We start from the raw sequence: 113,200 nt of genomic DNA on the forward strand, positions 1-113,200 counted from the left end.
CTTGCTCTCCTTGCAAAGGGCCGAAAGTGTAACCCATCTATCCGGAATGAACTGTCACCCATCTCTCGGGAAGGGCACAAAGCGCTAGTAAGTCAGACAGCAGCCTGAAACAGCAGGGGATCTAAGTTAGGTTGGCCTGTCCGACTTATGTATGCGCCGAACCGCTGAGTTAGGTTGATGAGAAAAGTGGGAGCGATTGATAACAATCTCTCAGCCAACCGACCATTGATCTCTTGCATCGACATAGCTTTGAGTGATCCAAAATCCACCAGCAATGGGATATCACTGCGCGGCAAAGGAGGCAGAAAATGCCTGCTCGCAGGCAAGTTTTGGTTTATGTACCCAAGCAAAAAGTGATTCGACTTTAGTTTCTGTATATCAGGCGAATTCCCATGTATAGTGGAAATATTTTCCGCCCAATTGTCGATACCTTTTTCGCATTTAGCCAATATGACAGTATTTACTTTTTGAGTGGACATATCACATTGAGGCGTCAGGACAACCCAATGCTCATCCTCAATATGGAATATATCTCCTGTATGAGCTCTGCCCTCATAAAAGGAAGGTGATATGTAGGTCTCGTACGGATGCCATGCAACAGCATCTGGGGTATCCAAGCCCAAATATTCCGCAAGATGGGAAGCATACTGGCGAGAGATGATGGCGGTAATGGTGGCGAAATCTGCACCCGCGGACAAATCACTCCACTGCGGCCAAAGCCGCTTGGTAAATACTTCTGCGGCGGATTGTTCCATCGTTCGTCTCGCGCTGCGGACTACTTCCATCATCCTCCATTGCTCTCCGAGCCACCCAACCGCGCCAGCATAAACGCCTACGTCGCCTTTGTTAAACTGCCTAATGTGTGGCCTGAGGGCAATCGTTTGGTCCAACTCCTCCAAATTGGAACTGATGATAGCAAGCGGCATCGCTCGCTCTTCCAGGATAAAGTTAGTAATTGAATTCCCGCCGTCCGCATTCACTTGGCCGGGGCCGTTGCGTGGAATGCGTAGATCGACCATCGCGCCGTCAAAGCGATAGGTCCCAAGATGTTGCTTCGCGCTCTCCACACTCGCCGCATGGTACATTTGGAACAGTTGCTCGGTATGCTGTTCGTTCCATAAATCGAGCGCTTCTTGGAATCGCTCAACCGCGAGGGCATCGTCTTCAACGAGCAGAACCAGCATAGTCATTATCGGTAAGTTCCGTTGGATAGAGAATTTCGAACTTAGCACCTTGCTTAAAGTCGGGATGATATGACAGTACAGCACCGGACCTAGCAAGAGCCTCGCGCGCAATATTGAGCCCCAAACCAGTACCTTCTGGCTTGAGAGAAAACCCTACGTCAAAAATTGATGGAACAAATTCGTCGGGAATCCCAGGCCCATTGTCTTCTACAAACAGGCGAATTCCGTCCTCGCTGCGACGTAATTTGATCAGGATTGTTGCGGCGCTGACATCGTGCTCCTCAAGCCAGAAGATAGAATTTCCGACCAGGTTGAGAAGAGCTGCTGACAGGTCCTGTCGATAGCCCAGCACGGAATGAATTTTGTCCGGATTTTCCACCTTGAATTCGACACCATGGTGTGAGCGGAACAAATCAATCGTTGCCTCAATTATAGGAAAAGGATTGAAATGTTCTGGGTGCTTCCTTTTACCTCCGGCAAGCGGTCTTAGGTTGCGGAACAGAGCAACAAGTTGATTGCCCGTTTTTTCCATTTTCTGAGTTCTGGAGGCCCAGCCTTGCTTTAATTCTTCAGAATACTTCGCAACCTGGAGGCGGGCAATTGCACTATGCAGGGCACCTGCCGCCTCTGTCATGTATGCCGCCAAGGGCGATCCTTCATGCAAAACCTCCCCAACGATAGCGCCGAGCGAAGAGCCAGCCTCTAAGACTCTCTGGCGATCCTCCAACTGATCGATTTGCTGGGCGAGTTGGGCAGCTTCATCCGCAAGTATCAGCTCTGCCGCAGCGCGTTCCTTTTCTGCTAAAAGTGGGATGATCTCCTTTCGAATCCTTTTGAGTTCGGCTTGCTTTCTGGCCTCAGTGAATGACCCGGTCCGTTTGCGTGAGAGGCCAGTTTGCTCGCGAAATTGCTGCCGGCGTGGTTCGGCGACTTCCGTAAGCAAACGGATGAGCAAATCCTGAAGTCGGCGAAAAGCAGTATTTTCCTCGAAACCCTCACGGCTGCTGCGCTCGATCAAAGCCAGATTTTCGTGATCTGATAGCGTGACATAGCCCGCGACTTGGTTGTGCCCGATATGTCGTGAAGGGTCTTGTACACGCCTGCGGTCGAGAAGGAGCCAGTCACTTTCTCGGTCACCGTAGGGGCGAACCCGGAAACCATTTCGGTAGATCGCCACACCGGCTATCTCGTCCAGAATGTGTCGAGCCTCTCGGGCGGAAAGCTCTCCCAATCCCGAGCGACGCATGTTGCTTTTGATGGCCTCCGCCTCGCGATCAAAAAGATACAGGCGAACATCGAAGGGACCTGGTGCGCCGCCTTCCTGATCTGGAATTGGGTCGAGTATGATTGCCTGGGGGGCTAAACCTGCCCGCTTGTTTGTGAAAAAACCATCGAACCCGCCATCAAGATTGAAGTGGCCGCTTAGCTCGTAGTCGGAAACGGTGAGTAGCGGGTATGGGCGAACCCTGAAAGCCTCCTTTCCTTTATAGCTCTTGCCATCGGATTCCCCGAAGGCAGTCTCCATGAGACTCTTACCATCGAACTCCGCCGTTGCCAGCGTACACTCCGAAAGGTCCAAGTAGATTTTGAAGGACTCTTGTTCGTTCGGAGATAGCGGCGAGACCAGGCGGCGAAGTTCCAGCAAAAGTCGGGTTGTTGAAGCCTCACTCCATGCTTCTGTAAATTCTCTAATCTCAATTACCGTGCCTGTTGGCCGCGGAGTTTCCTGCGAAAGATAGTCAATTTCAACTTCTGACAGGTACCGATCGCCGCTGAATTCATCCCAGTCGATTTCGGGGATCAACACCTCTCGGTTTTTTGTCTCTGCTCGGACAGTGCTCAAGAGCGACATTTTCCGCCCTAGTTTCGCCGCTGCAAACCTCCCGATGCCCTTGGAGCCCATCATTATCCTGCCCTTGGGGGATCGCCGCTGCGAAAGCTTTGATGACGTTGCAGGTTCCATCCAGCGCTCAGAGATCACTTCGAGCGCCATTCCATGTCCATCGTCAGATACAATAATGCGGCCACCGCCCGACTTTAGGGGGGGGACAAATTTGACCTCAACCATTGATGCGTCAGCGTCATACGAATTCTTGACCAGTTCAATAACGGCCGCTTCGGGGCCGCTTATTAGTTGGTCGCCGATGGTCCGAATGATCCGTGCACGTGGTCGGAAGGAAAGTTTTGTCTGCGCAGCCATCTTTTCAAAATCTTCGAGTTGCTTCAACGGGACGCCAAAGCGATTAATAGAATCTTGGAAGGCCAATATCTATCGCCCTCACCGTTTACGATACGCTTGATGGCGCGGTAGAAAAAGGGTCTCGATCAAACACTTACATTGCCACCTCCGACGGCTGCCCCTTTGCCGCAGTGCTTAGGATTGTCGGTCGCGGATTAGTGCGATAAATGCGGAGAGGTCGATCAGCCATGCCTGTTGTGCGGGCCTATAAGTTTGATGCAACTTTCTTGGTACAACAAGCTGCAGCAGCTTAGCGTGCATTTCATCCGTTTGGTTCTCGGAGACACCTGGCTCCAAGGTGAGAAGGTGTTTCTGCTCGATCCGAACAGCTTCCGAAAGAACCTGTCGCCAGCGATCCTTCACAGTGGACTTGGAGCCTAGCATAGTCAGGCGTGCAGCCGGGAAGGTAGGCTCCCGATACTCAGCTTGCCCGGGAAACAGGAAATCTGGTCTGTTTCTGTTCTCGGTCTCGACCCCGTGAGCGAATCTTAGCTTGTTCGCCTCAAGCACAGCGGCGATGTGGTTTTCCAGCGCGGCTCCGGCACGGGATTTCCTGCGGTTCTGAACGCTCAGCGAGAATGCGATGAAACCATCCACATCGGCACCGTCGTCCAAGGAGAAGCCCTGCGCGATGCGCTCGGCAACGATCCGCCTCTCAAGTCGGCGGAAAAGCTGCTCCTCGCGCTCCATCCACAAAAGCAGCGCGTCGTCCGGATCATCCGCCGCGTTGACCCCCGGAAGCGACGAACGTGCCAGACCGGAAAGAACGCTGGTGGTTGGAAATTTTTGTCCAAACTTCTCAATAAGACCGTCCAGCTTGTCGGCCTCTTTCTCTTCGAGTTCAATGCCAATCTCATCAAGAATGTACCGGGCCGCGAAATCCAGCTCGGCATCTTTGCCATCGCCAATTTCCTGCGACTCAAACGTCATGCTTATCTGCTCGCCCAAGCCGAAGAGCCAAAGCAGCTGATTCCTAATGGTGCTTCCGTCCGGTGTGACGATGAAGAGGATATGGCCGTCCGCCTTCCGCGCAAGAAACAGGACATCGCCCGGTTTCATCAGTTCCGTAACGGCATTGCTCTGGTAGTAGAGTCGCCATTCAGCACTTCGCTTCGGCTGGTTCCTGCGGGAGTCGTACCAGGAAAGAAAGCCTTCCTCCGACAAGGCTTCCTGCTCTCCGCCAAGCCAGATGTAGGTGGCGGAGAAGCGGTCATCGGTCTCACCCTTGGGAAACTTGCGATCCTCGCTGCCGAGGATTCTGAGAAGTGGCTCTGACCCTGTTACTTCATGCTGGTTGGACGACTCCGGATTGGCATCGACGGCAGCGAGTCGCTTGACGGCCACACCCTCGAAATGCTCGGAAAGCAGCCCCCGACTTATGGTCATTCAAATGCCTCGTATTTCAAGTCGCGGGTCGCTTCCACGCAACCAGTTAGCGCAAAAGCTTGTCACCTCGGCGATGTCCCTGCGTGTACGACCCTTGAGGCTGCATTCCCATACGATGCCAACCCGCCAGCCGGCCGTGCTTAAGTCATTATTTGCCCTTTGGTCGACCTCCCGGTTCCGCGCGATTTTCTCAGACCAAAACTCTGGCCGGGTAGATGGCATGCGAAACAGGTGGCAGTCATGCCCATGCCAGAAGCAACCATGCGCAAACAGGACTGCGTGATAGCGGGGTAGAACGATATCCGGCTTTCCAGGCAGTGAGCGGTCATGTAGCCTGAATCGGAACCCGGCAGCGTGGAGCGCACGACGCAAGGTCAATTCCGGCTTTGTATTTGCGCCGCGGATGCCCGCCATCATACGGCTGCGAACATCGGGTGACACTATGTCGGGCATCAAGCCGCCACCGCACCGCGATCTGGGCGAGTGATAGTTGGCACGATATGCGGCTGGCGCGCAGCTTGCTCGGTCCGCCCGATTGCGTTGCGGATATGCGGTTCGATGGCCTTCGCTATAAACTCAACGACCGGAACCACAACCGCGTTGCCGAACTGGCGATAAGCCTGCGTGTCAGAAACCTCGATCCGCCAATGGCGGTCGTCTCTTTCGAACCCCATAAGTCGAGCACATTCCAGAGGAGTGAGGCGGCGCGGCCTTTTTCCAGGCTGCTCGATCAGGACCTCCGAGCCATCCTTGTAGTATCTGGCTGACAATGTGCGTGCGACATCGTTTGGGCCGAACAGGCTGTAACCAAACCCGTTACCCTTTGCCTGATGTTTCGCTCTGTAGTCCTGAAGGTACTGCCAAAGACGTGGCGTGAGAGTATATTTCGGGTCAACCTCCTCGTGAGGCTGAAGAATGTCATTTAGCTTAGGTCCCATCTTCGCATTTGGAACTTCAAGGGCATCGAAATCGAACTCCGACTGCTCCCGGAAGCCTACAATGAATATGCGTTCGCGTTTTTGAGGAACCCACGGTTCCGAACTGATCACGCGATGCTGGACTTGATAGCCAAGTTCGTTTCTGAGGACATTGACGATTGTCCGGAACGTCGTCCCGCCATCATGGCTCTCAAGATTCTTAACGTTTTCTAGAACAAATGCCTTGGGTCTGTGGTGTGCAATGATCTGGGCGGCGTCAAAAAACAATGTTCCCTGAGTGTCACAAAGAAACCCGTGCGGTCTATTTAGGGAATTTTTCTTTGAAACACCAGCGATGCTGAAGGGCTGGCAGGGAAAACCCGCAAGAAGCACATCATGATCCGGTATTTTACCCGGTTCTTTTGAGTACTCCCGAATGTCTCCGCCCAGCTCGTGATTGTCCCGGAAATTCAGTGAATAGGTCGTGCGCGCACCTTGATCCCATTCTGATGTGAAAACGCATCTGCCGCCGATGCTTTCGAAACCGATTCGCAATCCACCAATGCCTGCAAACAGATCAATGAAGCGGAACGGTACAGCCATCGGTTTGGTGAGCGGTCTGGCGCCTGCCGCGATAAGGCCTTTTAGCACTCTCAGATCGCGAGGTCTCGCCTGCGTCTCTCCCGACTCGTATCGTCTGATAGTACGCGCCGAAACTCCTAGTTCTTCCGCAGCTTCGTCTCTTGTCAGTCCACTCTGACGGAGCAGATCATTAAATTCGGACATAAAGGAACCTCGAATCATCTCGCTGGGAAGGATTGAGACATAATGTCATGATCTTTCCCAGATGCAATCCTTTGTTCTGTGTATGTTCTCAATTCACTGCTTCGCCGGGGTTGAAAATCTGTCGAACCAGATGGAGGGTTCTCCGCCTCGGACGGCCGCCTCTCAGCGTAGAGGTCATCTTTGCCGTGACATCGCGGGCGCCGGAGGCCCGCTTGCGCCGGAAGCAGACGCCTACGTACCAACGACGCCTATGCACTCGCAGTCAGAGTAGAAATCTGGTCGGTGTCGTAGCGGTTCCGCAGTTCGGCGAGCGCCTTCGGATCCGGGGAGCCCTTTGCGGCGAGCCTGGCAAGCTCTTCGAAATAGTGCTCATGCCCGGGCGGCGAGACGGTCATCAGCACGCGGGCCGGTCTTTCGCCGACATTGGTGATGTTGTGCTGCACGCCAGGCGGAATGAACAGGAAGGTGCCAGGCGTCGCCCGGATCACCTTTCCGCCCACGTACCAGACACATTCGCCGTCAAGCACATAGAAGGTCTCTTCCTGCACGCGATGGACATGCAGGCCGGTGGCGAAGCCGGCCGGTATGGTCCAGTCGAACATGCTCGTGTGTCTGGTATCCCCACCGGTGACGAGAAACACCATCGGCTGGCCACGCAGCATGACCCCCTTGTTCTCGTCGGGCATCCGGATAACAGGCGCGGCGCTCATTTGATCCTCCATCGGTTCGCTGCTTTTCCCGCAGCCACCGGCACAGGATGCCTCGATCGAGCCGGCCAGTCGTGAAGCCGTTGCGAAATCATTGCGAAAAGATTGCAAACGGTATCTCCTTCGGGAATGGCAACGAGCCTCGCCTTTGGCCCCTTTCGCATCGACGGCGAAGCCGGGATCCTGTTCCACGGCGACCAGCCGACGCCGCTCGGCCAACGGGCCGTCGCGCTGCTGGCGCTGCTCGTCGAACGCACGGGCAAGCCGGTTCCCAAGCAGGCGCTGATCGACGCCGCATGGCCGGGCCAAGCGATCGAGGACAGCAATCTGACGGTGCAGATCGCGGCGGCCAGGCGCATGCTGGAGAGCACGGCCGGCGGCGGAAGCTGGATCGAGACGCTGCCGCGGCACGGCTATCGCTATGTCGGGCCCGAGGTCGCGATCGGTGGCCTGGGCCCCGAGGCGGCAACGCTGACATGGCCCGGAAAGCCTTCGATCGCGGTTCTGCCGTTCTCGAACCTCAGCGGTGATCCCGAACAGGATTATTTCGCCGACGGCATCGTCGACGACATCATCACCGGCCTGGCGCGCATCAACTGGCTGTTCGTCATCGCGCGCAACTCCTCCTTCACCTATAAGGGCGCGCGGTGGACGTGAAGCAGGTCGGCCGCGAGCTCGGCGTCCACTATGTGCTCGAAGGCAGCGTGCGCAGGGCCGGCGGCAGCGTGCGCGTCACCGGCCAGATGATCGACACCTCGACCGGCGCCCACATATGGGCCGAGCGCTTCGACCGCGCCTCCGCCGATATTTTCGCGCTCCAGGATGAGATCGCGCTGGCGGCCGTCGGCGCGATCGCGCCCAGCCTGCGGCGTGTCGAAATCGAGAGGGTGAGGCGCAAGCGCCCCAACAGTCTCGATGCCTACGACCTCGTGCTGCGCGCCCAGCCGGACGTGGATTCCGGCATGCCCGAGCGGGTGGCGCAGGCGCTCGTGCTGCTCGAACGCGCCATCGAACTCGAGCCGACCTATGCGCTTGCCCATGGCAACGCCGCCATGTGCCACCATTGCCTGTTCCTTCGCGCCGGCCTGCAGGAAGCCGATCGCGAGGCTTCGGTACGCCACGCCCGCCTGGCCATCCTGCACGGGCAGGACGACGCCTCGGCGCTTACCCTTGCGGGGTTTTCGATCGGCATGGATGGACATGACCGCAAGGCTGCCTTCACCGCCCTGGAAGCCGCGCTCGCCGTCAGCCCGTCATCCGCCCTGACCTACATTCTGGGCAGCGTCATTCTCGGCTGGAGCGGCGAAGCGGAGCAGGCCATCGCGTGGAGCGAGCGCGGGATGCGGCTGAGCCCCTTCGATCCCTGGGCTTTCGCCGCCTTCGACGCGCAGGCGATGAGCCATCTGCTGCGCGGCCGCTATGACGAGGCCTGCCGCGCCGCATACAGGTCCGTTCAGGCCAATCCCGCCCACAGCATCACCTATGTGCAACTGGCCGCCGCCCTGGCCAAGCTCGGCCGGCTGGAAGAGGCGACGGCGGCGGCGGCGCGGGTGCGTGAGCTGCACCCGACGTTTCGCTACGGCCGGCAGTTCGCCGCCGTGCACTGCGCCCCGGCGCTGGCGCAATGCCTCGGCGAGGCGCTGCAGGCCGCCGGTCTGCCGCAATAGTGCCGGTGCGTCTTCATGGAGACCGGCCTGGGCGGAAGATGGCGGATGGGCGGTTCTTCGGCGCCCCCTACCGCACCACGCCCCTGCAGGCCCAGGCAACATTCGCGAACGACCGCGGCCCATCCGGCCGGCCGGCCTCGTAGGCATCGCGGACGGCGGCCTCGCTGCGCGTCCGCTCGGCTGGATCGAGCGTCATCATGTATTTGCCGAGCGGACCTTCGCCGGCCGCTATCGGCGCCCAATAGTCGTCGAAGTCCCGGTAGTCCATGCGGATCATCAGCTCGGTTTCGGTCACATCGGCCAGGTCCTGCTCGACAAAAGTCCGCTTCATTTCGCCCGGCTGCATCATCGGCTGGAAGCAATAGCGGCTGCGCATCTGGCGTCCGCCGTCGCTGAGCGCGGCCACCGTGTCGATCATCATGCGCATGCCGGGCATGCCGCCGAGATGGTCCCACACGACGGCCGCCACCACGCCGCCCGGCCGCACCACGCGGCGCATCTCGCCCACCGCCTTGCCTGCCTCCGGCACGAAGTGGAGCACGAGCAGCGCCAGCGCGCGGTCGAAACCATCGTCGGCGAACGGCAAGGCGGTGGCGTCGGCTTGCTGGATTTCGATGCGCGGGTCGGTGTTGCGCCGCTTCGCCGCCTCGACGAAGACGGGCGAAAAGTCGATTGCCGCGATCGCCGCGAGGTCGGCGGATTTGGCCAGCTCGAATGTCAGGCTGCCGGTGCCGCAGCCGACGTCGAGGATCTTTTCGCCACCGGCAAGCCCGGCGAAGTCGATGAATTTGGGCGCGAGCTTGCGGCTCCAGCGGCCCATGAGCTGCTCATATCCGCTGGCGTCATGAACGGTGAAACTTGAGGTCATCTCGCTCTCCCTGCGCTGAAGAGGCGAGGCTAGGGCAATTCCGGGAAAAGCGTGAGGCGGTTTTCCGTCCGCGATCGCGCAACCTGCCTTCGACGAATGGCTAGTGCATGGGCGTGGGCTCCGCGCGGTTTAGCCCTCACTGGCGGGTCAACATCGCCCAGCTCCGCCTTTCGGGGGGTGCCTGGTCCCCGGCCCGCGCCTCCATCAGCCCTCCATTCCACTGGATCAGCGTTACAGAGCAGTCGAAGAAATCAGTCCGGCGCGGTCCGATGAGCGCCATTCAGGAGCCTTCAGGGCCGCACGGCGGTCACTTCGATTTCGACCAGGAAGCCGGGACCGGCGAGGCCCGCGACCTGCACCACCGAACGCGTCGGCAGGTTCGGCTGGTCCTTGGTGCCGAAAAACTTCGTGTATCCTTTCATGAAGCCGGCAAAATCCATCTTGCCGCCCTTGGCGGGATCGCCGACCAGGAAGACCTGCATCTTGAAGACGTCGCCCATCTTCAGGCCGAGATCGGCCAGCGTCTTGTCGATCGACTTCAGCACCGAGCCGGTCTGGGCCTCGGTGTCGCCATAGGCGGCGACCGTCGCCTTGTCGGCCTTCTCGTCGATGACCGACGGCACGGCGCCGCTGAGATAGACCGTGGTCTTGCCGGCCGGCACCTCGACGGCGCGCAGGATCGGAAAATCCGAATTCGGAATCTTGTGGCGAACGACGTCGTCGGCCAAGGCCGCGCCGGCCGCCAGCATTCCCGCCGCCAGCACGGCGGCCCCAATCCATGATTTCCCGATCGATGGTTTCATGACCCGTTTCCTTCCATTCGAGAGGGCGGCGAGCGCCGGAATGCCCGCCGCCGTTTGCGTTGCCGCATGAGCGGGCGACATCCGTCAATCAGCGGACATCCTTCACGTCCTGCGCCGTCACGGCATCCTTGTAGTCGTTGCCGAAATGCGTCCTGACATAGTTGACCACGGCAGCGACCTGGTCGTCGCTCATCATCTGCCCCACCGGCGGCATGCCGTTTTGCCCGTGCAGGACGAGGCTTACGGGATAGCCGCCGGTCTCCAGGTTCTTGTTCTTGGCCAGCGCCGGATAGTGGCCGGCGCCGACCGCGCCTTGCCCCTTGTCCAGGTGGCAGGCGGCGCAGACATTGGCATAGAGCGCCGCGCCGTCCTTTTCGGTGAAAGTATCGCCCTGGCTGAACGTGACGCCGGCCGAATCGGCGAACGCGCCGGGAGCCGTGAACGCCATGGCGGCGGCCATGGCGGCGATGAGACCGCAGGGTCTTTTGAAGGAGCTGCTCATGATGGGATGCCTCGCGGGATATGGGGTGAACGAAGGGATCGGCATGGCCTCATCCCTGCATGACGCGCTGGTGCAGGCGGGTGATGGCGTTGAGCGAGGACAGGATCGCGCCCTCCTGCCAGGCGGGAATGTAGGAGGCATGCTCGCCGGCCAGCACGATGCGGCCGTCGATCTGGCACAGATTGTCGTAGTGCTCCTTGCGCGCCTCCTCGGTCCAGTCGCCCGCGCAGCCAAGCGTGAAGGGCGAGCGGTGCCATGCCCAGGAAACGCCGGTCTCGAACTCCTGTTTGTATTGCGGGTGAAGCTGCGCGCCGTATTCCACCGCCTTCTGCACGCGCTCCTGCGGGGTCATGGCGGTGAATTCGTAGGAGTTCGGTCCGTTCCATGTGTAGCAGCCGAGCAGCACGCCCTTGCCGCCGGCGTTGAAGCCGGTGCTGGGGTAGGAGATCTGCGAAATGGGCAAGTTGGTGTAGCTGACGCCGCCGAAGATCGATTCGTCCTCCTCCCAGAAACGGCGCTTCATCTGCAGGCCGACCTTGACCGAGGACGCATAGGGCACCGCCCCGATCGCCGCCTGCATGGCGCCGCCGACCTGGATTTCGATCTGGCTAAGGATGGTGAGCGGAATGGTGCACACGCACCAGTCGGCGCTGGCTTCCTGGGCGGTTCCGGGGTTTTTCGCGTCCTCATAGGTCACCGTCACGCCCTTGTCGTTCTGGGCGATCTTGGTGACCTTGGCATTGTAGGTGATGAGGTCGCCGACCTGCTTGGCGAAGGCTTCGCCGATCCTGCCCATGCCGCCGACCGGCTGGAACATGGTGGTCTGGAATTCGTAGAGCGAGAAGTTGGCGAGGCTGCCCCACAGGCGCGAATTCAATACGTCGGACGCGCCGATGATCTGACCCGCCACCGGCTCGGCGCCGATGCCGCCGCCCGGCTCCTTCTCGTAGCCGCGGAACTCGGCGGTCGCGAGGCTGGATTTGTAGCTGTAGTCCTTGTCCAGCGCCCCCCAGGACTGCAGCGCCTCGAGCAGCACCTCCTGGTCCTCCTTGGAGACGAGCCCTTCCAGCTGGCCCTTCTTGGCCACCTTGGCCAGCAGCTCCGACGTGTGGCCCTTGAAGTCGGTCTCGATCTCGCGCACGCGCTTGGGCTTGCCGCCGAAGGCCTCGGTCGAGTGCAGCAGGGCGTTGTGATTGGTCTGCTGGAACGGCTCCAGCGTCACCCCGAGCCTCCGGCAGTAGGCCAACAGCCCGTTGTGATGGTAAGGGATGCGCCAGGGGCCGGGATTGAGGTAGAGCCCCTCGTCGAACTCGCATTTCTGCGTGTAGCCGCCAAGTTCGGTAACGGTGTCGCCGCCGCGTATCGTCCAGTTGCGGCCGCCGGCGCGGGCATTGTATTCGAGGATCTTCACCTTGTAGCCGGCCTGGCGCAGTTCCAGGGCCGCCAGCATGCCGGCCAGGCCGGCGCCCAGGACGAGCACCGAAGCGCCCTTCGGGTCGCCTTCGAGCTTGATCGGTCCCTTGTAATCGGACTCTGCCGCCAGCCCCATGCTGGTCATGGCCTGGTACATTGCGGCGCTGCCCGCCGTGATGCCGATCATTTTGAGAAGGTCGCGCCGGCGCATGCCGGCAAGGGATTGTTCGAGCTGCATGTTAGTCTCCTCGATCAGCGGCACGCCGCGATCCGCCGCCTGTTGCCCCCGCAAGCTCGAGGCGAGCCCCGGTGGACGACCCAAGGCTATGCCTGCAACCCAGTCTGTTCAACCAACACGCCGCGCTTGGAACAAATGTCCTCGAACATTGGCGCAATAGGGCTCTCGCGGCGTCGCTGGCCGGCATTTTTCAGGCCTTCGCGGCCTCGGGGCCGGCGGCCAGACCACTTGCTGTGCCAATTGAAAGGGCACGCCTGGCTGGCCCGACAGCGGAAAAGTCCGACGGGAAAGTCCGTGGCCGGCCGGCGCTCGCGGCGCCGGCTTTCATCACTCAAAATGCTTGCCTTGTCCGCCGGTCGGTCAGCCTGCCACGGCCCGCACGCTCTCCCTCTCCACCAGCGGACATTCCAGCTTGGTGATGGGATAGCGCCCCCGTCTCACCGTCGCTGGCGCCTCGAGCTGTTCGATCGCCCATTGGCCCATCGCCATATGCGGCAGGATCGAGGTGGTCAGCGGCGGGAACAGATGCCTGGCGATTTCCTCGTCGTCGTAGCCGACCACGGAGATGTCCTGCGGGATGTGCAGGCCGGCTTCCTTCAGCGCTTCGTAGCAGCCGATCGCGGTGCGGTCGTTCTGGCAGAAGATGGCGGTCGGGCGGTCCTTCAGCGCCAGGAGCTTGACGGTCGCGGCATAGCCAGCACTTGCCGACCAGTCGCCCTCGACCACCAGTTCGGGATCGAAAGGGATGTCGGCGGTGGCAAGCGCGCGGCGGTAGCCTTTCAGGCGGTCCTGCGCCGCCTGCATCCAGGGCTCGCCGGTGATGGTGGCGATGCGGCGGTGGCCATGGCTGATCAGGTGCCGGGTGGAGTTCTGGCCGCCGGCGATCTCGGAGGGCACCACGGCGGGGAAGGCGTAATCCGACGTGTAGCAGTTGAGCAGGATCACCGGGATGTCAAGGCTGTAGAGGAAATCGGGCGCCGTGATCTCGCGGGTGAAGATGGTCATGTAGATCAGCGCCGAAATGCCCCGCCTGGTCAGCGCCTCTATGGCGCGCGGCTCCATCACGGCGTCGCCCATGGTCTGCGCCACCAGAAGCACGTTGCCGGCGTTCCACGAGGCCTGGCGCGCGCCCTCGATGGCGACGACGGCTTCCGGGCTGGTGGCGAGCTGGTCGACGGCGAAGCCGATCACTCCGTCCAGCCCGTCGAAGGCGGCGGCCGGCGCCTTCAGCGCCGAAAAGGCCGGCGCACTATAGCCCAGCGCCCGCGCCGCCTCGATCACCCGCTCGCGCGTCTGTCGCGACAGTTTTATGCCAGGCGAATTGTTGAGCACGAAGGAAACAGTCGCCTGCGAGCAGCCGGCGGCGCGCGCAATGTCGGTCATGGTGACCCGGCCCTTGGGCTTCACCGGCGCCTTGCGGCGCCTTGCCGTCGGGATATCGGTGGTCTCGCTCATGCTGTTCGTGTTCCCCGGCCTGTCCGGCCTGCCCGGCGACCATCAAGGCCGCGCCGGTTTATAGAAATATCGGCCGACTTATATCTATTAGCGGGCGACCGGTCTACTGGCTAAGGGGCTCGGGCAGCTTAAAATCACAGCATATGAGCCGATTATCCCTTTTGCGCCAAGCCCTTGCGTTCTCGGCAAAGCCAACGGCGTCACCGCCGGCGCGGTCGCCATCGAACGCAACTAATACCGTTTACTAATACGAAAATGCGCTGTAACGTCGGTCCGTCGCGTCCGTTTTCCCTGGGGCGCGGTGCATGCGAATGGCCCGATGGCAAGCGGATAGTACCCCGCGAAGCCTTGTCGCGGACATGTGATATGTCAGACAAATCGGACTATTTACGAACGGGGGATGAGTCTCTAAAGTCCGTCGCCGTGGCTGGAACGACGCCATCTTCAGTGCCGGGAACCCTTGAGGAGGAGGGCGTCCAAGCCGCGAACGGCAAATCAGACAAGTGCAGGATCGGCCGGTCCGACGACCGGCCAAAACGGGAGGTTGAACATGAAATCCTTGATACGCAATGCATCCGTGGCCACCGCGGCGCTGCTGCTTGGCCTGACGGCGAGCACGATCGCGCGCGCCGACGACAAGCCGACGCTGGCCTTCGTCGTCAACGGCGCTTCCGACTTCTGGAAGGCGGCCGAAGCCGGCGTCAAGAAGGCGCAGGGCGAACTGCCCGACTACAATCTCGAGCTGAAATATCCCGAGCAGTCCTCGGTCGCCATCCAGCAGCGGCTGATGGACGATCTGGTCACCGCCGGCGTCAAGGGCATCATGGTTTCGGCCGTCGATCCCAAGACCTCTACCGACGGGCTGAACAAGATCGCCTCGGAAACGGCGCTGTTCACCACCGACAGCGACGCTCCGCAGACCAAGCGCGTCGCCTATATCGGCTCGTCCAATGTCGATGCCGGCAAGCAGGCGGCCGAAATCGCCAAGAAGGCGATGCCGGATGGCGGCAAGTGCCTCGGCTTCGTCGGCCTGCTCGGCGCCGACAATGCCAAGGAGCGCATCCAGGGCATGAAGGATGGCCTGGCCGGCACCAAGATCGAGCTCGTCGACGTGCGCGGCGACGACATCGACCAGGCCCGCGCCAAGAAGAACGTCGAGGACGCGCTTGTCGCCAGCCCCGACGTCACCTGCATGGTCGGCTTCTACTCCTACAACACGCCGCGCATCTATGAAGCGCTGCGCGATGCCGGCAAGCTCGGCTCGATCACCGTCGTCGGCTTCGATGACGATCCGATCACCCTGGGCGGCGTCAAGGAAGGCACCATTGCCGCCACCGTCGTGCAGCAGCCCTTCGAGTGGGCCTATCAGGGCATGAAGCTGATGGCATTTTATCTCAAGGGCGACAAGTCGGGCATCCCGGCCGACGGCCTCATCATCATCCCGACCAAGATCATCGGCAAGGATGACGTCGACGCCTACGCCGCCAATCTGAAGGCGATGGCTGGAAACTAAGACCGAAGGCAGTTCAGCCGGCTCAACGTCGCTTGAGCCGGCTGCTCTCGCATTGACGAACCCTTCGAGGCCAGTCAGTCTGCCAAGAGGTCGGCCCGCCAACGCTGTCAGGCATGATGAATTATTCCGACACATCCATCGCCGCGACCACCGCGTTCCTCAGCCTCGAGAACGTGCGCAAGACCTATCCGGGCGTCGTAGCGCTCGATGGCTTCTCGATGGAGGTCAGGCCGGGCGAGGTCATCGGTCTCGTCGGCGAGAACGGCGCCGGCAAATCCACCTTGATGAAGATCCTCGGCGGCGTGACGCGGCCGGACAGCGGCACCGTCACCGTCGACGGCACCGCCCATGACGGCCTGAGCGTCGAGGGCAGCCTTGGCTCCGGCATCGCCTTCGTCCACCAGGAACTCAACCTGTTCGAGAATCTCGACGTCGCTGCCAACATCTTCTTCGGCCGCGAACCGCTGCGCGCCGGGCCGCTCAGGCTCGTCGATCGCGCCAGGCTGCGCGCCATGGTGGCGCCGCTCCTGAAGCGCGTCGGCGCCAATTTCTCCGCCGACACGCCCGTCGCCGAACTGTCGCTCGCTCAGCAACAGATGGTCGAGATCGCCAAGGCGCTGTCGATCAAGGCAAGGCTGGTCATCCTCGACGAACCGACGTCGAGCCTGCCGATCGCCGAGACCGACAAATTGCTCGACGTCATCAGGGCGCTGAAGGCGGACGGCATCAGCGTCATCTTCATTTCGCATCGCCTGCACGAGGTCGAGCGCGTCGCCGACCGCGTCATCGTGCTGCGCGACGGCATGCTGGCCGGCACCTTGCCCAAGCGCGACATCAACCACGACCAGATGGTCAAGCTGATGATCGGCCGCATGCTGAAGGAGCGCGAGAAGGCTTCCGAGGCGGCCCGCGCCCCCGGCGCCGTCGCCCTGTCGGCCAAGGCCATCCGCACCCCGACCTATCCCGGCCGCCCGGTAGATCTCGACGTCAGGCGCGGTGAAATCCTCGGCCTTGCCGGCCTTGTCGGTTCCGGCCGCACCGAGCTGGCGCGGGTGTTCTTCGGCATCGAAAGCAGCCTTGGCGGCACGCTCGAGCTCGCCGGCAAGCCGCTCGCCCTGGGCTCGGCGGCCGATGCCGTCGCGCACGGCATCTTCCTAGTGCCGGAGGACCGCAAGCTGACCGGCATCCTGCTCGACCTTTCGATCGCCCAGAACATTTCGCTGCCCAACCTGCCGGCGCATGCCAAGCGCTCCTTGGTGTCGACCAGCGCCGAAACGGCAACCGCCGAGAAGCAGAAAAAAGATCTCGGCATCAAGGCGCCCTCGGTGCAGACGCGCACCGGCACGCTGTCGGGCGGCAACCAGCAGAAGGTCGTGCTGGCCAAATGGCTGGCGATGAACCCCAAGGTGATGATCCTCGATGAGCCGACGCGCGGCATCGACATCGGCGCCAAGGCGGAGATCTACGGGCTGATGCGTGCGCTGGCCGACGCCGGCGTCGCCGTGCTGATGATCTCCAGCGACATGGAGGAGGTGATCGGCGTGTCCGACCGCATCGCCGTCATGCATGAGGGCCAGATCTCGGGCATTCTGGACAAGGACCAGTTCAGCCAGGAAAACGTGCTGCTGCTGGCGGTAGGCAAGCAGCCGAAATAATTCTGCCGCCGCGCCGCGGAAGCGCTCGGGCCGGCATTGGGGAGAAGATGATGAGCAAGAAAGATCTCGGCCTGCTGATCCTGATCCTGGTGGTCGGCGCCATCGTCGCCATCATCAATCCGCGCTTCCTGCTGCCTATCAATCTCGCCAACACCTCGAACCTGATCGGACTGTTCGGCATCCTGTCGATCGGCCAGGCCTTCGTCATCATCACCGGCGGCATCGAATTGTCGGTCGGCTCGCTGGTGGCGCTGCTGGGAACGCTGTTCATCGACTTCATCGCCGTGCGCGGCATGGAATGGCCGCTGGCCTTCGTACTCATCCTGGTGCTCGGTGCCATCATCGGCCTGGCGCATGGCTGGCTGATCACGCGGCTCAAATTGCAGCCCTTCGTGGTGACCTTGTGCGGCCTTTTGATCTATCGCGGCGTCGCCCGCTTCTACACCGCCGACGGCACCGCCGGCTTCGCCTTCGGCCAGAATTTCCCGGAGCTCGAATTCTTGACCGCCGGCCGCTCCTGGGGCGTGCCGAACTCCTTCTTCGCGCTGATGGTCATCGCCATCGTCATGTGGGTGGTGCTGCACCGCTCGGTGTTCGGCCGCTATCTCTACGCCATCGGCAAGAACGAGGAAGCGGCGAAATATTCCGGCATCCGCACCGGGCGTGTCGTCATGGCCGCCTACGTCATCTGCGGGGTACTGACGGCGCTGTCGGCGATCTATTTCGCCATGTACACGCGATCCATCTCGCCGGCCAGCCACGGCCAGTTCTACGAGCTTTACGCCATTGCCGCGGCCGTGCTCGGCGGCTTCTCGCTGCGCGGCGGCGAGGGCTCGCTGATCGGCGTCATCCTCGGCACCGTGCTGCTGCAGGAGCTGCAGAACCTCGTCAATCTGCTCGGCATCCCGTCCTCGCTCAACTTCGCGGTGATGGGCGGCGTCATCCTCATCGGCGTGCTGATCGACCAGCAGTGGGGCGTGTTCCGCGCGCGGCGGCGCATGGTCGACGCCAGCCGCAAGAGCATCGCCGGGGCAGCGGCGGAATAGTCAGGGGCAAAAAGCCGCCGTCCGCCGTGGCCGTCGAAAGATAACGCCGCTCTATCTCGCCCGCCCCGCAATTCCGCTCGATCTGTTGTCGGCCGTATCTGTGCGGCCCCAAGTGACTTGAGTGCAAAAGGGGGGCGGCATCGCGAAAACGGTCTTGCGAGCTTCCATCCGGATTGGAACGAAACCCCTATCTGGGCGTTGTTCAAAGCTTTTCTATTCGGAGGCATTGTCATGGCCGCGAATCCGCTAAGCACCGCCAAGGTGGGAGGTCATCCCATCCATCCGATGCTCATTCCCTTTCCTGTCGCGTTCCTTGTCGGCGCGTTTCTCACCGATTTGATGTTCTGGGGGACTGCCGACGCCTTTTGGGCACGCGCGTCGATGTGGCTGATTGGAGCAGCCATCGTCATGGCTCTCCTGGCGGCGATTGCCGGCTTTATCGATTTCCTGAGCGAGCCGCGCATCCGCGCCCTGACGGACGCCTGGTACCACATGGTCGGCAATTTGACCGCCGTCGTTCTGGCGCTGATCAATTTCTATCTTCGCTACAGCCAAGGCGCCGAAGCGGCAGTTCGCCCATGGGGAGTGCTGCTTTCATTGATCGTTGTCTGCATCCTGCTGTTTACCGGCTGGAAAGGCTGGGAAATGGTGTACCGCCATCACGTCGCGGTTCTGGACGCGCCGACACAACCTTCGGCAACGCCGTTGGCCGGCACGCGTCGTGCCGATCACGACCGGCACGCGGCATAAAACGAAGGCGCATTCGATATTCAGGTCAGGCGGGCGCCACCTGACCATCGACACCTTTAGTCGATCCGCCCCGACATGTCGGAGAATGCCATCGTCTTGCGCAGCACCTCGGCAAAGCGCTCGCCTGCCGCTTCGCGCGAACCGCTATTGTCGATCGAGGTGACGCCGGGTCCGGAGAGCGTCATAGGGGCGCTTCGCGCCAGGCGTGCCAGAACCTCCCCGCGCGACTCGCGGCCACGCATCGCCAGCCGCCCGGCCAGCACATCGGGCGAAGCGGTGATCTCGACGACGGCCAGGTTGGCATAGCGCTTTCGCAAGGCAGGGATGATCGCACGCGATACGTTGGCGACAGCGACATGGCCGTTGGCCACTGCCCAATCGACCTCGGCCGGCAGGCCGTAGCGCAGGCCGTGCGCTTCCCAGGAAACGGCGAAGGCGCCGTCGGCTTCGGCCTCGATGAAGGCGGCATCGGCCAGCGTGTCGTGATCCTCGCTTGCCGTGTCGCTCGGTCTGGTGATGACGCGGCGCACGAACTCCAGCCGCGGCTCGTCGGCGAAAAGCGCCTTGGCATGGCCGATGATCGTATCCTTGCCGGCGCCGCTCGGGCCCACCACGGCAACGAAGACGCCGTCGCGTATCGGAAACGCCTCGGCCGACAGTTCACGCTCGATCAATGCCGAAGCCATCACGCGACCCGCCGCCCCTGCCGCCAGACCGTGCGCACCACTGGAACGTGGTCGTCGAGGCGCACGCGCACCAGGTCGGCCCGGCGGCCCTCTTCGATGACGCCGCGATCGGAAAGACCGACGGCCTCGGCCGGGTTCTTGGACACCATTGCCACCGCCTGCGGCAGGGAAATGCTATCGACGACGTCGCCGAGAAAGAAGGCGGACTGGATCAGGCTGAAGGGGATGTAGTCGGACGACAATATGTCGAGCAGGCCGTCGCTGGCCAGCGTGCGCGCCGAGACGTTGCCCGAATGCGAGGCGCCCCGCATGACATTGGGCGCGCCCATCAGCACGCCGAGCCCTGCATCCTTCGAAGCCCTGGCGGCTTCCTCGGTGGTTGGGAATTCGGCAACGCGCACGCCTTGCTCGATGGCTTCGTCGACATGGCCCGTCGTCGCATCGTCATGGCTCGCAAGCACGATGCCGCGCTCGTGGCAGGCGGCGGCGATGAAGACGCGGTTCGCCCCCGAATTCCGGGCCGATTCGCCCATCCGCTTCTCACAGAATTTCTGGAAATCGCGATCGGTCAGCTTCAGCTTGCGTTGATAGTAGTAGGCATAGGTTTCGAGGTTGACGAACTGGCGCTGGCCTGGCGCATGGTCCATCAGCGAGGCGAGCTTCACCCGTTCGTCCGTCTCGAAATTGGCGAAGGCCCTGAGGCAATCCGGCGCCGAGACCTCGCAGCGTAGATGGATGAAATGGTCGGCCCGCAATCGATCCATCCGCCGGCTGTCCTCGATCGCATCGGCGAGCTTGCGGATGTCGGCGGCGTTGAGATCGGCATCCTCGTCCATGCCGACACGCAAGGCATCGAGCACGGTGGTAATGCCGGCGGTCGCCACTTGCGCGTCATGGGCGAGCACGGCGGCGATCGGGTTCCACCGCACCTTCGGCCGCGGCGCATAGTGGCCTTCCAGGTGATCGGTGTGCAGCTCGACCAGTCCCGGAATGATGAAGTCGCCAGCCATGTCCTCGCCGGCTCGCACGGCGCCGGCGGATATGTCGGCGATCAGACCGTCACGCATCACGAGCGAACCGTCGATGATCTCGTCGGCAAGAACGATGCGGGCGTTGCTCAGAATGGTGTCGGCGGTCATTTCAGGCAGTCCTTGGTTTTTTCTCGCCTTTACGGCTTGTTGCTTCAGGCGGTTTTTCTGGCCGGACGGCGCCCGAGCGCGTGCTGGGAAAGCACCATGAACGGGGCGCCGGGTTCGGGCTCGATGAACAACGTCAGCGCGTCCACCGGAACCGGCTGGCGCAGCACCTCGGCGAACAGGCCCTCGATTGCCAGGCGAAGACGAGGGCTTTCCTGTGGCCCGGCCCTGCCGGACAGCGTCATGTGAAAGCGGAAGCTCTCGAAGACGTAAGGATAGCCCCATTGGCAGAGATTGCGGAATTCGCCCGGCTTCAGCGAGTCCGGGCTGCGCCGCTCGATCTCGGCCTCCGTCAACGGCGCGCGAAAGCGGTCGAAATCGCGCACCACATCATCGGCGAAGCGATTGAGCGGAGGCAATGGCGCCTCCGGCACCAGTGCGAAGAAACCGTCGATCTGGCTGACGACGAGACGCGGGATCATCACAACGGGCGTCGCCTCGGCAAAGGCGTCGAGCGCTGCGCGCAACGAGGCTTCGGTTTCGTTGGCCGCTAACCGGAAAGGGGCTTTCAGCGTTGCGTGAAAACCATAGCGCCGTGCCGATGCGGTGTGGAAGGCGACTTCCGCCGCCGACAAATCGCCCACCGCCTCCACCGGTCGCGTCGCGGCGCCGAACGGGTCACGGCCCAGCCAGTTGGCGGCGATCCGCGCCAATTTTTCGTCCTGTTGGGGGGTGAAGTAGATGGCGTAGCGCATCGAAAATCCTCGTCAGCCCGTTGCCATAGGTGATTTCCATGACGGATTGACGAAGCTTTGAAGGGTTTTCGAAGGCAAATCGCCCCCGCCGGTCCTTAGCCGACGATTTTTCTGATCTGGACCAACAGGTTCAGCCGTGAACGCGCAACGGTCAGGCCTTCATCAGCCATTCGTGCTCGGGCGCATTGTGGAATTTCCACGTCCGCTTCGGGCCGGCCATGACGTTGAGATAGTAGAGGTCGTAGCCATGGCAAGCCGCGCAGGGGTGATAGCCCTTGGGCACCAGCACGACGTCGCCGTCCTCGATCGCCATCGCCTCGTCCAGCTCGCGGGAGCCGTCCTTGTCGGCGTCGGTATAGACCCGCTGGAAAGCAAAGCCCTGCGGCGGGTTGAGGCGGTGATAATAGGTTTCCTCGAGATAGGATTCGTCGGGCAGATTGTCCTGGTCGTGCTTGTGCGGCGGGTAGCTCGACGTATGGCCGCCGGGCGTGATGACCTCGACCACCAGCAGCGAATCGGCCGGCTTGCCCTCGGGCAGGATGTTGGTGACGTAGCGCGTATTGGTGCCCTTGCCGCGCACCTCCTGGCCGAGGTCGTCAGGCCCGATGACGCGAACCGGCAGGCCGCCGTTCAATCCCGGCGCCGAGCAGACCGCCAGTTCCAGTCCGCTATCAGCCGTCACCGACCACACCGATCCCTGCGGCACATAGACAGACCATGGTTTGCCTTCAAAGGGCGACATGCGCTGGCCGAGCAGGCCGAGATCCTTGCCGCCGGCCGTGACCGTGCCCTTGCCGGTGACGAACACCAGGCAGACTTCGCGATCGTCCGTTGTTCCCGAAGCCGTTTCGCCCGGTTTCAGCCGATGCAGGTCGAACCCGACATAGGTCCAGCCGGCGCTTTGCGGCGTGACGTGCGCGACACGGCCATGGCCCTTGTCGGCTTTGACCAGCAGCTTCGACATCCGGTTACTCCTTCGGTTCGACTTCGGCGGGCGCCTTGTTCTCGTCGGCCGGCTTGTAGAGATAAAAAAACTGCCAGACGCCATAGCCGGCGAAGCCCAGCGCGATCACGCCCCAGAACGGCGTGCCGCTCGCGAATTCGATGATCGACCAGATGACGCACACCGCGACGACGGCGACACGCCGCCACAATGGCCGGAAGAAGGGGTGCTCGGAATCTTTCATCGCGGCAACCTACAGCAAGCCCGGCCTGGCGAGAACCCGATCAGACATCGGGGAAGCCCTGCGTCTCGACCGTATAGCCGGCCGCCGTCATCACCCGCATCAACTCCTTGTGGCCCACCTGCGCCATCTTGAGCGGCGGGTTCTTCTTCGGGTCCTGTTCGGCCTCGACCACGAACCAGCCTTCATAGCCGTGGTCGGCGAAACGCTGCACGATGGCGCCGAAATCCAGCGAGCCGTCGCCCGGCACGGTGAAGGCGCCAAGCGCCACCGCGTCGAGGAAGGACTGCTTCGTGCGGTCGAGCTTCTCGATCACGCCCATGCGCACATCCTTCACATGCACATGGCTGATGCGCTTGTGGTGATTGTCGATGGCGCGCAGCACATCGCCGCCGGCAAAGGCCAGATGGCCCGCATCGAGCAGCAGCGGAATGCCCGCTCCGGAATGGCGCATGAAGGCGTCGAGCTCCGGCTCGGTCTCGACCACCGCCGCCATGTGATGATGATAGGAAAGCGGCATGCCTTGCTCGGCGCACCATTCGCCGAATTCGGTCAGGCGCCTGGCATAGGCCTTCATCTCGTCGCTCGAGAGTTTCGGCTTGGTGGCGAGCGGCTTCGAGCGGTCGCCCTGGATCGAACGGCCAACCTCGCCATAGACGATGCAAGGCGCGTTGACCGCCTTGAACAGGTCGATCATCGGCTGGATGCGATCCTTGTTCTTGCTCATCTCCTCGTCGACCAGCGTGCCCGAGAACCAGCCGCCGCACAGTGTGACGTCAGCCGCCTTCAGGATCGGCAGCATCACCTTGGGGTCCTTGGGAAAGCGCCGTCCCATCTCCATGCCGGTGAAGCCGGCCGAACGCGACTGGCGTAGGCACTCCTCCAACGACACGTCGTCGCTGAGTTCCGCAAGATCGTCGTTCCACCACGCGATGGGGGACATGCCCAGTTTGGCTTTCAAGTCGTCACTCCGGTTCTTGTTCACCCTCCCCCTTGTGGGGAGGGTCGCTGCGAAGCAGCGGGGTGGGGGTGCGGCGCCAGACCCCACCCGGACCTTCGGTCCGACCTCCCCACAAGGAGAGGTAGGGGGTGGGCAGCGCCGAAATCAATCGCCGACGCTCTGCATCCGCCGCTTCTCGTCATAGACCTTGCGCGCCGCGTTCACTTGGCTGCGCTCGGAGACTTCCGGCACCGCCACGTCCCACCAGTGGCCGCCGGCATCGGTGGAGACCAGCGGATCGGTGTCGATGACCAGTACCGTGGTGCGGTCGTTGCCTTTCGCCTGAGCCAGCGCCGTCTCCAGCCCTGCGATCGACGAAACCTTCTCGGCGATCGCCCCCATGCTCGCGGCGTGCGCGGCAAAGTTGACGTCGGGCAGCACCTCGTGGCGCGCATCCTTCAGGAGATTGTTGAAGTTGGCGCCGCCGGTCGCCATCTGCAGCCGGTTGATGCAGCCAAAACCCCTGTTGTCGAGCAGCACGATGGTCAGCTTCAGGCCGAGCATCACCGAGGTGGCGATCTCGGAATTGAGCATCAGATAAGAGCCGTCGCCGATCATGACGACGACCTCTTCTTCAGGCTTGGCCATCTTGGTGCCGAGCCCGCCCGCAATCTCATAGCCCATGGTCGAGAAGCCGTATTCTGCGTGGTAGGAGCCGGGCGCGCCGGCCTGCCAAAGCTTGTGCAATTCGCCCGGCAGCCCGCCGGCGGCGTTGAGCAGCGTCACGCCGGAGCCCATGGCGCGCTGCACGGCGCCGATCACCTGCGCGTCGGAAGGGTAGGCGGCATTGGTCGACGCCGTCACCTTGGCGGCTTCGGCCTGCCATTCCTTCTTGCCGGCTGCCGCATTGTCGGTCCAGGCGGATGGCGCCTTCCAACCCTTCAGCGCGGCACCGAGTTCGGCCAAGCCTTCGGCCGCGTCGGCGACCAGCGGCGATGCCCGATGCTTGCCGGCATCGAAAGGCTGCACATTCAAGCCGATGATGGTCTTGCCCGAATTCTTGAACAGCGCCCAGGAGCCGGTGGTGAAATCCTGCAGGCGCGTGCCGATGGCGAGCACGACATCGGCCTCTTCCGCCAGCCGGTTGGCGGCCGGCGTGCCGGTGACGCCGACCGCCGCCATGTTGAGCGGATGATCGTCCGGCAGCGAGGATTTGCCGCCCTGCGTTTCGCAGACCGGAATGCCGGCGCCTTCAACGAATTTCGCCAGTTCGTCCGAGGCCCGAGAATAGAGCACGCCGCCGCCGGCGATCACCAGCGGCTTGCTTGCGCTCTTCAGCGCTGCAACCGCAGCCGCCAATTCAGCCCGATCCGGGCGCGGCCGGCGCTGGCGCCAGACCCGTTCGGCAAAGAAGCTCTCGGGATAGTCATAGGCCTCGGCCTGCACGTCCTGGCAGAGCGACAAGGTCACCGGCCCGCATTCGGCCGGGTCGGTCAGCACGGCCATGGCGCGGTTGAGCGCAGGGATGATCTGCTCCGGCCGCGTGATGCGGTCGAAATAGCGCGACACCGGACGAAAACAGTCATTGACCGTCGCCGTGCCGTCGGAAAAATCCTCGGCCTGCTGAAGCACCGGATCGGGAACGCGGTTGGCGAAGACGTCACCCGGCAGAAACAGGATAGGCAACCTGTTTACATGCGCAAGTGCCGCCGCCGTCACCATGTTGAGCGCGCCGGGTCCGATCGAGGAGGTGGCGGCCATGAAGCGGCGACGGAAATTGGCCTTGCCATAGGCAATCGCCGCATGCGCCATCGCCTGTTCATTGTGGGCGCGGAAAGTCGGCAGTTCGTCGCGCACCTGGTAGAGCGCCTCGCCGATGCCGGCAACATTGCCGTGGCCGAAGATGGCCCAGACGCCGCCGAAGATCGGTACCTTTGCGCCGTCGATCTCGGTCTTCTGTTTGCTCAGGAAACGGGTCAGCGCCTGCGCCATCGTCAGGCGGATTGTCTTGCTCATTGGTTTCCTCCGCAGTCCCTGTGCCCGTGCCTTCTTATGCTGCTTTACGGCCGCGCGCGGCAAGCCATGCCTCGGTCAGTTGCTCGAAGCGCGATGCCATATCGGCAATCGCTTCGTCGTCCGACATCCTGCCGGAAAGCCATTGTTCGGCGGCATTGATGAAGATGGTGCGGCCGACCGCGAAACCCTTGACGATAGGCGCCTTGGCCGTCGCTGCGAAGGCGGCCTCCAACTCGTCCTGCGGGGCTTCCAGGCCGAGCAGCACGACGCCGCGGCACCAGGGGTCGTTCTTCAGGATCACGGCCTCGATCTTCGTCCACGCGCCTGCGGATGCCTGCGGTTCGAGCTTCCACCAATCCGGCTTGATGCCGAGCGCATAGAGTTCCTCAAGCGCACGCGGGATGGTCGTGTCGTCGAGCTTGCCGTGCTTGCCGGCGATGATCTCGATGAGAAGCTCCCTGCCCACTTTCCGCGCGGCCTCGAACAGTGCGCGCAATTTCTGCTGCTGTTCCTCCTTCAAGCCCGGCGGATCGTCGGGATGATAGAAGCAAAGGCATTTGATGCAGTGGTCGACCGGCCATTCGGTGAGCTGGGAGCCGATGTCCTGCGAGAATTCGAAGCGCAGCGGCCGCGAGCCCGGCAGCTCCACCGGCCGCCCGAGCCAGGCAAAGGAATGCCTGGCGAATTCGAACATCGCCTCGCGGCCATGCCTCTCGTCGAGCAACATGCCGTATCCGTCGCGCCCGGCGGCGACCTTGGCCGCCGCTTTCACCGTCAGCACCTTGAAATCCTCGATGCGCGACGCGTCAGCGCCAGTCTTGGCCGCCACGTCCTCGAGCTGCACCCGGTGGTCGCAGGCGAATGCCATCAGCGAGGGAATGTCGTGCCGGCGCGTCGTTGCCCAATGGATGTGGTTGATCGCCTCGTCCTTGCGCAACGCCAGATGCCTGCTGCCGAGTTTGAGGAAGAACTGCAATTCCTCGAAGGTCGGATATTCCGGCGCACACAACAGCCGCGACACGGCGAAGGCGCCGCAGGCATTGGCCCAGGTCGCCGCCGTGGCAAGGCTTTCGCCGCCGAGCCAGCCGCGCAGGAAGCCCGACATGAAGGCATCGCCGGCGCCAAGCACGTTGTAGATCTCGATCGGAAAACCCTTGCCGACCACGCCGTCCTCGAGATCGTCGCTGATCGGCCCGTCATAGACGATGCAGCCCATGGCGCCGCGCTTCAAGACGATGGTGGCCGAGGACAGCGAACGGATCGTCTTTAGCGCGCTCAGGCAGTCGTCCGCGCCCGAGGCGATCATGATCTCTTCCTCGGTACCCACGACGAGGTCGCAATCGGGCAGCACCGTCTTCAACTGCGCCGAGACGCGGTCGGACTTGACGTAGCGCTCAAAACCCTCGGCGTGGCCGCCCAGGCCCCAGAGGTTCGGCCGGTAGTCGATGTCGAACACGACCTTGCCGCCCTTGGCCTTCATGATGCGGATCGCCTTGCGCTGGGCGGCATCGCTGTTGGGCCGGGAAAAATGTGTGCCGGTGACGACGACCGCGCGAGCCGAGGAAATAAACGCCTCGTCGATGTCCTCCTCGGCCAGCGCCATGTCGGCGCAGTCGGAGCGGTAGAAGATCATCGGCGAAACGCCTTCGCTCTCGACCGAAAGCAGCACCAGCGCGGTCAATCGCTCCTTGTCGGTCTTCAGCCCGTCGGTGTTGACGCCTTCGCGCTTCAATTGTTCACGGATGAAGCGGCCCATCTGCTCGTCGCCGACCCGCGTCAGCAGCGCCGAACGCAGGCCGAGCCGCGCCGTGCCGACCGAGATATTGGCGGGGCAGCCGCCGACCGACTTGGCGAAGGAGGTGATGTCCTCCAGCCGCGAGCCGATCTGCTGGCCATAGAGGTCGACGGAAGCCCGGCCGATGGTGATGACGTCGAGCGCAGCGTATTTCGCGTCCACGGCTTCGCTCATTGGAACCTCCCGTCGGGCCTGTTATGTTGGGGTACACGCGCGAGCGGCAGCGTGGCGCCGAAAAATATGAAATAATAATTCCAATCCATAGTCAATATGGAATGAGCATTCCCCGATCTAAAATCGCCTTTTGCCTTCCCCTCAGGCCTTGCGCCCCTTGCCGGGGTTGCGCCGCTTCTCGCCGACGCCAACGGTCAGCGCCATGGCCAGCGCCATCGTCGCCGATAGCGAGCGGAAGCCGGCAAAATCCGCCTCGGCAACCTCGAACCAGACGCTGGCGAACTGAGCAAGCGGTGAAAACGAGCTGTCGGTGATGGCAATGATCGGCACGCCCTGTTCGGAAATCGTGCGCGCCTCCTCGATCGTGGCCGGCGCATAGGGCGAGAAGGAAATGGCGACGACGGCATCCGCGGGCGTCGCAAAGCTGACCATCTCGGCGTTGAGGCCGGCGGCTGATTCGATCAGCTGGTTGCGGATCTTCAGCTTGCCAAGCGCATAGGCGATGTAGGACGCCACCGGATAGGAGCGCCGCTTGGCCAGCACATAGATGGTCTGTGCCTTGGCCAGCAGGGAAATCGCTTCTTCCAGATGCGCGTCGTCCAGCGTGCGCGAAATGTCGTTGAGCGAGGTGCTGGCGGCGGCGACGAAGCCGTCGAAGATCGCCCGGTGGCCGGCGCCGCCCTCGGCCTTGGCGCGCAGCGCCTGCAGCCGTTCGTCATAGGAGGAGTTGCGCTCGCGCAGCCGTTCGCGAAACACCTGCTGCAGGCTGGTGAAGCCGTCAAAGCCGAGCTGCTGGGCAAAGCGGATCAGCGTCGAGGGCTGCACGCCGGCCGAGGCGGCAATGCTGGCGGCGGTGCCGAAGGCGATATCGTCGGGATTGTCGAGCGCATAAGCGGCGATCTGGGCGATGCGCTTGGGCAGGCTTTCGCGTCGATCGAGGATCGTGGCGCGCAGCGTCTCGAAGTCGCGAGGTACCCGTTCGTCCATCGTCGGCCCGTCCAAGCTCATCGGTGAAGCGTCCTCTCTGCCCCATCATAGCGAGGCTGCGCAAGAACACCATAAAAAATGAGGCAGACATTCCATTCCGAACAAAAATGGACTAATTCATCCACGTAGCATCTATGACGGTGGAGGAACGGAAAATGGTCGGCGTCGGTCTTATCGGCACGGGATTTATGGGCAAGTGCCACGCCATCGCGTGGAGTGCCGTCGGCGCCGTCTTTCCCGACATAACCAAACCGCGGCTTGTCCATCTCGGCGAGGTCAATGAGGATCTCGCCAGGCGCAAGGCCGGCGAGTTCGGTTTCGCCAGGGCGTCCGGCGACTGGCGCGCCGTCGTCAACGACCCCGAAGTGGACGTCGTCTCGCTCACCACGCCCAACCAGTTCCATCCGGAAATGGCGATCGCCATCCTCGAGGCCGGCAAGCATTTGTGGTGCGAAAAGCCGATGGCGCCGAGCTTCGCCGAAGCCGAGGCAATGGCGGCCGCGGCAAAGAAATCCGGCAAAGTCGCGGCGCTCGGTTACAATTACATCCAGAGCCCGGCCATCCGCCATATCGGCGCGCTGCTCGACGAAAACATCATCGGCGAGGTCAACCATCTGCGCATCGAGATGGACGAGGATTTCATGGCCGATCCCGAGGCGCTGTTCTTCTGGAAGCACGAGGCATCTTCCGGCTATGGCGCGCTTGATGATTTCGCCGTGCATCCGCTGTCGCTGGTGTCGACCCTGTTCGGCCGCGTCGCCAGCGTCATCTGCGACATGGCCAAGCCCTATGCCGACCGCAAGCTGGCCGCCGGCGGCCGCCGCGCGGTCGAGACCTACGACATTGCCTCCGTGCTGATGCATCTGGAGAACGGCATCGCCGGCACGCTTCTGGTCAACCGTTCGGCCTGGGGCCGCAAGGGCCGCATCGCCGTCCAGATCTTCGGCTCCAAGGGCTCGATCCTGTTCGACCAGGAGCGGATGAATGAGTTCCAGCTCTACCTCACATCGGATCGCCCGACCGAACAGGGCTATCGCACCATCCTCGTGTCGCCACAGCACAAGCCCTACGACCTGTTCGTCCCCGCGCCCGGGCATAGTCTTGGCTTCAATGATCTCAAGATCATCGAATGCCATGAACTGCTGACCCGGCTCGCCGGCAGACCGGCGCGGCTCATCGAATTCGACGAAGGTCTGGAGATCGAGCGCACCGTGCATGCGATGGCGCGATCGTTCGAGGAGAAGCGCTGGGTGGATGTAAGGTAAGGTTCGCTCCGCTGGTCGGTTTAGCCGGCGGCCGCTGCATTGACCTCCCATCCATTGACCCAGATCTGCCGCAACCGATTGCCTTCGCCCTTGAAGCGCAGTCCGGTCGGCCGGCAATCCTCGATGCGGTCGCTGCGGAAATTGCGGATCGCCTGGCGTAGCTCGCACCAGGCGACGATGTTGGCGGTCTCGGCATAATAGATCAGCGCGATCGGGCGGATGAGGCGCTCGGAAGCGCGGCCAAGCTCGTCGCGATAGGAGAGGTCGAGCTTCTCCTCGTCGCGTATGGCGCGGCGCACCAGCGCCAGGTCGATCGCACCTGCAGAGGGCGCGGCGAATCCCCACGCATGCAGCGCATTGGCGTCGAGCGTCTGGCGCAAAGGCGGCGGTACGGCGCCGGCGATCTTGGCGCCGACGCGCTTGGCTGCCTGCTTGAGCTCGTCGTCGCCCGTGCGCTCCAGCAGCGCCAGTGACAGCACGATCGCCTCCATCTCCTCGATCGAAAACATCAGAGGCGGCAAGTCGAAGCCGGGGCGCAGGATATAGCCGATGCCCCTCCCGCCCTCGATCGGCACGCGCATGGCCTGAAGCGCTGCCATGTCGCGATAGATCGAGCGTATCGTCACCTCCAGCTGCGCGGCTATCATTGCCGCCGTCACCGGCTGCCGCGCCAGCCGCAGGATCTGGATGATCTCGAACAGGCGCGACGCCTTGCGCATTTTTCTCACCCGTTGCCGATCACAACTGACACACCATCGTCAGTTGGTTCGGCCTATAGGATCGTCTATCGGATTGAAAATCAACAGGTTCCGCTGCGGCTGGGCCGAGCGAGGCGACAGGCTACTGACATGAGCTATGCTGAAAATCTCTGGCTGTTCTTTATCCTGCTGTTCGGCATCATCGCCGTTCCGGGCATGGACATGCTGTTCGTGCTGGCCAATGCGCTGACGGGCGGGCGCGACAGGGGCCTTGCCGCGACCGGCGGCATCATGGTCGGCGGCATGGTGCACACGCTGAACGGCGCGATCGGCGTCGGCCTGCTGATGCATTTTTTGCCGATCCTGTTCAAGCCGCTGTTGATTGCAGGCGCCGCCTACATGGCCTTCATCGGCATCACACTGATGCGCAGCTCCATCACTGTCGGTCGCGACGGGCCCGCCGGCAGCCGCTCGGCATGGAAGGCGTTTCGCCAAGGCCTTGTGACCTGCCTGATCAACCCGAAGGCCTACCTGTTCGTCCTTGCCGTCTATCCGCAGTTCCTGAAAACGGACTACGGCCCGATCTGGATGCAGGCGACGGTGATGGGCCTGCTGACCGTGCTGACGCAGGCCGCGATCTATGGCGGGCTCGCAATATCGGCCGGCCGCAGCCGCAAGTTGCTGATCGCCAATCCGCGGGCGACCATCCTTGCCGGCCGGGCGGCTGGGCTGCTGCTCTTCGCGGTGTCCGTGTTCACCGCATGGGAAGGACTGAGGGCGGCGTAGTCTTGGGTTGGACCCGACCCGCTGCCCTTCACCTGGGACTCCGACCGAATCAGGTGGCGCCCTGCTGCGTGGCGAGAAGCTCGTCCAACTGCTCGAACTGCTCGGACATCGCATCCGCCGCCCCGGCGCCGGCGTCGAGGGCTTCCTTCGAGGGATAGAGCTCGTGCATGACCAGCAGCGTCTTGCCGTCTTTTTCCTCGAAGGTCACCGTGGTGACGGGTCCACCCTCACCCCCTTCGTCATTGGTCCAGACGAGGCGCGAGTGCGGTGTCACTTCGAGATACCTGCCGAAGAACTCGGCAGGGTTCGAGCCGTCATGCCCGAACACCAAACGGTACCCGCCTCCCACACGAACATCCATCTCGCAGGAACGCAGGAACATGCCCATCGACTTCGGCACCCACCACTGCTTGAACAGCTCAGGCTTGGTCCACGCCTCGAACACGATGCGCGCAGGCGCGTCGAAGCTTCGCGTAACGACCAACTCCCGGTCGGACCTCCGTTCCACCGTCGTGCGTTTGGCCTCACTCGCTCTTCCTGCGTCCATCGACTTCCTCCTTGCGTTTCAATTCCTCGATAACCTTATCCAACTCGTCGAAGCGTGCGGCCCAGAGCTGGCGGTATCTCTCGATCCATTCCGCCTCATCCTCCAGGCGACGCAGGCCCAGCTTGCAGGTTCGCACGCGCCCGACCTTCCGAGTCGTGACGAGTCCCGCCTGCTCCAGGACGCCGACATGCTTCTTCATGCCCGTGAGGGTCATGTGGAATTTCTGGGCCAAGTCCGTGATCGAAGCGTCCGCACGGCCGAGCTGCTCCAGAACGCCGCGCCGGGTGGCGTCCGAAAGCGCGGCGAACGAGGCATCCAGGCGGGTCGCGGAATACTGAACCATTTGGTTCAGTATGTAACACGCGGGTCGGAGGCGTGCAAGTGAGGTGGAGCGCTGCGGGCCCTAGGGCGGCGTGGTCCTGGGCTGAAACCGGAAACGCCGCCCTTATGCTCCAACCGGATCAGGCGGCGCCCTGCCGGCTCTCCATCAAGGCGCGGCGCGCCGACCGGCGCCATTCCACGGCGCCGGCAAGGCCGTGCAGCACCGTCTCCGTGGCCGCCCAGTCGATGCAGCCATCGGTGATGCTCTGGCCGTAGACCAGCGGCTTGCCGGGCACGACATCCTGCCGGCCGGCGACGAGATTGCTCTCGATCATGACGCCGATAATGCGCTCGTCCCCCGCCGCGACCTGTCCTGCCACGTCAGCCGCGACCTTGGGCTGGTTCTCCGGCTTCTTGGCTGAGTTGGCATGGCTGACATCGATCATCAGGCGGGGCGCGATACCGATGCGGGCGAGTTCGACCGAGGCGGCCTCGACGCTTGCCGCGTCATAGTTGGGCTGAACGCCGCCACGCAGGATGACATGGCAATCCTCGTTTCCGGTCGTTGCCGCGATGGCGCTGCGTCCGCCCTTGGTCACCGCCATGAAATGATGCGGCTGCGCGGCCGACTTCACCGCCTCGGCGGCGATCCTGAGATTGCCGTCGGTGCCGTTCTTGAAGCCGACCGGGCAAGAGAGGCCCGAGGCCAGCTCGCGATGGATCTGGCTCTCGGTCGTGCGCGCGCCGATCGCGCCCCAGGCGACGAGGTCGGCAATGTATTGCGGCGTGGTCATATCGAGGAATTCGGTCGCCGCCGGCAGGCCCAGATTGTTGACGGCCGACAGCACATTGCGTGCCATCCGCAGCCCCTTGTCGATGTTGAAGCTGCCGTCGAGGTCGGGGTCGTTGATCAGGCCCTTCCAGCCGACCGTCGTGCGCGGCTTTTCGAAATAGACCCGCATCACGATCTTGAGCCGGTCGGACAATGTCTCGCGCAGCGCCGCCAGACGGCTGGCATAGTCAACGGCCGCGACCGGGTCGTGGATCGAACAGGGGCCGACGATGACAACGAGCCGGTCGTCGGCCCCCGTCAGGATCGAGTGGATGGCGTTGCGCGAGGCGGCAACGGTGCGCGTCGCCGTGAGTGAGCGCGGTATCTCGCCCATCACCTCTTCCGGCGTGCTCAGCAGTCTCAGTTCCTTGACCCGAAGGTCGTCTGTGGTGGTCAACACGGCTTCTGCTCCTGGTTGGGAGACCTGCCGGCTGAAAACAAAAAAGCCGCCAGGTCTGGCGGCTTGTCGGACTGTTTGCTGCAATCTTCAGATCGAGCGCAATCCTCCCGCCGCCAGCGAGCTGCTAAAGTACCAATAGGTGGCGGTCAGGTGGATCATGCGGCTCATATAGTCGAAGCGGCGGCGTTTGTCACGTACCCTGGTAGCAAGCAATTTCAGGTGAGGGCCGAGCCTTTGCGATTTCGTCATTCTAGGGCGAAGCAGGAGCGAAGCTCCGTCGCGGAGACCCTGGGATCCATGCCGCGACCTAGATGGGAGAGTGCTGCGGTGCAGAATCTTGCGCCGTAGCGACGGCCCGGAAGTCGCGGCATGGATCCTCGGGTCTGCGCCGCGTCGCTGCGCTCCTTGCTCCGCCCGTGGATGACCACCTGGTTAACGGTTTCGCTTACGCGGCCGCTACTCCGGCGACGCCCCAGCGATGCTCTGGTCGTAGTCGACCAGCGAGCCGGTCATCACGCCGGACTGCGGGCTGACCATGTAGCTGATCAGCCGGGCCAACTGGTCCGGCTTCACCAACTGGCCCATCGGCTGCGCGGCCTCGGCCTTCTCGAGCCAGTCGTCGGGTGCGTCATGCCATTTCTTCTGCACGATATCCTCGCCCTCGGTGTCCATCCAGCCGGGCAGCACGGCGTTGCAGCGGATGCGATTGAAGCGATAGGCGTTGGCGACATTCTTGGTCAGCGTCATCAGAGCGCCCTTGCTGGTCGAATAGGGTGTCAGGAACGACTGGCCGGTATGCGCCGACATCGACAGCACGTTGACGATCGATCCGGGGGCCTTTTTCTCAAGCAGATGCGCCACCACGCCCTGCATCAGGAAGAAGGGTCCTCGCACATTGGTGTCGAAGATAGTGTCGAACAGCTCCTCGCTAGTCTCCACCAGCGAGCCGCGCGCGGATGTGGCGGCGGCGTTGACCAGGGCGTTGATGGTGCCGAAATGCGAAAGCGCGGTGGCGACGGCGCGCTTGCAGTCGGCCACCTTGGAGACATCGGCGCTGATGAAGATCGCGTCGACGCCCGACTTCTTGAGGCTGGCGACTGCCTTGTCGCCCTTTTCCTGCGAGCGGCCGATCAGCGCCAGCGCCCGGCAGCCTTCGTCCGCCAATGCCTCGGCGACCGCGAAGCCTATGCCTTGTGCGCCGCCGGTGACGATGGCGCGCGTTTGTGAATTGCGATCGGCTGATGCGCTCATCGCTCTGCTCCTGTGCTTTAAGTCGTTACTTGTCGAGGCGGACGGTCTGGCCTGATGTCGCCGATTTCAGTGCCGCATCCGCCAGCCGAAGTGCGATGAGTCCGTCCGTCCCGCTCGGTGCCGCCTTCTTGCCCGACGTCGCGGCGGCGATGAAGGACGCAATCTCAATGGCATAGGCGTCGAGGTAGCGGGTCATGAAGAAATCGTGCAGCGGCGGGCGGGTATAGCCCTTTTCATTGGCCAGTTCGATCGACACCGGCCGCTGGTTTTCGGCCGCGACCATGCCTTTCGAGCCATGCACCTCGATGCGCTGGTCGTAGCCATACGTGGCGCGGCGGGAATTGGAGATGACGGCCTGCTTGCCCGACGCGGTTTCGAGGATGACGCTGACGGAGTCGAAATCGCCGGCCTCGCCGATCTTCTTGTCGACCAGCACCGAGGCATGCGCACTGACCGCCACCGGCTCTTCGCCGAGCAGGAAGCGCGCCATGTCGAAATCATGGATGGTCATGTCGCGAAAGATTCCGCCGGAGCGCGCGATGTAGTCGATCGGCGGTGCGCCCGGATCGCGCGACGTGATGGTCACCATCTCGACCACGCCGATGGCGCCGTCATCGATTGCCTTGCGCACCGCAGCGAAGTGCGGGTCGAAGCGCCTGTTGAAGCCGACCATCAGCGTCGCCTTGGCCTTCTCGACCACGGCCAGGCACTGCTCGACCCGCTTGACGTCGAGGTCGATCGGTTTCTCGCAGAAGATCGCCTTGCCGGCCTTGGCGAAGCGCTCGATCAGGTCGGCATGGGTGTCGGTCGGCGTGCAGATCACGACCGCGTCGATGTCCCCGGATTTCTCGATGGCATCGATGGTGCGCACCTCGGCGCCGTAGGCCGTGGCGAGTTCGCTCGCCGCCTTCTCGAAAGCGTCGGCAACGGCGACCAGTTTGGCCTGCGGATTGGAGCCGACGGCGCGGGCGTGGACCTTGCCGATGCGGCCGGCACCGAGGAGGGCGAAGCGGAGAGTCATGGAAATTTCCTCTGGGGATGGTTCGAAGCTGGCGGGGCGCCGGTCATGCGCGCAGGTGTTTTTCCGGTCAAGACAAGATCGACAGGGAGGCGATGACCGCCGCCTCCGCGCCCGGCCTAGGCCGCGAGTTCGGCCTCTCCGGTCTTGGCGCCGGTGATGTAGGAAACGATATCGTTTCCGTCGGTGTTCTCCTTGCGCAAATTGGCGACGATGCGGCCGCGCCGGAAGACGACGATGCGGTCGCAAAGGTCGAACACCTGGCGCATATTGTGGCTGATCAGGATCAGCGGCTCGCCATTGTCCTTCAGCGTGCGGATGATGTTCTCGACCTGCGCGGTCTCCTGCACGCCGAGTGCTGCCGTCGGCTCGTCCATGATGATCAGCTTGGAGGCGAAGGTCGCGGTTCTGGCGATCGCCACGCATTGCCGCTGGCCGCCCGACATATGGCGGATGGTGTTCGACAGGTTTGGGATTTTCACCGCCGTGCGCACCAGCGCCGCTTCGGTCGCCTTGCGCATTCCCCGGCGGTCCAGGATCGAAAACGGTCCCAGATTGAACAGCACTTTTTCTCGGCCAAGGAACAGGTTCGACGGCACGTCGAGGTCGTCGGCCAGCGCCAGGTTCTGGAACACGGTCTCGATGCCGGCCTCGCGCGCCTCGATAGGGCCCGAAAAATTGACTTGCTTGCCGTCGAACCAGATCTGGCCGCTGGTCGGTTGCTCGACGGCGGTGATCTGGCGCACGAAGGTCGACTTGCCGGCGCCATTGTCGCCCATGATGGCGACGTGTTCGCCCTTGCGCAGCTCGAAATTCGCGCCTTCCAGCGCCTGCACGCCGCCATAGCGCTTGGTCAGGTTTTCGGTCTTCAGGACGATGTCTGACATGGTCAAGCCCTCAATGCCCGCAGGCGTTGGCGCCACTGGTCGAGAACGACGGCGCCGACGATGATCACGCCCTTGACCATCTCCTGGTAGTAGGCGTCGAGGCGCAGGAAGGTGAAGCCGGAGATGATGACGCCGAAGATCAGCGCGCCGATCACCGTGCCGATGATCGAGCCGCGGCCGCCCGACAGCGATACGCCGCCGATGACCGCCATGGCGATGGCGTCGAGTTCGTACATCACGCCCATGCCGGCCTGGGCGGTGAGGTTCTTGGAAGACAGCACCACCGCGGCGAGCGCCGCGAGTATGCCGGCGATGACGTAGACCAGGATCTTGTGGTTGGCGATCTTGATGCCGGACATGCGCGCGGCATCCTCGTTGGAGCCGATCGCGTAGCAATGCTTGCCGTATCGTGTGTAGGTCATGATCAGCTGGAACAGCACGGCCAGCGACAGGAAGATGATGACGGGCATCAGGCCCTTGCCGATGGCGGCGAAGCTCTCGGTCGGGAACGAGATGGGCTGCCCCTTGGACCACCATTTGGCGATGCCGCGCGCGGTCACCATCATGCCTAGCGTGGCGATGAAGGGCGGAATGCGCGTGTAGGCGATCAGGGCGCCGTTGACCAGGCCTGCCAGCAGCCCGCAGCCGATGGCGACCAGCACCGGCACGATCACCGGCAGGTCGGTCCAGCCCTGAGCCAGGAACATCGCCTTGGGATTGGGGTTGCCGTTGACCGTCGCCACCTGGGCGAAGCTCATGGCGATCATGGCGGTGGCGCCGACGATCGAGCCCGACGACAGGTCGATGCCGCCCGATATGATAACCTGCGTCACGCCGATGGCGATGATGCCGACGATCGATACTTGCAGGATGATGATCTGTAGCCGCGCCTCGTTGAAGAGGCCGCCGACATTGCTGCGGGTGTTGAACAGGAAGCTGTCGCCGAGAAAGACGCGGCCGATCAATTCGAAGATGACGACAAGAATAACGAGCGCCAGGAAGACGTTGAATTCCGCCGGCCATATGCGCTTCTTCGCATCATAGCTGACCCCGCCGACGCCATGAGATGTCTGTGCCACTCGTCTATCCTCCGTCAGCCGCGGTCGCTCCTGGCGCCATGAAAGCGCCGAGAGGAGGAGCGGCGCCCGGTCCTTTGAGCGCCGCCCCGAGGTGAACCGTTCCGCCGCTCAGTTCTTCTTCAGGAACTTGTCGATGTTGGCCGGCGTCACCAGTTGGAAGGGCACGTAGACCTTGTGTTCGACCTTCTCGCCCTTGGACAGTTTCAGTGCCGCGTCGAGCGCGCCGGCGCCCTGGCCAGCCGCGTCCTGGAACACGGTGGCGTCGAGGTCGCCTGCCTGCATGGCGGCGAGCGCGTCCTGCGTGGCGTCGACGCCGCCGACGACAACCGTCTTCATGTCGACATTGGCGGCCTTCATTGCCTGGATGGCGCCGATGGCGCTTTCGTCATTGTTGGCGATGACGCCGTCGAACGGCTTGCCGGTCGACAGCCAGTTGGTCATCAGGTTCTGGGCCTCATCGCGGTTCCAGTTCGACGTCTGCTTGTCGATGATCTTGATGAAGCTGCAATCCGGCGTTGCGATCACCTCCTCGATGTCCTTGGTGCGCTGCACGGCTGCCTGGTTGGAAAGCTCGCCCATGATCACATAGACATTGGCTTCCTTCTTGCCGGCTTCCTTGAACAGGCGGCAGACCTCCTTGGTTTCGAGCGTGCCGGAGTCGGCCTCGTTCGAAGCGACGAAGGCCTGGTTGTCAGGCAGCGTGTCGACATTCACCGGTTCACGGTTGACATACACCAGCGGGATCTTTGCGGCGGCCGCGGCATCCGACATCGCCTGCGTGGCCGAGGTGTCGACCGGATTGACGATGATGGCGTCGACCCCTGATGCGGCGAAGTTCTTGATCTGGTCGAGCTGTTTGGCGACGTCGTTCTGCGCGTCCTCGACCTGCAGCTCCACGCCGCTCATGCCCTTGGCCTGCTCGATCATGCCGTTGCGCAGCACGGTCAGGAAATTGTCGTCGAACTTGGCCATCGACACGCCGATCTTGGCGGCCATGGCGGACGAACTCATCAGCGCCGCGAAAGCGACGCCCAAAATCATTTTCTTCATTGTATCTCTCCTCCACTTTGGGTGTCCGGTCGCACCGATCTATCCGGAATCCCCGATCTCCCCGGGGAATCTCTCCCTGATATCATTTCGTTCCAACGCGGTTCACCCCTGGCTGGAACGCCGAACTGCCTGCTCGAACCAGATGTTGTCGGAACGAAAGAACCAAAATGCACAGTCAGTGAAATATTTATTCCATTTCGAATCGGGGCGTCAAGGGAAATTCCGAATTCGGGCGTGCGATTTTCGGCTGTCTCTGATGGATTCTATCATTTCAGGCGGCTGGTTTGCGGCAGACCGGGCTGCCCGAGGGTTTTATCGTTTCATGGAAACGCCCTACCTTCCGTCCTGACGCGACCTGGACGGAAAACCGCTGCGCATTCCTGAAATGGCTTCAGATGTTTTCCGGCAAATAGATGTCGAAGGGGAGGAATGTCTGGCCCGGCGCATTGGCCGCACCGGTTTCGATGGCATGCGCCATCCGATCGACGAGCTCGCGACAGAGCGCGGCAAGGGGCGTCGAGATCACCATCGTCAGGATGTTGTCGGCAAGCGCGGCGCGCGATTCGGCGTTGATCTCGTTGCAGACGACCACCGGCATGCTTGCGGGCTTCGCTGTCCGCAGCGCCGAGACGGCGCCCTCCATGCCGCCGCCGGCGACGTAGCAGCCGACAAGATCCGGATATCGCCCCAGAAGATCGATCGTCGCATCATGGGTCACCTGGTTGGCCTCCAGATTGACCAGCGTCTCCAGCACGTTGAAGTCCGGCGCATGCTCGCGAAAGAAGGAGCGGAAGCCGATCTCACGCAGCTCATGGCCGTGGAAGCGATGGCTGCCGACAAAAAGGGCGACCTTGCCGGGCTTCCTCGCAGCCTTCGAGATCATCCAGGCGGCGGTGCGGCCGACCTTGCGGTTGTCGAGCCCGACATAGCCTTCGCGGATGCCGGCGGCGAAGTCGGACAGCAGGGAGAAGACCGGCTGCCCCCTGGCCTTTAGCGCCTCCACGACCGCCGTCAGCGTCGGATGATCAGGGCCGACCACGGCGATCGCCCGCGATTTCGCCGCCAGCCTGCGCATCTGGGCGGCGATCTCATCCGGGGCCAGGGAACTGGCGAAATCGATGGTTGCGACGCCACGGAAGCGCTGCGATTGTGCGACCGCGAGTTCGAGTTCCCGCGCGAAATCGCCATAGAAAACGTCATTGCCCCGAAGCAGCAGGAAACCCAGCCGATACTCGGGCAATTCCTGGCGCATACGCTGCTTGATCAGGCCTGCGGCGTGATAGCCGATCTCGGTCGCGGCGTCATAGACGCGGCGCGCCGTTTCCTCGCGCACAGGCAGGCGGCTGTTGAGCACCCGGTCCACCGTGGCGACGCTGACGCCGGAGATGCGCGCCAGATCTGATATGGTCGGCCGTTTCGCCATGTCTGTCCTCATTTGACCGTGCATCTTTCCTACATCTTGATGATAGGAAATGATAGAAACTATCTTTATGATGTTGAGTCTATCATGAGCTAGCGTTATTTTCAGCCTCGAAGTCAGGAAATGTCGGGCATTCGCGTGGCGGATGCCCTTGCCGAGGGAGGCAACCATGCATGCTGCGCCGTCCCGGCGTGACTACAGCCTGATCGGCCGCGACGCCAGGCTGGCCGTCGAGACCGGCCTGTCGGCGGCCGAATGGTATCACACCGACATTCCCCGCAAGCAGATGAAGGAGCTGATGCAGCGCTCCGACGCGCCCGCGCTCCGCGACACGGCGATCTGGATCGCCGCGCTCATCGTCAGCGGCGCCGGCGGTGCCTGGTTCTGGGGCACCTGGTGGTGCGTGCCGTTCTTCTTCGCCTATGGCGTGCTCTACGGCTCGTCCACGGATTCCCGCTGGCACGAATGCGGCCATGGTACGGCCTTCCGCACGCAGTGGATGAATGATTGGGTCTATCAGGTCGCCTGCTTCATGATCATGCGCAACCCGGTGACCTGGCGCTGGAGCCACACGCGCCATCACACTGACACCATCATCGTCGGCCGCGACCCGGAAATCTCGGTTATGCGGCCGCCGGACCTGGTGCGCGCCATCCTCGGCTTTGTCGGCGTGCTCGACGCCTGGCATGCGATGTCAGACATGCTGCGCAACGCCGCCGGCAACATCAGCGCGGCCGAAAAGACCTTTATTCCCGAGCAGGAACAGCCGAAAGCGATCCGCATCGCCCGCATCTGGACCGCGATCTATGCCGCAACCATCGCGCTGGCGCTCTATACCGGCTCGTTCCTGCCCTTGATGCTGGTCGGCCTGCCCAGGCTCTATGGCGCCTGGCACCACGTCATGGTCGGCCTGCTGCAGCATGGCGGTCTTGCCGACAACGTCACCGACCATCGGCTGAACAGCCGCACCGTCTACATGAACCCGATCAGCCGTTTCATCTACTGGAACATGAACTACCACGTCGAGCATCATATGTTCCCGATGGTGCCCTACCATGCGCTGCCGAAGCTGCATGAACTGATCAAGCATGATTTGCCGGCGCCGACGCCGTCGATCCTGGCCGGCTATCGCGAGATGCTGCCTGTCTTCTGGCGCCAGTTGCGCAACGAGGATTATTTCCTCAAGCGCGAGCTGCCGCCAACGGCCAGGCCGTATCGCGAGGATTTGTACAACGACAATGCTGCCTTCAACGCCGCGGCGGAGTGATATCCGCCCGTAAGGCGCGATCGGGAAATTTCGCGGGAGAAATGTATGAGCGACTGGGTCGAGGCCTGTGCAGTGGGAGACATCGACGAAGAAGATGTGATGCGGTTCGATCACGGCGGCCGCAGCTACGCCATCTATCGCAGCCCCGATGACGAGTATTTCGCCACCGACGGCCTGTGCACGCACGAAAAGGTGCATCTCGCCGACGGGCTTGTCATGGACGAGATCATCGAATGTCCCAAGCACAATGGCCGCTTCAACTACAAGACAGGCCAGGCCAAGGGTGCGCCGGCCTGCGTCAACCTCAGGACCTATCCGGTCAAGGTCGACGCCGGCAGCGTCCTCGTCCAGATCGGATGACCGGTATGACGCGCGGAATGGTCATCATCGGCGCCGGGGAATGCGGCGGCCGGGCAGCGCTTACATTGCGTGACCTCGGCTATGAGGGACCAGTGACGCTGGTCGGCGACGAGCCGCATCTGCCCTATGAACGGCCGCCTCTGTCCAAGGACGCCATGGCCGGCGGCGCGCCCGAGATCAAGGCGATCGCCAGCGACGAGATCCTCGCCGAAAAGTCGATCCGGCATATCCATTCCATTCAGGCTGCAGCGATCGATCGCGCCGCGCATACTGTGCGCCTGTCGGACGGTTCGGTCCTGCCCTATGACAAGCTGCTGCTGGCGACGGGCTCGACGCCGCGCAAACTGCCGATGCCCGGCCTTGGCGGGCGCTGCGTCTACCTCAGGACCTTCGCCGATGCGCTGGCTATCCGCGCCCATCTCAAGGCGGGTAACCGCATTGCCGTCATCGGCGGCGGCTTCATCGGCCTCGAGCTCGCCGCGGCGGCCCGCAAGCTCGGTGCTGCGGTCGCCGTCATCGAGGCGCAGCCGCGTATCCTGATGCGCGGCGTACCGGCCGAGATCGCCAAGGTCGTCCATGACACCCACGTCGCCGAAGGCGTCGACATAGCGTGCGGCGAAGGCATTGCCTTGATCGCCGACGACGGCAGGCAGGTGCGCATCGCGCTTGCCGGCGGCCGCGAAATCCTCGCCGATCTCGCCATCATCGGCATCGGCGCCGTGCCGGTGACGGCTCTTGCCGCCGAAGCGGGACTGGCCATCGACAACGGCATATCAGTCGACGCCGAACTGCGCAGCAGCGACCCCGACATCTTCGCTGCCGGCGACTGCTGTTCGTTCCCGCTTGCCGTCTATGGCGGCCGTCGCGTGCGGCTGGAGGCCTGGCGCAACGCCCAGGAACAAGGCGCGCTGGCGGCAAAAAACATGCTCGGCGCCGGCGAAGCACATGCGGCGGTGCCGTGGTTCTGGTCGGATCAATATGGCCTGTCCCTGCAGATCGCGGGGCTTTCCGACGAAGGCCGCAGCACGGTGCGCCGCGATCTCGGCGAGGACGCCTTCATCCTCTTTCACCTTGCCGAGGACGGCAGGCTGGTGGCCGCCAGCGGCATCGGGCCGGGCAATGCGGTCGCCCGCGATATCAGGCTGGCGGAGATGCTGATCGGCAAACGGGCGAGGCCGGCGCCGGAAGCGCTCGGTTCGCAGGCGGTGAAATTGAAGTCGCTGCTGGCGGCGTAGGATGCAACGCCAATTGTCAGGGTCTGCGGCGCAGGCGTTGGCAAATTAACGTCAGCGCGCCTGAGCTCCCTAAAACAGCGCCTTCAGCTCCGGTAGTTTGTCATTGACCAGCCAGCCGTAATAATTCTCCTCCGGCAGCTTCAGCGGCTCGCCGGCGGCGCTGCGCTTGTCGTTCTCCGCCTTCAGCGCATAGGCGCGCTGCTCGGGATTGCCGACATTGTAGAGCGTGGCGGTCAGGCCCGGATTGCTCGAAATGTTGAAGCCGGCGATGCTCTTATAGGCGTCGATCGATTTCCGGATCGTCGCGGCAACGTAGGGCAGCGTCAGGTCGGGATCCATGATGGTCTTGTAGACCGCATTGGGATCGCCGACGTCGAGCTTCGGCAGGCCGGAAACCTTGTGCACGAGATCGCTCATCTGGAGCGCGGTCAGCGGATTGAGCTGGCCGAGACCAAAGGTCTGGCCGGCATAGTAGGGCTGGAAGAAAGTGGCGCCGAAGCGGTCGTTGGGGAAATCCTCGCCGCCGACCGTCTTGCCGCGGAATGAACGGTTCCACACCTGCTCGCGGCATTCCCACAAATCGTAACTGTCGGACATTCCGGCGCATTTCCTGAATTCCGGCCGCTGCACGAAATCCGTGATGTCCTCGCCGTCATAGGCAAAGGACAGCTTGCTGGAGAGATAGGAGATCGCCTTGACGTAGTAGGTCTGCAGCCGGTCGTAGGCGTCGACATTGTAGGTGTGCTCGCCGACGATGGCGCCGACAATGTGCATTGGATCGATGCCATAGATGCTTGCTGCCTTCTTGATCTTGCCGCGCAGGTCGGCGTCGTTCTGCAGCAGCGCATAGACCTTGCGGTATTTCGCCTGGAAAGTGGTGTTGGTGGCCTGCGTGCGTCGGCTCGAGGCTCCCGGAATGCTGGGCTGCTCCGTATTGCGGTTTCCCGGCGGCACCAGGGTTGCCGCGTCGGCGCCGAACATCGTTGCCGCCAGTGTCAAGCCGAGAATGACCAGGACCAGTTTTTTCATGCGCCCGCCGCCTGCAAAGACACATGACCCTGAAATCGGAGACAGATTTCGGAAAGGATCATGTGCCAGATAAAGTGCTACAGCGTCCTTTGCACGCCCGACGGACGCGCGGCTGTAGTGGCGGGCAAACTAGGTAAAGCGATTGGTCGAGTCGAGAGTGCCCCGTCACGAACAAGGACGAAAGGTGGCCAGATGGTACCATCTGGCCACATATTCTGCTGCCCCAACATGTCGCCGGCAAGGATGCGCGGCGCTCAAATAGGGGCGGCGCCGGTGTTTAAAGAATGAAGCGCGACAGATCGGTGTTCCTCGACAGATCGCCGACATGCTTTTCCACATAGGCGGCGTCGATGGTCACCGCAGTGCCGTTGCGGTCCGGCGCGTCGTAGGAGATATCGTCCAGCACGCGCTCCATCACCGTCTGCAAACGCCTTGCGCCGATATTCTCGACGCTGGCGTTGAGGTCGACGGCGATGCCGGCCAGCGAATCGATGGCGTCGTCGGTGAAGGTCAGGTCGACGCCTTCGGTCTTCATCAGCGCGATATACTGCTTGATCAGGCTCGCTTCCGTCTCGGTCAGGATACGGACGAAGTCCTCCTTCTCCAGGGCGCGCAATTCGACGCGGATCGGCAGGCGGCCCTGCAGCTCCGGCAAGAGGTCGGACGGCTTCGAGACGTGGAACGCACCCGACGCGATGAACAGGATGTGGTCGGTCTTCAGCGGTCCATATTTGGTCGCCACCGTCGTACCTTCGACCAGCGGCAGCAGGTCGCGTTGCACGCCCTCACGCGAAGGCCCGCCCGAAATATCCGACCGGGCCGCGATCTTGTCGATCTCGTCGAGGAAGACGATGCCGTCATTTTCCGCGGCGTCCAGCGCCCGGCGCACCACCTCGTCCTGGTCGAGCAGCTTGTCGGACTCGTCGTTGACCAGCAGGTCGTAGGATTCCTTCACCGTCGTCTTGCGCAATTTGGTCTTCTTGCCGCCCATCGCCTTCGACAGCATGTCGTTGATGTTGAGCACGCCGATATTGGCGCCCGGCATGCCGGGAATCTCGAAACCGGGCATGCCGCCATTGCCGGTGTCGGCCACTTCGATCTCGATCTCCTTGTCGTCGAGTTCGCCCTCGCGCAGCTTCTTGCGGAAGGAATCGCGCGTGGCAGGGCTGGCAGTCTTGCCGACCAGCGCCTCCAGCACGCGTTCCTCGGCGTTGACATGGGCGCGCGCCTTGACGTCCTCACGCATCTTCTCGCGCACCAGGCCGATGGCGACCTCAACGAGGTCGCGCACGATCTGCTCGACATCGCGGCCGACATAGCCGACCTCGGTGAATTTGGTCGCCTCGACCTTGACGAAGGGCGCACCGGCCAGCCGCGCCAGGCGGCGCGAGATTTCGGTCTTGCCGACGCCGGTCGGCCCGATCATGAGGATGTTCTTCGGCATCACCTCTTCGCGCATCTGGCCTTCCAGCTGCTGGCGGCGCCAGCGGTTGCGCAAGGCGATAGCCACGGCACGCTTGGCGTCCTTCTGGCCGATGATGAAGCGGTCGAGTTCCGAAACGATTTCGCGGGGAGAAAATGTGCTCATATCACTAAATTCCACTTTGCCACTGCTTGATGGCCTCGAACGGATGCAGCAGCATGATCACGTTGAGTGTCAGATTGTCCCGGATAAGGTAGCCCGTACCCAGTTCGAAAAGGATGGCGAGGCTGACGACCACCCATATAGGTAGCCTTCGCGCCATCACAAATCCCAGCACCATGGCCAGCGTGTCCGACACCGAATTGATGATGCTGTCGCCGTAATAGTCGAGCGAGATGGTGCCGGCGCGGTAGCGCTCTATGATGAACGGGCTGTTCTCGATCAGCTCCCAGCCGCCTTCTATGAAGACGGCGAAAGCCAGCCGCAAGCCGACCGGCGAACGCGGAAACAGGAACCTGGCCAGCGCATAGAACAGGAAGCCGTGGATGATGTGCGAGAACGTGTACCAGTCCGATATATGCTGGGAATTCTCGGAACTGTTCACCACGCCGTGCCATAGTTTGACATAACCGCAGGTGCAGATCGGCGGATGCCCCATGCCATAGAGGGCTCCGGCCTGGAAAATGACTAGGGCGAGCACGAGCAGAAGCCCCATCCGCCAGCTGTCTTCATAGGCCGAGAGCGTGCTGTCCTCGCCAACTGCGTTCATCCGTCAGTTCCCCGCTTCCCCGTTGTCCGCTTGCGTGTCGTGCGCATCGATAGCCATCAGCAAGACGTCGCCATATCTGGATTGCCGGCGACCAATTGCCCGGAATCCCGCCTTTTCATAGGCGCGGATGGCGCGGCCATTGGATGGATCGGGATCGATGATGACGCGCGGCACGCCTTCCTCGAACAACTGCTCGACGAACTGCCGCACGATCGCCGAACCATGGCCGATGCCGACCAGTTCCGGCCGGCCGATCGACAGGTCGATGCCGAGCGTCCCGAACGGCTGGTCGGCATAAGGGTGGTCCTCTTCCAGGTGTGGATCGTAGCTTTGCAGGTAAGCGATCGGCGTGCCGTCGAGTTCCACGATCAGCGGCTCGACGGAAATCGAATCGATATGATCGCGAATCTCGGCGATTTCCGTCTCGGGATCGTCCCACCACTGAGCGACATGCGGTTCGGCGAGCCAGCCGGCGATCATCGGCAGGTCCTTCTGGGTCACCGGCCGAAAATCGTAGCTATGGTCGTGTCTTTCCATGATCTTCTCCGAAGCCGGCCTCCATTTTTCGCTTGCGCGGTCTTTCGGATCGGGATCATGGACGCCGGCCTGTTTCAGGCGGCATCGAGTGTTTCGACGACGAAATTGTTATTGGTGTAGACGCAGATGTCGGAGGCGATCTGCATCGCCTTGCGGGCGATCTCCTCGGCGTCCTTGTCTGTGTCCATCAGGGCGCGGGCCGCAGCCAGCGCATAGTTGCCGCCTGAACCGATGGCCATGACGCCATGCTCGGGCTCGAGCACGTCGCCGGTGCCAGTCAGCGCCAGCGAGACCGACTTGTCGGCCACCAGCATCATCGCTTCCAGCCGGCGCAGATAGCGGTCGGTGCGCCAGTCCTTGGCGAGTTCGACGCAGGCGCGCGTCAACTGGTCGGGATATTGTTCGAGCTTGGCTTCGAGCCGCTCCAGAAGCGTGAAGGCGTCCGCCGTGGCACCGGCGAAACCGGCGATCACGTTGCCATCCTTGCCGATGCGGCGCACCTTTCTCGCGTTGCCCTTCATGATGGTCTGGCCAAGGCTGACCTGGCCATCGCCGGCGATCACCACCTTGTTGCCCTTGCGCACCGTCACGATAGTCGTGGCGTGCATGGTCAGTTCATTGGACATTTGCTGCTCCGATTCGCGCCATCCCTCAAAAGGCGATTGGCGCGGTACGAGTGACTTTGATCGGCCCATATGTATGCATGGGGGCGGTGATTGCAAACGCTCGATACCGGCCTGGATCGCAACTGGCAATCGCCGGATCATGCTGCTAGAAGGCTTTCGTTTTCAAGCAGGCGAACGCCTGAAGCGCTTAAACTCACGGACAAGGACAAGGCCATGTCGCCCCGTTCCGCCGAAATCAGCCGCAAGACCAGGGAAACCGACATTGCCGTGTCGGTCCATGTCGACGGCTCCGGCAAATCGGACATCGTGACCGGCGTCGGCTTCTTCGATCATATGCTCGACCAGCTTTCGCGCCATTCGCTGATCGACATGACCGTTCGGGCCAAGGGCGACCTGCACATAGACGACCACCACACGGTCGAGGACACCGGCATCGCGCTCGGCCAGGCGCTGGCCAAGGCGCTGGGCGAGCGGCGCGGCATCATGCGCTATGCCTCGATCGATCTTGCCATGGACGAGACGCTGACGCGCGCGGCGATCGATGTCTCTGGCCGTCCCTTCCTGGTGTGGAACGTTTCGTTTTCCTCGCCCAAGATCGGCACCTTCGACACCGAACTGGTGCGCGAATTCTTCCAGGCGCTGGCACAGAACGCCGGCATCACGCTGCATGTCACCAATCACTATGGCGCCAACAACCACCACATCGCCGAAACCTGCTTCAAGGCGGTGGCGCGTGCGCTGCGGACAGCACTGGAGCGCGATCCGCGCCAGCCGGACGCGGTTCCCTCCACCAAGGGATCGTTGAAGGGATAGGTCATGGCCAGCTATGTCGTGATGGAACCGCCGGGCCCTGGCGAAAAGGCCGATGCGACGGCGCTTGTCCGCGACGGCTTTACCTGGCTCGGCCTGCTGGTGCCGCCGCTGTGGTTCGCCTGGCATCGGCTGTGGATCGAAGCGGCACTCACCTTCATTGTCATGGCGGTGCTTTCGATGCTTGGCGAAAGGCTCGGTCTCGGGTTGGCCGGTTCGCTGCTGTCCCTGCTTGTCTCGCTCTATGTCGGCTTGGAAGGGCAGGCGCTGCGCATCGCGGCGCTCCGCCGCCGCGGCTGGCGCGAATGGGGGGTGGTCGAAGCCGGTTGGCTCGACGATGCCGATGCGCGCTTTGCCCTGGAGGCCGAGCGGCATGCGGATGGAGCCGAGCCTGCGCGGCGCATGGTGCCGGACGCCGCCCTGGCGCGCCCGGCGCAGCCGGGCATGGCGCTTGGGCTGACCCACATTCCGGGAAGGCGCTGACATGCGCGTTGCGATCATCGATTACGGCTCGGGCAATTTGCGCTCGGCCACCAAGGCCTTCGAGCGCGCGGCGCGCGAGGCGGGCATCGCCGCCGGCATCGACCTGACCGCCGACGCCGAGCGGGTGCGCACGGCCGACCGCATCGTGCTGCCTGGCGTCGGCGCCTATGCCGATTGCGCGGCCGGCCTGCGTGCCGTCCCCGGCATGTGGGAAGCTGTCGAGGAAGTCGCCATCGCCAAGGGGCGTCCTTTCCTCGGCATCTGCGTCGGCATGCAGCTGATGTCGCAGCGCGGCCTCGAAAAGACGATCACCGATGGCTTTGGCTGGATATCAGGTGACGTGAAGGAGATCACGCCGGCCGATCCGGCACTCAAGATCCCGCAGATCGGCTGGAACACGATCGAGCTGATGCGCAAGCATCCGCTGTTCTCCGGCGTTCCAACCGGGCCAACCGGCCTGCACGCCTATTTCGTCCATTCCTATCATCTCGATGCGCGCAAGCCCGACGAGGTGCTCGCGGTCGCCGACTATGGCGGCCCGGTAACGGCGACCGTCGCCCGCGACAACCTCGTCGGCACGCAGTTCCACCCAGAGAAGAGCCAGGCGCTGGGCCTCGCCCTGATCACCAATTTCCTGCGCTGGAGGCCTTGAGGAGCCATGAGCAAGAAGGGCTATTGGATGGCGATGATCGATGTTCGCGATCCCGATCTGTACAAGCGGTATATCGAGGCGAATGCCGTTGCCTTCGCCAAGTACGGCGCGAAATTCGTCGTGCGGGCGGGACGCCACGAGAGCCCGGAAGGGCCAACCGGCAACCGCCACGTCCTGGTCGAGTTCGAATCCTACGCCAAGGCCGTCGAATGCTATCATTCGCCGGAATATCAACAGGCCTCTAAATTCCGGCTTGCCGCCTCGACCGGCCATTTCGTCATTGTCGAAGGCGCCTGAGAAAATGATCCTGTTTCCTGCAATCGACCTCAAGGACGGCCAGTGCGTGCGCCTCAAGCACGGCGACATGGCGACCGCGACCATCTACAACGATGACCCGGCCGCCCAGGCAAAGGCATTTGAAGAGCAGGGCTTCGAGTGGCTGCATGTCGTCGACCTCAATGGCGCGTTTCGGGGTCAGAGCGTCAACAGCGCCGCGGTCGGCGCCATCCTCAAGGCGACGAAGAACCCGGTGCAGCTCGGCGGCGGCATCCGCACGCTCGAGCAGATCGAGGACTGGCTCGACCGAGGGCTGGCCCGCGTCATCCTCGGCACGGTTGCGGTGCGCGATCCCGACCTGGTCAGGCAGGCCTGCAAGGCCTTTCCGGGCAAGGTCGCCGTCGGCATCGACGCCAAGGGCGGCAAGGTGGCGGTCGAAGGCTGGGCCGAGGCGTCGAGCCTCGGCGTCGTCGAGCTAGCCAGGAAATTCGAAGGCGCCGGTGTCGCCGCCGTCATCTACACCGATATCGACCGCGATGGCGTGCTGACCGGCATCAACTGGGATGCCACGATCAGCCTCGCCGACGCCGTGTCGATCCCGGTCATCGCCTCTGGCGGCCTCGCCTCGATCGTCGACATCGTGCGCATGACCATGCCCGACGCGCAAAAGCTCGAAGGCGCGATCTCCGGCCGCGCCCTTTACGACGGCCGCATCGATCCGGCCGAAGCATTGGCGATCCTGAAAGGCGCGCCCCCGGTGGAGATGCGATCTTGAAAGTCTCGATCATCCTGGCCTCCTATGACAGCGGCCATTATCATGGCGGCATGGGGCAGGGGCCGGACGCGCTGATTGCGGGCGGACTGGTCGAAGCCTTGACCATGGCCGGCCACGATGTCGCGGTCGAGGACATCGGCAAGGTCGGCGATGCCCAGGAGCGTGAGATCGCCACCGGTTTCGCTGTCTGCAATGCCGTTTCGGGCGAGGTCCGCATTGCCCGCGACAGGGGACGCTTTCCCATCGTGCTGGCCGGAAACTGCCTGACATCAGCCGGCGCGGTCGCCGGCGAAGGCGCCGACGCGATCATCTGGGCCGACCAGCACGGCGACCTCAACACGCCCGACACATCCATATACGGGTTTCTCGACGGCATGGCGCTGGCCACCATGCTTGGCCTGTGCTGGCGCCCGATGGCGGCGGCCATTCCCGGCTTCCAGCCGATCGATCCGTCGCGCTGCGTGCTCGTCAACGCTCGCGATCTCGACCCGGACGAGAAACAGCTTCTGGAGGCATTGCCGGTGATCCGCACGGAATGTCCGGGAGCGGCAGCGGCAACCGAAAAACTCAAGGTCGCCGGCGCTAAACGCGTGCACTTGCATCTCGATCTCGACGTGCACGACCCTGAGGCGCTGCAGGCCAACCGCTATGTAGCGCCGGGCGGGCCGAACCCGGAACAATTGCGCGACGCGACCTGCGCTATGGCGCTTGCGGTGCCGATCGTCGGCATCACCGTTTCCGCCTACGATCCGGCTTTCGATGCGCAGGCCGATGTGCCGCCGCTGGTCGGGCAGCTGCTCAACGATCTCATAGCCACGATAGAAGGCCGCTGATGCTGAAAGCCCGCGTCATCCCCTGTCTCGACGTCAAGGGCGGCCGCGTCGTCAAGGGGGTCAACTTCGTCGATCTCATCGATGCCGGCGATCCTGTCGAGGCCGCCAAGGCCTATGACGCGGCCGGCGCCGACGAGCTTTGCTTCCTCGACATTACCGCGTCATCGGACAATCGCGAGACCATCTTCGATGTCGTCGCCCGCACGGCCGAGCAATGTTTCATGCCGCTCACCGTCGGCGGCGGCGTACGCCAGGTCGCCGATATCAGGAAATTGCTCCTGGCCGGCGCCGACAAGGTGTCGATCAACACGGCGGCGGTCAAGAACCCGGATTTCGTCGCCGAAGCCGCCGACAAATTTGGCAACCAGTGCATCGTTGTCGCCATCGACGCCAAGAAAGTGTCGGGCGCCAGCGAGGCCGACCGCTGGGAGATATTCACCCACGGCGGACGGGAAAAAACCGGCATGGATGCGATCGAATTCGCCCGGAAAATGGTCGATCGCGGTGCCGGCGAGATCCTGTTGACCTCGATGGACCGCGACGGCACCAAGGCCGGTTACGACATCGCGCTGACCCGCGCGGTATCGGACGCGGTGCGCGCCCCGGTGATCGCTTCGGGCGGTGTCGGCACGCTCGACCATATGGTCGAAGGCATTCGCGACGGTCATGCAGGTGCCGTGCTGGCGGCCTCCATCTTCCATTTCGGCACCTATACGATCGCCGAGGCCAAGGCCCATATGGCGCAAGCCGGCCTGCCGATGCGGCTGGACTCCTCGGGCGATCGGCCCTAGAGGCTTGCGGCTAAGAAACAGGGCCAAGGCGCCATGACTGAGTTTTCACTCTCCGACCTGGAGACAATCATCAGCGAACGCGCCCATTCCGGCGATCCGGACTCGTGGACCGCCAAGCTTTACGCGCGCGGCATCGAGAAGGCGGCGCAGAAGCTCGGCGAAGAGGCGGTCGAGACGGTGATTGCCGCCATCAAGGGCGACAAACAGGCGCTCGTTTCGGAAAGTGCCGATCTTATATATCATTGGCTCGTCGTTCTCGGCATTTCGGGTGTGCCGCTGGACGACGTGCTTAGGGAGCTCGAAAGCCGCACCGGGCGTTCGGGTATCGCCGAGAAGGCGTCACGGTCCAAGCGCTGACCGCGAGGAGGGCAGGAATCTCGATGGATCAGCTCGCACCGACCGAGAAATATTCCCCTTTTCGTTTCTTCTCGGCCGAGCAATGGTCGCAATTCCGCGCCGACACGCCGCTGACGCTGAGCGAGGATGAATTCCGCCGCCTGCGGTCGCTGAACGATCCAATCGATCTCGAAGAGGTCAAGCGCATCTATCTGTCGCTGTCGCGGCTTCTGTCGGCGCATGTCGAGGCCAGCCAACTGCTGTTCCGGCAGCGCCAGGCTTTCTTCAACGCCTCGGACGTGGTCAAGACGCCCTTCATCATCGGCATCGCCGGTTCGGTCGCGGTCGGCAAATCGACCACGGCGCGCGTGCTGAAGGAGCTGCTCGCGCGCTGGCCGTCCAGCCCCAAGGTCGATCTCATCACCACCGACGGTTTCCTGTTGCCCAACGAGGTGCTGCGCCGCGAAAACCTGATGGAGCGCAAGGGCTTTCCCGACAGCTACGACGTCGGCGCGCTGCTGCGCTTCCTCTCGGGCATCAAGTCGGCGCTGCCGGATATCCGCGCGCCGGTCTATTCGCACCTCACCTATGACGTCATCCCCGGCGAGTTCGTCACCATCGACCGGCCCGACATCCTGATCTTCGAGGGCATCAATGTGCTGCAGCCGGGCAAGCTGCCGCAGGACGGCAAGATCGTGCCTTTCCTGTCCGACTTCTTCGACTTCGCCATCTACATCGATGCCGACGAGAAGCTGATCCACGAATGGTACATTTCCCGCTTCATGCGGCTGCGCGAGACCGCTTTCCGCAATCCGGAATCGTTCTTCCATCGCTATTCGCAACTGTCGGAGGATTCGGCACGGGCGATTGCCGAAGGCCTGTGGACCAACATCAACCTGAAGAACCTGCGCGAAAACATCCTGCCGACACGCGCCCGCGCCGACTTGATCCTACGCAAAGGCGCCGACCACCTCGTCGAGGAAGTGGCGCTGCGCAAGCTTTAGCTGGCGCGATTAACGGCACTTTAGGCTATCCGAGCTAGTTTCCGATGCAATCTTAATGGGATCGCAAGCAGCTATGCCTCTGTCCCAGTTTCGATCATGACCTTTAATCTTTTGCGGAGGCTCGTCCTTTTAGAGGCAATCATATGAGCTTGTCGGGCGCAAGAACGTTCGATGCGATGGTCGCATCCCAGTACCGTAACGGCAGTCTGCGGCAATTCTCGCTCGTTGGACTGGTCGTCGTGATCTCCTTTTTCATGCCTTGGACAGCGGGTGACAACACCGATGTGAGTTGGATAATCATTATCTGCGAGAAGATTTTTTCTGGTCAGAAACTCTATGTCGACATTTTAGAAACCAACCCGCCTTTTTCGGTCGCTCTGTATATCGGACCAGTGTGGTTGTCCCATAGGTTAGGAATTTCGCCGGAATTGGCGATCGAATATTTCATCTATCTTATCTTCGTCGTTTCGATTTTGTTGTCGGCCCTTGTGATCGAGAAAGGCAGGATCTTTGTCGATCTCAGAACCCAGTGGGTCTATCCCATGCTCGCGGTTCTGCTTCTGATCATGCCAGGGAATATTTTCGGACAACGCGAGCATATCGGTATGATGCTGTTCATGCCGATGCTGTTCCTGATGATGTGGCGTTCCAACGATAGTCCAGGCCAGCATATACCATTTGCACTTGCATTCACCGTTGGGCTGGCGGCAAGCGTGTTGCTGCTCGTTAAGCCCCACTGGGCACTTGGCATCGCACTGCCTTATCTTGTCATCGCCTGGCGAAGGCGGTCGCTTCTGGCCTGCCTGACTGTTGAGAATATCGTCATAGGCGCGATCTGCACGGGGTATCTCGCCAGCGTGCGAATATGGTTCCCAGAATTTCTTGATACGTTCTTGCCTTTGCTGATGCGCTACTATGTCAGTCTGCGGGCCAACATAAATATTCTGTTGGCGTTGCCGACCTTTGCGGTGTTCGTCGTTTTTATAGCCTTCCAGATGCGGAAATCTGCTTGGCGAAGTGATGTGGCAATTGCGGTAACAAGTGGCGCAGGCTTCTTTGTCTCAATGGCATATCTTGGCAAATATTGGCCCAATCACCAGTATCCGTATCAGCTTGCGTTGCTGGTCGCGATGCTGTTGGCTGTTGCATCGCGAAGGCAAAAAGTGCTCGCGCTTTCAGGAGAAGAAGCGGCTTCGGAGCGCGCCAATGCAAGACTTCATTCTAGCGCCGCCTTTGCCGTGGTTGTCGCTCTCACGGTAACGCACCACCAGTTTTACCAGATGCCGGAAAAGAGCCTGGTCGATGCAATCAAGGCCCGATACTCCTCGCCGTCCATTGTTCAGGTCAGTTCGGATCTTTCCGTCGGGAATCCGCTGGCGAGGATGGTCAATGGCCGCTGGCTTTCAGCCTACGCTCATGATTGGGTTGGCGCCCATGCGCTTTGGGGTTTGATGAAAGGCAACTATCACGGCGAAGACGAACGAATAGCGCGGCACGACCTCGACAACTATACGCTTTATGTCAACTCCTTGATCCGCGACAACAAGCCGGACATCATCCTTGTCGATCGCTTGGACAAGAAGAAATCCGTGTTGTCGTTGGCGGCGAATTATCCTCCAATATGGACTACCTGGATGCGTCAGAACGCTGACTTCCAGGCCTTGATGAGCAATTACGAAGAGATCGCGCTAGGAGACTACATCGAGGTCTATGCGCGGCGCAGCAGTGCTCACTGACCCCTCGTCACCCGCCGCAGCGTCAGATTGATCCTGCCGCCATTTTTCAGCAGCGCCGAGGTCGAGGGATAGATGCGGTCGACGCCGTGGAAGCAGAGGCGTCCCTCGCCGCCGAGCACGACGACGTCGCCGCTCTTCAGCCTGAACGACCGGGTCGCCCCCTCGCGCGTCGTCTGGCCGACCCTGAACAGGCAGTCGTCGCCCAGCGAGACCGAGACGACGGGTGCTGAGAAATCCTCCTCGTCGCGGTCCTGATGCAGGCCCATCTTCGCATCCGGCGCGTAGAAATTGACCAGGCATGCCTGCGGCGGATGCGGGTAGGCCGAGACCTCTCGCCACAACCGCATCAGCACATCCGGGATCGGCGGCCACGGCGTCCCTGTCACGGGGTGCGTCGGCTGGTAGCGATAGCCGCGTTCCTTGTCGGTGACCCAGCCGAGCGGGCCGCAATTGGTCATGCGCACGCTCATTTCCTTGCCGGTGCGCGGCATGGCCGGCACGAATAGCGGCGCCTGCTGGACGATGCCTCTCACATCCTCCACCAGCGCCTCCTGCACGTCGCGGGACAGATAGGCCGGCATGTGGCGGACGCCCTTGGGCAGAACGAGCATGAGGTCGGTCGCTAGCTCCGTTTCGTCGGTTCGAGCATGCCATCTGAAAATGAAAACGGCGACCCGAAAGCCGCCGTTCCCGAAAAATTCGCGTCTCCCTTGATCAGGTGAGGTCTGGAATGCGCAGGACCTGCCCCGGATAGATCTTGTCGGGATGGGTCAGCATCGGCTTGTTGGCCTCGAAGATGACCGTGTTCTTGGCGCCCTTGCCCTTGCCATAGCTTTTCTCGGCGATCTTCCAGAGATTGTCGCCCTTCTGGACGGTGTAGAAGGTCGGTTCCTTGGCCGCGGCCGCCGCCGAACCGGAGGCCGGCGCGACCTGCAACTCGTCCGCCTGCACCTTGGAGACGCCTAGCGTGTTGCCGACGGCGATGACCGCCTTTTCGAAAACCGACTGGTCCTTGACCACGCCCTTCAGCACCGCCGTGTCGCCCTGGACGACGACCTGCACGCCGTCGGTACCGAGCTTGTGCGAATCGAGTTCTTTCTTGAGCGTATCGGCGCTGGGTGCCGCTTCCTCGTCACCGCCTATGCCGAGCTTTTTGCCGACGCTCTTGACGAAATCGAACATACCCATCTCCAGGTCTCCTTGCTGTGGCAATGAGTAAACCTTGCATCTGCAAAGCGAAATTGAAAGCGGGTTCACGCGCGCGATTGGTGTGTTGCTTAATCGTTCTCTACCCGGCCGCGCAGTTTCTTGATGGTGCCGCGTCCGGCCTTGCTCTTCAGCCGCCGTTCGACCGCGCCTTTCGACGGTCTCGTCTTCTTGCGCGGCGGCGGTGGCGGCTCGGCCGCCTTGGCGACCAGCGCCGTCAGCCGCGCCCGTGCATCCGCCCGGTTCTGCTCCTGCGTGCGGAAGCGTCCGGCTTCGATGACGATGACGCCGTCCTTGGTGGCGCGCTGGCCGGCAAGCCTGATCGTGCGTTCGCGCACGCGCTCCGACAGGCCGGGTGCGTTGCGTGCATCGAAGCGCAGCTGCACCGCCGTCGCCACCTTGTTGACGTTCTGCCCGCCGGGGCCGGAGGAGCGGATGAAATCCTCGTGCAGATCACCCGGATGGATCACGGCATCGTCGGCAATGATGATTGTGTCGTCGCTCGTCATGCCGCAGTCATGGCGCGGCGCACGAAAAAAGAAAAGGCCCGATCGGGACCGGGCCTTGCGAGGATGGCTGAGCCTGGCGGGCGATTATTCCGCCGCTTCCCGCATGTGCGGCGCCGCGCCGAGGACGGAGGCGTCGACATGGCTTTCGAACTTCTCGAAATTGACGGCGAACATGCCGACCAGCCTTGCCGCTTGCCGGTCATAGGCCGATTTGTCGGCCCAGGTCGATCGCGGGTCGAGGATGGCGGCGTCGACGCCCGGCACCGCCACCGGCACCTCGAAACCGAAATTGGCGTCGGTACGGAAACCGGTCGTCTTCAGAGAGCCGTCGAGTGCCGCGGCAAGCAGCGCGCGCGTCGCCTTGATCGGCATCCGCCTGCCTGTGCCGTAGGCGCCGCCAGTCCAGCCGGTGTTGACCAGCCAGCAATCGGCACCGTGCTGCGCGATCAGCTCGCGCAGCAGATTGCCATATTCCGAGGGATGGCGCGGCATGAACGGCGCGCCGAAACAGGTCGAGAACGTCGCTTCGGGCTCGGTCACGCCCTTCTCCGTTCCGGCCACCTTGGCCGTGTAGCCGGACAGGAAATGATACATCGCCTGCGCCGGGGTCAGTCGTGCGATCGGCGGCATCACGCCGAAAGCGTCGGCGGTCAGCATGATGATGTTCCGGGGATGGTCGGCGCGCCCCGTCTTGCTGGCATTGGGTATGAAGTCGAGCGGATAGGCGCAGCGCGTGTTCTCGGTGAGCCGGCCGTCGTCGAAATCCGGCACGCCATGGGCGTCGAGAACGACGTTCTCCAGCACCGTGCCGAAGCGCTGCGTGGTGGCGAAAATCTCAGGCTCCGCTTCCGCCGACAGCTTGATGGTCTTGGCATAGCAGCCGCCTTCGAAATTGAAGATGCCGTGCGGCCCCCAGCCGTGCTCGTCGTCGCCGATCAGCGTGCGCGACGGATCGGCCGACAGCGTCGTCTTGCCGGTGCCCGACAGGCCGAAGAAAATCGCGGCGTCGCCGCCAGCGCCCTCATTGGCCGAGCAGTGCATCGGCATCACGCCCTTGGCCGGCAGCAGGTAGTTCAGCATTGTGAACACCGATTTCTTCATCTCGCCGGCATAGGAAGTGCCGCCGATCAGGACGATCTTGCGGGTGAGGTCGACGGCGATCACGGTTTCGGTGCGGGTGCCGTGGCGGGCGGGGTCGGCGCGGAAGGAGGGCAGGTCGATGATCGTCATCTCGGGCACGAAATGGTCGAGCTCCGCAGCTTCCGGACGGATCAGCAGGTTGCGGATGAACAGCGAATGCCAGGCAAACTCGGTGATGACCCTGGTGGGCAGCTTCAGCTCATGGTCTGCGCCGCCGACAAGGTCCTGCACGTAGAGATCCTTGTCCGCGGCGTGCGCCCGGAACTCTTCGAGCAGCGTCTCGAACTGGTCCGGCGAGATCGCCTTGTTGTTGTCCCACCAGATGTCATTCTCGGTGGCGCCGTCGCGGACGACGAACTTGTCCTTGGGCGAACGGCCGGTGTGCTGGCCTGTTTCGGCGACCAGCGCGCCATGTGCGGTCAGCCGCGCTTCGCCGCGCCTGATTGATTCCTCGTAGAGGGCGGGCGCCCCGAAATTGTAGCGCACCAGGCCAGAGGTTCTGAGACCGATACGATCGATCGCGCAGGCAGGATTGCGTTTGCCGACTTCCGACATGGGTGACCCTTCTCCGATTTGCCGCATCTTTGCCGGCGCCTTTCCGGCACGCCCACTACGCGAGCTTAGATGGTCAGAACCAGAAAAGCCGAATGATATCAAATCATTAATCGATTTAAATATTTTGAAAGTTGTTTAAATCGTTTATATGTGCAAAAAGTTTCGTGGTTGCCCAAAGGATTGGCGGCGCTGGTTCGTCCAATCCATATCGAGGTGCGATCGTGGCCGCCGGCATGCCGCCCGTGACAGCGGCGAAGGCCTATGCCACATTTTGTACCTAATTTGTCCTGCAAAAGCCCCTTCTCTACCAAAGAAGGGACAGCTCATGAGGGAGCCGCTTGAAATGGCAACAATCGCGCTTGTCGATGACGACCGCAACATTCTGACCTCGGTGTCGATCGCCCTCGAATCGGAAGGCTATCGCGTCGAAACCTACACGGATGGTGCGTCCGCGCTGGAAGGCCTGGCGGCGCGCCCGCCGAATCTCGCCATCCTCGACATCAAGATGCCGCGCATGGACGGCATGGAACTCTTGCGCCGGATGCGCCAGAAATCCGACCTGCCGGTCATCTTCCTGACCTCCAAGGACGACGAGATCGACGAGCTGTTCGGCCTCAAGATGGGCGCCGACGACTTCATCCGCAAACCCTTCTCGCAGCGTTTGCTGGTCGAGCGGGTGCGCGCGGTGTTGCGTCGTGCCAGCGCCCGTGAGGCCGCGGCAAAAGCGCCCAGCCAGCAGGCGCGCTCGCTCGAGCGCGGCCAGCTCGTCATGGACCAGGAACGCCACACCTGCACCTGGAAGGGGGAACCGGTGACGCTCACCGTCACCGAATTCCTGATCCTGCATTCGCTGGCACAGCGCCCCGGCGTCGTAAAAAGTCGTGATGCGCTGATGGATTCGGCTTATGATGAGCAGGTCTATGTTGACGACCGTACCATCGACAGCCACATCAAGCGGCTGCGCAAGAAGTTCAAGGCCGTCGACGACGACTTCGAGATGATCGAAACCCTTTACGGAGTCGGATACCGGTTCCGCGAGGCGTGAATAGGCGGGTAGGCAATAGAGAATAGTCGGTAGTCAGTTTTGAATGGTGCGAGCGGCCACCCGTGCATCGCCGCGATCTCAGCCAACCATTTCTCTATTCGCTACCCGCTACTCACTAATACTAAGCAGGGAACTGCTGTTCGATGGCAGTGGAAGCACAGCGGAGCAGATCGGCGGGCGTTGCAAGGCGGCCGGCGCGCATCATGCCCGCGTTCCTGTCGAAGCTCACCGTGCCCATGCGCCGCTTCCTCGGCCATCACATCTTTTCCAGCCTGACGCGGCGTATCCTCTTCCTCAATCTCGCCGGCCTCGCAGTCCTGGTCACCGGCATTCTCTATCTCAACACCTTCCGCGACGGGCTGATCGACGCCCGCGTCGAAAGCCTCATGACCCAGGGCGAGATCATCGCCGGCGCGATCGCCGCCTCGGCGACGGTCGAGACCGATTCGATCAGCATCGATCCGGAAAAGCTGCTTGAGCTGCAGGCCGGCGAAAGCCTGGGACCGGGCTCCGACCAGCTCGACAATCTGGATTTCCCGATCAATCCTGAACGCGTCGCCCCGGTGCTGCGCCGGCTGATCTCGCCGACCCGCACCCGCGCCCGCATCTACGACCGCGACGCCAATTTGCTGCTCGATTCGCGCCATCTCTATTCGCGCGGCCAGATCCTTCGGTACGATCTGCCCCCGGTCGACGAGGAAGAGCCCGACCTTGTCGAACGCATCCAGAAGTTCATCTTCGACTTCTTCCGCAACACCGATCTGCCGGTCTATCACGAGCAGCCCGGCGGCAATGGCGCTGCCTTCCCGGAAGTGGTCAAGGCGCTGACCGGCAGCCCGTCGACCATCGTCCGGATCAGCGAACAGGGCGAGCAGATCGTTTCCGTCGCGGTGCCGATCCAGCGCTTCCGCGCCGTTCTCGGCGTGTTGATGCTGTCGACCGAAGGCGGCGACATCGACAAGATCGTCGCCGCCGAACGCAAGGCGATCCTGCGCGTCTTTGGCATCGCGGCACTCGTCACCGCCATCCTGTCGATGCTTCTGGCCTCCACCATCGCCAATCCGCTGCGCCGGCTGTCTGCGGCGGCCGTGCGGGTACGGCGCGGCGTCAAGAGCCGCGAGGAAATCCCTGATTTCTCCGACCGGCAGGACGAGATCGGCAATCTGTCGATTGCCGTGCGCGACATGACGAACGCGCTCTATGCCCGCATCGAGGCGATCGAGAGCTTCGCCGCCGATGTTTCGCATGAATTGAAGAACCCGCTGACCTCGCTGCGCAGCGCGGTGGAAACCTTGCCGCTCGCCAAGAACGACAATTCGCGCAGCCGGCTGATGGAGATCATCCAGCACGACGTCAGGCGGCTGGACCGCCTCATCACCGACATTTCGGACGCCTCCCGTCTTGATGCCGAGCTGGCGCGGGATGACGCGGGGACGGTGGACCTGAAGAAATTCATCACCGACCTCGTCGCCGTCTCGCGTGAAACGACGCGCAACAAGAAGGCGGTCGAGATCGAACTCAGGGTGGCCAAGCTGCCGCAGGGCGTCAAGGGCTATTTCGTCGTCGGCCACGACCTGCGCATCGGCCAGGTCATCACCAACCTGATCGAGAACGCCCGCTCCTTCGTGCCAGAGGAGCGCGGCCATATCATCCTGTCGCTGGCGCGCACCGGCAAGTTCAACATCCTCACCGTCGATGACAATGGTCCCGGCATCCGCGCCGACAACATCGATCGCATCTTCGAACGCTTCTACACCGACCGGCCCGCCGGCGAGGCGTTCGGCCAGAATTCAGGCCTTGGCCTGTCGATATCCAGGCAGATCGTCGAGGCCCATGGCGGCACGCTGACCGCCGAGAACATCCCCGGCACCAAGCCAGGCGAGATCAAGGGCGCCCGCTTCGTGGTTACGCTGCCGGCCGAAGCATGATCCCGAAAAGTGGGAACCGGTTTTCGGATCAGATCATGCCTCATGCAAAAATGATCCCGGATATCGCGGCCTTACGGCCGTCATCCTCGGGCTTGTCTCGAGGACCCGCCGCACAGCGTGGCTATGGTGCGAACACTATTGGAAGGCCTGCAGATCCTCGGGATGACGGCGTTGGATCAGGATTTCCGAAATACACAAGCGGGCACGCTCATGCAGCCTGAAAACATCCACGCAACGGCCATCCTGATCGGCGAGCGCGGCGTTCTCGTCAGCGGCGCATCCGGTTCGGGCAAGACGACACTGGCGCTGGCGCTCATTGACCATTGCCACCCGCAAGGCTTGTTCTCACGGCTCGTCGGCGACGACCAGCTTTTCGTCATGGCACATGCGGGACGGCTGGTGTGCCGCGCGCCCGCCGCGATCGAGGGCCTGGTCGAGGTGCCCGGGCGTGGTCCGCGACCCGTGCCGTTTGAGGCGGGCGCCGTCATCGATCTGCATGTCAGGCTTTTGCCGGCCGGCGAAGTAGCACGCTTTCAGGAGGATGCCGACGACACCATCGCCGGCTGCCTGGTGCCGCGGATTGACGTTGCGGAACGCAATATTGCCGCTGCCTTGCCCGCCGTGATGGCGCATCTGTCGATCGCGCCTTTTCTATGATGCGACCGGGGTTTTTTGCTGCAATGCGTCAAAATGGCATGGGCCGGCGCAATTTTGGGCTTGTCAACGAGCCGCGCGTCGACAAGATAGCGCTCCCGCCGCCTGGAATGGCTGGCGAGCATAAAATGCGCCTGTGAAGCGGCGATGACGGGAGCCACCAAAGAATGATCGGACTCGTGCTTGTAACGCACGGTCAACTGGCCACCGAGTTCCGACATGCCGTGGAACATGTCGTCGGGCCACAAGACAATTTCGAAACCGTGGCGATCGGGGCTGACGACGATATGGAGCAGCGCCGGCGCGACATCGTCGATGCCGTTGCCCGTGTCGACACCGGGACGGGCGTGATCGTGTTGACCGACATGTTCGGCGGCACGCCTTCGAACCTTGCCATTTCCGTGATGGAGTCCGGCCGCACCGAAGTCATCGCCGGCATGAATTTGCCGATGCTGATCAAGCTATCCTCGATCCGCAAGGGCGACAACATGGCGGCGGCCCTCGACGAGGCGCAGGCGGCGGGGCGCAAATACATCAATGTCGCCAGCCAGCTCCTGAGCAGCAAATGAGCACGATGTCGTCGGAAAAGGACCAGATCGTCCGCGAATTTCCGATCGTCAATCAACGCGGCCTGCACGCGCGCGCCTCGGCCAAGTTCGTGCAGCTCGCCAGCGGCTACAACGCGTCGGTCCACGTCGAGAAGGACGGCGTCAAGGTCGGCGGCACCTCGATCATGGGCCTGATGATGCTGGCGGCAAGTCCGGGCTATTCGATTCGCGTCACCGCCAGCGGTCCCGAAGCGCTTGAGGTCATGAATGCGCTGGAGCAGCTGGTGGCGTCCCGCTTCGGCGAGGAATGCTGATCCCTTACCTTCGCATGAAAGACATGCAGGGATAAAGATTTCTTTATATCCCATTGTCGTCTTGACGCCGATCTGCTAGTCAGGCGGGCAATTCGCGCCCTTCGACGCGCCTGCCGGCGCGGGCGCATCCGCAAACAATTCAATAGCGTAACAATTCGCATCGGAGCACTGCCATGACGGGTAGCAAGGACTATGTGGTCGCCGACATCTCGCTTGCCGGCTGGGGCCGCAAGGAAATCGAGATCGCCGAAACCGAAATGCCGGGCCTGATGGCCTGCCGCGAGGAATTCGGCTCCAAGAAGCCGCTCAAGGGCGCGCGCATCACCGGCTCGCTGCACATGACCATCCAGACCGCGGTGTTGATCGAGACGCTGAAGGCGCTCGGTGCCGATATACGCTGGGCTTCCTGCAACATCTTCTCGACCCAGGACCATGCGGCTGCTGCCATCGCCGAGGCCGGCATCCCGGTCTTCGCCGTCAAGGGCGAGACGCTTGAGCAGTACTGGGACTACACCGACAGGATTTTCCAGTGGGCCGACGGCGGCACCTCCAACATGATCCTCGATGATGGCGGCGACGCCACCATGTACATCCTGATCGGCGCGCGCGCCGAGGCCGGCGAGGACGTGCTGTCCAATCCGCACAGCGAGGAGGAGGAATATTTCTATGCCCAGGTCAAGAAGCGCATGAAGGCTTCGCCCGGCTTCTTCACCAAGCAGAAGGAAGCGATCCGGGGCGTCACCGAAGAGACGACCACCGGCGTCAACAGGCTCTACCAGCTGCAGAAGAAGGGCTTGCTGCCTTTCCCGGCCATCAATGTCAACGACTCCGTCACCAAGTCGAAATTCGACAATAAATATGGCTGCAAGGAATCGCTGGTCGACGGCATCCGCCGCGGCACCGACACCATGATGGCCGGCAAGGTCGCCGTCGTCTGCGGCTATGGCGACGTCGGCAAGGGCTCGTCCGCCTCGCTGAAGGGCGCCGGCGCCCGCGTCAAGGTCACCGAGGTCGATCCGATCTGCGCCCTGCAGGCGGCGATGGACGGCTTCGAGGTCGTCACGCTCGAAGATGCCGCACCCACCGCCGACATCGTCATCACCACCACCGGCAACAAGGATGTCGTCACCCTCGACCACATGCGTTCGATGAAGGACATGGTGATCGTCGGCAACATCGGTCACTTCGACAACGAGATCCAGGTGGCATCGCTGCGCAACCTGAAATGGACCAACGTCAAGCCTCAGGTCGACATGATCACCTTCCCCGATGGCAAGCGCATGATCTTGCTGTCGGAAGGCCGCCTGCTCAACCTCGGCAACGCCACCGGCCATCCGAGCTTCGTCATGTCGGCGTCCTTCACCAACCAGGTGCTGGCGCAGATCGAGCTATTCACCAAGGGCGAGCAGTACCAGAACCAGGTCTACGTGCTGCCCAAGCATCTCGACGAGAAGGTCGCGCGCCTGCATCTCGACAAGCTCGGCGCTCGCCTGACCGAACTGTCGGGCGAACAGGCAGCCTATATCGGCGTGACCCCGCAGGGTCCGTTCAAGCCGGAACACTACCGCTATTAACCAAAGCTGAATTTACTACCAGATATTGACGCCGGGCGATTGACTTTTCGCCCGGCTTTATTTTTGCGCCGAATGATTCTTCACGCCGATTCCAGCAGGCGCTATTGTTGTGATTCGCGGTCCGGGGACGAGGACCGGCGTACGCATCAGGGCGGTCTTGCATTCAGGCGGCGAAGAGGACCAAGACATGCCGGGGGATAACCCGCTTTGCGCGGGACGGGCCGTTTCCGGCGGCCATGACGATTCGAGGATTACCGGCACCGCCACGCGAGGCGGGCGCCCTTCATGGCGCGCGCGCGCCGGACTTTTCCTTGCCGGCTCCGCACTTGGCTGGCCTTTGGTCGGCACGGTGGCCCACGCCCAGGCTGCTGCTGCGGAGGCTGCAAGCCTATCGGTGAGCACGGTCGAGGTCGTGCAGCTTGCCGTCTTTGTCGGAGTGATGGGAGCGGCATTCCTGTCGGCCATCGTTCTGATCCGGGAGAGAGCGCGCACCTCGGCCGAAAATGTCGAGCTCAGGAGCCGCATCGCGGACATCAACGCGGCGCTGCGCCGTTCGGAGGCGCTGCTCAACTTGCGCGACCAGCGTGTCGTCGTCTGGGCCTCGGAGAACAAGAAACCCGAGCTCATCGGTACGCTGCCGGTCGAAAGCGGTGCGCCCGAGGAGCGGGCCGCCTTCCTTGCCTTCGGCCGCTGGCTGATGCCGCGCTCGGCTGCGGCACTCGAGCATGCCGTCGCGGGGCTGCGCGAAAGAGCCGTGTCCTTCGACCTCGTCATCGAAACGCAGACCGGCGCTCCGCTGGAAGTGCATGGCCGCAAGAGCGCGGCGCATGTGCTGGTGCGGTTCGTTTCTCTTTCCGAGACGCAACGCAGCCAGGCCCGGCTGAAGATCGAAAACCAGCGGCTGGCCGCCGACCATGATACGATGATCGGCCTGCTCGAGGCGCTGAAGATGCCGGCATGGCTGCGCGGCGAGGACGGCCGCCTGAGATGGGTGAACCGGGCCTATGCCGAAGCGGTCGAGGCCGAAAGCGCGGAGATGGCTGTCCGCGACGCCAAGGAATTCCTCGGCGGCCAGGCGCGCGAAGCGATCGCTGCCCAGCACAAGTCCCATCCTGTTTTCGAACAGACGCTTTCCACAGTCATCGAGGGCGACCGCCGCGTCTTCGCGGTGACCGATTTCGCCGGCGCCGACGGTTCGGCCGGGCTTGCCTGCGACACCAGCGCCATCGAAACCATCCGCAGCGAATATGAGCGCACCGTGCGCAGCCACGCCGACACGCTCGACCAGCTCAACACGGCGGTCGCGATCTTCGACACCGACGAGAAGCTGCGCTTCTTCAACCAGGCTTTCCAGAAGCTCTGGGGCCTCGATGCAGGCTTCCTGCACAGCGCGCCCGATAACGCTTTGCTGCTGGATCGGCTGCGCAGCGAGGGCAAGATCGCCGAGCAGCCGGAGTGGCGTCGCTGGAAGGAAGGCCTGCTCGGCGCCTACCGCGCGGTGGAATCGCAGGAGCATTGGTGGCACCTGCCCGACGGCAAGACCATCCGCGTCGTCGCCAACCCGCAGCCCAAGGGCGGCGTCACCTGGGTGTTCGAGAACCTCACCGAGAAGATGGACCTCGAAAGCCGCTACCGCACCGCGGTGCGGGTCCAGGGCGAAACACTCGACAACCTCGCCGAAGGCGTGGCGGTGTTCGGTCCCGACGGCAGGCTGCGCCTGTCGAACCCGGCATTTGCTACTTTGTGGGGCCTGGACGCCGAAACCGCCCGGCCCAATGTCCATGTTTCCGCAATCCGTGAGCTTTGCGACCTGCAAGCGATCGACAGCCCGTGGGGCGGCTTCGTCGCCGCCATCACCGGCTTCGACGACGAGCGCCGCGACCGCCACGGTCAGACCGAGCTCAACAACGGCACCGTGCTGCGCTACGCCGTGATCCCCTTGCCCAACGGGCAGGTGATGATGACCTTCGTCGACGTTACCGACAGCGTCCGTGTCGAACGCGCGCTCAAGGACAAGAACGAGGCGCTGGAGAAATCCGACCAGCTCAAGAACGAATTCGTCCAGCACGTGTCCTACGAACTGCGCTCGCCGCTGACCAACATCATCGGCTTCACCGAACTGCTGTCGCTGCCGGTCACCGGTCCGCTGACGCAGAAGCAGCGCGAATATGTCGAGCATGTCGGCTCGTCGTCCTCGGTGCTTTTGACCATCGTCAACGACATACTCGACCTTGCCACGGTCGATGCCGGCATCATGCAGCTCGACATTTCCGAGGTCCATGTCGACCGCACGATCGCCGCCGCCGCCGAGCTGGTTGCCGACCGGCTGGAAGAGCATTCAATCAGGCTCGAGGTCGATGCCGCGGCGGCGCCGAAGACCTTCCACGGCGACGAAATCCGCATCCGCCAGATCCTCTACAACCTGCTCAGCAACGCCGCCAACTACGCGCCGGAGGCCAGCGCCATCCGGCTCGCCTGCCGTCAGTTGGCGGACGGTGTGGAATTCTCGGTCCATGACGATGGACCCGGCATGCCGCCCGACGTGCTTGACTCGGTGTTCCGCCGCTTCGAGCCGCGCGCCAATGGCGGCCGCCGGCGCGGCGCCGGGCTCGGACTGTCGATCGTCAAGAGCTTCGTCGAGCTGCATGGCGGCAGCGTCCGCATCGAAACCGGCAAGGACAAGGGCACGACCGTCATCTGCACCTTTCCCGACATGCCGGGCATCCGCGCCGCGGCCGAGTAGCGCACTCGATGGCCGCATTGATGCTCGAGCGTTTACTCGCCGACGAAACACAGACAGCGCGGCTGGGTGAGGATCTGGCGCTGGCGTTGCGCGCCGGCGACGTCCTGGCGCTGAAGGGCGATCTCGGCGCGGGCAAATCGACGCTGGCGCGGGCGCTGATCAGGGCCTTGGCCGACGATGCCGGTCTCGACGTGCCGAGTCCTACCTTCACCCTTGTGCAAAGCTACGATACGCGCATCCCGGTCCATCATTTCGACCTCTACCGCCTGTCCTCGGCAGCCGAGCTCGATGAACTGGGCTTCGACGAGGCGTTGGCGCAAGGCGCGGCCCTTGTCGAATGGCCGGAACGGGCCGAGGGTTATTTGCCTGGGACCGCCGTGCTGATCGAACTCGTCCAGCATGGCGATGGCCGATTGGCGAGACTGTCCGGGCAAGGCGCTGCCTACGATCGGGTGGCGCGGTCGCTCGCCATGCGTGATTTCCTCGAAGGCGCTGGATGGGGCGAGGCCAGCCGCCGCCATTTCATCGGCGATGCCTCTGCCCGCTCCTACGAAATTGTCTCGCTTCCAGGCCATGCCGCGAGGGTGCTGATGAACTCGCCGCGGCTGGTGCTGGGCCCGCCGGTGCGCGACGGCAAGCCCTATGGCGTCATCGCCCACACCGCCCAGTCGGTGTCAGCCTTCGCCGCCATCGACCGCGCGCTGCTCGCCGCCGGGGTCAGCGTTCCCGAAATCCATGCGCAGGATCTCGACCAGGGATTCCTGCTGCTCGAACATCTGGGCTCCGAAGGTTTCCTGGACGGGCATGGCAGGCCGGTCGCCGGGCGCTATGAGGCGGCGGCCGAACTGCTCGCCATGATGCATGGCAAGACCTGGCCCCACCGGATGGAGGCCGCGCCCGGCGTGTTTCACGATGTGCCGCCCTTCGACCGCGACGCCATGCTGATCGAGGCGGACCTGCTGGTCGATTGGTACGTGCCGATGCTGACGGGCGCTCCGGCGGGCGATGCCTTGCGCGTCGGCTACCACAAGGAGTGGAACGCGGTTCTCGACCGGCTCGCTGACAGCCAATACACGCTGATGCTGCGTGACTTTCATTCGCCGAACATCATCTGGCGCGCTGAGCGCTCCGGCCATGACCGGCTCGGTATCGTCGATATCCAGGACGCGTTGATCGGCCCCGCCGCTTACGACGTCGCCTCGCTGGCCATGGACGCGCGCGTCACCATCCCGCCAGGCATCGAGAAACGCACGCTCGATGCCTATGTCGCCGCCCGCCGCGCGGCCGGCCCATTTGACGAGGCGGCATTCCTCGAGGCCTATGCGATCATGGCGGCGCAGCGCAATTCCAAGATCCTCGGCATCTTCGTCCGGCTCGAAAAACGCGACGGCAAGCCCTATTATCTGAAGCACTTGCCGCGTATCCGCGACTATCTGCGCCGGGCGCTGTCTCATCCTGCCTTGGCCGGCCTTCGCGAGTTCTATACCGCTCACGGTCTGCTGGAGGAGCAAACGCCGTGACATCGATACCGGACGCAGCGAGCGTGCCCAAAACTGCGATCGTGCCCAAAACTGCGATAGTGCTTGCCGCAGGGCTCGGCAAGCGCATGCGGCCGATCACCGACACGATCCCCAAGCCGCTGGTCAGGATCGCCGGCAAGACGCTGCTCGACTGGGGCCTCGACAGTCTCGCCGCGGCCGGCATCGGCAAGGCCGTCGTCAACGTGCACTATCTTCCCGAACAGATCGTCGCCCATCTCGGCGCGCGCCATGCGCCACAGATCGTCATTTCGGACGAGAGCGAGCGGTTGCTCGATTCCGCCGGCGGCATCGTCAAGGCGCTGCCGGAGCTCGGCCAACAGCCCTTCTACATCCTCAACGCCGACACCTTCTGGATCGACCAAGGAACGCTCAATCTCAACCGTCTCGCCCTTGCATGGGATGCCGCGAAAATGGATATTCTGCTGATGCTGGCGGATCTCCATCAGGCGACCGGACACTGCGGCAGCACCGACTTCCTGGTGGCGCCGGACGGCACCCTGCGGCGTTCCAAAGGCGATCCGGCGGGCCTGATCTATGCCGGGGCGGCGATCGTCCATCCGCGCATCTTCAAGGGTGCCTTGCCGGAACCTCATTCGCTTAACACCTACTTCGACAAGGCGATCGCCGCCGGCCGGCTGTCCGGCATGCCGATGCATGGCCATTGGATCACCGTCGGCACGCCTGACGCCATTGCGAGCGCGGAAGCGGCGGTCGCGGGCGCGCTAGCCGAGTCGCAATGAGCGGCCCGGGCCGCGTTTTCTCCATTTCCCCCGGTGCGCCGTTTCTGCCGACGCTTGCCGAGGCGCTGCTGGCCGGGCGTCTTGTTCCGGGCTTTCGCTTCGATGGCGACCCGCTCGCCTTGGCCGATGTCACCATCTATGTGCCGACGCGGCGCGCCGCGCGCGCCTTGCGCGGCGTCTTCGTCGACAGCCTGTCGGCCAGGGGCGGCGGCGGTTCGGCGATTCTGCCAGTCATCCGGCCGCTCGGCGAATTCGACGAGGACGAGGCAGCGTTCGAGACGGAAGCGTCGGCGGCCATCGACCTCGCTCCGCCGATCGCGGCAACCGAACGCCTGCTGCTGCTGGCGCCGCTGGTGCGCGCCTGGAAACGCCGGCTGCCGGCGCATGTGGCGGCGCTTTTCGAGGAGGAGATCGTCATTCCAGCCTCCACCGCCGATGCGATCTGGCTGGCACGCGATCTCGCCCGGCTTATGGATGAGATCGAGACGGAAGGCACGGACTGGACGCGGCTCGCTGACCTGGTGAGCGGCAATCTCGCGGGATGGTGGCAGGTCACGCTTGATTTTCTCGGCATCGTCACCGACGCCTGGCCGAAATTCCTTGGGGAACGGAACCTCTCCAACCCGGCGGCGCATCGCAGCGCCCTGCTCCGGCTGGAAGCGGCGCGGTTGCGGCGCAATCCGCCCGCCGGGCCGGTTATCGCCGCCGGTTCCACCGGCTCCATCCCCGCCACGGCAGAGCTGCTGGCCGCCATCGCCCGCTTGGGGGGCGGAGCCATCGTGCTGCCAGGCCTCGACCGGACGATGGATGAGCCGTCCTTCCAGGCCATCACGGCGCCGGGCGCACGTCCGGCCGTGCTCGGCCATCCGCAATACGGCCTCGCCAAGCTGATCGGCACCATCGGGGTGCTGCGCGGCGATGTCGAGGAGATAGGCGCGGCCGGACATGAACTCGCGCTTCGCGCCGCCCTCGTGGGCGAAGCGCTGCGGCCGGCCGAGACCACCGAATTGTGGGCCGAGACGCGCAGCGGCTTTTCCGCCTCCGACATCGAGCAGGCGTTCTCCGGCGTGAGCCTGCTGGAAGCGGCCAGCGAACGCGATGAAGCCGTGGCGATCGCCGTTGCGCTCAAGCGCGCCGTCGAGCAGCCCGGCCAAAGGGCGGCTCTCGTTACCGGCGACCGGGCGCTGGCGCGCCGCGTCTCGGTCGAACTCGCCCGCTTCGGCGTCGTCGCCGACGATTCCGGTGGTGTGCCGCTTTCCAACACGCCCGCCGCCGGCCTGCTTGGCCTGGCGTTGCAGGCGGTGTTCCGTCCCGGTGACCCGGTCGGCCTGTTGTCGTTGCTCAAGCATCCCCTGCTTGCCCTTGGCCTGGACCGGACGAGCGTTCGCCATGCGGCGGAACTGATCGAACTGGTGGCGCTGCGCGGCGGCACCGGCCGCCCCGACATCGCGTCGCTGCCGGACCTGTTCGAAGCCCGCCTGGTTGACCTCGGCGCCGACAGCAGGCGGCCTTTCTGGTTTACCCGGCTGACCGTGCGCGCTATCGAAGGCGCGCGGAATTTGCTTGGACGTCTCAACGAAGCGCTGGCGCCGCTTGCCGCCTTTCGCGGCCAGGCCGACGCCGGTCTTGTGGCGCTGGTCGAGGCCAGCGTCGTGGTGCTGGAAAATCTAGGCCGTGCGGCCGATGGCGGGCTTGGCGCACTCTATGCCGGCGATGCCGGAGAGAAACTGGCCGACCTGTTGCGTGGACTGGTCGCGGCGTCCGTGCCGCTGTCGTTTGCCGCCGACGAATGGCCAGATGTCATGGCGGCGCTGATCGCGCCCGAGACGGTCAAGCCGGCGCAGGGCACAGACAGGAACATCGCCATCTGGGGGGCGCTGGAAGCCCGCTTGCAGAATGTCGACACGCTGGTCATCGGCGGCATGAACGAAGGCGTGTGGCCGCGCAAACCCGAAAGCGATCGCTTCATGTCGCGGCTGATGAAGACCGGCATCGACCTGGAGCCGCCCGAACGGCGCATTGGGCTTGCCGCGCATGATTTCCAGATGGCCATGGGGGCGGCGAAGGTGGTGCTGTCGCGCTCCGCACGCGCCGGTGACGCGCCCGCCGTGCCCTCGCGCTGGCTGCAGCGCATTCTCACTTATATCGGCAAGGACCAGGCAGCCAGGCTTGCCGAACGCGGCGACGAACTCATCGCCTGGGCGCGCGCGCTCGATACCGGCCCGCGGCGGGACTTCGCGCCGCGCCCGCAGCCGAAGCCGCCGGTCGCGCTGCGTCCAACCCATTTCTCGGTCACCGAGATCGAGACGCTGCGTCGCGATCCCTACGCCATCTATGCCAGGCGCATCCTCGGCCTGCTGCCGCTCGACCCGGTCATCCGCGACCCGGGTGCGGCCGAGCGCGGCACGCTGTTCCACGCCATCCTGCATCTGTTCTCGGGCAGCGTGGCCGATCCGCGTGCTCCCGATGCGCTGGCCGGCCTGCTCGCCGCCGGCCGGACCTGCTTCGCCGAGGCAGCACTTCCCACCGATGTCGAGGCGGTCTGGTGGCCGCGTTTCGAAAAACTCGCCGCCAGCATCATCGAATGGGAACGCGGCCGCGCTGGGGCCGTGGCCCGGCGCCACGCCGAGGCGCGAGCGGGCAAGACCATGGTCGGCCAATCCGGGATCACCCTGTCGGGCTATGCCGACCGGGTCGATCTTCTCCATGGCGGCATGGCCGACATATTGGACTACAAGACCGGCTCCTCGCCTTCCAAGGCCCAGGCGCACACGCTGCTGTCGCCGCAACTGGCGCTGGAGGGCGCGTTGCTCAGGCGCGGCGCTTTCCAGGAACTCGGCGCGCGCGAGCCCTCGCAATTGGCTTTCGTCAGGCTGAAGCCGAATGGCGAGGTTTTCGAGGAATCGATCCTCGAATACAACCGGCAGCCACGCACCGCCACGGACCTCGCCGAGGAGGCCTGGGCGCGGCTGGAGAAATTGCTCATCCACTATGCCGATCCGGCGGCCGGCTATCTGTCGCGGGCACTGCCGTTCCGCGAAGGCGAGACCGACGGCGACTACGACCATCTCGCCCGCGTGCTCGAATGGTCGGCGGGCGGCGATGCGGACGATGAGGGAGGGGAGGCATGAAGAAAGCCTATCCCATCCCCGGCGAAACCGCCGCTAGGCAGGCCAGCGCCTCGGATCCGAGGAATTCCGCCTGGGTGTCGGCCAATGCCGGGTCCGGCAAGACCCATGTGCTGGCCCAGCGCGTCATCCGGCTCCTGCTTCGCGGCACCGATCCGTCGAAGATACTGTGCCTGACCTATACGCGCGCCGCCGCCGCCAACATGTCGAACCGGGTTTTCTCGACATTGTCGGAATGGACCGCGCTCGGCGATGCCGAATTGGCGGTGAGGGTCGAGGCGCTCGATGGCCGCCGGCCCGACCGCGAAACCATGCGCCGCGCCCGCCGCCTGTTTGCCGAGGCGCTGGAAACGCCCGGCGGCCTGAAGATCCAGACCATTCATGCCTTCTGCGAATCGGTGCTGCACCAGTTCCCGCTGGAAGCCAACATCCCCGCGCATTTCGAGATGCTCGACCCGCAGATGGAGGCATCGTTGTTCGCCGCCGCGCGCCGTGAAATGATTTCGGGCAGCGCGGCGGATCGGCCGGACCTCGCCGAAGCTTTCGCCGCCGTGCTCGAGCGCGGTGGCGAGGCCGGGCTCGACGCTTTGCTGGGTGAGATCGTCCGCAAGCGCGACGAACTGGGCGCCTTCATCGGTGAAATCGATCGAGGCGGCCCGAACTTCCAGACGCTGTTCGACGAATTCCAATTCCGCCCCGGCCAGACCGCCGAAGGCATAGCGGCCGCCATCTGGCCGCTGCCCGGCTTCCTGCCGGATTATTTTGCCGGCTTCGCCCAGGCGGCGGAGGCCGCCGACGCCAGGACGGTGCTCAACAACATCTTGCCTCATGCGCGCCTGGCTTTCGCGGAAACCGACCCCGTGCGCCGCCTGCAGCTGCTTTCGCGGGCTTTCCTGAAGGCCGACGGCGACGTCTACGATCCAGCCAAGGCCTTCAAGAAGGCGCTGCTCGACCGGCTGCCGGACCTGGCGGAGCGCTATCTCTCGGCGACCACCGCAATCGTCGAGACGGTCGACCGGCTCGCCCTGTTCCGGATGCTGGAGGGCACGTGCGCCGCGCTGACGCTGGCCGACTGGCTGATCGCCCGCTACGAGCAGTTGAAGCGTGGCCGCGGGTTCCTCGACTTCAACGACCTGATCACCCGCACCGTCAGTCTCCTGGCCAGGCCCGATGCCGGCCCGTGGGTGCAATACAAGCTCGACCAGGGCATCGACCACATCCTGCTCGACGAGGCGCAGGACACCAGCCCCGACCAGTGGGAGGTGGTGAAGCGGCTGGCCGAGGAATTCTTCGCCGGCATCGGCGCCCGCGACACCGCGCATCGGACGATCTTCGCTGTCGGTGACGAAAAACAGTCGATCTATTCCTTCCAGGGAGCGGCGCCGGATTCCTTCGCCGACAGCAGGCTCCTGTTCGCAAGCAAGGTGCGCGACGCCGATGCGCCCTTCGCCGATCTGAAGCTCACCTGGTCGTTCCGCTCGACCGACGATGTTCTGGCCGCTGTCGACCGTGTCTTCGCCGATCCGGTCGTGCGGCGCGGCATCAGCCATGACCCCGACCCGCTGAGCCACAAGGCGATACGCACCGATGCACCGGGCTATGTCGAGGTCTGGCCATCCATCGGCGCCGATGTCGTCGACGAGCCGGACGACTGGACCCAGGCAGTCGACCATGCCCGCGCGCCGGCGGTTCGGGTTGCCGAAAACGTCGCCGCCACCATTGCCGGCTGGATCGGCAATGGCGAGGTCATCGAAGGCCGCGGCAAGAGGCTGCGCCCTGGCGACGTGCTGGTGCTGGTGCGCAAGCGCGATCGCTTCGTTCATGCACTGACGCGTGCCCTGAAACGTCGTGACATCCCGGTCGCCGGCGCCGACCGGTTGAGCCTGCCCGGCCACATTGCGGTCAAGGACCTGATCGCGCTCGGCCATTTCCTGATCCAGCCGCAGGACGATCTGTCGCTCGCCGCCGTGCTGCGGAGCCCGATCTTCGATCTGTCGGAAGAGATGCTTTTCACACTGGCCGCGCAAAGACCATCCGGCCTGTCGCTGGCCGGGTCCCTGCGCCAGCATGCCAGCCAAAGCGAAGCGCTCGCGGCGGTCGCCGCTCAACTCGACATCTGGGCCAACGAGGCCGTCTTCAAGCCGGTGTTCGAATTCTATGCCGGCCTGCTGGCACGCGGTGGCGTGCGCCGCAAGATGGTTGCGCGGCTCGGGCCGGAAGCCGGGGACATTCTCGACGAATTCCTGAGTTTCTGCCTTGCCGAGGAGCGGACCGGCTTGCCCGGGCTGGAAGCCTTCCTGTCGACGCTGGAGAGCGCCGGCCCAGAAATCAAGCGCGAGATGGACCAGACCCGCGACGAGGTCCGCGTCATGACCGTGCATGCAGCCAAGGGGCTCGAGGCGCCTGTCGTCTTCCTGGTCGATGGCGGTTCGGCTCCGTTCAGCGATCAGCATCTGCCGCGCCTGATGCCGTTCGAGGGTTCGGGGCTGAACTGGAGCGGCAAGGGCTTTCTCTGGCGTTCGACCAGCGACGTCGCCAACGGGATTTCGAAGGCTGCCGCGGCCAGGGCGCGCGATCTCGCCGATGACGAGTACCGGCGGCTGCTCTATGTCGGCATGACCCGGGCCGAGGACAGGCTGATCGTCTGCGGTTATCATGGCAAGCGCGCGCCGAACACCGGCACCTGGCATTCGCTCGTCAGCCGTGCCCTGGTCGGGGCGCCGGAGAGTGCCGAGTATCCGCATCCGGCCGGCGGCGGCGTCTCAGTGCATCGCTTCCAGGTGACCGGATTGCCGCCGTTTGCACCGGTCGCCGAGAGCGAAGCCAGGCAGACGCGGGACTTCGGGCCGCCGCCCGAAATCTTGTTCAAGCCGCTGCCGCCATACGAGGACCTGCCGCGCCCGCTGTCGCCATCCGGAGCCTCCGCCCTGATCGACGAGGGCAAGGAAAGCGTCATCGACACCGGCTCGCCAGTGCTGGATGGCGACGCCGAACCCGGCTTCGCCGTCATGCGAGGCCTGGCGCTGCACAAACTGCTGCAGATGCTGCCCGGCGTGGCGCAAGACGAACGCCAGGGCGCAGCCGAACGTTATCTCGCCCGCGCCGGCGCGCAATGGCCGGCCGGCGAGTGCGAAAAGGCGGTCGCCTCGGTGATGGCGATCCTTGCCGATCCGCGTTTCGCGCCGCTTTTCGGACCCTCTTCGCGCGCCGAAGTGGCGGTCATGGGCAGCCTCGACGTCAAGGGCACGAAACGCTCGATTTCCGGCAAGATCGACAGGGTGGCGGTGACGCCGGACCGCGTATCCATCATCGACTACAAGACCAATCGGCCGGCGCCCGCCTCGCTGGGCGAGGTTCCGCCCGCCTATCTGCTGCAGCTCGCGCTCTATCGCGCCTTGCTGCGGCCGCTCTATCCCGGCCGCGAAGTCACGGCGGCCTTGCTGTTCACGGAGGCGCCGCGGCTGATCGAACTGCCGGCTCGGGCCATGGATGACGCTCTTGCCCGACTCACGCGAGCGTGACACAAGAACTGCTTGAAGAAGGGCGCGGCAACCACCACATTTGGTGCGAGGAAAAATTTCGAAAGGATTTCCGCATGGCTACCGTCAAGGTCGACAAGAACAATTTCCAGACCGCTGTGCTCGACGCCAAGGAGCCGGTCGTGGTGGATTTCTGGGCGGAATGGTGCGGTCCCTGCAAGATGATCGCGCCGGCGCTGGAAGACATCGCCAATGAGCTCGGCAGCAAGGTGAAGATCGCCAAGCTCAACATCGACGAGAATCCCGAACTGGCAGCGGAATTCGGCGTGCGCTCGATCCCGACGCTGATGATCTTCAAGGGCGGCGAAAGAGCCGATGTGAAGGTTGGCGCCGCGCCCAAGACCGCGCTGTCGCACTGGATCAACGGTAATCTCGCCTGATCAATCCGAAATTCCTGACATCAAGCCCGGCCGATCGCGCCGGGCTTTTTGTTGGCGTCATTGGTCGCCCGCTCTGGCCCTGACGTCCGGGGCCTCCATGTCTTCTGCTGGCAGCAGATGCAGGGAGAGGAAAAATGACCGGATCCGCCAAGGCCACCGTCTTCATCGACAATGAGCGCGTCATCGTCACGGAATACCGCTTTCAGCCGGGCGACAACACCGGCTGGCACCGCCATGGCCACGACTATGTTGTCGTGCCGCTGATGGACGGCAAGGTAAAGCTTCTGACCAAGGACGGCGAATCCTTCGCCGAAATGAAGAAAGGCGCGCCCTATTTCCGCAGGGAAGGCGTCGAGCACGACGTCATCAGCGCCAATGACGGCGAATATGCCTTCATTGAGATCGAGCTGAAATAGCGGCGTTCGCCTCGAATACCGCAGCGGAAATCGGTATATATGTCTTCCAACAACGGAGTTTGAGATGGCCGAACCTCAGCTCTCGGTCCGTAGCGCAAAAGCACGCGACCTGGCTCATAGACTTGCTCGTCGCGAAAATCGCTCGATAGCAGATGTCGTCGAGCGAGCGCTTGAATCGTACGAGATCCGTGAGGCGGGACGCGAGCCCGCCACCACCTTCTACGCCCGCCTCACGGCCAGTTGTGGCGTCGATATCGATCTGAAGGAAATCATCCGCGACGGCCGCCTGGTTCATGCTGGACCCGAGCTTTGATTTTCGTCGACACCGATGTGATTTCAGAAACACTCAAGAAGGCACCGGACGAAGCCGTTCTCGCCTGGCTTGTCCGCAACGATGCTGAATTGGCCCACGGTGACGATTGCTGAAGTCGCTTTCGGCATTCACAAAATCCGACCTGATGAGCGTGCGGATCGCCTGGAGCAGGGGCTTTCTCAATGGCGCCGTCGCTTCGCCGACCGGATTTCTGGGCTGACGGAAGAGGCTGCGCTGGTTTACGGGGAGATCATGGGAACCGCCAGCCGCCTGGGCCGTGGAATGTCGGCTCCCGATGGCATGATCGCCGCGATCGTGCGTGTAAATGGTGGTCGGCTGGCGATGCGCAACCTCAACGACTTTGCCACCGCCAACCTCGACCTGATCTCACCGTGGGATTTCTAGCGTTGGAACGGATCACGCGAAGCGTCTTTGGTATGTTGTGCCATGACGTTTTCCCAAGCCGAGATCGTTTTCCGGGGGCGGGTAGGATAGATTTCCGATTATCGCCATGTCACGTCGGCGGCGTGCCGTTCTCCGCCAACACCGCTCCAGCCAGATAGAGCGAACCGCCGATCAGGATGCGCGGCGGCGGGCCGTCCCAGGTGTCCCGCAGTAACATCAGCGCGCTGGCGACGGAACTCACCGGCTCGGCCGTCAGCCCGGCCTCGGTGGCACGGGCCGCCAGTTCGTCGTTCGGCACGCTGGCGTCGCTCAGGCTCACCGGCACCGTATAGACGTGCCGGGCGAGGCCATTGAAGGCGCGGAAATAGCCGCTCTGGTCCTTGGTGTTGATCATGCCGGAGATGAGAAAAAGCGGCCTGGGGTTCTTCTCTTCCTGCTCGGCCAGCGCCTCGGCGACGACCACGCCGGCGCCCGGATTGTGGCCGCCGTCGAGCCAGATGTCGGCGCCCTTGGGCGCCAGTTCCGTCAGCCTGCCTTGCGACAGCTTCTGCATCCGCCCCGGCCAGGCGACAGTGGTCATCGCCTTCTCGGCGGCACGGTGGCTGATCTCGAAGCCGGCTGCCTTGACGGCGGCGATCGCGGCGGCCGCGTTGGCGAACTGGTGGCGCCCGGGCAGCCGCGGCGGCGACAGATCCATCAAGCCATCATCGTCCTGATAGACCATGCGGCCGTTCTCCTCGAAGGCGAGGAAATCCTGTCCATAGACCAGGGTCGGGCAGCCGAGCCGCTCGGCGGTTTCGATCAGCACCTGCTGCGCCGCCTCGGTTTCCTGCGCGCCGATGACCACCGGGCAACCGCGCTTGATGATGCCGGCCTTCTCGGCGGCGATCAGTTCGACGCGGTCGCCGAGATAGGCTTCGTGGTCCATCGACACCGGCATGATCACCGAGACAGCCGGCCTGGCGATGACATTGGTGGCGTCGAAGCGGCCGCCGAGGCCGACCTCGACGATGGCGGCATCGGCCGGATGCTCCGAAAACAGGATGAAGGTGACGGCGGTGAGGATCTCGAAAACGGTGATCTTCTCGCCGCCATTGGCCTTGGCGACGCGGGCGATGGCCTCGGCGAAGATATCGTCCTCGACCAGCCTGCCGCCGCCATCGGCCGCCAGCCGGTAGCGCTCGTGCCAGCTGACCAGATGCGGCGAGGTGTGCACGTGCACGAGCCGGCCGGACGCTTCCAGAAGCGCCCGCGAGAAGGCGGCGCAAGAGCCCTTGCCGTTGGTGCCGGCGATATGGATCACCGGCGGCAGCAAGTCCTGAGGATTGCCCAGCCGCTCCAGCAGCCGTGAAATGCGGTCGAGCGAAAGATCGAAGCCTTTCGGGTGAAGCGCCATCAGCGCTTCGATTTCACGGTCGGCGGCAAGCGTGGTCATGTAAGAGTCCTAAGCGCGCGATGGATCGCGCGCAATCGCGGTTCGCGGCAAAGAGTGTCGCGTCAGGCCTGCGGCCGTGCTTCCGTCGCGACCACCGCCGGCGGCAGGATTTCCGGCTCCAGGGGCTTGTGCTCTTCCGGCATCTTGAGCAGCATCTTCAAGAGCCGCGCGATGGTCCGGCGCATCTCCAGTCGCGACACCACCATGTCGACCATGCCGTGCTCCATCAGATATTCGGAGCGCTGGAAGCCGTCCGGCAGTTTTTCCCGGATGGTCTGCTCGATGACACGCGGTCCGGCGAAGCCGATCAGTGCGCCGGGCTCGGCTATATGCACGTCGCCCAGCATGGCGTAGGAGGCAGTGACGCCGCCGGTCGTCGGATTGGTCAGCACGACGATGTAGGGAAGGCCGGCTTCCTTCAGCCGGTCGACGCCGACCGTGGTGCGCGGCAATTGCATCAGCGACAGGATGCCTTCCTGCATGCGCGCGCCGCCGGAAGCGGCAAACAGGATCAGCGGCCGCTTGCGCTGCACGGCCACCTCGAAGGCATGAACGATGGCGTCGCCCGCGGCCATGCCGAGCGAACCGCCCATGAAGGCAAAATCCTGCACCGTCACCACCACCGGCAGGCCTTCTACGGTGCCCAGCGCGTTGACGATGGCATCTTCCAGGCCGGTCTTGGCCTTGGCGTCCTTCAACCGGTCGGTGTAGCGCTTCTCGTCGCGGAACTTCAGCGGGTCCAGCATGACCTTGGGATTTTCGAGCTGTTCGTATTTGCCGTCGTCGAGGAAGTATTTCAGCCGCTCCTTGGCCGAGATCTTCATGTGATGGCCCGAAGACGGGATGACGAACTGGTTGGATTCCAGATCCTTGTGGAACACCATCTCCCCGGTCTCGGGATCCTTGATCCACAGGTTCTCGGGCATGTCGGTGCGCCGGCCGAGCATCGAATTGATCTTCGGGCGAACGTAGTTGGTGATCCAGTTCATCGCTTCGGCTCCTGTCCTGACGAAGAGTTAGAGCAATTCCAGGAAAAGTGTGAACCGGTTTTCCGACCGGAATTGCGATAAAGCAAAAAGATAGAGCGGTTCGGCGTTTCCGTGAAACGGCAAACCGATCCAGCGCATGCCGCCCGGGATGGCGACGTGCACAAGACCTGAGGTAGGAAAACTATTCGGCGGCAGCAAGGCGGGCCAACCGCACGCCCTGCGCGAGGCCGCTGACCAGCGTGGCGACGGCCTCGGCCGGGTCGGCGGTCTTTTCGCCCTTCGGCCCCAGCACATTCGCGACCGCATTGACGATCGCGGTGCCGACGACGACGCCGTCGGCATTGGCGCCGATGACGCGCGCCTGTTCGGCGGTCTTGACGCCGAAGCCGACGCAGACCGGCAGATCGGTATGGCCCTTGATGCGCTTGACCGCCGCAGCCACCTTGCCGGTGTCGGCCAGCGCGGAACCGGTGATGCCGGTCATCGACACGTAATAGACGAAGCCGGACGTGTTCTGCAGCACCTTGGGCAGGCGCTTGTCGTCGGTGGTCGGCGTCGCCAGCCGGATGAAGTTGATGCCGGCTTTCAGCGCCGGGATGCACAGCTCCTCGTCCATCTCCGGCGGCAGGTCGACGACGATCAGCCCGTCGATGCCGCTGGCCAATGCGTCCTTGAGAAAGCGGTCGACGCCGTAGATGTAGATCGGGTTGTAGTATCCCATCAGAACGATCGGCGTCTCATTGTCGCCGGTGCGGAAGTCAGCCGCCATCTTGAGCGTCTTGACCAGCGTCTGGCCGCCTTTCAGCGCCCGCAAGCCCGCGGCCTGGATCGCCGGGCCATCGGCCATCGGATCGGAGAACGGCATGCCGAGTTCGATGATGTCCGCGCCGGCCGTTGGCAGCGCCTTCATGATCGACAGCGAGGTCTGATAGTCCGGGTCGCCGCCCATGAAATAGGTGACGAGCGCCGGGCGGCCTTCGTTCTTGAGCTTTGCCATGCGGCGATCGATGCGGGTCACCATGATCAGATCTCCATGCCCAGCATCGAAGCCACCGTATGCACGTCCTTGTCGCCGCGGCCGGACAGGTTGACGATGACGATCTGGTCCTTGTCCATGGCGGGCACGATCTTCACCGCATGGGCGATGGCGTGCGCCGATTCGAGCGCCGGGATGATGCCTTCGACGCGTGTGGTCAGCTTGAAGGCCTCCAGCGCCTCGTCGTCGAGGATCGGCACATATTCGACGCGGCCAGAGTCGCGCAGCCAGGAATGCTCCGGGCCGACGCCGGGGTAATCGAGGCCGGCCGAGATCGAATGGCCGTCCATGATCTGGCCGTCGGCATTTTGCAGGAGATAGGTGCGGTTGCCATGCAGCACGCCCGGCGCGCCGGCGTTCATCGAGGCGCAGTGCTCGATGCCGTCGAGGCCACGCCCGCCGGCCTCGATGCCGATGATGCGGACATCCTTGTCGTCGAGGAACGGATGGAACAGGCCGATGGCGTTGGAGCCGCCGCCGACGGCGGCGATGATGGTGTCGGGCAACCGGCCTTCCTGCTCGAGGATCTGAGCGCGCGCCTCCGAACCGATCACCGACTGGAAGTCGCGCACCAGCTCCGGATAGGGGTGCGGGCCGGCGGCGGTGCCGATCAGGTAATAAGTGTCCTCGACATTGGTCACCCAGTCGCGCAGCGCCTCGTTCATGGCGTCCTTCAGCGTGCCGTGGCCAGCGGTCACCGGCCGCACTTCGGCGCCAAGCAGCTTCATGCGAAAGACATTGGGGCTTTGGCGGGCAACGTCCGTGGCACCCATGTAGACGACGCAGGGAAAGCCGAAACGGGCAGCGACCGTGGCCGACGCCACGCCGTGCTGGCCGGCCCCGGTCTCGGCGATGATGCGCGTCTTGCCCATGCGCTTGGCCAGCAGGATCTGGCCGAGGCAATTGTTGATCTTGTGCGAACCGGTATGGTTCAGGTCCTCGCGCTTGAAATAAACCTTTGCGCCGCCCCCGATGCCCTTCGCCGAGGAAACCTCACGAAGATGCCTGGTCAGTCCTTCGGCGAAATAAAGCTTCGACGGCCGCCCCGCATAATGGGTCGAAAGATCGGTGAGCTCGGCCCTGAAATCCGGATCGTTCTTGACCTCGTTCCAGTGCCGTTCGAGGTCGAGGATCAGCGGCATCAGCGTTTCGGCCACGAAACGACCGCCGAAAATGCCAAACATGCCCTGTTCGTCGGGTCCGGTGCGGAAGGAATTGAGTGTCGCCGGCTTGTTCATCGCCGATCTCCTGGCATCTCGATTTTCTTAAGCATGTCCTGTCGAAAACCGTTTTCCACTTTCGGGACATGCTCGGGTTTGAGCCGGTCAGGCGGCGCGGTCGTCTCGCGCTGCCTTGACGGCCCGGAAAAACTGCTCGATCAGCGCCGGATCCTTGATGCCCGGCGCGCTTTCCACGCCGGAGGAAATATCAATTCCGGGCGGGCTGGCAAGCCGAAGGGCATCGCCGATATTGGCGGCGTTGAGCCCACCGGAAAGCATGTAATCGAGCCCGGCGTCAAGGCCGGTCAGGATGCGCCAGTCGAACGCAACGCCATTGCCGCCCGGCAACTCGGAGCCCTTCGGCGGCTTGGCGTCGAACAGGAACCGGTCCGCGACCCCGACGAACGGTTTGATGCGCTCGAGATCGGCGGCTTCGCTGAGCGGCAGCGCCTTCATGACCGGCAGGTCATAGCGGGCTTTCAGTTCGGCCACCCGTTCGGGCGTTTCCGAGCCGTGCAGCTGCAGCATGTCCGGGCGCATGCTGTCGATGATGTCGTCCAGGAAGGTGTCGTTGGCGTCGACGGTAACGGCAACCGCCAAAGCCTTGCCGCGCGCGGCTTCGCGCAACCGCCCGGCTGCAGCCGGTTCGATGTAACGCGGGCTCTTGGCAAAGAAAATGAAGCCGACATGGCTGGCGCCGCCGGCCAGCGCCGCTGCCATTGCCTGGTCGGTCTTCAAGCCGCAGATTTTGACGTCGAGTGCCATGGCGCGGGAATTGACATGAAATCGAGGCAGAGTCGAGAAAAAGCATGTTGTTTGCCGGCAGGGCCAAAGGCGCTACCTATCATGGGAAAGCATGCAAGGCGGGAGAACATCATGACTGACAGAACCGTTGCCGAACTCAGGCAGAAGATCGCGCAAGCGCGCGAGGTGATCGCGCATTTGATGGACAAGGCCGCCTTCAACGGCGCCGAGGCGCATCGGGCGCTCGATTATTTCGACACCGACGCCTTCGATCGGAATTTTTTACCGTGGCCGCATCATAGCGAAGAGGGGCTGCGGCCTGAAGAACTGAACGCCGCGAATGACGATTGAGTTCGTGCGGCCAGTAAGAACGTAGACGCTGGCGGGACCGGAGGTGTGAAGCATCACCGCGGAAAAGCTTATTTTCTGGCGCCGTACGACGCTTCATTGCGCTACTCGAAAACGATCGCCTGCAAGGCCCCGCCATTGCGCTTCAGCCAGTCCTTGCAGCGGTCGGTGTCGGGGCAGAGCTTTTCGCACAATTTCCAGAATTTCGGGCCGTGGTTCATCTCTTTCAGATGCGCTACTTCATGCGCGACGAGGTAGTTGATGACGGGCGGCGGCGCCATCATGATGCGCCAGGAAAAGGACAAATTGCCTTCGGAGGTGCACGAGCCCCAGCGGCTGGACGTATCCTTGTAGCGGATCGCCTTGGCGCGCTTGCCAAGCGCTTCGGTGTGCCTGGCCACCAGCTTCTCGATCTCCTTCTTGGCCTCGCGCTTCAAAAAATCGGCGATGCGGCGCGGCAGGTGGATGCGCTCGCCATGCACGATCAGCAGCGGGCCGCGTTCGTCGCGCGACACGGTGACGGTGCCGCGCCTTGACGGCTCATGCACGATGCGGTGCGGCACGCCGCGGATTGGTATCTTGATGCCTGGCCGTACCTGCGGCCGTGTCGGCACCTTGGCCAGCCGCTGCTCCAGCCAGTCCTGATGACGATCGAGGAACCGCTCCACCTCGCCGCGGCGCAGGCCCGGCGGCACGGTGATACGCAGGCCCTGGCCGCTGGAATCGATGCGCAGCGTCAGACGCCGCGCCCTGGCGCTCTCGACGATCTTGAGCGGCAGCGTGCGGCCGGCAACGCAGTATTCTCGCTCCACGACAGGCGTGGGCTTGGGCTTCGTCAGATTGCGGAAGAATCCGAGGGTCATGGCCGGACGATACGCGATTCGAGAAAAACGAATAGAACAAAAAAGAAACGGCGCCGCTCGCGCGACGCCGTTTTTTCACGATCGGGCCTGTCGCTCAGCCTCAGTCGTCAAGCAGGTTCGAGCCTTTGCCACGCTTGGTGGGGGTCGTGCCTGTGCTCGGGTCGCTCTTTGCCGGAGCGGTCGACTTGTTGCGGTTCGCCATGAAGCGATCGAACTCGTCCTGGTCCTTGGCGCGACGCAATTCGCGGGCGTAGTCGTCGAACTCGGTCAACATGTCGTCGAGCTTGCGGCGTTCCTCGGCCAGGCGTTCAAGCTCCTTTTCGCGCCAGTCGTCAAACGCGACGTTGCCGGTCCGGGCGGAGCCGTGGCCCCAGCGCGCGGCTTTGTCGGAACCGCGGCGGCAGCCGGCGAAGATGCCGTCGGTCGCGCGGTTGACATCACGCTTGAAGCCCTCGAGCCGGTCGCCCCAGATGATGTAGGCGAGCATGGCGAAGCCGAGCGGCCAGAACACCATGAAGCCGATCACCATCAACGCGATGGTTGCCGGCGTCCAGGCCGGGCGGATCAATGCAGATGTGTTCATTTTCTCCCATTCCTTCGGTTGGAGACAGCCAGGACCGGCTGCGTGGAATCGAAATGGGAAGGCAAAAACGGCGATTCAAGACAATGTCGGCTAAAACCGGACAAGCTGCTGAAATGATTATCGCTTTTTGAGCATATCGAGGAAAAGCACGACCAGACCGGCAATCAGTCCCCAGAATGCGGCGCCGACGCCGAACAAGGTCAGCCCGGAGGCGGTGACGACAAAAGTGACGGTGGCGGCCATGCGCTCGCTTTCGTCCTTGAGCGCGATCGCCAGCGCGTTGGCCAGCGAGGCCATCAGCGCAAGACCCGCAACCAGCACGATGAGGCTCTGCGGCAGGACGGCGAAGATCGCCACCAGGGAGGCGCCGAAAATCGCGAAGATCAGATAGGCAAGGGCATAGAACGGCCCTGTCTTCCAGCGCTCCGTTGGGTCTGGATGAACGTCGGGCCCGGTGCAGATAGCCGCCGAAATTGCCGCCAGATTGGTGGTCGAGCCGCCGAACGGCGCCGAAAGCAGCGAAAACAGGCCGGTGATGCCGATCAGCGGACCGGGTTCCGGATGGTAGCCGGCGGCGCGCAGCACGGCGAGGCCCGACAGGTTCTGCGAAGCCATGGTGACCAGGTAGAGCGGTACTGCCAGGCCGATTATCGCCTTGGCGGTGAACACAGGCGCGATCAGAGTGAGCGTCGACAGTTCAGGAGTGGGCAAACCGCCGACGCGGCCGGTGAGAAACGCGGCGAGACCGCCGCCGACCAGCACTGCCAGCACCGACAGCGCCGGATTGAACAGGCGGATGACGAAGAAGGCGGCGATCAACGGCAGGATCAGCCAGGGATCGGCGGGAACAGTTTTGACCGCATTGAGCGCGAAGGTGACGACAATGCCGGCCAGCATTCCTGAAGCGACCGAGGGCGGTATCCCCGAGATCAGTTTCGTCAGCGGCCGGAACAGCCCGGTGGCGACCAAAAGAATGCCGGTGACGATGAAGGCGGCGACGGCCTCGCCGATCGAAAAACCGCTCGACGCCGCCATCAGCGCCAGGCCCGGCGTCGACCAGGCGGTGATGACCGGCATTTTCGTTCGCCAGGATAGCCACAGGCTTTCGACCGCCATCGCCAGGCAGATGGTGGTCACCCAGCTCGCCGTCTGGATTTGCGTCGCGCCAACCGCGTGGGCGGCGGCAATGACAATGGCCAGCGTGCCGCCGAAACCGACGATGGCCGCGACAAAGGCTGAGATCGGGATGGAAAGGCGCATCGTCACTTGCCCCGCGCAGCCATGTCGCCGACCGCCCGCACCAGCATGTCGAGATCCTGCGGCCGCGACAGCCGGTGGTCGCCGTCCGGGATCAGCGACAGCGTGACATCGTCGGCCGGCAGCAGGCTGACCAGCTTCAGCGCATGGCTCGACGGCACGTCCCGATCGGCCAGGCCCTGCAAGACGTGTACGGGGCAGTGCGTGTCGAGCGGGCCTGTCATGACCAGGTTGTCGCGCCCATCCTCGATCAGCGCGCGCGTGTAGATGTAGGGCTCGGTGGAATAGTCCGACGGCTCCTCGAAGAAGCCTTTTTTGGCAAGGTCGCGCTTCTGCGCTTTGGTCAGCACCGGTTCGACCAGTTCTGCGGTAAAATCCGGCGCCGGTGCTAGAAGCACCAGACCGACGACGCTTGCGTCGCCTGCCTTGCGCAATTCCTGCACCATGCGCAGGGCGATCCAGGCGCCCATCGACGAGCCGACCAGGATCTGGCTGCCGCTGGTGAAATGCCGGAACACGGCCAGGCTTTGCGAAAGCCATTTTGAGATCGTGCCGTCGGCAAAGGCGCCGCCGGATTCGCCGTGTCCGGAATAGTCATGACGCAGGAAGGCGCGGCCGTCTTTTGCCGCCCAGTCCGAAAGCGCTTCAGCCTTCGTGCCCAGCATGTCCGACTTGTAGCCGCCGAGCCAGACGACGCCAGGCGTCGCGCCCGCAATATGGCGCACCGCGATGCTCGATCCGTCGACATCCAGAAAGACAGGGGCAGTCATGGCTTTTTCCTCACGCCGACTTTCGGCGCAGGGTCTTGTGACACAGCCAGTGGTGTGGCGAAAAGTGCTCGCGATCTTTCTTTGTTTGCCGCAGGCAGCGATCAGGTGATTTTCTGTCAATGCTGTGCTATTGACTCCGCCCGCGCGCTCACCACATTGGCGCGTCCACATATCAACACCTGCAAATCCAGAACGAAACGGCCAAGGAGACCACGACCATTCGCAGACCTTTCAAAGCAGCGGCGCCGACCAAGGATGGGCCGCGCTCCAATCGTGACATCCGGGTTCCCCGGGTCCAGCTTATCGACGCCGAAGGCCAGAACCGTGGCGATGTTTCCATCAACGACGCATTGCTGCTCGCCGAAGAGGCAGGGCTCGATCTCGTCGAGATATCGCCCAACGCGCAGCCGCCCGTCGTAAAAATCCTCGATCTCGGCAAGTTGAAATACGCCAACCAGAAGAAGGCGGCCGAGGCGCGCAAGAACCAGAAGGTCATCGAGATCAAGGAGATCAAGATGCGCCCGAACATCGACAGCCACGACTACGAGACCAAGATGAAGGCGGTGCGCCGCTTCTTCGAGGAAGGCGACAAGGTCAAGCTGACATTGCGCTTCCGTGGCCGCGAGATGGCGCATATGGAGCTCGGCATGCAGCTTCTGAACAAGGTGCGTGAGGAAGTGGCTACCATCGCCAAGGTGGAAGCGGAACCGAAGCTCGAAGGCCGCCAGATGATGATGGTGCTGGCGCCGCGCTAGATCACGATAAGGTTAGCGCGACCGACGCGCTCCAATTCCGCCTGAATTGTGCTACAGGGCGTCCCGGCGATCGGCGGGACGCCCATTTCTCGGCCATAGCTGCGGTCGCCGGCTAAGCTCTCGACGATCGGATTCCTCCCTTGGACAAAAAACTCAAATACGGGCTGGGTGGCTACCAGCGCACGCGCAGGCTGGTGCTTGCCGTGCTTGTGGTGGTGCTGTTCGCAGCCCTGCTGTTCGGGCAATCGAGCTTTCCGCCTGATACGGCGATGCATGAAACGATCGAGATGTTCGGCGTGCTGCTGATTTTCCTAGGTATCTGCGGTCGCCTTTGGTCGACGCTCTACATAGGTGGGCGCAAATCTTCCGAAGTTGTGACGGGCGGGCCTTATTCGATCACCCGCAACCCGCTCTATGTGTTCTCGACTGTGGCCGCGGCCGGCGTCGGCGCGCAGATCGGCTCGTTCTCCGGCATCATTCTGTTCGCTGTCCTGTGTGCGGGCGCCTTCCATATCGTCATCCTGCGCGAGGAGAAATTCCTTAAGGAAACGCTCGGCGAGCCCTATCAGGCCTATCTGGCAAGAGTGCCGCGATTCTTTCCGAAGCTTTCCCTCTACCAGGAAGGCGACACCGGCAGCTTCAAGCCGCGCCTGCTGTTGACCACGCTTCTCGACGGCCTGGTGTTCCTCATCGCGCTGCCGGCCTTCGAACTGATCGACGGCGCCCAGCAGTCGGGTATGCTGCCGGTGTTGTTTACGCTCCCTTGAAGAAGGACCGGGCGCCGCATCCCGGCGTTCGGGGAAACGCGCGGCGCGGTGGGTGTGTCGGTAGCTAATCAAGTTGTCCGGTTTGGTAGCACATGATCTGTCCGCTTCTGTTTTGGCGTCGAAGCGGTTCACGCGGCTTGCCTGATGGGGCAAGTGTCTTCGATTGCGGCGCCGTCAGAGCTGTAGCGAGCGATGCGGCGCGGCCCGTGAAAGATCGCGAGGGTTCCATCCGGGTAGTGCCTGACCTTGACGGTTGCTTTGACGAAGTGATGCCGGATCGGGCTCTGCGGCAGCTGCAATCGCAGCCGCGCGAAGGCGACCGTGTTGTCGCGGGCAACGACGCGCTCCTCCTCGATGCACAGGATCTGGGCCAGTTGTTGCGGGTCTGCGGCGACAAAGGCGCTGTCCTCGACCGCGGCCGGCCTGGCGAAGCGGGCATTGTGAGCTGGTAGGTAGGTCTGTGCGATGAACCGGTTGGCGGCCTCGATGTCGGCAATTCCGGCCAGCGCCAGCTCTCTCGGTAGCCGATCCTGCAAGGTGGAGAACATCCGCTCCGAGCGGCCTCGCGCTTCAGGGGAATAGGCTGGAATATGTTCGATACCCAGCCGCTCGAGCGCCCGGCCGACCTGGGTCAGCCGGCTTTTGTCGACCGCCTCGCCGGCCTTCAGCGTCACGAAATAGTGGCTGCCGCGATCGCTGTGGAGGCTCGATGGCAATCCCTTGGCGACGAATGTCTCCAGAAGGCCCTGAAAGCTCGACGCCGTGCCTTCCTCCTCGATCAGGAAGGCCGAATAGATCGTGCTCGTCGCATCGTCCATCGTCACGATCAGGTCCAGCATCGGCTCACCCGCCAGCCATCGATGACGGCTGCCATCCTGATGCAGCATCATCCCCTCGCAAGGCTTCCTCTCCCGCTTGCGCCGGTGAGCACCGCGCCGCTTGGCCCGTTCCACAAGGCCCGCCGCGTGGAGCTGCGTCTTGATGAAGGTGTAGCCCCAGCTGAAATGGTGATCGCGCAGCAGGTGCTCGTGGAAATGCTTCACATTCCAGCCGAGATAGCGATGACGGTAAAGCTCCAGCATCTCCTCAATCGCTTCCGCCGGCACCCGACGCGTCGAAAGCTTGCCCAAGCGCCGATCCAGCAACCCTGCTTCCCCAGCTTCTTCGTACCGGTCGCGGTAGCGTCGGAATTGCCGCTCCGACATGCCAAGCAACTCCCCTGCCTCCATCATCGAAAGATCGCCACCATTCCAGCGGCTCAATACGTCCCGAAACTTTTGCATTCTCCGGTCCTGTAGCCATGCCGTCCGCTTCATCCCCAGCCTCCATCCGCTGGCGATAAAACCGGACAACTCACGTGCTACCTAATCCGGACAACTCATGTGCTTACGACACGCGGCGCGGTGGGTGTTGCACAGTCGCCTGCTTTGACGTATAGGACCGCCGTTCCAAGAAAACCGCCCGGCAGGGCATGCCGTGGCGGTTTCATTTGCTTTTCGGGCTTTGGTCGGCCCGAAGCGAACAAGAAGCGCGATGGTGCGCCACAATACGGAGTAGCAAAATGCCCAAGATGAAGACCAAATCGGCCGCCAAAAAGCGGTTCAAGATCACCGGTACGGGTAAAGTCCTGTCGGCTGCGGCCGGCAAGCGTCACGGCATGATCAAGCGTTCCAACAAGTTCATTCGAAATGCCCGCGGCACGATGGTTCTGGCTGAACCGGACGGCAAGAAGGTCATCAAGAATTTTCTGCCGAACGGCCTCTGAGCATTCGGCCGAACACGAATTTGTTTTACGCAATTCCGAACGGAAAACCGCAAGGCACTTTTCCTGGAATTGCTTTTAAGGAGATCATGACATGGCACGCGTAAAAAGAGGCGTCACCTCGCACGCCAAGCACAAGAAGGTCCTGAAAGCCGCGAAAGGCTTCTACGGCCGCCGCAAGAACACCATCCGCATCGCCAAGCAGGCGGTGGAAAAGTCGCTGCAATATGCCTATCGCGACCGCAAGAACCGCAAGCGCTCGTTCCGCGCGCTGTGGATCCAGCGCATCAACGCCGCGACGCACGAGCACGGCCTGACCTATGGCCGTTTCATCGACGGCCTCAACAAGGCTGGCATCGAGATCGATCGCAAGATCCTGTCGGATATGGCCATCCACGAGCCGCAGGCTTTCGCCGCGCTCGTGGCCAAGGCGAAGGTTGCTCTTGAGTACCTCAAGAACACCACCCCGAATGCTTTTGAAAGCGCTGTGGCCTAAGACCAGCGCTTCCCAAGCATTCGAAATTCTGATTTGGGGAACCCGCGCTGGCACGGCTGGCGCGGGTTTTTCTTATGCCTGATGTAACCAAATTGGTGACACGCCCGGTGATGGTGGGTTGCCCGATCGAGAGAGTTTCGCCGTGAACGCCACCGCTGGAAATCTTGAAAGCCTGGAAGCCTCGCTGCTCGCCGACATAGCGTCGGCTGCTGACGAGCCCGCGATAGAAGCCGTGCGCGTGGCAGCCCTTGGCAAGAAGGGGTCGATCTCGGAAATGCTGAAGACGCTCGGCTCGATGAGCGCCGAGGAGCGCCAGGTCAAAGGTCCCGCCATCAACGGCCTCAAGAACCGCGTCACCGATGCGCTCACCGCGCGCAAGGCGGAACTCAGGGATGTTGCCATCACTGCCCGCCTCGCCGCGGAGAAGGTCGACGTGACGCTGCCGGTGCGGCAGTCGCCGGCCGAGCGCGGCCGCATTCATCCGATCAGCCAGGTCATCGACGAGATCGCGGCGATCTTCGGCGATCTCGGCTTCGCCATCGCCGAAGGGCCCGACATCGAGACCGACTATTACAATTTCACCGCGCTGAATTTCCCGGAAGGCCATCCGGCGCGCGAGATGCATGACACCTTCTTCTTCCAGCCGGACGAGAAGGGCGAGCGCAAGCTTCTGCGCACCCACACCTCGCCGGTGCAGATCCGCACCATGGAGAAGCAGAAGCCGCCGATCCGCATCGTCATTCCGGGCAAGACCTACCGGCAGGATTCCGACGCCACCCACTCGCCGATGTTCCATCAGGTCGAAGGGCTGGTGATCGACAAATCGGCCAACGTCGCCAACATGAAGTGGGTGCTGGAAGAGTTCTGCAAGGCCTTCTTCGAGGTGCCGTCGGTCAAGATGCGCTTCCGGCCGTCCTTCTTCCCGTTCACCGAGCCAAGCCTCGAGGTCGATATCCAGTGCGACCGCTCGCGGCCAGGCGAGGTGCGCTTCGGCGAAGGCTCCGACTGGATGGAGATCCTTGGCTGCGGCATGGTGCACCCCAACGTTCTGCGCGCTGGCGGGCTCGATCCCGATGAATATCAGGGCTTTGCCTGGGGCATGGGCATCGACCGCATCGCCATGCTGAAATACGGCATGCCGGATCTGCGCGCCTTCTTCGATGCCGATGTGCGCTGGCTGTCGCATTACGGCTTCCGGCCGCTCGACATGCCGACTTTGTTCGGGGGCCTGAGCGCGTGACGGTCAAGACGATTCCTGCTGCGATACATTACGGAACAGCATCATGAAATTCACCCTCTCCTGGCTCAAGGACCATCTCGAGACCGACGCCTCGCTCGGCGAGATCGTCGAGCGGCTGACCTCGATCGGCCTCGAGGTCGAGCATGTCGACGACAAGGCGAGCCTGAAGCCCTTCGTCATCGCCAGGGTGCTGACGGCGGTGCAGCATCCCGACGCCGACCGGCTGCGGGTGCTGACCGTCGACACCGGCGACGGCAAGCCGCCCGTGCAGGTCGTCTGTGGCGCACCCAATGCGCGGGCGGGCATGATCGGCGCCTTCGCCGCGCCCGGCACTTATGTGCCCGGCATCGATGTGACGCTGACGGTTGGCAAGATCAGGGGCGTCGAAAGCCACGGCATGATGTGTTCCGAGCGCGAGCTGGAACTTTCCGACGAGCACAACGGCATCATCGACCTGCCCGAAGATGCGCCGGTCGGCACCAGCTTCGCCGCTTACGCGCATCTCGACGATCCGGTCATCGAGATCAATCTGACGCCAAACCGGCCTGATGCCACCAGCGTTTACGGCATCGCCCGGGATCTCGCGGCGAGCGGTCTCGGCCGCCTCGTCGGCGGCGCGATCATGCCGCATGTCGGCAATGGAATGTGCCCCGTCAAGGTGACGATCGAAGCGCCGGAACTCTGCCCCGGCTTCGCGCTCAATCTGGTCAGCGGCGTCAAGAACGGCCCGTCCCCGAAATGGCTCCAGCAGCGGCTGATCGCCATTGGGCTGAGGCCCATCAGCGCGCTGGTCGATATCACCAACTACGTCACCTTCGATCGTGGCAGGCCGCTGCATGTCTTCGATGCCGGCAAGGTCGCCGGCAATCTTGTCGTGCGTCGCGCCAGGGATGGCGAAAAGGTACTGGCGCTCGACGGCCGCGAATACACGTTGACGCCGGAGATGTGCGTCATCGCCGATGACAATGGCGTGGAATCGATCGCCGGCATCATGGGCGGCGAGCGTTCCGGCTGCGACGAGAACACGACCGACGTGCTGATCGAATCCGCACTCTGGGACCCGATCACCACGGCCCGCACCGGGCGCGCGCTCGGCATCATCACCGATGCCCGCTATCGTTTCGAGCGCGGGGTCGACCCCGAATTCATGGTGCCGGGCGTTGAGCTTGCGACCCGGCTGGTGCTTGATTTCTGCGGCGGCACGCCGACGGAAATCGAGGTGGCCGGCTATGCCGGCCATCAGCCCAAGATCGTCTCCTTCCCGCTGTCGGAAGTGAAGCGGCTGACCGGCATAGAAGTGCCGAAGGCGGAAAGCCTCGATATTCTCACGCGCCTCGGCTTCAAGCCTGAGGGTTCGGGCGATGTCGTCGAAATCGCCGTGCCGTCCTGGCGTCCCGATGTCGACGGCAAGGCCGACCTGGTCGAGGAGGTGATGCGCATCCACGGCGTCGACAACATCGCTTCGCAGCCGCTCGGCGCGCATGACGCGGTCAACGGCAAGATCCTGACGACGCTGCAGATCCGCACCCGCGCGGCCAAGCGGGCGCTGGCCGTGCGCGGCATGATGGAGGCAGTCACCTGGTCGTTCATCCCCGCCAGGCACGCCGAACTATTCGGCGGCGGGCAGGCTTCGCTCAAGCTCGCCAACCCGATCGCCGCCGACATGTCCGACATGCGGCCCTCGCTGCTGCCCGGCCTGATCGCAGCCGCCCAGCGCAATGCCGACAAGGGCATTGGCGACGTGGCGTTGTTCGAGGTCTCCGGCACCTATGAGGGCGACGGCGCCGACCAGCAACGGCGCGTTGCCGCCGGCGTGCGGCGCGGCACCGCCAAGCTCGACGGTTCCGGCCGCAACTGGGCTGGCAATTCCGGTCCGGTCGGCGTGTTCGACGCCAAGGCTGATGCCATCGCCGCACTCGAAGCCTGCGGCGCGCCGGTCGAGCGGCTGCAGATCGAGGCCGGCGGCCCGTCCTGGTACCATCCTGGTCGTTCCGGAACGATCAAGCTCGGACCGAAGACGGTGCTCGGCACGTTCGGTGAATTTCATCCAAAAACGCTGGAAGGGCTCGACGTCTCCGGCCCGCTCTGCGGCTTCGAAGTGTATGTCGATGCCGTGCCCGAGCCCAAGGCAAAGCCGACGAAAACCAAGCCCAGGCTGGATCTCTCCGCCTTCCAGGCGGTGAAGCGCGACTTCGCCTTCGTCGTCGACAAGGCGGTCGAGGCCGGCACGCTGGTACGCGCGGCGCTCGCCGCGGACAAGAAGCTGGTCACCGGCGTCTCGGTCTTTGATGTTTTCGAAGGTGCGGCGCTCGGCGAGGGCAAGAAGTCCATCGCCATCGAAGTGTCGATCCAGCCGGTCGAGAAGACGCTGACCGACGAGGATTTCGAGGCGTTGGCCAGGCGCGTCGTCGAGAATGTCGGCAAGCAGACTGGAGGCGTGCTCAGGGCATAGCCTCTTTCCGGGATTGCGGGAGCACGGCGAATCGCCCTCCAAAGGGCGATGGACCATTTGCACTATTCCGGGCTCCCGTTCGAAGCACAACGCGCTGCGTTTCTCGACATCCTGCTGTCGGATGCGCTCGTGCGCCAAGCGCTGGTATGTGCCCGCACGCTCGATCTTCCGGACTGGCTGGCGGTCTCCGGCGTGCTCTATAACTCGGTCTGGAACCATCTGACGGGGAAGCCGTCGGGTTATGGCATCAAGGATGTCGACCTGTTCTATTTCGACGATAGCGACCTGTCCTACGAGGCCGAGGACGCCGTCATCCGCCGGGCGGCGAAGCATTTCCAGGGGCTGCCCCTGCCGGTCGAGGTGCGCAACCAAGCGCGGGTGCATTTGTGGTACCCGCAGAAGTTCGGGCGGCCCTGTCCGCGCTACACGAGTTCGAGCGAGTCGGTCCGGTTTTTTGCGTCGAAGACACATGCGGTCGGGGTGCGATACGACGCGGATTGTCAACTGGAACTGCTGGCGCCGTTCGGTCTCGACGACGTCTTCTCATTCCGCGTCACGCCGAACCGGGCGATGGACAATCAGCGGACGCATGAGGCGAAGGGCCAGCGGGCGCGGGATTACTGGCCGGAGATTACGGTCGTGCCATGGTAGGAAATGTCCGGCAGGACAGAGGGGGGTGCCTCGCGCGGACATCCGTGATCTTCTGTATCGCGCATCGCCACCCCACCCCTGTCTTCGCTTCGCTGCGACAGCGAGCCGACCTCCGCACAGGGGGGAGGGTGAAAGCTCACCCATTCACCAGCGCCAGCAGCTCCTCTGTGTAGCGCTTGCCCATGACCTTATCAGGCGACAGTGCATCGCCGATGGTCTGTACCTCTGCGGCACTCAGCTCGATATCAGCCGCCGCCGTGTTCTGCTCGAGATGGCGGATCTTTCGGGCGCCCGGGATGGGGACAATGAAATCGTCCTGGTGCAGTACCCAGGCGAGCGCCAGCTGTGCCGAGGTCACTCCCTTTTCGGTCGCCAGTTTTTCCAGCGTGGCCACGACTTTGGCATTGGCTTCCATGGCGTCGGCCTGAAAGCGCGGCAAGGTGCGGCGCCAGTCGTCGTCATCAAGCGTTTCGGGCTTGGCGATCGTGCCGGTCAAGAGGCCACGGCCGAGCGGGCTATAGGGAACGAAACCGATGCCGAGTTCGCGGCAGACGGCGAACACATCGTCTTCCGGGTCACGGCTCCACAGCGAATATTCGCTCTGGACGGCCGCGATCGGATGCACGGCATGCGCCCGGCGGATGGTGGCGGCACTCGCTTCCGAAAGGCCGAGCGCGCGCACCTTGCCCTCGCGCACCAGCTCGGCCATGGCGCCGACCGTGTCCTCGATCGGCACGTTCGGGTCGACGCGGTGCTGGTAATAGAGATCGATCACGTCGGTGCCCAGCCGCTTCAGTGACGCCTCTGCGACGGCCTTGACGTGTTCGGGGCGGCTGTCGACGCCCGCCATGCGGTCGGTGCCGGTGCCTTCCTCCAGGATTTTGAAGCCGAATTTGGTTGCGATCGTCACCTGATCGCGCACCGGCTTCAGCGCCTTGCCGAGCAGGATCTCGTTCTCGTAGGGCCCGTAGACCTCCGCCGTGTCGAAGAAATTGACGCCGATCTCGACGGCGCGGCGCAATGTGGCGATCGCCTCGGCTTCCGGCTGGCCCCCATAGCCAAAGCTCATGCCCATGCAGCCGAGGCCGACCGGAAAAACTTCCAATTCAGTACCGAGTTTGCGGGTTTTCATCACGCGTCTCCTTGTTGCGATACTCAGGAGATAGCGCCTTGCCTTATGTTCGATAATCGTCTCATCTGTGCACGGGGCGTTCTAGTGAATAGATCAATGAACCGAGCACATCTTTCACAGCTTGCGGTGCTGGCAACTGTTGCCCAATGCGGCAGCTTTCGCGGCGCGGCCAGGGAACTGGCGATCGCGCCGTCGGCGGTCAGCCATGCCGTGTCCAGCCTTGAGGCGCGGCTTGGCGTGCGGCTGTTGGCACGCAGCACCCGCAGCGTTGCCCCGACCGAAGAGGGCGCGCGGTTGCTGGAACGATTGCGGCCGGCGCTGTCGGAGATCGACCTGGCGCTGGAGACGGCGGTCGAGGCGCGCGACCGGCCCGCCGGCAATCTGCGGCTGAGCGTGCCGCGCACGGCAGCCCATCTGGTGCTGACCCCGCGGCTCGGCGCCTTTGCCGCGGCTTACCCCGATATCGTGCTGGAGATCGTCATCGAGGACCGCTTCACCGACGTGGTGGAAGGCGGTTTCGATGCAGGCGTGCGGCTTGGCGAAAGCCTGCAACGTGACATGATCGCGGTGCGCATCGGGCCTGATATACGCGGCGCCGTGGCCGGCGCGCCCTCCTATTTCGACACCATGCCCAGGCCGCGCCATCCGCGTGACCTGTCCGATCATCGCTGCATCCGCTTCCGCTTCTCCAGCGGCATTCTCTACCGCTGGGAATTCGCCAGGGATGGCGAGGAGATCGAGATCGCTGCGCAAGGACCACTGATTCTCGACGAAGACCATCTGATCGCCCAGGCGGCGGTCGACGGGGCCGGGCTTGCCTTCGTCTTCGAGGATTATGTCCGCGAGCCGCTCCGCGATGGCCGGCTGGTTCGCGTGCTGGAGGATTGGTGTCCGTCCTTCGAGGGTTTCTTCGTCTACTATCCGAGCCGCCGCCAGATGCGGCCTGCGCTCAGGGCCTTCATCGATTTCTTCAGGGTGAGCGGATAGGCTGCCTCTCCCTTGTGGGAGGTGGAAGAAAGCCGACGCGGCATTCGTTCGCCTTCCATGCGAGCTTCGATCATAAATACCCCGACCCGCTACGGCTGGGCGGCAATCCTGCTTCACTGGCTGATCGGCCTTGCCTTCATCGGCCAGTTCGCACTCGGTTTCGTGATGGTCCGCATCAGCAGCCAGCGCACGGCTTTCGAGCTCATCCAGCTGCACAAATCGCTGGGCTTCCTGCTGCTCGGCCTGATCATCCTGCGCATCGCCTGGCGGCTCGGCAATGCCGCGCCGGCCTTGCCATCCTCGGTCGGATCCCTGGAGCGCCGGGCGGCGCCGCTCGCTCACCTGGCGCTCTATGCCTTCCAGATCGCTTTGCCTCTGTCCGGCTGGGCGCTGGTTTCGGTCTCGACGCTGGAAATTCCAAGCATGCCGTTCAACCTGTTCGTGATGCCAAACCTGCCGCTCGCGGAATCCGATGCCGCCGAAAGTTTCTGGGCGGCTGCGCACTGGTACCTCGCTTATGCCGGCGCAGCACTTGTGGCGCTGCATATCACGGCGGCACTGCGCCATCATTTCCGACTGAGGGACAATGTGCTCACACGCATCGTCACGCCTTCCTCAGGCGGGGAATAGAACGGGCTTCGGCCTCGTTTGTAAGCGAGGACGCGAAGAGCGTTGCCTCCGAAGAAGGAAATAATCTCATGTATGCGCGACTCCTCGGATCGGCGGCCCTTGCCGCTTGCCTTGCCGTGCCTGTCTGGGCAGCAGTTGTCCTCGATGATGCCGCCGGCAGTTACACGATCAGCCAGGCTGACTCCTCGATCCGCTTCACCATCGGCAAGGCCGGCGGCGGCGGTTTCGATGGTGCGTTTGCTCACTTCAAGGGCACGATCCGCATCGACAATGACGACGTCAGCCGCTCGAAGGTCAACCTCACCATTTTTCCCGAAAGCGTCGGCACCGGCCAGGGCCGCATCGACGCTTTCCTGCGTTCAGACGCCGTGTTCGATGCGGCCAACAGCCCCGAAATCCAGTTCCGCTCGACCAGCGTGACCCGCACCGGCGATACGACGGCGCTTGTCACCGGCCGGCTGACGGCGCGCGGCAAGACGTTTGCGGAAAAGTTCACCGCCGAGCTCGATGGCCTGAAGTCCGGCACGATCGGGTTCCACGTCACCGGCAAGGTGCTGCGGTCGCGCTACGGAATGGATGTCGGCACGCCGATCTATTCCAACGTCGTCGGTTTCGACATGAGGCTGACGGGGAAGAGGGGTTGAGCCATCGCTCCCCGCTCGTGGGGCGAGGAACTTGGCCCCCGCATTGGCTTTTGCCCCGATTTCAGGCAAACCTCCTCGCCTGTAATCGAGAGGAGAAGCCTGATGTTCCGATGGGGTGTGTTATCGACGGCCAAGATCGGTCGCGAGCAGCTTTTACCTGCGATCGTGGAGGCGGAAAATGGCGTGCTGTCCGCAATCGCCAGCCGCGATCAGTCGAAGGCCCGTGGGTTGGCCGATCGCTTCGGCGCGCCGCATGCTTTCGGTTCCTATGAGGAGTTGCTCGCCTCGAACGAGGTCGACGGCGTCTATATCCCGCTGCCGACATCGCAGCATGTCGAATGGACGGCCAAGGCCATTCAGGCGGGAAAACATGTGCTGGTCGAAAAGCCGTTGGCGCTCGACGCCAAGGACATTCCGCCGCTGATCAAGCTGCGCGATGCCAGCAAGGTGTTGGTCTGCGAAGCCTTCATGGTCGTCTACCATCCGCAATGGATCAAGGTGCGCGACCTGATCGCCAGCGGCGTCATCGGCCGGCTGCGCCATGTGCAGGGCGCGTTCTCCTATTACAATGTCGATCCCAACAACATGCGCAACCAGCTCGACCTTGGCGGCGGCGCGCTGCCCGACATCGGCGTCTACCCGACCGTGTCGACGCGCTTTTCCACCGGCAAGGAGCCGCTGCGCGTGCAGGCGACGATCGAGCGCGACAAAAAATTCGGCACCGACATCTATTCCTCGATCCGCGCCGATTTCGGCGACTTCGAACTGTCCTTCTATCTCTCGACCCAGATGGCCGCGCGCCAGGTGATGGTATTCCATGGCGAGAACGGGTTCATCGAGGTGTTCTCGCCGTTCAATGCCGGGCTCTACGATCACCACCGCGTCGAGTTGCACAATCAGAACCACACGGAGGCGCAGGTGTTCCGCTTTCCCGGTACGCAGCAGTACCGGCTCGAGGTCGAGACCTTCGCGCGGGCGGCCCAGGGCGGTAAGGAGCGCGTCTTCACGCTGGAGGAATCCGTGCTCAACCAGAAGGTCATCGACGCCATCTTCCGCGCCGGCGGCAAGGATGGCTGGGAGGCGGTCTGACCATCATTAATATATTCCGGTTCGAGATTCATACGGTAGCCAGCTAACGGGAGGGGAAATTGGCTGACGACGCGGATGTCATCATTGTCGGCGCCGGCCTTGCCGGGCTGGTCGCCGCCGCCGAACTGGCCGAGGCCGGCAAGAAGATCGTCATCGTCGACCAGGAACCGGAGCAGTCGCTGGGCGGCCAGGCCTTCTGGTCGTTCGGCGGTCTGTTCCTCGTCGATTCGCCCGAGCAGCGGCGCATGCGCATCCGCGATTCGCACGAGCTGGCGCTCGAGGACTGGCTGGGCACCGCCGCTTTCGACCGGCCGGAGGATCACTGGCCGCGCAAATGGGCCGAGGCCTACGTCGGCTTCGCCGCCGGCGAGAAGCGCTCCTGGCTGCTGGAGCGCGGGATGAAATTCTTTCCCGTGGTCGGCTGGGCCGAGCGCGGCGGCGGCAATGCCATTGGCCATGGCAATTCCGTGCCCCGCTTTCACATCACCTGGGGCACCGGTCCCGGCGTGCTCGAGCCCTTCGTGCTGCGCGTCCGCGAAGCCGAGAAGAAGGGACTGATCCGCTTCAAGTTCCGCCACCGCGTCAACGAATTGATCCGCACCGGCACGAGGATCGACGGGGTGCGCGGCGACATCCTGCAACCAAGCACCGTCGAGCGCGGCCACAAGAGTTCGCGTGAGATATCAGGTGATTTCGAGGTTCATGCGCAGGCCGTGATCGTCGCCTCCGGCGGCATCGGCGGCAACCACCAGCTGGTCCGGGAAAACTGGCCGAAGCGTCTGGGCGCGGCGCCGAAGTGCATGATCACCGGCGTGCCCGACCATGTCGACGGCCGCATGCTGGCGATCACGGAACAGGCCGGCGGCAGCGTCATCAATCGCGACCGCATGTGGCACTATGTCGAGGGCATCAGGAACTGGGCGCCGATCTGGACCGATCATGCCATCCGCATCCTGCCCGGTCCGTCGTCGCTGTGGCTCGACGCCAGGGGCAAGCGCCTGCCGGTGCCGCTTTACCCCGGTTTCGACACGCTCGGCACGCTCAGCCACATCACGAGCACCGGGTTCGATTATTCCTGGTTCATCCTGACCAAAAAAATCATCCAGAAGGAGTTCGCGCTCTCGGGCTCCGAGCAGAACCCGGACCTGACCGGCAAGAGCTGGCGCCAGGTGCTCGGCCGCGCCACGTCGGGCATTCCGGGCCCGGTCAAGGCGTTCATGGAGAAGGGCGAGGATTTCATCATCGAGGCCGAACTGCCCGATCTGGTGGCGCGCATGAACAAGCTGGCCGGCGGCGAACCGCTGCTCGACGTCGCCCATGTCGAGCGCGAGATCCGCGCCCGCGACCGGCAACTCGACAATCCCTTCTCCAAGGACATGCAGGTCACCGCGCTGCGCGGAGCGCGGGCCTATCTCGGCGACCGGCTGATCCGCACGGCCAGGCCGCACAAGATGCTCGATCCCGCGAACGGCCCGCTGATCGCGGTTCGCCTCAACATCCTGACCCGCAAGACGCTGGGTGGCCTGCAGACCGATCTCGAAAGCCGCGTGCTGGGGAGCGATGGCGAGCCGGTTCAGGGCCTCTATGCGGTCGGCGAAGCCGCCGGTTTCGGCGGCGGCGGCGTGCATGGCTATGCGGCGCTCGAAGGCACGTTCCTGGGCGGCTGTATCTTCTCCGGCCGCAGCGCCGGCCGGGCGGCGGCTCGTTCGGTAGGCTGAGCGCCGAACGGCTTGGCAGTCGCTGGGTTGATCATCTTCTGTCGATTGTCATGCGAGGAGGCCCTCACCAGATCCACTCGCTTTTGCCGAGCGCCGACACCGCCTCGACGATGCGGGTAAAGCTGGCGCGGGCGCGGCCGACCGTGTGCCTCGCCCTGAGATAGCCGTGCACAAGCCCTTTTTCCTCGAACCAAGTGGCTCGCCCGCCGCCCGCCACGATGCGGTCGCGATAGGCCTCGCCGTCCGACGACAGCGGATCGCACTCGGCGGTGATCAGCACGGTCGGCGGCAGGTTGGCGAAATCGGCGTCGGCCAGCGGCTGAAGCGTGATGTCGCCGGTCTGGTCCACGCCGCCGGTACGGATGTGCTTGTAGAATTCGAGGTCGCGCGTGGTCAGCATAGGCGCTTCGGCATGCTTCAGATAGGAGCCACGCGAACGGTCGCCGCCGAGCCCGGGATAGATCAGCACCTGCCCGATCGGTTTCTTCGCATGGCCGCGCGTCGCATGGCTGACTGCGGCGCAGAGATTGCCACCGGCGCTGTCGCCGCAGAGCAGGACGGGATGATCGCGGGTGGCTGCCGCCCACTCGAAGGCGTTCATCGCATCGTCAAACGCGGCCGGATGCAGATGCTCCGGCGCCAGCCGGTAGTCGACCGAGACGACGTCATAGCCGGTGCGGCCGCAAAGCTCGGCGCAAACGTCGTCATGGCTGTCGAGCCCGCCAAGGATGAACCCGCCGCCGTGGTAATAGAGCACCGTTGCCACTGCCTGCGGGGCGCTGCGATAGATGCGGATCGGGATATTGCACGCCTGTGCGGCAATAGCGGTGGTTTCCGCTGTCACCCCCTCGGGATAGCCGGCAAAGAACTCCCGGCACATGCGGGCGTAGATCTCGCGCTGCTCGGCAATCGTGTAGTCGATCGTATCCGGCGGGTAATAGGAATTGGTCCGCTCGATGAAGGCCCGGGTCTCGGCATCAATGAGTTTGCTGTAGTCGGTCATGGCCGCGCCGACTGTGAACGGCGAGCCCAGGCACCCCCCTCTGTCCTGCCGGACATCTCCCCCGCAAGGGGGGAGATTGGCAGTTCAATCGACATCGCCCTTATTGCAGCGTTGACGATTGGCGAAAGCGGAAATGACATCCAATCTCCCCCCTTGCGGGGGAGATGGCCGGCAGGCCAGAGGGGGGTGCCTCGCGCCGTCATCTCTGGCATTGCTTTACTTCCCCTTCCACACCGGTTCCCGCTTCTCCGCAAAAGCCCGGAACCCTTCCATATTGTCCTCGGAACCGTACAGCGCATCGACCGTCGGCAACTGCCGGCGCGTCACCCTGTTCATCGCGTCCTGGAAAGTCAGCGCTTCGGCCACCCGCGCGGTTTCCTTGATCGCGGCGAAGACAAGCGGCGGGCCGCTGGCGAGCAGGCGGGCGATCTCCCAGACGCGGTCCTCCAGCTTCTCCTTCGGCAGCACCTCGTTGACCAGGCCCCAGCGATGCGCCTCGGCAACGTCCATCCAGCGGCCAGTGAGCAAAAGGTCCATGGCGACATGATAAGGAATGCGCTTCGGCAGCTTGATGGTCGCGGCGTCGGCAAGCGTGCCGGCGCGGATCTCGGGCAATGCGAAGGAGGAGTGATCGGAGGCGTAGATGAGATCGCAGGACAGCGCCAGCTCGAAGCCGCCCCCCACCGCCATGCCGTTTACGCAGGCGATGACAGGCTTGTTCAAGTCGCGCAGTTCCTGCAGCCCGGCAAAGCCGCCGACGCCATAGTCGCCGTCGACGGCGTCGCCGCCGGCGGCGGCCTTCAGGTCCCATCCGGCGCAGAAGAACTTGTCGCCGGCGGTCTTGATGATGGCGACGCGCAAGCCGGGGTCGTCGCGAAACGCCTTGAAGGTCTCGCCCATCAGCCGAGAGGTCTTCAGGTCGATGGCGTTGGCCTTGGGCCGATCGAGCGTGACCTCGAGGATCGAGCCTTCACGGCGGGTCGAAATGACGTCAGGCATTCTTGTTCTCTCCCAGCACCAAAAGCGCATCGGCGATCCAGGCGCCCTTGCCCTCGCTGCAGACGATCAGCGGATTGATGTCGAGTTCCTCGATCTCGCCGGCATTCGTCTGCACGAAGGCAGCAATGCCCGCGATGGCGTCGATGGCAGCTTGGACGTCGGCCTTCGGCCGACCGCGATAGCCTTCGAGCAGCGGGAACAGTTTGAGACCGCGAAGTGCTGCCTCGATGTCGTCGCGGGTCGCCGGCAGCATCAAGGTGACGCTGTCGCGCAGCAATTCGACCAGTACGCCGCCGGTGCCCAGCGTCATGACAGCGCCGAACATCGGATCGCGGGTGAAGCCGACGATCAGCTCGGCGACGCCGTCGCGCACCATGCGCTCGACATAAAGGCCGGTGCCGAGTGGCAAAAGGTCGTGAGCGGCGGTGCTGACGGATTCGGCGTCCCTGAGGTTGAGCCTGACGGCGCCGACCTCGGATTTGTGGGTGACGCCTAGCGCCTTCAGCGCCACGGGGAAGCCGAGCGCCATGGACGAGATCACCGCCTCGACGGCACTGTCGGCGCGCTCGCCCTTGGGCACCGGCAGCCCGGCCTTGATCAGCCGCGCCTTGGCTTGCGCCTCGTCAGGCGTGACATGCTCGCCGCCGGCAGCGCCGGAAGCGGAGGTGTCGACCGGCTGCGCCTGCGGCTCGCGCCAGGCCCAGCCGATGAAGGCGGCCGCCTGGGCGGCATCCATCGCTTCGGAAATGCCGAACAGCGGCACCATGCCCCGCGCCATCAGCTCGGCGGTGTATTCCTCGGGCAGGTTCTCGGGCAGCGACGAGACGATCGCGCCATGCGCCTTGTTGGTCTTGAGCGCCGATTCGAAGGCGCGCAGCGTCGCCCACCAGTCGGTCACCGAGCAGCGGTCCGGGCGCGGGAAGTCGAGCACCAGCATGTTGAGGTCGAAGCCGCCCGACACCATGGCGGTGAAGGTGGCGGTCATCGCCGGCTCGTTGTTCCAGATGAAGGTGTGGTAGTCCAATGGATTGGCGACCGCGACCAGCGGCCCGAGCGTCGACTTGACGTGGGCACGGTGTTCTTCCGTCAGCACCGGGAAGTTGACCCAGCGGCCTTCGGCGCTGTCGGCCATGACCGAAGCCTCGCCGCCCGAACAGCTCATCGATGACAGGCTGTAGCCGGGCAGCGGACCGGTGACATGCAGCAGCTTCAGCGCCTCGATGAAGGCGGGGATGGAATCGACGCGCGCGATGCCGAGCCGTTTCAGGAAGGCCCCGGACGCTGCGTCCGAGCCGGCGAGCGACGCGGTGTGCGAGACGGTCGCTTGCCTGGCCTGTTCGGAGCGGCCGACCTTCATGGCGATGATCGGTTTTTTCAATTCCCTCGCCCGTGCCGCCAGCCGCTCGAAGCCGGCTACCGAATCGAAAGCCTCGATGTGCAGGCCGAGCGAGCTGACGCGCTCGTCCTCGATCAGGCCGAGCGCCATTTCGGAGAGGCCGGTCTGCGCCTGGTTGCCGGCGGTCATCAGGAAGGCGATCGGCAGGCCGCGCTTCTGCATTGTCATGTTGATGGCGATGTTGGACGACTGGGTAATAATGGCCACCCCTTTGCCGCCGTCGGCCAATCTTATGCCGCCATGCTGGTCGGGCCACAAAAGCGCGCCGTCGGCATAGTTGATCAGGCCGTAACAGTTCGGCCCGATGATCGGCATCTCGCCGGCGGCGGCGACGAGTTCGGCCTGCAGGCGCTCGCCATCCGCGTCATAGGCTTCGGTTTCGAGAAAACCAGCGGCAAAGCAGACCGCGCCGCCAGCGCCGCGTTCGGCCAGGGCCTTGATCACGTCAATGGTCAAGTGTCGGTTGACGCCGACAAAGGCGGCGTCCGGTGCGCCGGGCAGGTCGGCGACCGAACGATAGGCCTTGCGGCCGGCGACCTCGTCCTTGCTCGGGTGCACCGGCCAGATCTCGCCGGCAAAGCCCATCTTGATCGACTGTGCCACGACCGCGGCGGCCTGCGCGCCGCCGAACACGGCGATCGATTTAGGGCGCAGAAGGCGTTCAAGTTTGTGCATGGATCAGGCCCCGAACGGGCGCAGCAGCGCCCGCGAAATGATGTGGCGCTGGATTTCCGACGTGCCTTCCCAGATGCGCTCGACGCGCGCATCGCGCCAGATGCGCTCCAGCGGCAGGTCGTCCATCAGCCCCATGCCACCATGGATCTGGATCGCTTCGTCGGCGACGTAAGCCAGCATTTCTGTGGCCTTCAGCTTGGCCATGGCCATGTCCTGGTCGGTGACGGTGCCCTGATCGTACTTCCAGCCGGCTTCGAACACCATCAGGTCCGCGGCCTTGAGTTCGGTTGCCATGTCGGCGAGCTTGAACGACACGCCCTGGAACTTGCCGATCTGCTGGCCAAATTGCTGACGCTGCGCGGCGTACTCGACCGCATGGCCAAGCGCCCGCTCGGCACGGCCGAGGCAGGTGGCGCCGACCTGCAGGCGGGTGGCGCCGAGCCAGGAATTGGCGACGTCGAAACCCTTGTGGACTTCACCCAACACCTGGCTTAACGGAAGGCGGCAATCGTCGAATTCGAGGATGGCGTTGGTGTAGCCGCGATGCGAGACGTTGCGGTAGCCGTCGCGCACCGTGAAGCCCTTGGTGCCCTTGTCGACGAAGAAGGCGGTGATCTTCTTGCGTTTGCCGCGCGGCGAATCCTCTTCGCCCGAGGCCATGAAGACGATGGCGAAGTCGGCGAGATCGGCGTGGCTGATGAAGTGCTTGGTGCCGTTCAGCACCCAGTCGCCGCCATCCTGAACGGCCGTCGCCTTCATTCCGCGCAGGTCCGAACCGGCGCCCGGTTCGGTCATCGCCAGGCAATCCCATTTCTCGCCGCGGATGCAGGGAAACAGGTATTTTTCGCGCTGCTCCGGCGTGCCGGCCAAAAGGATGTTGGAGGGGCGCGCAACGCAGGTCCAGTGCAGCGCGTAGTTGGCGCGGCCGAGTTCCTTCTCGTAGAGCAGCCAGGTCACCGTATCGAGCCCCGCGCCGCCGACATCGGCCGGCATGTTGGCGGCATAGAGACCGGCTTCGATCGCCTTGGCCTTTAGCTCCTCGATCAGTTCGCGGCGCAGCACGCCGGTGCGCTCGACCTCGCGCTCATGCGGGTAAAGCTCATTCTCGACGAAGGCGCGCGTCGTCTCGACAATGAGCTTCTGTTCCTCCGACAGACCGAAATCCATGGTCTCAGCCTTTCTTCTTTTTCTTCGGTTTTTCGGCTTTCTTCACCGGCTTCGATGCCTTCGCCTTCTCGGCCGCCTTGGAGGCGGCCGGCTTTTTCGCCGCCAGCTTGGCCAACTGCTTCGTATAGTCCCTGTGCAGGGCGCCGGCTCCCCAGCCCTTGCCCTTGTTCTGCTTCGAGAGCGCATCCATGATGGCGACCAGATTATCGTCGCGGATCTTTTCCAGTTCGCGGATCGACAGGCCATGCGCCTGGTCGTCCGACTGCGTGGCGATCAGGTCGACCAGCTCGTCGTTGAACTCCGGTACGTCCATCAGCTTGGTCCACGGCCATTTCAGGCAGGGGCCGAACTGCGCCATGAAGTGGCGCATGCCGGCTTCGCCGCCGGCGACGCGATAGACCTGGAACATGCCCATCTGTGCCCAGCGCAGGCCGAAGCCATAGCGCATGATGTCGTCCAGTTCCTCGACGGTGCAGATGCCGTCCTTGATCAGCCACAGCGCCTCGCGCCAGGCGGCTTCCAGCAGGCGGTCGCCGACGAAGGCCTCGATTTCCTTGCGGATGACGACAGGCTTCATGCCGATCGAGGCATAGATTTCCCTGGCAACCTCGATCGCCTCCGGAAAGGTCTGGTCGCCGCCGACGATCTCGACCAGCGGCAGGAGATAGACCGGGTTGAACGGGTGGCCGACGACCAGCCGCTCCGGATGCTTCTTCATCGCAATCTGCATGTCGGTCGGCTTGATGCCTGATGTGGACGAGCCGACGATGGCGTTGGCCGGCGCGTGAGTGTCGATCTCGGCCAGCACCTTGTGCTTGAGGTCGAGCCGTTCCGGCACGCTTTCCTGGATGAAATCGGCGTCGGCCACCGCATCGGCAATGGTCTTGGCGAAGGTCAGTCTGCCTTCTTTCGGCAGGCCGCCCGGAACCATCTGCTTGTAGGCGCGGCGCGCGCCCTTCATCACTTCTGAGACCTTGCGCGAGGCCTCGGGATCGGGATCGAAGATCGACACGTCGATGCCGTTGAGGAGCAGCCGCGCCACCCAGCCGGCGCCGATGACACCGCCGCCGATGGCGGCCGCCTTGTTGATGATGCTCATTGTCAGGCTCCGGTTCTTTTGCTGGCTGTTTGTGGATCCGTCAGAGGCACGCGCTCGCCCGTACGGATCACCGATGGGTCGTAGGCCTTGCGGGCAAAGACTTCGAGCGCGAAGGGCCGGAAGAACTCGATCGGCAGCGTCTCGTAGTCGGGGTCGAAGCTCGACTGGTCCCAGCGTTCGCAAAACTGGTCGCAATCGTCGAAATAGGCATGGCCGGCGAAGCGGTCGCGCGCGTGGCGATTGCCGCCGAGATGATGGGCATAGTAGAGGCGCTGGAAATCGCCGTGCTTCTCCACCACCCAGGTGCATTGTTCGCGCACGAAAGGCTTCAGGATCGACGCGGCGTATTCGTCGTGGTTGTAGGGTGCGTAGATGTCGCCGATGTCGTGCAGCAACGCGCAGGCGATCCAGTCGGTGTCGGCGCCGTCGCGCCAGGCGCGTGTTGCCGCCTGCAGCGAATGGCCGAGCCGGGTGATCTTGTAGCCGGAAAGGCCCTCGTCGAGTTGAACCAGGGCTTCCAGCAACCGATCACCGGTTTTGGCGGCATAGTCGATTTCATGGGCGGTCAGGAATTCGTAGTCGTCCTTGTCGCCATCCTTCATTGCGGTGAATTTGACGGTGGCCATCTGAAGCTCCCCTCTCTATGCCGCGATCGGCGGCCGCTTGGTGAGGTTGAGCTTCCTGCGCACTTCCTCCGGCCCCAGAATCCTGGCGCCGAGATTGGTGACGATGCTGGCGGCACGTTCGACCAGCTGCGCGTTGGTGGCAAGCACGCCCTTGTCGAGCCAGAGATTGTCTTCGAGACCGACGCGGACATTGCCGCCGGCCAGCACTGCGGCGGCGGCATAGGCCATCTGGTTGCGGCCGATCGAAAAGGCCGACCAGCTCCAGGTCGACGGCACGTTGTTGACCATGGCCATGAAGGTGTTGAGGTCGTCAGGCGCCCCCCATGGCACGCCCATGCAAAGCTGCACAAGCGCATCCGGCTTCAGAACCTGTTCCTCGACCAACTGCTTGGCGAACCACAGATGGCCTGTGTCGAAGGCCTCGATCTCCGGCTTGACGCCGAGCGCGGTCATCATGCCGCCCATGGCACGCAGCATGCCGGGCGTGTTGGTCATGACATAGTCGGCCTCGGCGAAGTTCATGGTGCCGCAGTCGAGCGTGCAGATCTCCGGCAGGCACTGGCGCACATGCTCCATGCGGTTGGTGGCGCCGCCCATGTCGGTGCCCTTTTCATTCAGCGGCAGCGGCGCTTCGGGCGAGCCGAACACCATGTCGCCACCCATACCGGCGGTGAGGTTCAGCACCACGTCGACGTCTGCCTCGCGGATGCGCTCGGTCACCTCGCGGTAGAGATGAACGTCGCGCCTGGGCTTGCCGGTCTCGGGATCGCGCACATGGCAATGCACGATCGCCGCCCCCGCCTTGGCCGCGTCGATGGCCGAATCGGCGATCTCTTTGGGCGAGCGCGGCACATGCGGGCTGCGGTCCTGCGTACCGCCGGACCCGGTCACGGCACAGGTAATGAAAACCTCACGGTTCATCGCAAGCGGCATGGAACTCTCCTCCCAGTCGAAACAGGCGCCAAGCATCGCCCGACTTGCCGAAAACTGCTTTGCGTTTTACGAAGCTTCCATGACTAAAGGCGAAAAACTGACGATCTTTCGCGCCGAGCGTCTGCCGCTCAAGGTGACGATGCTGGTGTTTTCCAGCTCGTCCATCATGTGCGTGGCCTCGGCGGTCGACCCGCTGCGCGCCGCCAACCGCATCTCCGGCGAGACATTGTTCGATTTCAAGCTGGTTTCCGTAACCGGCGAGGCGCCGGTCACCACTTGCGGCCTGCCAGTGGCGGTCAGCGGCCGCTTCGACGCGGCCGAACCGACCGACGTTCTTGTCGTCGTCGCCGGTTTCGGCACGCAGAATTATGCGACGTCGGCTCTGCTCTCGGGCCTGCGCCGCGCCGCCCGTTCGGCGCGCGCCTGCGGCGGCGTCGAGGCCGGTACATGGCTGGTCGCGCGGGCCGGCTTGCTCGAAGGCCGCAGCGCCACCACCCACTGGGAAGACATGGAGGATTTCTCGTCGGCCTTTCCGGGCGTCGACGTCCGCCCGGACCGTTACGTCATCGACGGGCCGGTCTTCACCTCCGGTGGCGCCTCGCCCACCTTCGACCTGATGCTGCACCTCGTTCGCACCCGCCTCGGCATGGCCGTGGCGCTCGATGTGGCCAGCGTCTTCATCTACGATCAGGCCCGTGCGGCCACCGACGCTCAGCCCCTGGTCTCGCTTGGCCGGCTCGACGGCTATGATCCGCGCCTGGCGCAAGCCATCCGGCTGATGGAAGCGCATGTCGACCAGCCGTTGACGGTCGCCGCCGTGGCAAAGCGCGCCGGGGTTACGGCACGGACACTGGAGAGCATCTTCCGCAAGTCGATCGGCGAGACGCCCGGCGCCTACTATCTCAGGCTGCGCCTGGGCGCTGCGCGGCGGCTGGTGATCGACACCAGAGTGGCCATGGCCGACATTGCCGGGCGGACCGGATTTTCATCCGCCGCGGCATTTTCGAGGGCGTTTTCAAGAACTTTCGGTGAAGCCCCGGTCAGGCTACGCCGGGGTTGATGTACATGTCGTCCAAAGTGGGAAGCGGTTGATCAGGCAGCGTTCTGCCGGTCGCCGCCACTATCGATCTGCGAGCGCATCTGTCTTGCCAGATGGGTCTCGAAACGGCTGGCAACGGCGCGGTCCCATTCGTTGGAGCGGCGCGCACCATCCTTCGGATGCGGCATTGCCATCAGCCGGTCGATAATCGACCCGGCCTCGCCATTTGAGAGCAGGGCGTCGATTTCACGTTCGTTCTGCATATCGGTTCGCCTCCTTCTTCCTCTCCCGCCACGAGCACCTTCTTATAGGAGATTCGTGACGGCAGTTTGAAGGCAAGAGAGAGGCGATTGAGGGGCGTCAGTGGGCAAAACCTTGTCGTCGATTCCGCACTGGCGCAAAGCCCTTTCACCCGGTCTCGGCGCCACCCTCGTCCGCCCGCCGGCACCTTTTCCGTTCAATGGCGAACAGGGCGGCAGGCAAATAAGCGCGACGCCGGGAACTTCTCCCCGCGAAGCGGCGTGGGTAAGCGGAGCGGCGGCTGAACGAGCCGCCGCCCGCCTTTCATCCCTTACACGTAGCGGTTGACGATGTTTTCGAGCAGTTCCTGACGGCCGGAGCGCGGCTGCGGTTCGATCTTCTTCTTCACCACGCGCTCGGCGATGTCCTCCAGCGTGCGCTTGCCGGCAAGCATCGCCTTGGCCTCGCCGCTGTTCCAGCCTGCGTAGCGCTCGGCGAGTGGAGCCGACAGCGCCTTGTCTTCGACCATCTTGGCGGCTGCCTTCAGGCCGCGCGCGCAGGCATCCATGCCGCCGATATGGCCGATCAGCAGGTCCTGCGGATCGAGCGACTGGCGGCGCAGCTTGGCGTCGAAATTGGTGCCGCCGGTCTTGAAGCCGCCCGCCTGCAGGACCTGGTAATAGGCCAGCGCCATCTCCGGCACATTGTTGGGGAACTGGTCGGTGTCCCAGCCCGACTGGTAGTCGTTGCGGTTCATGTCGATCGAGCCGAAGACGCCGAGCGCATTGGCCAACGCCAGCTCGTGCTCGAAGGAATGGCCGGCCAGGATGGCGTGGCCCTGCTCGATGTTGAGCTTGACCTCCTTCTCCAGGCCGAAGCGCTTGAGGAAGCCATAGACGGTCGCGACATCGTAGTCGTACTGGTGTTTTGTGGGTTCCTGCGGCTTCGGCTCGATCAGGATCGTGCCTTTGAAGCCGATTTTGTGCTTGTAGTCGACGACGAGGTTGAGGAAACGGCCGGCCTGCTCCTGCTCGCGGGCAAGGTCGGTGTTGAGCAGCGTCTCATAGCCCTCGCGTCCGCCCCAAAGCACGTAATTCTCGCCCTTCAGCCGCTTGGTGACGTCGATGCAGCTCTTCACCGTCGCCGCCGCATAGGCAAACACATCCGGATCGGGGTTTGTCGCGGCACCCGACATGAAACGGCGGTGCGAGAACAGGTTCGCCGTGCCCCACAAGAGCTTGACGCCAGTCCGCTTCATCTTGGTGGCGAAATAGTCCGCGATCTCGTCGAGGCGCGCGGAACTTTCCGAAAAATCCTTGCCTTCGGGCCGCACGTCGGCATCGTGGAAGCAGAAATAGGGCGCGCCGAGCAGCGAGAACATCTCGAAGGCGACGTCTGCTTTCAGTTTTGCCAGTTCCATCGTGTCGATGCCGCCGGCCTTGGGGAACCACGGCCGATCGAAGGTCTGGCCGCCGAACGGATCGCCGCCCGGCCAGGCGAAGGAATGCCAGTAGGCGACGGCGAAGCGCAGATGGTCTTCCAGCCGCTTGCCGGCCACCAGCTCGTCCGGGTTGTAGAACCGGTAAGCCAGCGGATTGGCCGAATCCGGCCCCTCATATTTGATCTTCTGGATGTCGCCGAAAAAGCCGCTGCTCATGGATTTCCTTCCTCTCCGAAATGGCTCCGCCTGATTACCTCAGGCGTAATTGGTTCCGTTCGTCCGTTGGGTGAAAAGGGTCATGTCAAAGCCAACGAAGGAGACAGATCATGACCGATCTCAACAAGATCGCCGAAAGCTACATCACCGCCTGGAACGAGAGCGACGCCGCGCGCCGTCAGGCGCTGCTCAAGGCGACTTTCACCGAAGACGTCAGCTATCGCGATCCCATCATGCAGGGCGACGGCCATGAAGGCGTCGCGGCGCTGATCGACGGCGTGCAGCGGCGCTTTGCCGGCTTCCGCTTTTCGCTGAAAGGCACACCGGACGGGTTTGCCGACAAAATCCGCTTTTCCTGGAACCTCGGCCCTGAGGGCACACCGTCCGTCATCGAGGGCACCGATATCGGCGTCATCGAGAACGGCCGCCTGAAGAGCATCACCGGCTTCCTCGACAAGGTCCCGGCGCAGTGAGGCTTTACTGTTAGGGTTGGCGCGAGGCGCCCGCCTCTGGCCTGCCGGCCATCTCCCCCTCAACGGGGGAGATTGGCTGATTGTTATACCTTCGCCAACCTCCGGCCTTGCAAGGCTGGCGTAGCCGCCAAAGCTGCCGATCTTCCCCCTAGAGGGGGAGATGCCCGGCAGGGCAGAGGGGGGCGCGTGGCGCCTGCTCACGCCGTTGCCGCCCTGATCGCCGGATAAAGCCCGCGGTAGCGCTGGTAGGCATCGGCAAATGCACCATCCAAGCCGGCATCCGGTTCGATCGTTGCATCGGTCCTCGGCGCCGTGCAGACATCGAGCGGATCAGCGTCCGTCGCTGCGA

At 63.3% G+C, this 113,200-nt stretch carries 108 protein-coding genes and 2 pseudogenes (1 of these 110 cut by a window edge); 50 read left to right on the plus strand and 60 right to left on the minus strand.

The genetic code is table 11. The annotated features are described in order from the left end of the window. Positions 1-92 precede the first annotated feature (92 nt). The 6 genes from FJ490_RS30250 to FJ490_RS30275 form a co-directional block, all read right to left on the minus strand. Positions 93-1,184 (minus strand): response regulator, encoded by a 1,092-nt coding sequence (locus tag FJ490_RS30250; RefSeq protein WP_140729464.1) that lies wholly within the window; start codon positions 1,182-1,184, stop codon positions 93-95. Further along, complete coding sequence (locus FJ490_RS30255; protein ID WP_140729465.1) at positions 1,165-3,411, minus strand: sensor histidine kinase; 2,247 nt, start codon at positions 3,409-3,411, stop codon at positions 1,165-1,167. Before FJ490_RS30255 ends, FJ490_RS30250 begins: the two co-directional genes overlap by 20 nt. A 147-nt stretch (positions 3,412-3,558) precedes the next feature. Next, on the minus strand, positions 3,559-4,809 hold the full coding sequence (locus tag FJ490_RS30260; RefSeq protein WP_210239485.1) for a type II restriction endonuclease: 1,251 nt from the start codon (positions 4,807-4,809) through the stop codon (positions 3,559-3,561). Then, positions 4,810-5,262: a very short patch repair endonuclease gene (locus FJ490_RS30265; RefSeq protein ID WP_140729466.1), complete on the minus strand. Its 453-nt coding sequence runs from the start codon at positions 5,260-5,262 to the stop codon at positions 4,810-4,812. Continuing rightward, positions 5,262-6,512 (minus strand): DNA (cytosine-5-)-methyltransferase, encoded by a 1,251-nt coding sequence (dcm, locus tag FJ490_RS30270; RefSeq protein WP_140729467.1) that lies wholly within the window; start codon positions 6,510-6,512, stop codon positions 5,262-5,264. The genes FJ490_RS30265 and dcm overlap by 1 nt, the downstream gene beginning before the upstream one ends. 248 nt (positions 6,513-6,760) lie before the next feature. Next, positions 6,761-7,222 (minus strand): cupin domain-containing protein, encoded by a 462-nt coding sequence (locus FJ490_RS30275; RefSeq protein WP_140729468.1) that lies wholly within the window; start codon positions 7,220-7,222, stop codon positions 6,761-6,763. Between the two features lie 126 nt (positions 7,223-7,348). On the opposite strand from FJ490_RS30275, the pseudogene FJ490_RS30280 reads away from it, so the two are divergent. After that, positions 7,349-8,886, plus strand: a pseudogene (locus tag FJ490_RS30280) (winged helix-turn-helix domain-containing tetratricopeptide repeat protein). Between the two features lie 67 nt (positions 8,887-8,953). Here FJ490_RS30280 and FJ490_RS30285 read toward each other — a convergent pair. The 5 genes from FJ490_RS30285 to FJ490_RS30305 all read right to left on the minus strand — a co-directional run bounded on the left by FJ490_RS30285 (position 8,954) and on the right by FJ490_RS30305 (position 14,165). Beyond that, positions 8,954-9,754, minus strand: a complete 801-nt coding sequence (locus tag FJ490_RS30285; RefSeq protein ID WP_140729469.1) for a class I SAM-dependent methyltransferase — start codon at positions 9,752-9,754, stop codon at positions 8,954-8,956. A 290-nt stretch (positions 9,755-10,044) separates the two neighbouring features. Next, positions 10,045-10,557: a RidA family protein gene (locus FJ490_RS30290; RefSeq protein ID WP_140729470.1), complete on the minus strand. Its 513-nt coding sequence runs from the start codon at positions 10,555-10,557 to the stop codon at positions 10,045-10,047. A gap of 88 nt (positions 10,558-10,645) precedes the next feature. Continuing rightward, on the minus strand, positions 10,646-11,059 hold the full coding sequence (locus FJ490_RS30295) for a cytochrome c (RefSeq protein ID WP_140517716.1): 414 nt from the start codon (positions 11,057-11,059) through the stop codon (positions 10,646-10,648). Between the two features lie 49 nt (positions 11,060-11,108). Further along, positions 11,109-12,710 (minus strand): flavin monoamine oxidase family protein, encoded by a 1,602-nt coding sequence (locus FJ490_RS30300; protein ID WP_224681940.1) that lies wholly within the window; start codon positions 12,708-12,710, stop codon positions 11,109-11,111. A gap of 360 nt (positions 12,711-13,070) precedes the next feature. After that, entirely contained in the window at positions 13,071-14,165 is a 1,095-nt protein-coding gene (locus FJ490_RS30305; protein ID WP_181165335.1) for a LacI family DNA-binding transcriptional regulator, read from the minus strand. A gap of 550 nt (positions 14,166-14,715) precedes the next feature. Between FJ490_RS30305 and FJ490_RS30310 the strand changes: the two genes are divergently transcribed. The 4 genes from FJ490_RS30310 to FJ490_RS30325 all read left to right on the plus strand — a co-directional run bounded on the left by FJ490_RS30310 (position 14,716) and on the right by FJ490_RS30325 (position 19,129). Beyond that, positions 14,716-15,678 (plus strand): sugar-binding protein, encoded by a 963-nt coding sequence (locus FJ490_RS30310; protein ID WP_140729471.1) that lies wholly within the window; start codon positions 14,716-14,718, stop codon positions 15,676-15,678. Positions 15,679-15,794: 116 nt separating this feature from the next. Then, positions 15,795-17,333: a sugar ABC transporter ATP-binding protein gene (locus tag FJ490_RS30315; RefSeq protein WP_140729491.1), complete on the plus strand. Its 1,539-nt coding sequence runs from the start codon at positions 15,795-15,797 to the stop codon at positions 17,331-17,333. 50 nt (positions 17,334-17,383) lie between these two features. Beyond that, positions 17,384-18,379, plus strand: coding sequence for an ABC transporter permease (locus FJ490_RS30320; RefSeq protein ID WP_140491276.1), 996 nt, complete (start codon positions 17,384-17,386; stop codon positions 18,377-18,379). A 231-nt stretch (positions 18,380-18,610) separates the two neighbouring features. Beyond that, positions 18,611-19,129 (plus strand): DUF2231 domain-containing protein, encoded by a 519-nt coding sequence (locus tag FJ490_RS30325; RefSeq protein WP_140729472.1) that lies wholly within the window; start codon positions 18,611-18,613, stop codon positions 19,127-19,129. Between the two features lie 56 nt (positions 19,130-19,185). Here the strand turns inward: FJ490_RS30325 and phnN are convergent, their stop codons facing one another. From phnN to FJ490_RS30370, 9 genes are all read right to left on the minus strand, one after another. After that, a complete protein-coding gene (gene phnN / locus FJ490_RS30330; protein WP_181165336.1) occupies positions 19,186-19,818 on the minus strand; it encodes a phosphonate metabolism protein/1,5-bisphosphokinase (PRPP-forming) PhnN in 633 nt (210 codons plus the stop codon). Further along, positions 19,815-20,954 carry an alpha-D-ribose 1-methylphosphonate 5-triphosphate diphosphatase gene (locus tag FJ490_RS30335; RefSeq protein WP_140729474.1) on the minus strand — a complete coding sequence of 380 codons (1,140 nt, stop codon included), beginning with the start codon at positions 20,952-20,954 and terminating at the stop codon, positions 19,815-19,817. Before FJ490_RS30335 ends, phnN begins: the two co-directional genes overlap by 4 nt. 44 nt (positions 20,955-20,998) lie before the next feature. Beyond that, on the minus strand, positions 20,999-21,706 hold the full coding sequence (locus FJ490_RS30340) for a DUF1045 domain-containing protein (RefSeq protein WP_140491270.1): 708 nt from the start codon (positions 21,704-21,706) through the stop codon (positions 20,999-21,001). Positions 21,707-21,857: 151 nt separating this feature from the next. Continuing rightward, positions 21,858-22,670, minus strand: a complete 813-nt coding sequence (iolB, locus tag FJ490_RS30345; protein ID WP_140729475.1) for a 5-deoxy-glucuronate isomerase — start codon at positions 22,668-22,670, stop codon at positions 21,858-21,860. 4 nt (positions 22,671-22,674) lie between these two features. Beyond that, positions 22,675-22,893 (minus strand): DUF3329 domain-containing protein, encoded by a 219-nt coding sequence (locus FJ490_RS30350; protein WP_140491266.1) that lies wholly within the window; start codon positions 22,891-22,893, stop codon positions 22,675-22,677. Positions 22,894-22,933: 40 nt separating this feature from the next. Then, a complete protein-coding gene (gene iolE / locus FJ490_RS30355) occupies positions 22,934-23,851 on the minus strand; it encodes a myo-inosose-2 dehydratase (protein WP_140671618.1) in 918 nt (305 codons plus the stop codon). Between the two features lie 144 nt (positions 23,852-23,995). Beyond that, complete coding sequence (gene iolD, locus FJ490_RS30360; RefSeq protein ID WP_140729476.1) at positions 23,996-25,846, minus strand: 3D-(3,5/4)-trihydroxycyclohexane-1,2-dione acylhydrolase (decyclizing); 1,851 nt, start codon at positions 25,844-25,846, stop codon at positions 23,996-23,998. Between the two features lie 34 nt (positions 25,847-25,880). Continuing rightward, the gene (iolC, locus tag FJ490_RS30365; protein WP_140729477.1) at positions 25,881-27,815 is read right to left on the minus strand and encodes a 5-dehydro-2-deoxygluconokinase; all 1,935 of its coding nucleotides are present in this window, start codon (positions 27,813-27,815) and stop codon (positions 25,881-25,883) included. Positions 27,816-27,956: 141 nt separating this feature from the next. After that, a complete protein-coding gene (locus FJ490_RS30370; RefSeq protein ID WP_181165350.1) occupies positions 27,957-28,802 on the minus strand; it encodes a MurR/RpiR family transcriptional regulator in 846 nt (281 codons plus the stop codon). Positions 28,803-28,957: 155 nt separating this feature from the next. On the opposite strand from FJ490_RS30370, the gene FJ490_RS30375 reads away from it, so the two are divergent. Beyond that, positions 28,958-30,067, plus strand: a complete 1,110-nt coding sequence (locus tag FJ490_RS30375) for a Gfo/Idh/MocA family oxidoreductase (RefSeq protein WP_140729478.1) — start codon at positions 28,958-28,960, stop codon at positions 30,065-30,067. Positions 30,068-30,087: 20 nt separating this feature from the next. On the opposite strand, the gene FJ490_RS30380 is transcribed toward FJ490_RS30375, so the two are convergent. After that, positions 30,088-30,786, minus strand: coding sequence for a YafY family protein (locus tag FJ490_RS30380; RefSeq protein ID WP_140729479.1), 699 nt, complete (start codon positions 30,784-30,786; stop codon positions 30,088-30,090). A 129-nt stretch (positions 30,787-30,915) separates the two neighbouring features. Between FJ490_RS30380 and FJ490_RS30385 the strand changes: the two genes are divergently transcribed. Continuing rightward, positions 30,916-31,551, plus strand: a complete 636-nt coding sequence (locus FJ490_RS30385; RefSeq protein ID WP_140561739.1) for a LysE family translocator — start codon at positions 30,916-30,918, stop codon at positions 31,549-31,551. A gap of 49 nt (positions 31,552-31,600) precedes the next feature. On the opposite strand, the gene FJ490_RS30390 is transcribed toward FJ490_RS30385, so the two are convergent. The 9 genes from FJ490_RS30390 to FJ490_RS30435 form a co-directional block, all read right to left on the minus strand. Then, positions 31,601-32,098: an SRPBCC family protein gene (locus FJ490_RS30390; protein ID WP_140729480.1), complete on the minus strand. Its 498-nt coding sequence runs from the start codon at positions 32,096-32,098 to the stop codon at positions 31,601-31,603. After that, positions 32,076-32,441 carry a metalloregulator ArsR/SmtB family transcription factor gene (locus tag FJ490_RS30395; RefSeq protein ID WP_140491248.1) on the minus strand — a complete coding sequence of 122 codons (366 nt, stop codon included), beginning with the start codon at positions 32,439-32,441 and terminating at the stop codon, positions 32,076-32,078. Before FJ490_RS30395 ends, FJ490_RS30390 begins: the two co-directional genes overlap by 23 nt. Before the next feature lie 118 nt (positions 32,442-32,559). Next, entirely contained in the window at positions 32,560-33,651 is a 1,092-nt protein-coding gene (locus FJ490_RS30400) for a 3-deoxy-7-phosphoheptulonate synthase (RefSeq protein WP_140729481.1), read from the minus strand. Positions 33,652-34,107: 456 nt separating this feature from the next. Then, positions 34,108-34,902: an SDR family oxidoreductase gene (locus FJ490_RS30410; RefSeq protein WP_140517731.1), complete on the minus strand. Its 795-nt coding sequence runs from the start codon at positions 34,900-34,902 to the stop codon at positions 34,108-34,110. 25 nt (positions 34,903-34,927) lie between these two features. Continuing rightward, positions 34,928-35,923: an inositol 2-dehydrogenase gene (iolG, locus tag FJ490_RS30415; protein ID WP_140524129.1), complete on the minus strand. Its 996-nt coding sequence runs from the start codon at positions 35,921-35,923 to the stop codon at positions 34,928-34,930. A 116-nt stretch (positions 35,924-36,039) separates the two neighbouring features. Continuing rightward, entirely contained in the window at positions 36,040-36,807 is a 768-nt protein-coding gene (locus tag FJ490_RS30420; RefSeq protein ID WP_140491237.1) for an ATP-binding cassette domain-containing protein, read from the minus strand. A gap of 2 nt (positions 36,808-36,809) precedes the next feature. Next, the gene (locus FJ490_RS30425; protein ID WP_140517734.1) at positions 36,810-37,886 is read right to left on the minus strand and encodes an ABC transporter permease; all 1,077 of its coding nucleotides are present in this window, start codon (positions 37,884-37,886) and stop codon (positions 36,810-36,812) included. Positions 37,887-37,994: 108 nt separating this feature from the next. Next, positions 37,995-38,936, minus strand: coding sequence for a sugar ABC transporter substrate-binding protein (locus FJ490_RS30430; protein WP_140491233.1), 942 nt, complete (start codon positions 38,934-38,936; stop codon positions 37,995-37,997). Between the two features lie 391 nt (positions 38,937-39,327). Beyond that, positions 39,328-40,359, minus strand: coding sequence for a LacI family DNA-binding transcriptional regulator (locus FJ490_RS30435; RefSeq protein WP_140554575.1), 1,032 nt, complete (start codon positions 40,357-40,359; stop codon positions 39,328-39,330). A gap of 166 nt (positions 40,360-40,525) precedes the next feature. Between FJ490_RS30435 and FJ490_RS30440 the strand changes: the two genes are divergently transcribed. The 3 genes from FJ490_RS30440 to FJ490_RS30450 are packed head-to-tail and all read left to right on the plus strand — an operon-like array spanning position 40,526 to position 43,218. Next, on the plus strand, positions 40,526-41,623 hold the full coding sequence (locus FJ490_RS30440; RefSeq protein WP_140729482.1) for a fatty acid desaturase family protein: 1,098 nt from the start codon (positions 40,526-40,528) through the stop codon (positions 41,621-41,623). A gap of 45 nt (positions 41,624-41,668) precedes the next feature. Next, the gene (locus tag FJ490_RS30445) at positions 41,669-41,983 is read left to right on the plus strand and encodes a MocE family 2Fe-2S type ferredoxin (protein ID WP_140662341.1); all 315 of its coding nucleotides are present in this window, start codon (positions 41,669-41,671) and stop codon (positions 41,981-41,983) included. Further along, entirely contained in the window at positions 41,980-43,218 is a 1,239-nt protein-coding gene (locus FJ490_RS30450; RefSeq protein WP_181165337.1) for an FAD-dependent oxidoreductase, read from the plus strand. Before FJ490_RS30445 ends, FJ490_RS30450 begins: the two co-directional genes overlap by 4 nt. 69 nt (positions 43,219-43,287) lie before the next feature. Here the strand turns inward: FJ490_RS30450 and FJ490_RS30455 are convergent, their stop codons facing one another. The 5 genes from FJ490_RS30455 to hslV form a co-directional block, all read right to left on the minus strand. Then, positions 43,288-44,247 (minus strand): DUF1402 family protein, encoded by a 960-nt coding sequence (locus tag FJ490_RS30455; protein ID WP_140729484.1) that lies wholly within the window; start codon positions 44,245-44,247, stop codon positions 43,288-43,290. Positions 44,248-44,524: 277 nt separating this feature from the next. Next, positions 44,525-45,835, minus strand: a complete 1,311-nt coding sequence (gene hslU, locus FJ490_RS30460; protein WP_140550442.1) for an ATP-dependent protease ATPase subunit HslU — start codon at positions 45,833-45,835, stop codon at positions 44,525-44,527. Between the two features lie 4 nt (positions 45,836-45,839). After that, complete coding sequence (locus FJ490_RS30465; protein WP_140729485.1) at positions 45,840-46,439, minus strand: DUF2585 domain-containing protein; 600 nt, start codon at positions 46,437-46,439, stop codon at positions 45,840-45,842. A gap of 3 nt (positions 46,440-46,442) precedes the next feature. Then, complete coding sequence (locus tag FJ490_RS30470) at positions 46,443-46,976, minus strand: GNAT family N-acetyltransferase (RefSeq protein WP_140729486.1); 534 nt, start codon at positions 46,974-46,976, stop codon at positions 46,443-46,445. Between the two features lie 74 nt (positions 46,977-47,050). Then, entirely contained in the window at positions 47,051-47,602 is a 552-nt protein-coding gene (hslV, locus tag FJ490_RS30475) for an ATP-dependent protease subunit HslV (RefSeq protein ID WP_140582985.1), read from the minus strand. Positions 47,603-47,815: 213 nt separating this feature from the next. Here hslV and hisB point away from each other — a divergent pair, with 213 nt between their 5' ends. From hisB to FJ490_RS30525, 10 genes are all read left to right on the plus strand, one after another. Beyond that, the gene (hisB, locus tag FJ490_RS30480) at positions 47,816-48,415 is read left to right on the plus strand and encodes an imidazoleglycerol-phosphate dehydratase HisB (protein WP_140491213.1); all 600 of its coding nucleotides are present in this window, start codon (positions 47,816-47,818) and stop codon (positions 48,413-48,415) included. Positions 48,416-48,418: 3 nt separating this feature from the next. After that, the gene (locus FJ490_RS30485; RefSeq protein WP_140729487.1) at positions 48,419-48,895 is read left to right on the plus strand and encodes a DUF2628 domain-containing protein; all 477 of its coding nucleotides are present in this window, start codon (positions 48,419-48,421) and stop codon (positions 48,893-48,895) included. Position 48,896: 1 nt separating this feature from the next. After that, entirely contained in the window at positions 48,897-49,547 is a 651-nt protein-coding gene (gene hisH, locus FJ490_RS30490; RefSeq protein ID WP_140517743.1) for an imidazole glycerol phosphate synthase subunit HisH, read from the plus strand. Between the two features lie 6 nt (positions 49,548-49,553). Beyond that, on the plus strand, positions 49,554-49,844 hold the full coding sequence (locus FJ490_RS30495) for a DUF1330 domain-containing protein (RefSeq protein WP_140491206.1): 291 nt from the start codon (positions 49,554-49,556) through the stop codon (positions 49,842-49,844). 4 nt (positions 49,845-49,848) lie between these two features. Then, positions 49,849-50,598 (plus strand): 1-(5-phosphoribosyl)-5-[(5-phosphoribosylamino)methylideneamino]imidazole-4-carboxamide isomerase, encoded by a 750-nt coding sequence (gene hisA / locus FJ490_RS30500; RefSeq protein ID WP_140658372.1) that lies wholly within the window; start codon positions 49,849-49,851, stop codon positions 50,596-50,598. Beyond that, complete coding sequence (locus tag FJ490_RS30505; RefSeq protein ID WP_140658370.1) at positions 50,595-51,431, plus strand: arginase family protein; 837 nt, start codon at positions 50,595-50,597, stop codon at positions 51,429-51,431. The genes hisA and FJ490_RS30505 overlap by 4 nt, the downstream gene beginning before the upstream one ends. Then, complete coding sequence (hisF, locus tag FJ490_RS30510) at positions 51,428-52,222, plus strand: imidazole glycerol phosphate synthase subunit HisF (protein WP_181165351.1); 795 nt, start codon at positions 51,428-51,430, stop codon at positions 52,220-52,222. The genes FJ490_RS30505 and hisF overlap by 4 nt, the downstream gene beginning before the upstream one ends. A gap of 33 nt (positions 52,223-52,255) precedes the next feature. Then, positions 52,256-52,579 (plus strand): phosphoribosyl-ATP diphosphatase, encoded by a 324-nt coding sequence (locus FJ490_RS30515; protein WP_140524106.1) that lies wholly within the window; start codon positions 52,256-52,258, stop codon positions 52,577-52,579. Positions 52,580-52,602: 23 nt separating this feature from the next. Next, entirely contained in the window at positions 52,603-53,562 is a 960-nt protein-coding gene (coaA, locus tag FJ490_RS30520) for a type I pantothenate kinase (RefSeq protein WP_140491197.1), read from the plus strand. A 143-nt stretch (positions 53,563-53,705) separates the two neighbouring features. Further along, positions 53,706-55,298, plus strand: coding sequence for a hypothetical protein (locus FJ490_RS30525; protein ID WP_140658366.1), 1,593 nt, complete (start codon positions 53,706-53,708; stop codon positions 55,296-55,298). On the opposite strand, the gene FJ490_RS30530 is transcribed toward FJ490_RS30525, so the two are convergent. The 4 genes from FJ490_RS30530 to FJ490_RS30545 form a co-directional block, all read right to left on the minus strand. Then, on the minus strand, positions 55,292-55,909 hold the full coding sequence (locus tag FJ490_RS30530) for an alpha-ketoglutarate-dependent dioxygenase AlkB (RefSeq protein ID WP_140524103.1): 618 nt from the start codon (positions 55,907-55,909) through the stop codon (positions 55,292-55,294). The two genes, FJ490_RS30525 and FJ490_RS30530, sit on opposite strands and share 7 nt — an antisense overlap. A gap of 103 nt (positions 55,910-56,012) precedes the next feature. Continuing rightward, complete coding sequence (gene lysM, locus FJ490_RS30535) at positions 56,013-56,486, minus strand: peptidoglycan-binding protein LysM (RefSeq protein ID WP_140491191.1); 474 nt, start codon at positions 56,484-56,486, stop codon at positions 56,013-56,015. An 89-nt stretch (positions 56,487-56,575) separates the two neighbouring features. Then, a complete protein-coding gene (gene arfB / locus FJ490_RS30540) occupies positions 56,576-57,013 on the minus strand; it encodes an alternative ribosome rescue aminoacyl-tRNA hydrolase ArfB (RefSeq protein WP_140491189.1) in 438 nt (145 codons plus the stop codon). 84 nt (positions 57,014-57,097) lie between these two features. Further along, positions 57,098-58,708, minus strand: a complete 1,611-nt coding sequence (locus tag FJ490_RS30545) for a phosphoenolpyruvate carboxykinase (RefSeq protein WP_140628764.1) — start codon at positions 58,706-58,708, stop codon at positions 57,098-57,100. 343 nt (positions 58,709-59,051) lie between these two features. Between FJ490_RS30545 and FJ490_RS30550 the strand changes: the two genes are divergently transcribed. From FJ490_RS30550 to FJ490_RS30625, 15 genes and pseudogenes are all read left to right on the plus strand, one after another. Further along, entirely contained in the window at positions 59,052-59,753 is a 702-nt protein-coding gene (locus FJ490_RS30550; protein WP_010912942.1) for a response regulator transcription factor, read from the plus strand. A gap of 143 nt (positions 59,754-59,896) precedes the next feature. Continuing rightward, positions 59,897-61,681 (plus strand): sensor histidine kinase, encoded by a 1,785-nt coding sequence (locus tag FJ490_RS30555; RefSeq protein ID WP_140491185.1) that lies wholly within the window; start codon positions 59,897-59,899, stop codon positions 61,679-61,681. Between the two features lie 210 nt (positions 61,682-61,891). Beyond that, positions 61,892-62,338 carry an HPr kinase/phosphorylase gene (locus FJ490_RS30560; RefSeq protein WP_140729492.1) on the plus strand — a complete coding sequence of 149 codons (447 nt, stop codon included), beginning with the start codon at positions 61,892-61,894 and terminating at the stop codon, positions 62,336-62,338. Between the two features lie 164 nt (positions 62,339-62,502). Continuing rightward, positions 62,503-62,904: a PTS sugar transporter subunit IIA gene (locus FJ490_RS30570; protein ID WP_027032585.1), complete on the plus strand. Its 402-nt coding sequence runs from the start codon at positions 62,503-62,505 to the stop codon at positions 62,902-62,904. After that, the gene (locus tag FJ490_RS30575) at positions 62,901-63,197 is read left to right on the plus strand and encodes an HPr family phosphocarrier protein (protein ID WP_140491179.1); all 297 of its coding nucleotides are present in this window, start codon (positions 62,901-62,903) and stop codon (positions 63,195-63,197) included. The genes FJ490_RS30570 and FJ490_RS30575 overlap by 4 nt, the downstream gene beginning before the upstream one ends. A gap of 173 nt (positions 63,198-63,370) precedes the next feature. Further along, positions 63,371-64,771 carry an adenosylhomocysteinase gene (ahcY, locus tag FJ490_RS30580; RefSeq protein WP_140517752.1) on the plus strand — a complete coding sequence of 467 codons (1,401 nt, stop codon included), beginning with the start codon at positions 63,371-63,373 and terminating at the stop codon, positions 64,769-64,771. A 187-nt stretch (positions 64,772-64,958) separates the two neighbouring features. Beyond that, positions 64,959-67,514 (plus strand): PAS domain-containing sensor histidine kinase, encoded by a 2,556-nt coding sequence (locus FJ490_RS30585; protein ID WP_140729488.1) that lies wholly within the window; start codon positions 64,959-64,961, stop codon positions 67,512-67,514. An 8-nt stretch (positions 67,515-67,522) separates the two neighbouring features. Beyond that, complete coding sequence (tsaE, locus tag FJ490_RS30590; protein WP_140491173.1) at positions 67,523-69,034, plus strand: tRNA (adenosine(37)-N6)-threonylcarbamoyltransferase complex ATPase subunit type 1 TsaE; 1,512 nt, start codon at positions 67,523-67,525, stop codon at positions 69,032-69,034. Then, on the plus strand, positions 69,031-69,795 hold the full coding sequence (locus FJ490_RS30595; protein WP_281405600.1) for a nucleotidyltransferase family protein: 765 nt from the start codon (positions 69,031-69,033) through the stop codon (positions 69,793-69,795). Before tsaE ends, FJ490_RS30595 begins: the two co-directional genes overlap by 4 nt. Beyond that, positions 69,792-72,926, plus strand: a complete 3,135-nt coding sequence (gene addB, locus FJ490_RS30600) for a double-strand break repair protein AddB (RefSeq protein ID WP_140491171.1) — start codon at positions 69,792-69,794, stop codon at positions 72,924-72,926. Before FJ490_RS30595 ends, addB begins: the two co-directional genes overlap by 4 nt. Then, positions 72,923-76,444 carry a double-strand break repair helicase AddA gene (gene addA, locus FJ490_RS30605; RefSeq protein WP_140491169.1) on the plus strand — a complete coding sequence of 1,174 codons (3,522 nt, stop codon included), beginning with the start codon at positions 72,923-72,925 and terminating at the stop codon, positions 76,442-76,444. Before addB ends, addA begins: the two co-directional genes overlap by 4 nt. A gap of 74 nt (positions 76,445-76,518) precedes the next feature. Next, a complete protein-coding gene (trxA, locus tag FJ490_RS30610; protein ID WP_140491167.1) occupies positions 76,519-76,842 on the plus strand; it encodes a thioredoxin in 324 nt (107 codons plus the stop codon). Between the two features lie 134 nt (positions 76,843-76,976). Beyond that, a complete protein-coding gene (locus FJ490_RS30615; RefSeq protein ID WP_140491165.1) occupies positions 76,977-77,258 on the plus strand; it encodes a cupin domain-containing protein in 282 nt (93 codons plus the stop codon). A gap of 64 nt (positions 77,259-77,322) precedes the next feature. Next, the gene (locus FJ490_RS30620; RefSeq protein ID WP_140524091.1) at positions 77,323-77,571 is read left to right on the plus strand and encodes a type II toxin-antitoxin system VapB family antitoxin; all 249 of its coding nucleotides are present in this window, start codon (positions 77,323-77,325) and stop codon (positions 77,569-77,571) included. Further along, positions 77,568-77,976 (plus strand): annotated as a pseudogene (locus FJ490_RS30625) (PIN domain-containing protein). Before FJ490_RS30620 ends, FJ490_RS30625 begins: the two are co-directional and overlap by 4 nt. A 109-nt stretch (positions 77,977-78,085) precedes the next feature. On the opposite strand, the gene FJ490_RS30630 reads toward FJ490_RS30625, so the two are convergent. The 5 genes from FJ490_RS30630 to FJ490_RS30650 form a co-directional block, all read right to left on the minus strand. Then, positions 78,086-79,411, minus strand: coding sequence for a folylpolyglutamate synthase/dihydrofolate synthase family protein (locus tag FJ490_RS30630; protein ID WP_140628782.1), 1,326 nt, complete (start codon positions 79,409-79,411; stop codon positions 78,086-78,088). Between the two features lie 62 nt (positions 79,412-79,473). Beyond that, complete coding sequence (gene accD, locus FJ490_RS30635; protein ID WP_140491161.1) at positions 79,474-80,400, minus strand: acetyl-CoA carboxylase, carboxyltransferase subunit beta; 927 nt, start codon at positions 80,398-80,400, stop codon at positions 79,474-79,476. A gap of 181 nt (positions 80,401-80,581) precedes the next feature. After that, positions 80,582-81,421: a tryptophan synthase subunit alpha gene (trpA, locus tag FJ490_RS30640; RefSeq protein WP_140491158.1), complete on the minus strand. Its 840-nt coding sequence runs from the start codon at positions 81,419-81,421 to the stop codon at positions 80,582-80,584. 2 nt (positions 81,422-81,423) lie between these two features. Beyond that, positions 81,424-82,674 (minus strand): tryptophan synthase subunit beta, encoded by a 1,251-nt coding sequence (trpB, locus tag FJ490_RS30645; RefSeq protein WP_140491156.1) that lies wholly within the window; start codon positions 82,672-82,674, stop codon positions 81,424-81,426. An 87-nt stretch (positions 82,675-82,761) separates the two neighbouring features. Then, positions 82,762-83,421 (minus strand): phosphoribosylanthranilate isomerase, encoded by a 660-nt coding sequence (locus FJ490_RS30650; protein WP_140491154.1) that lies wholly within the window; start codon positions 83,419-83,421, stop codon positions 82,762-82,764. A 111-nt stretch (positions 83,422-83,532) separates the two neighbouring features. Here FJ490_RS30650 and FJ490_RS30655 point away from each other — a divergent pair, with 111 nt between their 5' ends. Next, positions 83,533-83,751, plus strand: a complete 219-nt coding sequence (locus FJ490_RS30655) for a hypothetical protein (RefSeq protein ID WP_140491152.1) — start codon at positions 83,533-83,535, stop codon at positions 83,749-83,751. Between the two features lie 101 nt (positions 83,752-83,852). Here the strand turns inward: FJ490_RS30655 and FJ490_RS30660 are convergent, their stop codons facing one another. From FJ490_RS30660 to FJ490_RS30675, 4 genes are all read right to left on the minus strand, one after another. After that, positions 83,853-84,611 carry a M48 family metallopeptidase gene (locus tag FJ490_RS30660; RefSeq protein ID WP_140491150.1) on the minus strand — a complete coding sequence of 253 codons (759 nt, stop codon included), beginning with the start codon at positions 84,609-84,611 and terminating at the stop codon, positions 83,853-83,855. A 100-nt stretch (positions 84,612-84,711) separates the two neighbouring features. Further along, a complete protein-coding gene (locus tag FJ490_RS30665) occupies positions 84,712-85,194 on the minus strand; it encodes a DUF2852 domain-containing protein (RefSeq protein ID WP_140491148.1) in 483 nt (160 codons plus the stop codon). 117 nt (positions 85,195-85,311) lie between these two features. Then, positions 85,312-86,454 carry a benzoate/H(+) symporter BenE family transporter gene (locus FJ490_RS30670; protein WP_140491146.1) on the minus strand — a complete coding sequence of 381 codons (1,143 nt, stop codon included), beginning with the start codon at positions 86,452-86,454 and terminating at the stop codon, positions 85,312-85,314. A gap of 2 nt (positions 86,455-86,456) precedes the next feature. Then, entirely contained in the window at positions 86,457-87,221 is a 765-nt protein-coding gene (locus tag FJ490_RS30675; RefSeq protein ID WP_140491144.1) for an alpha/beta hydrolase, read from the minus strand. A gap of 218 nt (positions 87,222-87,439) precedes the next feature. Between FJ490_RS30675 and infC the strand changes: the two genes are divergently transcribed. Together infC and FJ490_RS30685 are read left to right on the plus strand one after the other, a co-directional pair. After that, the gene (gene infC, locus FJ490_RS30680; RefSeq protein ID WP_140491142.1) at positions 87,440-87,976 is read left to right on the plus strand and encodes a translation initiation factor IF-3; all 537 of its coding nucleotides are present in this window, start codon (positions 87,440-87,442) and stop codon (positions 87,974-87,976) included. Positions 87,977-88,116: 140 nt separating this feature from the next. Continuing rightward, positions 88,117-88,743: an isoprenylcysteine carboxylmethyltransferase family protein gene (locus FJ490_RS30685; RefSeq protein WP_140491138.1), complete on the plus strand. Its 627-nt coding sequence runs from the start codon at positions 88,117-88,119 to the stop codon at positions 88,741-88,743. Between the two features lie 128 nt (positions 88,744-88,871). On the opposite strand, the gene FJ490_RS30690 is transcribed toward FJ490_RS30685, so the two are convergent. Next, positions 88,872-90,026 (minus strand): ISNCY family transposase, encoded by a 1,155-nt coding sequence (locus tag FJ490_RS30690; protein WP_140767669.1) that lies wholly within the window; start codon positions 90,024-90,026, stop codon positions 88,872-88,874. Positions 90,027-90,304: 278 nt separating this feature from the next. On the opposite strand from FJ490_RS30690, the gene rpmI reads away from it, so the two are divergent. The 5 genes from rpmI to FJ490_RS30715 all read left to right on the plus strand — a co-directional run bounded on the left by rpmI (position 90,305) and on the right by FJ490_RS30715 (position 95,344). Beyond that, positions 90,305-90,508, plus strand: a complete 204-nt coding sequence (gene rpmI / locus FJ490_RS30695; RefSeq protein ID WP_006201248.1) for a 50S ribosomal protein L35 — start codon at positions 90,305-90,307, stop codon at positions 90,506-90,508. Between the two features lie 91 nt (positions 90,509-90,599). Further along, on the plus strand, positions 90,600-91,001 hold the full coding sequence (gene rplT / locus FJ490_RS30700; RefSeq protein WP_006201247.1) for a 50S ribosomal protein L20: 402 nt from the start codon (positions 90,600-90,602) through the stop codon (positions 90,999-91,001). 142 nt (positions 91,002-91,143) lie between these two features. After that, positions 91,144-92,241, plus strand: a complete 1,098-nt coding sequence (gene pheS / locus FJ490_RS30705) for a phenylalanine--tRNA ligase subunit alpha (RefSeq protein WP_140729608.1) — start codon at positions 91,144-91,146, stop codon at positions 92,239-92,241. Between the two features lie 43 nt (positions 92,242-92,284). Further along, on the plus strand, positions 92,285-94,693 hold the full coding sequence (gene pheT, locus FJ490_RS30710) for a phenylalanine--tRNA ligase subunit beta (RefSeq protein WP_140491133.1): 2,409 nt from the start codon (positions 92,285-92,287) through the stop codon (positions 94,691-94,693). Positions 94,694-94,741: 48 nt separating this feature from the next. Then, complete coding sequence (locus tag FJ490_RS30715) at positions 94,742-95,344, plus strand: nucleotidyltransferase family protein (RefSeq protein ID WP_140729607.1); 603 nt, start codon at positions 94,742-94,744, stop codon at positions 95,342-95,344. Between the two features lie 136 nt (positions 95,345-95,480). On the opposite strand, the gene FJ490_RS30720 is transcribed toward FJ490_RS30715, so the two are convergent. Further along, a complete protein-coding gene (locus FJ490_RS30720; RefSeq protein WP_140633861.1) occupies positions 95,481-96,476 on the minus strand; it encodes an aldo/keto reductase in 996 nt (331 codons plus the stop codon). A 96-nt stretch (positions 96,477-96,572) separates the two neighbouring features. Between FJ490_RS30720 and FJ490_RS30725 the strand changes: the two genes are divergently transcribed. From FJ490_RS30725 to FJ490_RS30745, 5 genes are all read left to right on the plus strand, one after another. Beyond that, positions 96,573-97,463 (plus strand): LysR family transcriptional regulator, encoded by an 891-nt coding sequence (locus FJ490_RS30725; protein WP_140491127.1) that lies wholly within the window; start codon positions 96,573-96,575, stop codon positions 97,461-97,463. Positions 97,464-97,520: 57 nt separating this feature from the next. Continuing rightward, positions 97,521-98,093, plus strand: a complete 573-nt coding sequence (locus tag FJ490_RS30730; protein WP_140491125.1) for a cytochrome b — start codon at positions 97,521-97,523, stop codon at positions 98,091-98,093. A 68-nt stretch (positions 98,094-98,161) separates the two neighbouring features. After that, entirely contained in the window at positions 98,162-98,737 is a 576-nt protein-coding gene (locus tag FJ490_RS30735) for a YceI family protein (RefSeq protein ID WP_140491123.1), read from the plus strand. Between the two features lie 102 nt (positions 98,738-98,839). Next, positions 98,840-99,826, plus strand: coding sequence for a Gfo/Idh/MocA family oxidoreductase (locus tag FJ490_RS30740; protein WP_140491121.1), 987 nt, complete (start codon positions 98,840-98,842; stop codon positions 99,824-99,826). A gap of 59 nt (positions 99,827-99,885) precedes the next feature. Beyond that, positions 99,886-101,544 (plus strand): FAD-binding dehydrogenase, encoded by a 1,659-nt coding sequence (locus tag FJ490_RS30745; protein WP_140491118.1) that lies wholly within the window; start codon positions 99,886-99,888, stop codon positions 101,542-101,544. A gap of 64 nt (positions 101,545-101,608) precedes the next feature. On the opposite strand, the gene FJ490_RS30750 is transcribed toward FJ490_RS30745, so the two are convergent. The 7 genes from FJ490_RS30750 to FJ490_RS30785 form a co-directional block, all read right to left on the minus strand. Next, positions 101,609-102,547 carry an alpha/beta hydrolase gene (locus FJ490_RS30750; protein ID WP_140491116.1) on the minus strand — a complete coding sequence of 313 codons (939 nt, stop codon included), beginning with the start codon at positions 102,545-102,547 and terminating at the stop codon, positions 101,609-101,611. 216 nt (positions 102,548-102,763) lie between these two features. Further along, a complete protein-coding gene (locus FJ490_RS30760) occupies positions 102,764-103,546 on the minus strand; it encodes a carnitinyl-CoA dehydratase (protein WP_140491114.1) in 783 nt (260 codons plus the stop codon). Further along, the gene (locus tag FJ490_RS30765) at positions 103,539-105,617 is read right to left on the minus strand and encodes an acetate--CoA ligase family protein (protein ID WP_140729606.1); all 2,079 of its coding nucleotides are present in this window, start codon (positions 105,615-105,617) and stop codon (positions 103,539-103,541) included. The genes FJ490_RS30760 and FJ490_RS30765 overlap by 8 nt, the downstream gene beginning before the upstream one ends. A 3-nt stretch (positions 105,618-105,620) precedes the next feature. Next, positions 105,621-106,784: an acyl-CoA dehydrogenase gene (locus FJ490_RS30770; protein WP_140729605.1), complete on the minus strand. Its 1,164-nt coding sequence runs from the start codon at positions 106,782-106,784 to the stop codon at positions 105,621-105,623. 4 nt (positions 106,785-106,788) lie between these two features. Continuing rightward, the gene (locus FJ490_RS30775; protein WP_140729604.1) at positions 106,789-107,883 is read right to left on the minus strand and encodes a carnitine 3-dehydrogenase; all 1,095 of its coding nucleotides are present in this window, start codon (positions 107,881-107,883) and stop codon (positions 106,789-106,791) included. A gap of 2 nt (positions 107,884-107,885) precedes the next feature. Further along, positions 107,886-108,509: an HD domain-containing protein gene (locus tag FJ490_RS30780; protein WP_140729603.1), complete on the minus strand. Its 624-nt coding sequence runs from the start codon at positions 108,507-108,509 to the stop codon at positions 107,886-107,888. A gap of 15 nt (positions 108,510-108,524) precedes the next feature. Continuing rightward, on the minus strand, positions 108,525-109,442 hold the full coding sequence (locus FJ490_RS30785) for a 3-keto-5-aminohexanoate cleavage protein (RefSeq protein ID WP_140491102.1): 918 nt from the start codon (positions 109,440-109,442) through the stop codon (positions 108,525-108,527). Between the two features lie 79 nt (positions 109,443-109,521). Here FJ490_RS30785 and FJ490_RS30790 point away from each other — a divergent pair, with 79 nt between their 5' ends. Next, positions 109,522-110,502 (plus strand): GlxA family transcriptional regulator, encoded by a 981-nt coding sequence (locus FJ490_RS30790; RefSeq protein WP_140729602.1) that lies wholly within the window; start codon positions 109,522-109,524, stop codon positions 110,500-110,502. Positions 110,503-110,534: 32 nt separating this feature from the next. Here the strand turns inward: FJ490_RS30790 and FJ490_RS30795 are convergent, their stop codons facing one another. Continuing rightward, positions 110,535-110,744: a hypothetical protein gene (locus tag FJ490_RS30795; protein ID WP_140491096.1), complete on the minus strand. Its 210-nt coding sequence runs from the start codon at positions 110,742-110,744 to the stop codon at positions 110,535-110,537. A gap of 308 nt (positions 110,745-111,052) precedes the next feature. Then, positions 111,053-112,378: a xylose isomerase gene (xylA, locus tag FJ490_RS30800; RefSeq protein WP_140729601.1), complete on the minus strand. Its 1,326-nt coding sequence runs from the start codon at positions 112,376-112,378 to the stop codon at positions 111,053-111,055. Positions 112,379-112,488: 110 nt separating this feature from the next. Between xylA and FJ490_RS30805 the strand changes: the two genes are divergently transcribed. Next, positions 112,489-112,851 carry a nuclear transport factor 2 family protein gene (locus tag FJ490_RS30805; RefSeq protein WP_140491088.1) on the plus strand — a complete coding sequence of 121 codons (363 nt, stop codon included), beginning with the start codon at positions 112,489-112,491 and terminating at the stop codon, positions 112,849-112,851. A 197-nt stretch (positions 112,852-113,048) separates the two neighbouring features. Here the strand turns inward: FJ490_RS30805 and xylB are convergent, their stop codons facing one another. Beyond that, positions 113,049-113,200, minus strand: the 3' portion of a protein-coding gene (gene xylB / locus FJ490_RS30815; protein WP_140650760.1) for a xylulokinase. The gene runs 1,303 nt beyond the window's last position; the window shows 152 of its 1,455 coding nt (coding positions 1,304-1,455); its start codon lies beyond the right edge, outside the window; it ends in the stop codon at positions 113,049-113,051.

The sequence above is a fragment of the Mesorhizobium sp. B2-5-11 genome, from assembly GCF_006440835.1.
Taxonomy (GTDB): Bacteria; Pseudomonadota; Alphaproteobacteria; order Rhizobiales; family Rhizobiaceae; genus Mesorhizobium.

Bases quoted from the DNA above. Each gene is read 5' to 3' on its own strand.
- FJ490_RS30250 (WP_140729464.1), bottom strand. From the start codon at position 1,184: ATGCTGGTTCTGCTCGTTGAAGACGATGCCCTCGCGGTTGAGCGATTC.
- FJ490_RS30260 (WP_210239485.1), bottom strand. From the start codon at position 4,809: ATGACCATAAGTCGGGGGCTGCTTTCCGAGCATTTCGAGGGTGTGGCC.
- FJ490_RS30265 (WP_140729466.1), bottom strand. From the start codon at position 5,262: ATGCCCGACATAGTGTCACCCGATGTTCGCAGCCGTATGATGGCGGGC.
- dcm (WP_140729467.1), bottom strand. From the start codon at position 6,512: ATGTCCGAATTTAATGATCTGCTCCGTCAGAGTGGACTGACAAGAGAC.
- FJ490_RS30275 (WP_140729468.1), bottom strand. From the start codon at position 7,222: ATGAGCGCCGCGCCTGTTATCCGGATGCCCGACGAGAACAAGGGGGTC.
- FJ490_RS30285 (WP_140729469.1), bottom strand. From the start codon at position 9,754: ATGACCTCAAGTTTCACCGTTCATGACGCCAGCGGATATGAGCAGCTC.
- FJ490_RS30290 (WP_140729470.1), bottom strand. From the start codon at position 10,557: ATGAAACCATCGATCGGGAAATCATGGATTGGGGCCGCCGTGCTGGCG.
- FJ490_RS30295 (WP_140517716.1), bottom strand. From the start codon at position 11,059: ATGAGCAGCTCCTTCAAAAGACCCTGCGGTCTCATCGCCGCCATGGCC.
- FJ490_RS30300 (WP_224681940.1), bottom strand. From the start codon at position 12,710: ATGCAGCTCGAACAATCCCTTGCCGGCATGCGCCGGCGCGACCTTCTC.
- FJ490_RS30305 (WP_181165335.1), bottom strand. From the start codon at position 14,165: ATGAGCGAGACCACCGATATCCCGACGGCAAGGCGCCGCAAGGCGCCG.
- FJ490_RS30310 (WP_140729471.1), top strand. From the start codon at position 14,716: ATGAAATCCTTGATACGCAATGCATCCGTGGCCACCGCGGCGCTGCTG.
- FJ490_RS30315 (WP_140729491.1), top strand. From the start codon at position 15,795: ATGAATTATTCCGACACATCCATCGCCGCGACCACCGCGTTCCTCAGC.
- FJ490_RS30320 (WP_140491276.1), top strand. From the start codon at position 17,384: ATGAGCAAGAAAGATCTCGGCCTGCTGATCCTGATCCTGGTGGTCGGC.
- FJ490_RS30325 (WP_140729472.1), top strand. From the start codon at position 18,611: ATGGCCGCGAATCCGCTAAGCACCGCCAAGGTGGGAGGTCATCCCATC.
- FJ490_RS30335 (WP_140729474.1), bottom strand. From the start codon at position 20,954: ATGACCGCCGACACCATTCTGAGCAACGCCCGCATCGTTCTTGCCGAC.
- FJ490_RS30340 (WP_140491270.1), bottom strand. From the start codon at position 21,706: ATGCGCTACGCCATCTACTTCACCCCCCAACAGGACGAAAAATTGGCG.
- iolB (WP_140729475.1), bottom strand. From the start codon at position 22,670: ATGTCGAAGCTGCTGGTCAAAGCCGACAAGGGCCATGGCCGTGTCGCG.
- FJ490_RS30350 (WP_140491266.1), bottom strand. From the start codon at position 22,893: ATGAAAGATTCCGAGCACCCCTTCTTCCGGCCATTGTGGCGGCGTGTC.
- iolD (WP_140729476.1), bottom strand. From the start codon at position 25,846: ATGAGCAAGACAATCCGCCTGACGATGGCGCAGGCGCTGACCCGTTTC.
- iolC (WP_140729477.1), bottom strand. From the start codon at position 27,815: ATGAGCGAAGCCGTGGACGCGAAATACGCTGCGCTCGACGTCATCACC.
- FJ490_RS30370 (WP_181165350.1), bottom strand. From the start codon at position 28,802: ATGGACGAACGGGTACCTCGCGACTTCGAGACGCTGCGCGCCACGATC.
- FJ490_RS30375 (WP_140729478.1), top strand. From the start codon at position 28,958: ATGGTCGGCGTCGGTCTTATCGGCACGGGATTTATGGGCAAGTGCCAC.
- FJ490_RS30380 (WP_140729479.1), bottom strand. From the start codon at position 30,786: ATGCGCAAGGCGTCGCGCCTGTTCGAGATCATCCAGATCCTGCGGCTG.
- FJ490_RS30385 (WP_140561739.1), top strand. From the start codon at position 30,916: ATGAGCTATGCTGAAAATCTCTGGCTGTTCTTTATCCTGCTGTTCGGC.
- FJ490_RS30390 (WP_140729480.1), bottom strand. From the start codon at position 32,098: ATGGACGCAGGAAGAGCGAGTGAGGCCAAACGCACGACGGTGGAACGG.
- FJ490_RS30395 (WP_140491248.1), bottom strand. From the start codon at position 32,441: ATGGTTCAGTATTCCGCGACCCGCCTGGATGCCTCGTTCGCCGCGCTT.
- FJ490_RS30410 (WP_140517731.1), bottom strand. From the start codon at position 34,902: ATGAGCGCATCAGCCGATCGCAATTCACAAACGCGCGCCATCGTCACC.
- iolG (WP_140524129.1), bottom strand. From the start codon at position 35,923: ATGACTCTCCGCTTCGCCCTCCTCGGTGCCGGCCGCATCGGCAAGGTC.
- FJ490_RS30420 (WP_140491237.1), bottom strand. From the start codon at position 36,807: ATGTCAGACATCGTCCTGAAGACCGAAAACCTGACCAAGCGCTATGGC.
- FJ490_RS30430 (WP_140491233.1), bottom strand. From the start codon at position 38,936: ATGAAGAAAATGATTTTGGGCGTCGCTTTCGCGGCGCTGATGAGTTCG.
- FJ490_RS30435 (WP_140554575.1), bottom strand. From the start codon at position 40,359: ATGGCGAAACGGCCGACCATATCAGATCTGGCGCGCATCTCCGGCGTC.
- FJ490_RS30440 (WP_140729482.1), top strand. From the start codon at position 40,526: ATGCATGCTGCGCCGTCCCGGCGTGACTACAGCCTGATCGGCCGCGAC.
- FJ490_RS30445 (WP_140662341.1), top strand. From the start codon at position 41,669: ATGAGCGACTGGGTCGAGGCCTGTGCAGTGGGAGACATCGACGAAGAA.
- FJ490_RS30450 (WP_181165337.1), top strand. From the start codon at position 41,980: ATGACCGGTATGACGCGCGGAATGGTCATCATCGGCGCCGGGGAATGC.
- FJ490_RS30455 (WP_140729484.1), bottom strand. From the start codon at position 44,247: ATGAAAAAACTGGTCCTGGTCATTCTCGGCTTGACACTGGCGGCAACG.
- hslU (WP_140550442.1), bottom strand. From the start codon at position 45,835: ATGAGCACATTTTCTCCCCGCGAAATCGTTTCGGAACTCGACCGCTTC.
- FJ490_RS30465 (WP_140729485.1), bottom strand. From the start codon at position 46,439: ATGAACGCAGTTGGCGAGGACAGCACGCTCTCGGCCTATGAAGACAGC.
- FJ490_RS30470 (WP_140729486.1), bottom strand. From the start codon at position 46,976: ATGGAAAGACACGACCATAGCTACGATTTTCGGCCGGTGACCCAGAAG.
- hslV (WP_140582985.1), bottom strand. From the start codon at position 47,602: ATGTCCAATGAACTGACCATGCACGCCACGACTATCGTGACGGTGCGC.
- hisB (WP_140491213.1), top strand. From the start codon at position 47,816: ATGTCGCCCCGTTCCGCCGAAATCAGCCGCAAGACCAGGGAAACCGAC.
- FJ490_RS30485 (WP_140729487.1), top strand. From the start codon at position 48,419: ATGGCCAGCTATGTCGTGATGGAACCGCCGGGCCCTGGCGAAAAGGCC.
- hisH (WP_140517743.1), top strand. From the start codon at position 48,897: ATGCGCGTTGCGATCATCGATTACGGCTCGGGCAATTTGCGCTCGGCC.
- FJ490_RS30495 (WP_140491206.1), top strand. From the start codon at position 49,554: ATGAGCAAGAAGGGCTATTGGATGGCGATGATCGATGTTCGCGATCCC.
- hisA (WP_140658372.1), top strand. From the start codon at position 49,849: ATGATCCTGTTTCCTGCAATCGACCTCAAGGACGGCCAGTGCGTGCGC.
- FJ490_RS30515 (WP_140524106.1), top strand. From the start codon at position 52,256: ATGACTGAGTTTTCACTCTCCGACCTGGAGACAATCATCAGCGAACGC.
- coaA (WP_140491197.1), top strand. From the start codon at position 52,603: ATGGATCAGCTCGCACCGACCGAGAAATATTCCCCTTTTCGTTTCTTC.
- FJ490_RS30525 (WP_140658366.1), top strand. From the start codon at position 53,706: ATGAGCTTGTCGGGCGCAAGAACGTTCGATGCGATGGTCGCATCCCAG.
- FJ490_RS30530 (WP_140524103.1), bottom strand. From the start codon at position 55,909: ATGCTCGTTCTGCCCAAGGGCGTCCGCCACATGCCGGCCTATCTGTCC.
- lysM (WP_140491191.1), bottom strand. From the start codon at position 56,486: ATGGGTATGTTCGATTTCGTCAAGAGCGTCGGCAAAAAGCTCGGCATA.
- arfB (WP_140491189.1), bottom strand. From the start codon at position 57,013: ATGACGAGCGACGACACAATCATCATTGCCGACGATGCCGTGATCCAT.
- FJ490_RS30545 (WP_140628764.1), bottom strand. From the start codon at position 58,708: ATGTCGGAAGTCGGCAAACGCAATCCTGCCTGCGCGATCGATCGTATC.
- FJ490_RS30550 (WP_010912942.1), top strand. From the start codon at position 59,052: ATGGCAACAATCGCGCTTGTCGATGACGACCGCAACATTCTGACCTCG.
- FJ490_RS30555 (WP_140491185.1), top strand. From the start codon at position 59,897: ATGGCAGTGGAAGCACAGCGGAGCAGATCGGCGGGCGTTGCAAGGCGG.
- FJ490_RS30560 (WP_140729492.1), top strand. From the start codon at position 61,892: ATGCAGCCTGAAAACATCCACGCAACGGCCATCCTGATCGGCGAGCGC.
- FJ490_RS30570 (WP_027032585.1), top strand. From the start codon at position 62,503: ATGATCGGACTCGTGCTTGTAACGCACGGTCAACTGGCCACCGAGTTC.
- FJ490_RS30575 (WP_140491179.1), top strand. From the start codon at position 62,901: ATGAGCACGATGTCGTCGGAAAAGGACCAGATCGTCCGCGAATTTCCG.
- ahcY (WP_140517752.1), top strand. From the start codon at position 63,371: ATGACGGGTAGCAAGGACTATGTGGTCGCCGACATCTCGCTTGCCGGC.
- FJ490_RS30585 (WP_140729488.1), top strand. From the start codon at position 64,959: ATGCCGGGGGATAACCCGCTTTGCGCGGGACGGGCCGTTTCCGGCGGC.
- tsaE (WP_140491173.1), top strand. From the start codon at position 67,523: ATGGCCGCATTGATGCTCGAGCGTTTACTCGCCGACGAAACACAGACA.
- addB (WP_140491171.1), top strand. From the start codon at position 69,792: ATGAGCGGCCCGGGCCGCGTTTTCTCCATTTCCCCCGGTGCGCCGTTT.
- addA (WP_140491169.1), top strand. From the start codon at position 72,923: ATGAAGAAAGCCTATCCCATCCCCGGCGAAACCGCCGCTAGGCAGGCC.
- trxA (WP_140491167.1), top strand. From the start codon at position 76,519: ATGGCTACCGTCAAGGTCGACAAGAACAATTTCCAGACCGCTGTGCTC.
- FJ490_RS30615 (WP_140491165.1), top strand. From the start codon at position 76,977: ATGACCGGATCCGCCAAGGCCACCGTCTTCATCGACAATGAGCGCGTC.
- FJ490_RS30620 (WP_140524091.1), top strand. From the start codon at position 77,323: ATGGCCGAACCTCAGCTCTCGGTCCGTAGCGCAAAAGCACGCGACCTG.
- FJ490_RS30630 (WP_140628782.1), bottom strand. From the start codon at position 79,411: ATGACCACGCTTGCCGCCGACCGTGAAATCGAAGCGCTGATGGCGCTT.
- accD (WP_140491161.1), bottom strand. From the start codon at position 80,400: ATGAACTGGATCACCAACTACGTTCGCCCGAAGATCAATTCGATGCTC.
- trpA (WP_140491158.1), bottom strand. From the start codon at position 81,421: ATGGTGACCCGCATCGATCGCCGCATGGCAAAGCTCAAGAACGAAGGC.
- trpB (WP_140491156.1), bottom strand. From the start codon at position 82,674: ATGAACAAGCCGGCGACACTCAATTCCTTCCGCACCGGACCCGACGAA.
- FJ490_RS30650 (WP_140491154.1), bottom strand. From the start codon at position 83,421: ATGGCACTCGACGTCAAAATCTGCGGCTTGAAGACCGACCAGGCAATG.
- FJ490_RS30655 (WP_140491152.1), top strand. From the start codon at position 83,533: ATGACTGACAGAACCGTTGCCGAACTCAGGCAGAAGATCGCGCAAGCG.
- FJ490_RS30660 (WP_140491150.1), bottom strand. From the start codon at position 84,611: ATGACCCTCGGATTCTTCCGCAATCTGACGAAGCCCAAGCCCACGCCT.
- FJ490_RS30665 (WP_140491148.1), bottom strand. From the start codon at position 85,194: ATGAACACATCTGCATTGATCCGCCCGGCCTGGACGCCGGCAACCATC.
- FJ490_RS30670 (WP_140491146.1), bottom strand. From the start codon at position 86,454: ATGCGCCTTTCCATCCCGATCTCAGCCTTTGTCGCGGCCATCGTCGGT.
- FJ490_RS30675 (WP_140491144.1), bottom strand. From the start codon at position 87,221: ATGACTGCCCCTGTCTTTCTGGATGTCGACGGATCGAGCATCGCGGTG.
- FJ490_RS30690 (WP_140767669.1), bottom strand. From the start codon at position 90,026: ATGCAAAAGTTTCGGGACGTATTGAGCCGCTGGAATGGTGGCGATCTT.
- rpmI (WP_006201248.1), top strand. From the start codon at position 90,305: ATGCCCAAGATGAAGACCAAATCGGCCGCCAAAAAGCGGTTCAAGATC.
- rplT (WP_006201247.1), top strand. From the start codon at position 90,600: ATGGCACGCGTAAAAAGAGGCGTCACCTCGCACGCCAAGCACAAGAAG.
- pheT (WP_140491133.1), top strand. From the start codon at position 92,285: ATGAAATTCACCCTCTCCTGGCTCAAGGACCATCTCGAGACCGACGCC.
- FJ490_RS30715 (WP_140729607.1), top strand. From the start codon at position 94,742: ATGGACCATTTGCACTATTCCGGGCTCCCGTTCGAAGCACAACGCGCT.
- FJ490_RS30720 (WP_140633861.1), bottom strand. From the start codon at position 96,476: ATGAAAACCCGCAAACTCGGTACTGAATTGGAAGTTTTTCCGGTCGGC.
- FJ490_RS30725 (WP_140491127.1), top strand. From the start codon at position 96,573: ATGAACCGAGCACATCTTTCACAGCTTGCGGTGCTGGCAACTGTTGCC.
- FJ490_RS30730 (WP_140491125.1), top strand. From the start codon at position 97,521: ATGCGAGCTTCGATCATAAATACCCCGACCCGCTACGGCTGGGCGGCA.
- FJ490_RS30735 (WP_140491123.1), top strand. From the start codon at position 98,162: ATGTATGCGCGACTCCTCGGATCGGCGGCCCTTGCCGCTTGCCTTGCC.
- FJ490_RS30740 (WP_140491121.1), top strand. From the start codon at position 98,840: ATGTTCCGATGGGGTGTGTTATCGACGGCCAAGATCGGTCGCGAGCAG.
- FJ490_RS30750 (WP_140491116.1), bottom strand. From the start codon at position 102,547: ATGACCGACTACAGCAAACTCATTGATGCCGAGACCCGGGCCTTCATC.
- FJ490_RS30760 (WP_140491114.1), bottom strand. From the start codon at position 103,546: ATGCCTGACGTCATTTCGACCCGCCGTGAAGGCTCGATCCTCGAGGTC.
- FJ490_RS30765 (WP_140729606.1), bottom strand. From the start codon at position 105,617: ATGCACAAACTTGAACGCCTTCTGCGCCCTAAATCGATCGCCGTGTTC.
- FJ490_RS30770 (WP_140729605.1), bottom strand. From the start codon at position 106,784: ATGGATTTCGGTCTGTCGGAGGAACAGAAGCTCATTGTCGAGACGACG.
- FJ490_RS30775 (WP_140729604.1), bottom strand. From the start codon at position 107,883: ATGAGCATCATCAACAAGGCGGCCGCCATCGGCGGCGGTGTCATCGGC.
- FJ490_RS30780 (WP_140729603.1), bottom strand. From the start codon at position 108,509: ATGGCCACCGTCAAATTCACCGCAATGAAGGATGGCGACAAGGACGAC.
- FJ490_RS30785 (WP_140491102.1), bottom strand. From the start codon at position 109,442: ATGCCGCTTGCGATGAACCGTGAGGTTTTCATTACCTGTGCCGTGACC.
- FJ490_RS30790 (WP_140729602.1), top strand. From the start codon at position 109,522: ATGACTAAAGGCGAAAAACTGACGATCTTTCGCGCCGAGCGTCTGCCG.
- FJ490_RS30795 (WP_140491096.1), bottom strand. From the start codon at position 110,744: ATGCAGAACGAACGTGAAATCGACGCCCTGCTCTCAAATGGCGAGGCC.
- xylA (WP_140729601.1), bottom strand. From the start codon at position 112,378: ATGAGCAGCGGCTTTTTCGGCGACATCCAGAAGATCAAATATGAGGGG.
- FJ490_RS30805 (WP_140491088.1), top strand. From the start codon at position 112,489: ATGACCGATCTCAACAAGATCGCCGAAAGCTACATCACCGCCTGGAAC.